Source organism: Yersinia aldovae 670-83, assembly GCF_000834395.1.
In the GTDB taxonomy this organism is placed as follows: domain Bacteria; phylum Pseudomonadota; class Gammaproteobacteria; order Enterobacterales; family Enterobacteriaceae; genus Yersinia; species Yersinia aldovae.
In genome coordinates, this window is sequence record NZ_CP009781.1 from 3572268 (window position 1) to 3687610 (window position 115343).

Below are 115343 nucleotides of genomic sequence, written 5' to 3' on the forward strand. Positions count from 1 at the left end.
ACCCCACTGGCTGCGGCGAGCAAGGCAGTTGACGCAACGCTTTAATCAACGCGCTGGCAGTATTGACAGCTCACTGGCTGGTCAATTGTTGGCGCAGGCTTATCCGGATAGGGTGGCGCAACAGCGAGGGCAGGATGGTCGCTACCTGCTGGCTAACGGAATCGGCGCTGCAATGGCACAAGACGAGGCGTTATCCCGCGCCCCTTGGCTGGTGGTTGCCGGGTTACTACAAAGCCACAGCGGGCCGGACGCGCGCATTTTACTGGCATTACCGATTGACATTGAATCGCTGGCTAAGCAATTACCACAGCTCGTTGAAGAACGCACCGTGGTGGAGTGGGATGAAGAGAAAGGCACGCTGCGCGCCTGGCGGCGCTGGCAAATTGGGCGGTTAACCTTACGGGCGCAACCATTAGCGAAACCGAGTGATGAAGCATTGCAATCGGCATTGCTAAACTGGGTACGCGAGCAAGGGATGCAAGTCCTTAATTGGGATGAAAATGCCGAGCAGCTCCGCACCCGCTTACAATGCGCCAGCCGCTGGTTGCCAGAAGAGCCGTGGCCTGCAGTGGATGATGACAGTTTACTGGGCAAACTGGAGCTATGGTTGCAGCCGTCGTTATCCGGTGTGCGGGATTTGCGCAGATTACGGCAAGTGAATATTAGTGAGGCACTAACCCGTTTGTTGAGCTGGCAGTTACGTCAACGACTGGATACTGAGCTACCAACTCATTACACTGTGCCCACCGGTAGCCGTTTGCTAATCCGCTATTATATTGATCGGCCCCCGGTGTTAGCTGTGCGTTTGCAGGAAGTGTTTGGTGAACAGCACAGCCCGATGTTGGCAAGCGGGCGGGTGGCGGTAGTGCTAGAGCTGCTCTCCCCGGCACATCGGCCATTGCAGATTACCGGCGATCTCGCCGCTTTCTGGCAAGGGGCCTATCGCGAGGTACAAAAAGAGATGAAAGGGCGCTATCCCAAACATGTCTGGCCGGATGATCCCGCGAATACCCGGCCAACACGTAGGATCAAGAAGTATCAGGATAACTAACAACATCTGGCCAACAGCCAATAATTTCAGATGTTTCCCCTTTCTATTCGATAAATTGGGGAATATATGATACCCAACGTAATTCGAGTTGCAGGAAGGCGGCAAGCCAGAGACAAATTGGTTGTAAACCACTTTGAACAGCGCTTGCGCTGGCCCGCAGGGTGAGCCTCTGATGAGGCTCATAGTCCCGATAAGTATACTGTAGTCAGTGATTCGGGTGATTGAACGCAGCCAACGCACATGCAGCTTGAAGTATGACGGGTATAAGCCGCAATAATCGCCAACGCGCGTGGAGAGAAAGACATGTCTGGGGATGACCGCGAGCCAATTGGACGTAAGGGCAAGAAAGCCCAACCCAAAGCTGCACCGAAACGGCCACTGCGCCGGCGGCGTGATGAAGATGAATACGAAGAAGAGCATTTTGATGACGAAGAGTATGACGATGATGACTACGATGATGAGGAAGAACCGATGCCAAGAAAGGTAGCATCACGTCTGCCACGTAAAAAACGCCGCTGGCTCGGCTTGTTTATCAAACTGTTCTTGGTCGGTGCCGTGGTGCTGGCTATTTACGGGGTTTACCTCGACTCGCAAATTCGCAGCCGTATCGATGGCAAAGTCTGGCAATTGCCCGCCGCTGTCTATGGCCGCATGGTTAATCTCGAACCGGGCATGTCTTATAGCAAAAAAGAGATGATCGATTTGCTGGAAGGGATGCAATACCGGCAGGTCACCCGTATGACGCGCCCGGGTGAGTTCACTGTTCAGGGTGACAGCATTGATATCCTGCGCCGGCCGTTTGATTTCCCGGATGCGAAAGAGGGGCAGATCCGCGCCCGTTTGGTGTTTAAAAACGATCGTCTGGCCCAGATCCAAAATCTGGATAGCCAGCGTGATTTTGGCTTCCTGCGCCTTGATCCTAAGCTTATCACCATGTTGCAATCCCCGAATGGTGAGCAACGCCTGTTTGTGCCACGAGCCGGCTTTCCTGATTTGTTGGTCGATACCTTATTGGCAACCGAAGACCGCCATTTCTATGAACATGATGGTATCAGCCCGTACTCTATTGGCCGTGCAGCTATCGCCAACCTGACCGCCGGAAAAGCGGTGCAGGGCGGCAGTACTCTGACACAACAGTTGGTGAAAAACCTGTTCCTGACCAATGAGCGTTCGCTGTGGCGTAAACTTAACGAAGCTTATATGGCGTTGCTGGTCGATTACCGTTACAGCAAAGACCGGATACTGGAACTGTATCTGAACGAAGTCTATCTCGGTCAGAGTGGTAGCGATCAGATTCGGGGTTTCCCACTGGCGAGTCTCTATTACTTCGGCCGCCCGGTAAACGAACTGAGCCTTGACCAGCAAGCGATGCTGGTGGGTATGGTCAAAGGAGCATCGCTGTATAACCCGTGGCGTAACCCAACGCTGGCACTTGAACGGCGCAATCTGGTGCTGCGTTTGTTGCAAAATCAGGGCATTATCGACGCCGAGCTTTATACCATGCTCAGTGCTCGCCCGTTGGGTGTGCAGCCCAAAGGCGGCGTCATTACGCCCCAACCGGCCTTTATGCAGATGGTACGTCAGGAGCTGCAACAGAAGCTGGGCGACAAGATTAACGATCTGTCCGGTGTGAAGATCTTCACCACGCTAGATCCAGTTTCACAAGATGCGGCAGAAAAAGCCATCGAAGACGGGATTCCAGCGCTGAAAGCGGCCCGTCATCTGGATGATCTGGAAGCGGCAATGGTGATAGTTGACCGTTTCAGTGGTGAGGTACGTGCTATGGTCGGTGGGGCGCAGCCGCAATATGCCGGTTTTAACCGCGCAATGCAGGCTCGCCGTTTGGTCGGTTCTCTTGCCAAGCCGCCAACCTATCTGACCGCCCTGAGCCAGCCGGATAAATACCGCCTTAATACCTGGCTTGCAGATCAACCGCTGTCGATCAAATTGCCAAACGGCACATCGTGGCAGCCGAAAAACTACGATCGCCAGTTCCGGGGGCAGGTGATGTTAGTCGATGGGTTGGCTAACTCGCTGAACGTGCCAACGGTCAATCTGGGTATGTCGGTTGGGCTGGATCAGATAAGTGCTATGTTACAGCGTCTGGGCATCCCGAAAGCGGTAATTACTCCGGTTCCGGCCATGTTGTTGGGCGCAATAGATCTGACGCCAATCGAAGTGGCACAGGAGTATCAGACCATCGCCAGTGGTGGCAATCGTGCGCCGCTGTCTGCTGTGCGTTCGGTGATTGCAGAAGATGGCACCGTGCTGTATCAGAGCTTCCCGCAGGCGGAACGCATGGTGCCAGCACAGGCGGCTTATCTGACACTTTATGCGATGCAACAAGGGGTTGCGCGCGGGACATCCCGTTCGCTGTCGGTGAAATTCTCTAAATACACTCTGGCGGCTAAAACCGGTACCACCAACGACCTGCGTGATAGCTGGTTTGCCGGTATCGATGGCAAAGAAGTGGCCATCGCCTGGGTTGGGCGTGACAACAATGGCCCGGCGAAACTGACCGGTGCCAATGGTGCGTTGACACTGTATCGCCGCTATTTGGAGAACCAAACTCCGCTGCCGTTGGTATTGCAACCACCGGAAGGGATTAGCCAGATGAACATTGATTCGGCGGGTAACTTTGTCTGCGGTGATGCCAGTGGTATGCGCTCCATCCCTGTCTGGACTGAGAACCCACAAGGGCTGTGTCAGGCGGCTCAACCTGCTCAGGCAGATACCAAGCCGGATGGCGATGGTGTCGCTGGTTGGATCAAAGATATGTTTGGTCAGTAATGTTTTGCTGATTGGCACGGTTGTGATAACCGTGCCAATCACTGTCGTTCCTCTGCCTCCCACAATTCCAGCCCATTCAATCGCCACGGTATAGCGCTTGCAGTTCGCTGTGAGTTACGCATAAACTACCTGCTTTGATAATTATTTCACTTTGATAACTATTATCGTTTCGATTCACTTTCTCGCTATCTTCCGATAACGTTTGGGTCGTAATAACCATCAAATTTGTTAACTTTTAATTGCGCACAGCAGGGTACCATTTTGGACCAACAGGCAAGCCAACCCAGCACTTTCATGCTTCGCGAACTGAGTTTCTCGGTTCCCGGCCGAACCTTATTACAACCACTGTCACTTACCTTTCCACAGGGAAAAGTCTGCGGTTTAATTGGCCATAACGGTTCCGGAAAATCGACACTGTTAAAAATGCTGGGCCGCCACCAACTGCCTTCCAGTGGTGATGTTCTGCTTAATGATGTGCCGCTGGCTCAATGGGATAGCAAAGCCTTTGCGCGCGAAGTGGCGTATTTGCCGCAACAGTTACCGGCAGCCGAAGGGATGACCGTGCGTGAACTGGTGGCGATTGGCCGCTATCCGTGGCATGGCGCGTTAGGTCGCTTTGGTCAGAAAGACCGCCTGCAAGTAGAAGAGGCGATTGCGTTAGTCGATTTGAAACCGCTGGCAGGGCGTTTGGTGGACAGCTTGTCCGGTGGTGAGCGGCAGCGGGCCTGGTTGGCGATGCTGGTGGCACAAAACAGCCGTTGTTTGTTGCTTGATGAGCCGACTTCTGCGCTGGATATCGCACATCAAGTAGAGGTTTTGGGGCTAATTCAGCACCTCAGTCACGAACGTGGCCTGACCGTCATTGCCGTGTTACACGATATCAATATGGCCGCTCGCTATTGTGACCATTTGGTCGCGCTGCGCGGTGGTGAAATGATAGCGCAAGGCCCGGCAGACTGCCTGATGCAGGGCAAGGTCTTGGAGCAAATCTACGGTATCCCCATGGGGATCTTGCCGCATCCGGCCGGTGGCGCGCCGGTAAGTTTCGTTTATTAATGAAAATGTTGTCAACCTTGGTTCAACGCCACTCATCGACACCGGATTATACTCGCCGCCGACTACTCACTGCTTTGGCATTGTCGCCGCTACTGTTTGCCCTACCGGGACGGGCGACGAATGTGCCTCAAATTGATATAAATCGCATAGTTGCACTGGAATGGCTACCGGTTGAATTACTGCTGGCACTGGGGGTAACCCCTTATGGGGTGGCGGATATTCATAATTACCGGTTATGGGTTGAAGAGCCTAACTTACCTGCCAGTGTGATTGATGTCGGTCAGCGTACTGAGCCAAATCTGGAGTTGTTGCAACAGATGGCTCCGTCGCTGATTTTAATGTCGCAAGGCTATGGCCCTTCGCCAGAAAAACTCTCGCCAATCGCGCCTTCCATGAGTTTTGCTTTTAATGAACAGGGCAGCTCCCCGCTGGCGGTAGGTAAAAACTCATTACGCACTCTGGGGCAGCGCTTGGGGCTAGATGCTGTTGCAAATCAACATATTGCAGACTTTGACGACTTTATAGCATCAGCCCGCTTGCGGCTGTGTGATGATTGTCAGTCACCCTTATTGATGTTCACTCTGCTCGATACTCGCCATGCGCTAATTATCGGTCAGGGCAGCCTGTTTCAGGATGTTTTGAACAGCTTAGGCATTGAAAATGCCTGGCAGGGCGAAACCAATTTTTGGGGCAGCACCGTGGTGGGCATTGAGCGTCTGGCGACGATAAAGTCGGGCCGGGCAATCTATTTCGGGCATGGTAATAGTGAAATGTTACAACAAGTTGCCCGTACCCCGCTGTGGCAATCCATCTCTTTTGTACGCGACAATCAGTTACGAACAGTACCTGCGGTCTGGTTCTACGGTGCGACGCTGTCAGCGATGCGCTTTGTCCGTTTATTGGAACAGGCATGGGGTAAATCATCATGATGATGAATACCTCGCGCAAGAGCCTTCTGCTGCCTGCGGGTTTACTGAGTTTGCTTTTGATTACTGCGGTAGCATTGACGCTATACAACTTGTGCCAATTATTGCCGGTTTCATTGTGGGCTGAGGCGCTGTGGCGGCCAGATAGTGATGATGTGCGCCAAATGTTATTTTATTACAGTCAGTTACCCCGATTGGTCGTCGCGCTACTCACCGGTGCCGGGCTGGGGTTAGTGGGGGTGTTATTCCAGCAAGTGCTGCGTAATCCACTGGCTGAACCGGCCACGCTTGGCGTAGCCGCCGGTGCCCAGCTTGGCTTGACGGTCGCGACCTTGTGGATGCTACCGGGCGGTGAACTGACCCGCCAACTGGCGGCAATGGCCGGAGGGACGGCTATCGGCGCGTTGGTTTTTGGCGTGGCTTGGGGTAAACGCTTATCGCCTGTCACCTTGATTTTAGCGGGATTGGTTCTCGGCCTGTACTGCGGTGCGGTAAATGGTTTGCTGGCGCTATTTAACTATGACCAACTGCAAGGGCTGTTTTTGTGGAGCAGCGGCGCGTTGAACCAGCAGGACTGGAGTACCGTACAGTTTATTCTGCCACGCTTATTGATCACCTGCGTATTGGCTGCGTTACTGATTCGTCCATTAACCCTTTTGGGGCTGGATGACGGTATCGCCCGTAATTTGGGCTTGGGATTATCATTGGCACGCCTGAGCGCATTGGGTGTGGCAATTCTATTCAGTGCAATGTTAGTTAACGCGGTAGGTGTGATTGGATTTATCGGTCTGTTTGCGCCGTTACTGGCAAAAATTCTCGGTGCGCGACGGTTAGCACAGCGCTTGATTCTGGCACCGATCATCGGGGCGTTACTGTTATGGGTTACCGATCAGAGCATCATCTGGCTGACGCAAGTTTGGCGGGAGATTCCTACCGGTGCTGCGACCGCATTAATCGGCGCTCCGCTACTGTTGTGGCTGCTGCCGCGTTTACGCAGCGCTAGCGCCCCAAATATGGATTTTGGCGGCCATGTTCCGGTTGAACGCCAGCGTTTGCGATTATGGGTCGGTGCCGGTTTACTGTTATTGCTGGCGGGGATGATTGTCGCGTTGATGTTTGGACGTGATAGCCAGGGCTGGAGTTGGGTCAGCGGTGATCAGATACAGGCGTTGTTACACTGGCGCTGGCCACGGGTGTTGGCAGCATTGGCTGCTGGCATGATGCTGGCGGTAGCAGGAACTTTAATCCAAAAACTGACCGGCAACCCAATGGCTAGCCCTGAAGTGCTGGGCATTAGCTCGGGGGCAGCGTTTGGTGTCGTGATTATGTTATTTATCGTACCGGGTAATGCATTGGTGTGGTTGCTACCTGCGGGTAGTTTAGGCGCGGCGGTAACGCTGTTACTGATTATGGTGGTTGCCGGGCGAGGGGGGTTCTCTCCGGGTCGAATGCTGTTGGCGGGCATTGCGATCAGCACCGCTTTTACCACCGTAATCACCATGTTGCTGGCCAGTGGCGATCCACGTATGCGAGGAGTGCTGGCATGGATTTCAGGTTCAACCTACGCTGTTGGTAGCCAGCAGGCATTGACCACTGGGCTAATTGCCGTGATATTGATAGCGTTAGCACCGCTGTGCCGCCGCTGGTTAGTTATCCTGTCACTGGGAGGGGCAACGGCCAGATCATTAGGTATGGCGCTGGCACCGAGCCGGTTAGCGATTTTACTGCTAGCCGCCTGTTTAACCGCCGCCGCTACGCTGACAGTCGGCCCGTTAAGTTTTGTTGGCCTGATGGCACCCCATATGGCTCGTATGCTCGGTTTCCGCCGTGCCATCCCCCAACTGATGATTGCCGCAATGTTGGGGGGCCTACTGATGATATTTGCCGACTGGTGTGGGAGGATGTTGCTATTTCCTAACCAGATCCCTGCAGGGTTATTAGCGACGTTTATCGGTGCACCGTATTTTGTTTATTTATTACGCAAACAAGGGCGGTAATTTTACTGTCAGTCAACTGCACCACCAATGTGATATACAAATATGACATTGGGTGGTGCAGTTTTAAAAGAAATCCCCACGATTTCATCACATATTTTGTCCATTAATAATCATGGCAGTAATGTTATTCTCTGAATAGTATTCGTTCATTTTATAGCACACCGCTTTGGTCGGGGATATTCATAATATAATTAACATCGATAATAAAATGATGCATTCTCCTTTTTATCTGTGTCATTAATTCCTGGTATGTTGTCGGGTGTTAGCCTGTTTTCTTTCTGCCATAAACAGACCAAATAACAACAACCGATAGAGCATAGAATGCTAAAATACATAATATGGCTGTAATGACAGACCCGGTCATTGCCAGCGAAGAACCCATGATTTTAGGAATAAAGAAACCACCAGACGCACCGATAACAGAAATAAAACCCAATGCTGTTGCTGTGTCTGCAACCGCATGGCGTTGGGCATCTTCATCACTACCGCCCTGTGCTTTAATCCGGTTAGCGGAGACTTTACGAAATACGACGGCGATCATCTGGTAGGTTGAACCACTACCAAAACCAGCAGTAACAAATAACATCATAAAAATACAGAAGAAAGCTGCGAACGAGCCGTTGTTGTTAGCATCTGGTAAGGTGAAGATCAGCATCAATATCAAGATTGCCATCAAGACAAAATTTGCCGCCGTCACTAAAGCCCCGCCAAAGCGGTCAGCAAGGATTCCACCTAAAGAACGGGCCAATGCCCCAAGGAATGGCCCAAAAAAGGCGAAATATAAAATCTCGATCTCAGGAAATTGGACGGTCGATAACATGGCAAAAGCTGCCGCATAGCCAATAAAGGAGCCATAAGAGGCGAAATACAACAGCCCCAGCACCCATAAGTGACCATTTTTTAAAATCCCCAATTGACTATTTAATGAGGGTTTCTGTATTGCGAGGTCATTCATACCAAACCAGGCCAGTAAGGTTGCGATGCTCAACGGAATCACCCAGATCCATGCTGCATTCTCTAGCCACATTCTTTCGCCATTGGCTAATTCTTTACCTTCACTGCCAAAAAAGCTGAATAAAGAAATTGAGATTATAACGGGTACAATCAATTGCATGGCACTGACGCCCAGATTACCAAAACCACCGTTATAACCGAGAGCTTGCCCTTGTTTATCCTTTGGATAAAAGAAGCTGATATTTCCCATGCTGGATGCAAAATTTGCACCGGCGAAACCGCAAAGGAGTGCAATAAGAACAAAGGTTTCGAAGGTTGTGGACAGGTCCTGCACGGCAAATCCTAGCCAGGCGCAAGGAATAATCAAAAAGCCAGTACTAATTGCAGTCCAGCGGCGACCACCGAAGATGGGCACCATAAAGGAATAAGGAATACGTAATAATGTTCCTGACACAGAGGGTAATGCTGCCAATAGAAATAATTTCTCTGAGGAGAAAGTAAAACCAATATGATTCAAATTTACGGCTAATGCGCTAAATAACATCCAAACGCAGTATGCTAATAGCAGGCAGGCAATGGAAATATATAAATTTCTCTTGGCTATATGTTGCCCTGTCTGCTCCCAGAATGTTGTGTTTTCTGGTTGCCAATGGGACAGTAAACTACCTTTTTCATTGTTATATACATTCGATGTTTGCGTCATAAAATCCTCTTTCTAATTCATTTAGATTCGCTCTCATTCTTTTGAGTTATTACCAAAATCTGAGAGTAAATGTTGTAGCCCATCTCAGCTTCCTATTGTTATCACAGCACATAACATGTATTTAATATTTGTTTTTTCATTAATACAACTTAAATTAGCTTGTTATTTCATTAAAAATAATTAATTTAAAATTAATAACGTTATTAATTGTTTTATGATAGACATTTATGTTTTTAATCATGACGAAGTGATAGATAAACTATTTGTTTTAGTATCTTTGGGCGGGCAGATTGAAAAAAAACCTAAATTCTGTGGAAAACAGAACTCAGGTTTTCTGTTGTAGTTTAAAATCACCTCAGTAAAGAGATGGCTTTCTATCTATTTGAAATCAATTATCCAAGATTAAAGTTTAGCGAAGCACCGGCGGGCGGCATCGATAGTCTTCTGGATATCTTCTTTACTGTGTGCCACAGACATAAAACCTGCTTCAAATGCGGAAGGAGCCAAATAGACGCCTTCGTCCAGCATCAAATGGAAGAAACGTTTAAAGCGCTCAACGTCACAATTCATCACATCCTGATAGCAGGTAACAGTTTCAGCGTGAGTAAAGAAAATACCGAACATGCCTCCGACATGATTTACCACTAGCGGGATATTCTCTGCTTTAGCTGCTTTTAACAGACCGTTTGCTAATGAATCGGTCAGTTCAGTTAGCGTTTCATGTATACCCACCTGTGCGACTGCGGTCAGACAGGCAAAACCGGCTGCCATAGCGATAGGATTACCGGACAGCGTGCCAGCTTGATAAACCGGGCCAGTCGGTGCCAGCGCATCCATAACATCACGACGGCCGCCGAAAGCACCTACCGGCATACCACCACCAATGATTTTACCCAGGCAGGTCAGGTCAGGAACTACTTTGTAGTAATCCTGCGCGCCGGCTAAGGCGACACGAAAGCCGGTCATGACCTCATCGATAATCAGCAAGGCACCGAATTCATCACATAATTCACGCAGGCCAGGCAGGAATTCCGGTAACGGCGGAACGCAGTTCATGTTGCCTGCAACCGGTTCGACGATGATGCAAGCGACTTCCTGTGGGTATTGCTCAAAGGTTTCCCGCACGGAGGCCAGACAGTTATAGGTACAGGTTAGGGTATGTTTGGCAAAATCGGCAGGGACACCTGGAGAGTTTGGTTGGCCGAGGGTCAATGCGCCGGAACCTGCTTTTACCAGCAGGCAATCCGCGTGACCGTGATAGCAACCTTCGAATTTGATGATTTTATCGCGGCCAGTAAAGCCCCGTGCCAGGCGGATAGCACTCATGGTTGCTTCTGTACCAGAGTTGACCATTCGCACCATGTCCATTGTTGGCACCAGATTAGTGACCAACTCAGCCATTTTGACTTCCATTTCAGTTGGCGCACCGAAACTTAAACCACGTTCAACGGCTTCAATCACCGCCTGGCGGATAGCCGGATGATTGTGGCCCAAGACCATCGGCCCCCAAGAGCCAACATAGTCAATGTAAGCCTTCCCATCGACATCAAACAGATAAGCGCCGTCAGCACGTTCAATAAATAGCGGAATGCCCCCAACACCGGTGAATGCACGTACCGGAGAGTTAACCCCGCCTGGAATTAACTTTTTTGCCTCGGCATACAGAGTTTCAGATTTATTCATAAACTGGCTCCTAAATTGGTATTGGCTCACTCAGGCCAAATGAAGAATGCTGCTTATTCTAAAGAACTGACAGCGGTTATCAAATGATTGGGCATATTTAACGCTTAGCTTGCGCGGCGTGCCGCAAATCATCAGAAATAACAGTCGCTATCAATAAAAGCGTCTTTCTGAGCCAGATCATTTCTCCAGCGCTTAAGCAGGCGCATCATATGTAACTGCGTTAGACTTACGCAATTGCATATTTGTATTACTTATTAACTAATCGATAAACATATTAATTATGACTGATTCAACATCAAATATTGCTGCTGAAAGTGTCACTGAACTTAAGCGTGGTCGCTTTATCAGAGCATTGGTTAATCGTGATAAGACGCCGTTGGTGATCCTTCTCATGGCCGCTCTCGTCGGGGTTATCACCGGTTTACTCGGTGTCGCATTTGATAGAGGCGTTGATTGGATTCAGCAACAGCGGTTGGCAACACTGGCGAAGGTGGCTGACTATGCGATTCTGGTGTGGCCGCTGGCTTTTATTATGTCGGCTCTGCTGGCAATGATGGGCTATTTTTTGGTTCGTCGTTTTGCGCCGGAGGCGGGTGGTTCGGGGATACCCGAAATTGAGGGAGCGATGGAAGAGATGCGGCCAGTGCGCTGGTGGCGGGTTATTCCGGTTAAATTTATCGGCGGCCTCGGTACTTTGGGGGCGGGTATGGTATTAGGTCGTGAGGGACCGATGGTACAGATGGGGGGGAATAGTGGGCGCATGGTTGTGGATATCTTTCGGTTGCGCAGCCCTGAAGCCCGTCACTCATTATTAGCCACCGGTGCGGCAGCCGGTCTGTCTGCGGCATTCAACGCACCTCTGGCTGGGATTTTGTTTGTTATTGAAGAGATGCGCTCGCAGTTCCGTTACAGCCTGGTTTCGATCAAAGCGGTCTTTGTTGGGGTCATTACTTCGACTATTGTTTATCGCTATTTTAATGGCGAACGTTCAGTTATTGATGTCGGTAAGTTGAGTGAAGTTCCGCTGAATACCTTATGGCTCTACCTGCTGTTAGGTATTGTTTTTGGTGCCGTGGGGGTGATTTTCAATGCATTAATATTCCGTACACAAGATATGTTTATGCGTTTTCATGGCGGTGATTGGCGTAAACTGGTGTTGATTGGCGGCCTGTTAGGAGGAATGTGCGGTTTATTAGCATTGATTCATGGTGAGGCAGTTGGCGGTGGTTTTGCGCTGATCCCTATCGCGGTGGCGGGCAACTTTAGTATTGGTATGCTGCTATTCATATTTATTGTGCGGGTTGTCACTACCTTACTGTGCTTTGGTTCAGGTGCTCCGGGCGGGATATTTGCACCGATGCTGGCATTAGGAACCATTCTTGGAACCGCCTTTGGTCTGGCCTGCGCGCATCTATTCCCGCAATATGGCATTGAGGTAGGGACTTTTGCCATCGCAGGTATGGGGGCACTGTTTGCCGCTTCAGTTCGTGCGCCGCTGACCGGTTTGGTGCTGGTTTTGGAAATGACCGATAACTATCAACTTATTTTACCAATGATAGTGACATGCCTGGGGGCGACATTAATCGCGCAGTTTATGGGGGGGAAACCCTTGTATTCTGCTATCTTAGCCCGCACATTACAAAGACAAGCGCAAGCGGCCGCGCAACAGGCGGTGGTTGAAAATGATGCTCAAACAGGCAGATAATATATAACATTAGCCAGCAATACTTGAATGAATTACTCAGGTATTGGATAATTGATCCTTAGATCAGGCTGCCATTGTAGTAACCTGCAACTCGAACACCGGTTGGGAGTGATGAGTATGAGCGATGAAACAGTACTGCCCCTACAGTTTACCGAGGCAGCGGCGAAGAAAGTTAAACTGCTGATTTCTGATGAGGAAAACCCGAATCTGAAACTGCGGGTTTACATTACCGGTGGCGGATGCAGCGGGTTCCAGTATGGCTTTACTTTTGATGACCAAATCAACGATGGCGATATGACCATTGAGAAGCAAGGTGTTGAATTGGTAGTTGATCCAATGAGTCTGCAATATCTGGTTGGTGGTGCGGTGGATTACACCGAAGGGTTAGAAGGTTCACGTTTTATCGTCACTAATCCGAATGCGAAGAGCACTTGTGGCTGCGGTTCCTCCTTTAGCGTTTAGTCCGTTTGCCGCAATATTGGTATAAAAAAACCGCAACCTTCACCGTCGCGGTTTTTATCATCTGAATCGCCATTCTACAGTAAATCAGTTGTGTCATCGGACTATTGCTACTCAGCGATATGTTGCCTGGCGCAATAAAGGAATGACTGATTATTTAAGAACTTGAAGATCTGAATTACATAAATTCAGCCAATGAATCTATCAATGTTCTATTTCAAATGTGGGCAATTTTAAGCGCCAGCGGATAGCGGCAAGCCGAATACCGAGGGTAATGCCCATGCCCAGCATCATCGCCTGTTGCAATGGCATATTAAAAGTATAGAACGCCGTGGCATGAACGATGCCACCAATGATACAGGCTGTGGCATAAATCTCAGTTCGCAGGATCATGGGGATCTCACGCGCTAAAACATCACGAATAATTCCGCCGCCAACACCGGTGATAACCCCCATACAAATTGCCACTAATGGGCTGGCCCCGGCAGCAAAGGCTTTATTTACGCCGATACCCACGAATACCGCCAAACCAATGGCGTCAAGCACTGGCAGAATCCATTTCGGGGTGCGTCGGGGCTGGCGAACTAACAAAATGGTTATCAGACAAGTCACCATTGCGACCACCAGATCGGTTGGATCTTTTACCCAAAACACGGGGCCATTAGCCAGTGCCATATCGCGAATAGTGCCGCCACCGACGGCGGTAACCACCCCCAATACCAGTACCCCGAATGGGTCCATGCGTAACTTCCCCGCCAGTAATACACCAGAAATAGCAAATACCGCAGTACCTAAAATATCCAGCCAATAAACCAGCATTAATGTGACTCCGCCACCGGGGTTGGGATACTGGCCATTTGTTGGCACAGCTGTTTAGCGGCCAGCAGAATACGTGGGCCAGCACGATTAAACCAGTCCTCATTAAGGGTTATGACGGGTGCGTCAATTTGTGGCTGCCAAAAAGCGCTGACGTTATCGGCTTGTGACTGTGTTCCACCGACGACGATCAGCTGTGGTTGACGGGTCATTACTTGCTCTCGGCTGACCTGCGGCCAAGGGACGGGACTTGCGGCAAAAATATTTTTACCGCCGCACAGCGAAACGACTTCGCTCTGCAAGGTGTGGCCAGAGCTGGTAAATAAGGGTTGTGTGCCAAATTGGAGGAAGGTGCGCAGTGGCTCATTACGTGCATAACGGCTGCGTAACTCCGCAACCTGCTGGCGGAACTGCTCCGCTGCCTGATGTGCCTGCTCTGGATGTGGGCTGTATTGCGCCAATTTATCCAGATCAGATGCAATCTGATCAAGGTTAATCGGATCAGAATAGAGGATCGGAATACCAAAAGCTGCCAGTTGATCCAGTGGGCGCTGTGGATTACCGCCGCGCCAGGCGAGGATCAAATCTGGCTTTAAAGCCAGAATTCGCTCGACGTTAACCCCCTGCCATGATGCCACATGTTCAAGCTGTTTGGCTGCTTCTGGATAATCGGAGTAAGCGCTCACCGCTACCAATTTATCGCCTAAACCGGCGGCATACGCCAGCTCAGTGGTGCTGGGTGATAAACTGATAACTCGCTGTGCAGCCCAGAGGGGGAGTGTCAGCAGGCCGGTCAACAATATTGCACCCAGCCGTATCATAGAAACCCTACTGAACGGCATCATTAAGCGGGTTGACCCAGAGTGGCCAACATTGCTTCTATCATCCGAGTGGATTGTTTAGCCGCAACCACCAGGAACTCGTCAAAGCTGAGGTGGGATTCCTGATCAGCCACGTCAGAAATGGCGCGAACGACAACAAAGGGCGTTTTGAACAAGTGGCATACATGGCCGATGGCGGCGGCTTCCATCTCTACGGCAGCTACTGTCGGGAAGCTGGCACGGATGCGTGCCAGAGGCGCTGCGCCATTAATAAAAGCATCACCGCTGCAAATCAGGCCGCGCACTGCGTTCAGATTCAATTGTTTGATGCAGTTTTCTGCCAATGCAATCAGCTCGGCATCAGCAACGAAAGCTGCCGGGCAGCCAGCCATTTGGCCTGGTTCATAGCCGAAAGCGGTCACATCAGCGTCGTGATAGCGCACTTCGCTGGAAACAACGATATCGCCGACTTTCAGGTTGGGGGCCAGGCCACCCGCAGAACCGGTGTTAATCACCATATCAGGCTGGCAATGCTCTAACAGCAAAGTCGTGCCCATTGCCGCAGAAACCTTACCGATGCCAGATTTAAGTAATGCAACGTCAACGCCATTCAATTGGCCGGTGTAAATTTCACAGCCAGCACGCGCCAGTGTTTCACGGTTTTTAATCTGGTCACGCAGCAACGTCACTTCTTCTTCCATTGCACCTATAATGCCTACTTTCATATGTATTCCTGCTGATTTAAAGAGTGAATTAGTCTGTAATTAACGGCAGACAGTTTATCAGGTAAGTCGTATATCAGGGTAATTCGGCAATGAAAATGCGTAATGTGCCGCAGTTCATACGTAATCAATTGCATCTGCTGGCGGGAGCCGGTATCACTATTTACAGCACATGTTTATGCGTAATGATCAGGAGAAAATATGTCCGGGATCGACTTTAGGCAGAAAATCAGTTTTCAGCGGCCATTTGGTAAATCCAGCTCGGCGGAAGATGAATACGAGATCACCAGAGTGTTTGAAAGTGATCGTGGCAGGATAGTTAATTCTGCCGCTATCCGGCGTTTGCAGCAAAAAACGCAGGTATTCCCACTGGAACGCAATGCCGCAGTACGTAGTCGGTTAACCCATTCGCTGGAGGTGCAGCAGGTGGGGCGTTATATCGCCAAAGAGATCCTGAATCGCTTTAAGCAGGATAAAAAAATCACCGCTTATGGTTTGGATAAACTGCTTGATCCTTTTGAAAGTATTGTCGAAATGGCTTGCCTGATGCATGACATTGGCAACCCTCCGTTTGGTCATTTTGGTGAATCGGCCATTAATAACTGGTTTACCAAACAGATGGACCCTAATGGCGGTGGTGCTGAACCTCGGGGCAAAGATCAGTGCCTGATTCATGTGCTGAAACTGCGGGAAGGTGAGTCTGAACTTAATATTTTGCGCAGTAAAATCCGTCATGACCTCAGCCAGTTTGAGGGGAATGCACAGGCAATTCGCTTGGTTTACAGCTTATTAAAGCTGAATCTGACTTATGCTCAGGTCGGATGCATTCTTAAATATACCAAACCCGCTTATTGGTCTGCTGATATCCCACCGTCACATCACTATTTGATGAAAAAACCGGGTTTTTATCTGGCCGAAGAACACTATGTTAAAGATTTACGTCGCGAACTCAATATGGGCGAGTTTAACCGTTTTCCTCTAACATATATTATGGAAGCGGCTGATGATATTTCTTATTGTATTGCTGACCTCGAGGATGCTGTCGAAAAAACTATTTTCAGCGTAGAGCAACTTTATGAGCATCTGATGCAGGAGTGGGGCGAGGTGACTCACGGTGATCTGTTTGATAAAGTCGTCGGTGGTGCATTCCGTCAATTAGGCCGTGGGCAGGGGCGGCGTAGTTCAGAAGATCAATTTTTCATGTATTTACGGGTGAATACCGTGGGGAAATTAGTTCCTCATGCCGCACAACGCTTTATTGAACATCTTCCGGCAGTATTTTGTGGTTCGTTTAATCAAGCTTTATTAGAAGATTCTAGTCCTGCGTGTAAATTACTGCAAACCTTCAAAAAGGTCGCAGCGAAACACGTATTTAATCATCCGGAAGTAGAACAGCTTGAATTACAAGGGTATAGAGTAATAAGTGGGTTGCTGGATATTTATAGCCCGCTATTAGCTATGCCGCAAACTGCATTTACCCAATTGGTAGTAGAAGACACTCACCGCCAGTATCCCATTGAAACTCGGTTGTTCCATAAATTGTCGACGAAACATCGGTTGGCTTATGTTGAATCAACCGAAAATTTACGTAATTTACCGACTGAACAATATGAGATATATGAATATTATTATCGTGCGCGGCTAATCCAGGATTATATCAGCGGTATGACAGATCTTTATGCTTACGATGAGTATCGTCGTTTAATGGCTGCGGAATAACATATCGAGTAATGGCGAGTTGTCCGTTTAATAAGTTATAGTTTTGTAAAGACGGACAATATTTTTTACTATTGCTATTATTAGCTCTGTGAACTTCATTCCCCATATTTAATCTTACTATGCAAGACGTAAGTTTGTTACGTATCATTTAATTGACCCAATTGTTAATTGTATAGCGAGAACTTGAATACATGAAAAAAACAACTTTAGTGTTAAGTGCATTGGCATTGAGCATCGGTTTCGCCCTGGGGCCGGTCTCTTCTGCGGTTGCGGCAGAAACGGCTTCTTCCAGCAGCCAGCAGCTTCCTAGCCTGGCGCCTATGCTAGAGAAAGTTATGCCTTCGGTCGTCAGTATTAATGTAGAAGGCAGTACGCAGGTTAGCAATGCCGGTGCTGCGGGCCGGATGCCACCACAGTTCCAGCAATTCTTTGGTGATGACTCTCCATTCTGCCAGGATGGTTCGCCGTTCCAAGGCTCTCCGATGTGTCAGGGGGGGCAGGGCGGTCAAGGTGGTCAGCCAAGTAAACAGGAGTTTCGTTCCCTTGGTTCGGGTGTGATCATTGATGCCGCTAAGGGTTATGTGGTTACTAATAACCACGTTGTCGATAATGCCACCAAAATCAACGTAAAGTTAAGTGATGGGCGCAGCTATGAAGCAAAAGTGATCGGTAAAGATCCACGTACCGATATTGCACTGTTACAGCTCAAAGATGCTAAGAATCTGACTGCGATTAAAATTGCTGATTCTGACCAACTGCGCGTCGGGGATTATACCGTTGCTATTGGTAACCCCTATGGGCTGGGTGAAACCGTCACCTCAGGTATCGTGTCGGCCTTGGGACGCAGTGGTTTGAATGTGGAAAACTACGAAAACTTTATCCAGACTGACGCTGCGATTAACCGGGGTAACTCTGGCGGTGCGTTGATCAATCTCAACGGTGAGCTGATCGGAATTAACACCGCAATTCTGGCTCCGGATGGCGGTAATATCGGTATCGGGTTTGCTATCCCAAGTAACATGGTGAAAAACCTGACATCACAGATGGTTGAGTTCGGCCAAGTGAAACGTGGCGAACTGGGTATCATGGGCACAGAGTTGAACTCTGAGCTGGCCAAAGCCATGAAAGTGGATGCACAGAAAGGCGCGTTTATCAGTCAGGTCATGCCAAAATCTGCGGCGGCCAAAGCTGGGATCAAGGCGGGTGATGTGATTGTCAGTATGAACGGTAAAGCCATCAATAGCTTCGCTGGCTTCCGTGCTGAAATCGGTACTTTACCGGTGGGGAGCAAAATGACGCTGGGCCTGCTGCGTGACGGCAAACCGATCAATGTTGAGGTCACTCTGGAGCAGAGCAGCCAAACTCAGGTTGACTCCGGCAATCTCTACACCGGGATTGAAGGTGCGGAGTTGAGCAATACTGACGTTAACGGTAAGAAAGGCGTGAAAGTTGATAGCGTGAAAGCGGGGACCGCTGCGGCACGTATTGGCCTGAAAAAAGGCGATATCATCATGGGGATTAACCAACAACCAGTGCAGAACCTCGGTGAGCTGCGGAAGATCCTCGACACCAAACCATCGGTATTGGCATTGAGCATTCAGCGTGGTGATACTTCAATTTATTTATTAATGCAGTAACAATTTGATGTAGTGGTGTTGTTACCCTCAAGGGCACAGTTAATCTTAACTGGGCCCTTTTTGTTGTTTTTACTGGATTAAGTAATGTAACTACGTTGTCGCTACATAGATTTTTGCAGCACAGCGGACGTTATCCATCTCATCCATCAGTTCAAGCCATTCAGGTTGTAAATCCTGCAAGTTTGTTTGCTTGCGTAACTGCTGCTCAATAGTCAGACACAATTGCCTCAACCGCGGTACACCGCTACAGGCACAACTGCCATGAAATTTGTGAATCAGATTCAGAATATCCTCATCATCTGCTCCGGCCAGAATAGCGTCTACACGCAGAGTTACTTGCGGCATAAACTCTAACAGCATGATTAATAAGTCTTTAGCTAACATTTCTTTATTTGCAGCTTGCCTGACAGCGAGGGGCCAATCTATCGCGCCCTCGCGACCTGGTGGTGGCGATGATAGCGGCGTAATATCTGTTTTGAGCGGTGGCGGGTTATTATGTTGATAGCGAGCCAAAGCCTGTATCAGCCGGGCTTCATCGAGAGGCTTTGCCAAATAGTCTGCCATACCTAATTTTAATAATTGTTCTTGCTGCCCTCTGACGGCATGAGCGGTGACGGCAATGATAGGGGTGTCCTGATGATGTGACATCTGATGAATGATTTCGCTGGCACGGATACCATCAATTTCTGGCATTTGGATATCCATCAAAATGATATCTAAGGTATTTTCACGGGCATAGGCAATCGCCTTAGCGCCGCTGTCACATAATACGGTCTCTTCAACCAGTTCTTCGAGCAGGGTGCCAATTAATTTCAAGTTAGCGGGGTTGTCGTCAACGGCCATCACTTTGAAAGGTAACTTAGGCAGTTTATGAGGTTGTTCCAATAGGGGTAATTCACAAGGAGTATCTTCAGATAACAGTATAGGAATCAATCGATTGGATGATAATGGCTTAACCAGGCACGCCTTGGCCCCGATTTGCTTAAGTTGTTCTGCTTCCACCTGTGACTGGCTTGGTAGGGCCAAAATAACGCGGTCTGCGATTTTCAATGCCGCCATCAATTTATCCTGATGAACGGCCATGTTATTACGGAATGGGATTGGCACACCAACTAACGAGAAATCATAATGCTGTGCAGGCAACTGAGCCAGTGTCGGGCTATGGGTTATCTGCAATGGCGTGACACTGAGCAGGTCTAACGTCGCTCTTGCGGCGGCGGCGTTACGCTCAATATAAGCCAGTGTCTTCCCTTCTAACCGTGACATATCCGGATGGCGATAGGCTATTGAATGGAAGGGACTTCCCCTGGATATGCGCCTGATTAACTATTGTGTAATCATGGGGTAAACATAGCCTTGGAGGGATTAGTTATGACTATCACTACTGTCGGTATCGATCTTGCTAAAAATGTGTTCGCTGTTCACTGCGTTGATCAAAATGGAAAAACTGTTCTGGTTAAACCCAAAGTATCGCGTGCAGCGCTTCCAGAGTTGATTGCAAGTTTACCTCCTTGTGTCATCGGGATGGAGGCGTGCTCCGGCGCCCATTACTGGGCAAGAGTGTTTCGGCAGTATGGCCATGAGCCCCGTTTGATGGCTGCAAAGTTCGTATCGCCTTACCGCATGGCCGGTAAATCAGGGAAAAATGATGCAGCTGATGCCCAGGCTATTTGTGAGGCTGTCCGTCGCCCGCATATGCGGTTCGTGCCAGTGAAGGATGAGAGTCAGCAGGCGATGCAATGTCTACACCGTACCAGACAAGGTTTTATCGAAGAGAAAACAGCAACATATAACCGATTAAGAGGTTTGATATCTGAATTCGGCGTCATCGCTCCACAAAGTACAGATGCCCTGCGCCACATGGTTTCTGAACAGAAGAATTCTTTGCCGCTTCAGGTTCAGCAATGCGTTGATGATCTGCTGGAACACATTAATCGCATTGAAGATAACATCGCTGAATATGACCGGATCCTGTCCCGCATGGCAAAAACGGATCACCGCAGCCAACGACTGATGGAACTGAAGGGGATTGGTCCCACAACGGCTTGTGCGTTGGTCGCCAGTATCGGTAATGCCCATGATTTTAAGAATGGACGCCAACTGGCAGCTTGGCTGGGACTTACACCATCACAGTACAGCAGTGGCGGAAAATCAAAGCTGGGCAGAATAACGAAAGCGGGCGATTCATATCTGCGAACGCTTCTGGTTCAGGGAGCCCGTTCGGTTTTGATTGGTGCAGAGAAAAGGACTGACTCATTCAGCCGCTGGGTTTGTACGTTGGTTGAGCGCAGAGGGTACTGGCGGGCTGTTGTGGCCATCGCCGCCAAAAACGCGAGGCTGTGCTGGGCATCGTTGCATTACGGTGATGATTTCAGGCTGTACTCAGCCAGCTAAAGCACAAAGCAGTATAACCATCTGACCTGCAACTCGTTGATGAAAAAGGGTTAGACCCCGTGAGGCCTATCTGGCTATTGTACAGGATATACGTATCCGCTTAACGAACAAGAACCTCACGCGCGTCTTTCATCAGGGCCCGAATCGATAACGATTCATCATGGCCGTTTATAGTACCGCAGTCTCTCCCCTTTCTTTTACTGACGAGCAGACAGAAACCATAAAACCGGCGTTGACATGCCGGGGAAGCCCTTATAGTGTCGTTAAGATCCAATGTGATATAAAACCGGAACGTTGATCCGCGATCCACCTGACTGTGGAAACTGATGTCGCCTCCCATCTCTTTGACCAATCTTTCAGTAATTACCAGCCCAAGCCCGGTGCCGCCGTGACGACGCGAAATACTGGCATCCGCCTGACGAAACGCCTGGAATAACTGAGCCTGTTGCGACTCAGAAATACCGATGCCGGTATCATGTATTTCGACCACCAGCGTGACCTGCTGGCTGGCGATTGCCCGCACCGCAACCAGAATATCAATATTGCCCTGTTCAGTGAATTTAATCGCATTTCCCAGCAGGTTTGTCACAATTTGCTGCAATCGCATGGCATCACCGACCACCTGCTCTGGCACGTCATTGTTCACATGCAACGTCAGTTCCAGGCCTTTTTCATGGGCGGTATGTGCCAGCAGGATAACCACTTCATCCAGTGCGCCACGCAGTGAGAAAGGGATATGCTCAAGGATCAGCTTCTCGGCTTCCAGCTTGGAAAAGTCCAGCACATCATTAATGATACACAACAGGTTGTTGGCAGAGCGCTGGATGGTTTGCAAATAGTCGGTTTGTGTCGGCGTCAGTGAGGTCTTCAGCGTTTGGCGGGTAAAACCAATCACCCCATTGAGTGGTGTACGCAACTCATGCGACATATTGGCCAGAAACTCCGATTTAATCCGTGCGGCTTCCTGCGCGCGTTTTTTCGCCAGTCCCAACTCGACGTTCTGGATCTCCATCTGTTCTAATGTTTCGCGTAGATCAGACGTGGCTTGATCGATATTTTGCTGCATCTCTTCGTGATAGGCCGCCAGCGACATTGCCATCGAGTTAATGCCATTTTTGAGAATATTCAATTCCCCGAGCATATGCCCTTCAACCCGACTATTTAACTGCCCACGACGAATACGGTCTACAGTATTTACCATATTACGGATCGGGCCGGTGACATCGCGCATTAGGCGATAAGCAAACAAAATCGCTACACACATGCAAAACAGCAGTAGTAAGGTGGAAATAAAGACTTCTTTATATTGTTGTAGGCGTACTGATTGCAGATCCAAATCCATCGCGATATAGCCTAATGGCTTATTAACCTGATTCGGATCTGAAGATCGCTGACTGGTTAAATTAGACTCAGCGACGATGGGCATACGCAGGATTAAGGAATCGCCGCGATAGGAGAGCATTAGTGACGTCGGAATTGGCTCGCCGTTGGGCAATCTTAATTGTGAGGAATTGTAATTATAGTTAGATGTGACGAAAAGATTATTATCTGCGTTAAAAACGGATATTGACCGAACAATGCTCGAGTGTCTACGATGAAGTAGATTAATCAACTGGCGAACTGTATCGCGATTGCGGAAGGTCATTCCATACTCGCTGGCAACGGCTAGCGGTTCGATAATATTCGTACCCGCGTTAACTACTTGGTTTTGCAGTTCATTATAGCGATTTACCATAAACGACGTGCTGAGTAACAGCCCAAGAAGCAGCGTGGGGGCCAGGATTAAAATCATCATGCGCGCGCGAAGACTGTATTTGGTCATGGTATTCCAATGTGGGATAATTAATAGCTTACGTAACCGATGCTTAATCAATCAATATGGCACAATTCTACTCCCCAAACCGATGTGTGACGACCCACCAAACGATAACTGTGACCGTAAACTCGCTGGACCCATTTGGGCAGGGCGTTGCACGCTATCAGGGAAAAGCTATTTTTATCCCCGGCGTTTTACCGGGGGAGCAGGCCGAAATTGAGCTGGTTGCACAGAAACGCCAGTATGGGCACGGTAAGCTTAAACGTTTACTTAACCAAAGTTGTGAAAGAGTCACTCCCCCTTGCCCTCACTTTGGTATTTGTGGAGGCTGTCAACAGCAACATGCCTGTGCTCAATTACAGCGCAATAGCAAAGCAGATGCACTCACCCGGTTGGTCGCACGGGAAACTGGCGCACACGTCAAATTAGAACCGGTAATCTGTGGCCCAGAGTACGGCTATCGGCGGCGGGCCAGGTTGGCGCTGATGTATCAGCCTAAACAGCAACGGCTGCAAATGGGTTTTCACCGCACTGAATCCCATAATGTAGTCAGTATAAAACATTGCCCGGTCCTGAGGCCAGAATTGGAGCATTTGTTGCAACCGCTCTATCAGTGTTTGTCTGAATTAAAAGCTGTTCGTCGGTTAGGGCATGTAGAGTTGGTATTAGCTGATAACGGGCCGTTGCTGGTTTTGCGCCACCTTGATACCCTTAACGAGGTAGACCGTAAGGCTCTGACCGAATTTGCCAAACGGGAACAGATCGCGGTATATCTGGCCGCTAACAGCGACAGTTTGGAAAAACTGATTGGTGAAGACCCCTATTACCAGATTGACGGTCTACGCTTAGCATTTCACCCGCGGGATTTTATTCAGGTCAATGATGTGGTTAACCAGCAAATGGTGGCTCAGGTTATAGAATGGCTTGAAGTCGAGCCGCATGAGCGGGTGTTGGATCTGTTCTGCGGTATGGGTAATTTCACATTGCCACTGGCGCGACGTGCGCGCAATGTCGTCGGGGTGGAAGGAGTTGCGGCGCTGGTAGCGAATGGGCAATATAATGCCCTGACTAATGGGCTAGCCAACGTGTCATTTTTTCATGAGAATCTGGAGTCTGACATTAGCCGTCAGCCGTGGGCGGCGCAAGGTTTCGATAAAGTATTGTTAGATCCCGCACGCGCAGGTGCTGCTGGGGTTATGTCACACATAGTCAAACTGGCGCCGAAGCGGGTGGTGTATGTTTCGTGTAATCCCACCACGCTGGCACGGGATAGTCAGGTGCTGTTAGCCGCCGGTTACCGTCTTGCTCAGGTGCGAATGTTGGATATGTTTCCCCACACCGGGCATCTTGAATCTATGGCGCTGTTTATGCAGGAGCCAGGGGTCGCAAAGTAGGGAGAAGTTATGGTTGCGGTACGAAGTGCACATTTGAATCCAGCGGGCGAGTTTGCTCTCGACGATTGGATCGCCAGTTTGGGGCTTCCTAATCCGCAGTCAGGTGAGCGCCTGGCCGAAACCTGGCGGTATTGTGAGCAGCAGACGCAAAACCATCCCGATGCCTCATTGTTGCTGTGGCGCGGCCTTGAAATGGTGGAAATTCTTTCTACCCTGAGCATGGATAATGACAGTATGCGCGCGGCGCTACTGTTCCCGCTGGTGGATGCCAATGTGGTGGATGAAGCCACGTTAACCGAACAATTCGGTAAAGGTATTACTTATCTGGTGCACGGTGTGCGCGATATGGATGCCATCCGTCAGTTGAAAGCCACTCATAATGACTCCATGAGCTCTGAGCAAGTGGATAACGTGCGCCGTATGTTATTGGCGATGGTGGAAGATTTCCGCTGTGTGGTCATCAAACTGGCAGAGCGCATTGCACATTTACGTGAAGTGAAAGATGCGCCGGAAGATGAGCGCGTACTGGCGGCCAAAGAGTGTTCCAATATCTATGCGCCACTGGCTAACCGCTTGGGTATCGGCCAGATAAAGTGGGAATTGGAAGACTTCTGCTTCCGCTATTTGCATCCAGATGAATATAAGCAAATCGCCAAATTGCTCCACGAGCGCCGTATCGATCGTGAGCAATTCATTGATGATTTTGTAGCCACATTGCACAAAGCAATGGCAGATGAAGGGATCAAAGCCGACATTTATGGTCGCCCCAAGCATATCTACAGTATCTGGCGCAAAATGCAGAAGAAGTCGCTGGCCTTCGATGAACTGTTTGATGTGCGAGCCGTGCGGGTAGTGGTGGAGCGCTTACAGGATTGCTATGCCGCACTCGGTATTGTCCATACCCATTTCCGCCATTTGCCTGATGAATTTGATGATTACGTTGCTAACCCTAAACCCAATGGTTATCAGTCGATCCACACCGTAGTGCTTGGGCCGCGTGGCAAAACACTCGAAATTCAAATCCGTACTCGTCAGATGCATGAAGATGCTGAACTGGGGGTTGCTGCACACTGGAAGTATAAAGAAGGTGCGGTGGCCGCAGGTCGCTCCGGTTATGAAGGGCGCATTGCCTGGTTACGTAAGCTGATTGCCTGGCAGGAAGAGATGGCGGATTCCGGTGAAATGCTGGATGAAGTGCGCAGTCAGGTATTTGACGATCGGGTCTATGTGTTTACGCCGAAAGGGGATGTCATTGATTTACCAGCAGGTTCGACACCGTTGGACTTTGCTTACCATATTCATAGCGATGTGGGGCACCGCTGTATTGGGGCTAAAATCAGTGGCCGAATTGTGCCATTTACCTACCAGTTACAGATGGGTGATCAGATTGAAGTAATCACCCAGAAACAGCCTAACCCAAGCCGTGACTGGCTGAATCCTAACCTCGGTTATGTTACCACCAGTCGCGGGCGCTCCAAGATTCATAACTGGTTTAGAAAACAAGACAGAGACAAGAATATTCTTGCTGGCCGCCAGATGTTGGATGACGAGCTGGAGCACATGGATATCAGCCTGAAAGAGGCAGAGAAGCTGCTGGTGCCGCGCTATAACATGAATTCGATGGATGAAGTGTTGGCGGCTATTGGCGGTGGTGATATTCGTCTGAATCAGATGGTCAACTTCCTGCAAGGCAAATTGAATAAGCCAACGGCGGAAGAGGCTGATTTAGAGGCATTACGCCATCTTAATAATAAACATCAGCCACCGCCACGCAATGCCAGCAAAGACAGCGGGCGCATTGTCGTCGAAGGTGTCGGTAACCTGATGCACCATATTGCGCGCTGCTGCCAGCCTATTCCGGGTGATGAAATTATTGGTTTTATCACCCAAGGTCGCGGAATATCCATTCACCGCGCCGATTGCGAGCAGCTAGCCGAGTTACAATCCCATGCGCCTGAGCGGATTGTCGATGCGGTCTGGGGGGAGAGCTATTCCAGCGGCTATTCATTAGTGGTGCGAGTCACTGCCAATGATCGCAGTGGCTTGTTGCGTGATATCACCACCATTTTGGCGAATGAAAAGGTCAATGTGTTGGGGGTTGCCAGCCGTAGTGATACCAAAAAGATGATGGCAACCATCGATATGGATATCGAGATCTACAATCTACAGGTGCTGGGCAGAGTGTTAGCCAAACTGAATCAGTTGCCGGATGTGATAGACGCCCGTCGGCTACACGGCAATTAGTTATCTCTAAACGGCTACTGCGCTTTGGCATATTGATAAATAATGTATCTGAGGCGGAGAGAATAGGCAGATCGTAAAGACGCCGTAAACCCATCCTTGGGGGCTTGAGCCGCGCCATCCGTGGCGCGGACACTTTACTCTTCTGCCTATCCTTTCCGCTGATATTGTGCAAAATAACAAAAGTGATAAATAGTAATGACCCAATCAGTGACTTCCCCTGGTACCACCGCTTTAGCGCTACAACGTTTGTTGGATATTATGCGTACTTTGCGTGACCCCGAGCATGGCTGCCCGTGGGATCGCACGCAGACCTTCGACACTATTGCGCCTTATACATTAGAAGAAACCTATGAGGTGCTTGACGCGATTGCGCGTAAGGATTTCGATGATTTGCGTGATGAGTTGGGTGACTTGCTGTTTCAGGTGGTGTTTTATGCGCAGATGGGGCAGGAGCAAGGGCTATTTGCGTTCGATGATGTTTGTCATGCCATCTGCGATAAACTGGAACGTCGCCATCCACATGTGTTCCCTGATGCGCGGCAAAACGCTTCAGACGCTATAATTAGCAGTGACACTGCATTGGCAGGGTGGGAGTCGCGTAAAGCTGAAGAAAGGGCGGAGAAGGCGTTATATTCGGCATTAGATGATATCCCTGATGCACTGCCTGCCTTGATGAAAGCGCATAAAATCCAGAAGCGTTGCGCAGCGGTCGGTTTTGATTGGGACACTCTTGGCCCGGTGCTGGATAAAGTCTACGAAGAGATCGATGAAGTGATGTTTGAAGCTCGCCAGGCGGTGGTGGATGAAGAAAAATTAGGTGATGAAATTGGCGATTTACTGTTTGCCACCGTTAACTTATCTCGCCATTTAGGCCATAAGGCTGAAAATGCCTTACAGGCTGCAAATCGTAAGTTTGAACGTCGTTTTCGTCAGGTAGAACAAATAGTTATGGCGTCAGGTAAGGCTATGGAGAGCGCGACACTGGATGAAATGGAAGCGGCCTGGCAGCAAGTTAAAAAGCAAGAAACTGAAATGTAAGGTGTTTTAATTCATCCGACAGAGAGTTGTTGAATTTTAATTGCGCTAATGCATTGAATTATAAAGGATAGTAAGGCGGTATTCCGTGCAGTCTTAGCGGTGAAAACGGTCACTGGTACGGAGATAGTTTGTAGCGAAACCAAGGTTCGGGTATACTACTTTCCCGTCTTGGTTCTTCCATCGTCTTTAAACCTAAACTTCAGGTTCAGCATGACAACTAATTATATTTTTGTGACCGGCGGGGTCGTATCCTCTCTGGGTAAAGGCATTGCCGCAGCCTCTCTGGCGGCTATACTTGAAGCCCGTGGCCTCAACGTTACCATCATGAAACTGGACCCGTATATCAACGTGGATCCGGGCACCATGAGCCCGACACAACACGGGGAAGTTTTTGTCACCGAAGATGGTGCTGAAACCGACCTGGATTTAGGGCACTACGAGCGCTTCATTCGCACCAAAATGACCCGCCGTAATAACTTCACCACCGGCCGTATCTACTCGGAAGTTCTGCGTAAAGAGCGCCGTGGCGACTACTTGGGTGCGACCATTCAGGTTATTCCTCACATCACCAATGCCATTAAAGAACGCATCATCGAAGGCGGCGAAGGCCACGATGTCGTTTTGGTTGAAATTGGTGGTACCGTGGGCGATATTGAATCTCTGCCATTCCTCGAAGCCATTCGTCAGATGGCGGTTGATGTTGGCCGCGAGCATACACTTTACATGCACCTGACATTGGTTCCTTACCTGGCGGCTGCCGGTGAAGTGAAAACTAAGCCAACGCAACATTCGGTAAAAGAGCTGCTTTCTATCGGTATTCAGCCAGATGTGCTGATTTGCCGTTCTGATCGCGCAGTTCCTGCTAATGAACGGGCCAAAATCGCCTTGTTCTGCAACGTGCCAGAAAAAGCGGTTATCTCCCTAAAAGATGTTGATTCCATTTATAAAATCCCAGGGCTATTGAAATCACAGGGCCTTGACGATTATATTTGTAAACGATTCAGCTTAACTTGTCCTGAAGCAAATCTCGCTGAATGGGAACAGGTATTATACGAAGAATCAAATCCGGGTGGCGAAGTGACCATCGGGATGATCGGCAAATACGTAGAACTGCCGGATGCTTATAAATCGGTGATTGAAGCGCTCAAGCACGGTGGGCTGAAAAATCGCCTGACGGTGAACATCAAGCTGATCGATTCGCAAGATGTTGAAACGCGCGGCGAAGAGATGCTAAAAGGGCTGGATGCTATCCTTATCCCCGGCGGTTTCGGCTACCGTGGTGTGGAAGGCAAAGTACTGGCGGCACGCTATGCCCGTGAACACAATATTCCTTATCTGGGTATTTGCCTGGGTATGCAGGTTGCACTGATGGAGTTTGCCCGCAATGTGGCGGGGATGGAAAACGCGAACTCCACAGAATTTGTGCCAGACTGTAAGTATCCGGTGGTTGCATTAATCACCGAATGGCGTGATGAAGACGGCAACGTTGAAGTACGCTCGGAAGAGAGCGATTTGGGCGGGACTATGCGTGTGGGTGGGCAGCAGTGTCACCTGACCGACGGTAGCCTGGTGCGCCAGATGTATGGCGAACCTACCATCGTTGAACGTCATCGCCATCGCTATGAAGTAAACAACATGTTGTTGAAGCAGATTGAAGCCGCCGGGTTGCGTGTAGCAGGGCGTTCTGCGGATAACAAACTGGTGGAAATCATCGAGTTACCAAATCACCCGTGGTTTGTGGCTTGTCAGTTCCATCCAGAATTTACTTCGACGCCGCGTGATGGTCACCCGTTGTTCGCCGGTTTTGTAAAAGCGGCTGGTGATTATCAGAAGCGCCAGGTGAAATAAAATATTTGGTAGAAGGGGCGGCAGCGATGTCGCCCCCTCTGTCTGGAGTTTTAGTTTAACTTGTACTGAGGAAAATCTAATGTCCAAAATCGTTAAAGTCATCGGTCGCGAAATCATCGACTCCCGTGGTAACCCAACTGTAGAAGCCGAAGTTCATCTGGAAGGCGGTTTTGTTGGTTTGGCTGCGGCACCATCAGGTGCTTCTACTGGTTCCCGTGAAGCACTGGAACTGCGTGACGGTGACAAATCCCGTTTCCTGGGCAAAGGCGTTCTGAAAGCCGTTGCAGCAGTAAATGGCCCAATTGCTCAGGCAGTTATCGGTAAAGATGCCAAAGATCAGGCTAATATCGATAAAATCATGATCGATCTGGACGGTACTGAGAACAAATCCCAGTTTGGTGCTAACGCCATCCTGGCTGTTTCTCTGGCCGCTGCGAAAGCCGCAGCAGCGTCTAAAGGTATGCCTTTGTACGAGCACATTGCTGAACTGAACGGCACCCCAGGCAAATTCTCTATGCCATTGCCGATGATGAACATCATCAACGGCGGCGAACATGCTGATAACAACGTTGATATTCAAGAGTTTATGATTCAGCCAGTGGGCGCTAAAACTCTGAAAGAAGCGGTTCGCATCGGTTCTGAAGTGTTCCATACCTTGGCTAAAGTTCTGAAATCCAAAGGCATGAGCACTGCGGTAGGCGACGAAGGCGGCTACGCGCCAAACCTGGGTTCTAACGCCGAAGCATTGGCTGTTATCGCTGAAGCGGTAAAACAGGCAGGCTACGTGTTGGGCAAAGACGTCACTCTGGCGATGGACTGTGCTGCATCTGAATTCTACAAAGATGGCAAATATGTTCTGGCTGGCGAAGGCAACAAAGCTTTCACTTCTGAAGAGTTCACTCACTTCCTGGAAGACCTGACCAAACAGTACCCAATCGTTTCTATCGAAGACGGTCTGGACGAATCTGACTGGGCTGGCTTCAAATACCAGACCGAAGTTCTGGGTGACAAAATCCAGTTGGTTGGTGACGACCTGTTCGTAACCAACACCAAGATCCTGAAAGAAGGTATCGACAAAGGCGTTGCTAACTCTATCTTGATTAAATTCAACCAGATCGGTTCTCTGACCGAAACTCTGGCTGCTATCAAGATGGCGAAAGATGCAGGTTACACCGCGGTTATCTCTCACCGTTCAGGCGAAACCGAAGATGCTACTATTGCCGACCTGGCAGTTGGTACTGCAGCTGGCCAAATCAAAACCGGTTCTATGAGCCGCTCTGACCGTGTTGCTAAATACAACCAACTGATCCGTATCGAAGAAGCGCTGGGTGACCGCGCACCATTCAACGGTCTTAAAGAAGTTAAAGGCCAGTAATTACTGCGCTCTACCTTCTGTAAAGCAGTTTGTTGATAACCCACCTTAATAGGTGGGTTTTTTTATGGATTTATTTTGGTGGTAAAGAATAATAATACTTATAAAGATAATTTGAGACGGGATGTTATGTAAAGTATGTATAATTATTTAGCGTAAATAATATTCTAGCTATTTAATCTATTTTTCTTTTATAAGGACATATATGGAAAACTCACCTACTCAAGTATATGTAAAACAGTCTGTTTCAGATGAGATTTTAATCAGGATAAAAGAGATGGAGAGAAAAATCAGTGAAAGATTTAGTGTGGAGGAAGGAATATCAGAAGTTAATGCCAAGAATGTCGCAGAGGCATATGGTGTTAGCAACAATATCGCAAATATAATGTTAGACCATAATATTGGTGATTTTAATTCTGTGGCAAAATTAGTTTTTTTAGAAGAGGAAGGTGCCAGTTTTATTGAAATGAATAATTTTTCCACCGGAGGTTTTAGCTATTATGAGTTTAAAGCTGCATTAAATAAAATTGATACTTATGGGGTTGAATTTAGAGAAAGTAATTTTAAAGATGACGTTAATATTAAATTTACAGCTATTTGTAATGTCAATGTAACAGATCCACTTAGTTTTTCTCAGTTGATATCATATTTACCATGCCACGATGATGTTAAAGACAAATATAATGATTTCTTGCCGCATGGTGTGGTTAATCCAAGATCTACTTCAAGGGAGGAATTGGCTAACATTCTGGTTTTAATAGATAACAATGCTTCTAAGAAATTGGTTAATGAGGTTTGTTTTAATTCTAGAAAAAATAATAAATTTGAACTTCTTAATGAAGGGCTTAGTCGAAATGTTAATGAGGAAATGTTATATCGAGCATTTAGAAGAGTAAATAATCTAACTATAACTGAAGATAGGTACTATGAATTACTAAATGAATTAGATGGTAGCAATATTGCAGCGCTTGACTCGGGTGAATCTGATATTCGCTCTTTAACTGATAATATCTCTGCAACTCTTGATAATCGTGAGCTAGTCAACACTAATGTCTCATCACCGTATTCTAATCCATTGGAAAGCCTCGGTAATATGTTAGCCGTGAGCTAAACTTCAATACCGTAGAACACCAGTAAGCCAGTTTGATTCTTCTCTAATTAACCTATTATTACTGCGTGTTTCCTGCGAGATTAATCTGAATCTCGCAGGCACGGCCTCATCTGACTCACATCCCAAGCTCCACACCCGTGCAGATAATTCATCATCCGTTATCATTGATGAGTATCTGAATGATTCGACAATAATGCATAAAGGATGATAACTGATGAAACTGAAATACTTAACGTTACCGGCGATACTTTTTACCGGCAGTGTGCTGGCGGCAGGTGTTACCGTAACGATGAATGAAGCGCTGCCCGACGGTAACGGTAAGGCCCTCGGCACCGTGACTGTGACCGAAACGCCTTATGGTTTACTGTTCTCGCCGAAGCTAACCGGATTGGCGGCGGGTATTCATGGTTTTCACCTGCATGAGAATCCAAACTGTGCGCCAGGGCAAAAAGACGGTAAAGCTGTGTCAGCACTCGCTGCGGGGGGGCATTTTGACCCACAAAAAACCGCCGTACACCTTGGGCCTTATAATGACCAAGGGCATCTTGGCGATCTGCCAGGGCTGGTGGTGAATGCCGATGGTACGGCTACTTATCAGGTATTGGCTCCACGGCTGAAATCACTTTCTGAGATTAAAAAACACGCGCTGATGATCCATGCCGGTGGTGATAATTATGCCGACCATCCTATGCCATTAGGCGGTGGCGGTGCGCGGATGGCCTGTGGTGTGATTGAGTAATACTCTGATACAGACAAACTGGCAGCAGAAGTGTTGCCAGTTTGGTCACAGTCAGAGAATCTGCGATAATCGCCCATTGGCTTGAATCAGGATAGATATGCAGATGCAGTACCCGATTAATGAAATGTTCCAGACCTTGCAGGGCGAAGGTTACTTCACCGGCGTACCGGCGATTTTCGTGCGCTTGCAGGGCTGTCCGGTAGGTTGCAGTTGGTGCGATACTAAACACACTTGGGAGAAAGAGGCCGATCGGGAAGTCGATATGCAACGCATCATGGTAAAAACTGCCGAAAGTGATGCTTGGGGTTCCGCCAGTGAACAGCAACTATTGGATCTCTTCATTCAACAAGGCTATACCGCTCGCCATGTGGTGATAACGGGGGGGGAGCCTGCTATTTACGACTTGTTCCCTTTAACGACTCAGTTGGAACAGGCCGGTTACCGTTGTCAGATTGAAACCAGCGGTACGCATGAAGTGCGGTGTTCGGCCACCACTTGGGTCACAGTTTCGCCAAAAGTGAATATGCGTGGTGGCCTGAAAGTGCTACCTCAGGCATTGCAACGAGCTGATGAAATTAAACATCCAGTGGGGCGTCTACGGGATATCGAGGCGCTGGAGGCATTGCTGGAAACACTGACGGATGACAAAAAGCGGATTATTGCCTTGCAGCCTATCAGCCAGAAAGACGAGGCTACCAAGCTCTGTATTGAAACCTGTATCGCCAGGAACTGGCGGTTGTCGATGCAGACACATAAGTATTTAAATATCGCTTAATCCCCTTCGTCCTTGACGTTACAGCGTTGTTAGCTGCGTTCATTACTCGGCCCATCCATGAGCCTCGCCTCTGTGAGGCCGCTGCAAGCAGCGTTCAAATCTGCTCCCGACAGATTTGTCACCCGAATCACTTACTTATGTAAGCTCATCGGGATTTGTTCGCTTGCAGCCTTGCTGTAACGCCAATGACTTTGGGGATCAATTGTACTCGCCGCGATTTATTAGCCGCGAAAAACACAACCCGCAGAACAGGTCTCTTTCACCATCACCGCGCTCAGTTCTGGTAACTGCGGTTTAAGTTGTTGCCAAATCCAACTGGCCAGCACTTCACTGGTCGGATTTTCCAAACCAGGAATGTCATTTAGATAATGATGATCCAAACGTTCCCAAATGGGGTTAAATGCGGCTTTCAGCTCGGCAAAATCCATCACCCAGCCGGAGTGAGCATCAACTTCACCAGTGACCTCGATACGGATCATAAATGAATGGCCGTGCAAACGACCGCATTTGTGGCCCTCTGGTACATGGGGCAACAAGTGGGCAGCTTCAAACTGAAAATCTTTAAATAGGGTAGTGCTCATAGTCTTGACCTTATTGACTCAAAAACCGCCGCATAGTACCGGAAAGCACCGATACTGGCTATGATCGCGCGTAACGACGGCGGTATTGGGTCTGCCATATTTTTATTTATATCACCTAGCTTACTGATTTATATACAGACGTAGACCTATGTATGATTGATGTAACCACAAGTGAATTTTCCTAATAAGTTGAATACTTTAACTCGTATCTATTACCTGAAAAACTGCTTAGTCGTTTTAGTTATTTATTATTTCCATCGCTTCTTTAATTGTTATTATCGGGATGGTTAACCTTACAAACTATCAAGACTTTTGAGCGCAAACTGTTTGCACTGATAGTTGTCCGTGCCTTTCGTGGCTAAGCATAAAGGAATTAGTACTGCAATGACGACTCAGGCTCCTCCTTGTTCTTTACTTCCGCTATCGCCGGAGCAGTTGGCCCGCTTACAAGCGGTGGTGGGTGAGTTTTCCCCAACCCAGATGGCATGGTTGTCCGGTTACTTCTGGGGCATGGTTAACCAGCAATCTGGCGCGGTTGTTGCCCCTGCGGTGGCGGCACCCGCGCCAGTGACGATCACCCTGATTTCCGCCTCTCAGACCGGCAATGCGCGCCGTTTGGCGGAGCAGTTACGCGATGATCTTTTGGCTGCCAAACTTAACGTCAATCTGGTAAATGCCAGTGATTATAAGTTTAAACAAATCGCGCAGGAACGCTTGCTGGTGATTGTCGCTTCTACTCAAGGCGAAGGTGAACCTGCGGAGGAAGCCGTCGCATTGCATAAATTCTTATTCTCTAAAAAAGCGCCAAAATTGCCAGAAACAGTGTTTGCGGTGTTTGGTTTAGGTGATACCTCCTACGAGCATTTCTGTCAGGCAGGCAAAGATTTTGACAATAAGCTGGCAGAGCTTGGCGCTCAGCGGCTGCTGGAGAGAGTGGATGCCGATGCAGAATATCAAGAATCCGCACTACAGTGGCGTCAACAGATTGTGGCGACATTGCAGGCAAGAGTCCCCGCGCAATCCGCTGCTGCTGCGATTACGCAAAGCGGCGCGGTTGATGAACTCACCTCCAGCCCATACAGCAAGGCTGCGCCACTGACCGCACAGTTATCTGTGCAGCAAAAAGTGACGGGCCGTAACTCCGAAAAAGATGTGCGCCATATTGAAATCGAGTTAGGGGACTCAGGGCTGCGCTACCAACCGGGAGATGCGTTGGGGGTCTGGTTTGATAATGACCCGGCATTGGTCGAAGAGTTGTTGGCGCTATTGTGGCTTAAAGGTGATGAATTGGTCAGCGTCGACGGGCAGAATCTGCCGCTGTCACAGGCACTGCGTAGCCATTTTGAACTGACACAAAACACCACGGTGATCGTCGATAAATATGCAGCACTTTCCCGTGATGAAAAATTGATTGCTTTGCTGGCGGATAAACCCGCGCTGCAACAATATGCCAAAAATACGCCGATCGTAGATATGGTGCGTCAGGCTCCTTCAGACCTGAATGCCGATCAACTGGTTGCGCTGTTACGGCCACTAACCCCACGACTTTACTCCATCGCCTCGTCACAAGCTGAAACTGAGAATGAAGTGCATATCACCGTTGGCGTGGTGCGCTATGACATTGATGGTCGGCCACGTACAGGTGGTGCATCGGGTTATCTGGCGGATCGGCTGGAAGTGGATGGTGATATTCGCATCTTTATCGAACATAACGATAACTTCCGTTTACCGGCTAACCCAGAAACGCCAGTGATAATGATTGGGCCAGGAACCGGTATCGCTCCGTTCCGTGCGTTTATGCAGCAGCGCGAAGCCGACGGTGCTACGGGCAAGAACTGGTTACTGTTCGGCAATCCACATTTCACCGAAGACTTCCTCTATCAGGTCGAATGGCAACGCTATGTCAAAGATGGCTTGCTGACCCGTATTGATCTGGCATGGTCACGCGATCAAGCCGATAAAATATATGTACAAGACAAACTGCGCGAACAAGGTGCAGAACTGTGGAACTGGATCCAACAAGGTGCCCACATTTACGTCTGTGGCGATGCTAATCGCATGGCGAAAGACGTTGAGCAGGTTTTACTGGACGTGGTGGCTCTGCACGGCGCGATGGATGCTGAGCAGGCTGATGAATATTTAAGTGAGCTGCGCCTGGCGCGCCGTTATCAGCGGGATGTGTACTGATGAATGAGAAACACCCAGGGCCACTGGTGGTAACCGGTAAACTCTCCGACGGCGAGCGCATGAAGTCGCAAAGCAACTTCCTACGCGGCACGATTGCAGAAGATTTGAATGACGGGCTGACCGGCGGGTTCAACGGCGATAACTTCTTGCTGATCCGTTTTCACGGCATGTATCAACAAGATGACCGTGATATCCGTGCCGAGCGCGCTGAACAGAAGCTGGAACCACGTCACGCCATGATGTTGCGCTGCCGTTTACCCGGCGGAATCATCACCCCACAACAGTGGTTGGGTATTGATAAGTTTGCTGCGGATAACACCTTATACGGCAGTATCCGTATCACTAACCGCCAGACATTCCAGTTTCATGGCATTTTGAAAGGGAATGTCAAACCGGCTCACCAGTTGCTCAATCAATTAGGTTTGGATGCATTGGCGACGGCAAATGATGTTAACCGTAACGTGCTTTGCACCTCGAATCCGGTGGAATCAGTGCTCCATCAGGAAGCTTATGAATGGGCGAAGAAGATTTCTGAACATTTACTGCCGCGCACCCGTGCTTACGCTGAAATCTGGCTGGATGCAGAAAAAGTCGCGACCACGGATGAAGAACCGATCCTCGGTGCTACTTATTTGCCACGCAAATTTAAAACGACGGTAGTTATTCCGCCGCAAAATGATGTGGATCTCCATGCCAATGACCTTAACTTTGTCGCTGTGGCGGAGAAGGGCAAGTTAGTCGGCTTTAACGTGCTGGTCGGCGGTGGGTTATCTATTGCTCACGGTGATAAGAATACTTACCCACGTAAAGCCAGTGAATTTGGCTATATCCCGCTACAACACACTTTAGCTATCGCTGAAGCGGTGGTGACGACCCAACGCGATTGGGGTAATCGTACTGACCGTAAGAATGCTAAAACCAAATATACGCTAGAGCGCGTCGGTGTTGATGTGTTTAAAGCCGAAGTTGAAAAGCGCGCCGGGGTGAGTTTCACAGCCATCAAACCTTATCAATTTACTGGCCGTGGCGATCGTATCGGTTGGGTGAAAGGCATTGATAAAAAGTGGCATCTGACCTTATTTATCGAAAATGGCCGTTTGCTGGATTACCCAGGCCGTAGTCTGAAAACCGGCGTGGCGGAAATTGCCAAAATCCATCAGGGCGATTTCCGTTTAACCGCTAACCAGAACCTGATTGTGGCTGGCGTGCCGGAAAAAGACAAAGCGCGCATTGAAGCATTGGCCCGTGAACATGGCCTGATGGATGACAGTGTCAGCCCGCAGCGTGAAAATTCAATGGCTTGTGTTTCGTTCCCAACGTGCCCATTGGCGATGGCGGAGGCTGAACGCTTCCTGCCGGAGTTTGTCACCCGTATTGAAGGTATTTTGCAACAGCATGGTCTGCCTGATGAGCATATTGTGATGCGCGTCACCGGTTGCCCGAATGGTTGTGGCCGTGCTTTATTGGCGGAAATGGGGCTGGTGGGGAAAGCGGTTGGCCGCTATAACCTGCATCTGGGCGGCAATCGCGAAGGTACACGAATACCGCGGATGTACCGTGAAAACATTACCGAAGATGAAATTCTGGCCATTACCGATAAATTGGTCGGGCGCTGGGCGAAGGAACGTCATACTGATGAAGGTTTCGGTGATTTTGTTATTCGCGTCGGTGTTGTTGCTCCGGTGATAGATTCAGCCCGCGACTTTTATGATGTTCAGGAGGCGGTGTGAGCCAATTTAATCTCAATGAACTTAATGCGCTGCCGAAAGCGGAACAAGCGGCGGCATTGGCGCTGGTTAATGGGCAATTGGAGCATCTAACCGCACAGGAGCGCGTCAGTTGGGCGTTGGAAAATCTACCCGGTGAGTTTGTGCTCTCTTCCAGCTTTGGTATTCAGGCCGCAGTTTGCTTGCATCTGGTGACACGCCAGCAGCCGGATATCCCGGTGATCCTCACTGATACCGGTTATCTGTTCCCAGAAACCTATCAGTTTATTGACTCTCTCACCGAAAAACTTCAGCTCAATTTGCAGGTGTTTCGCGCGCAGCAAAGCCCTGCCTGGCAAGAAGCTCGCTATGGCAAACTATGGGAGCAGGGTGTTGAGGGGATTGAGCGCTACAATGATTTGAATAAAGTTGAGCCGATGAACCGCGCACTGGAAACTCTAGGTGCGCAAACCTGGTTTGCGGGGCTGCGTCGTGAACAATCGGGGAGTCGTGCAAAACTACCGGTTTTGGCCATTGCGCGCGGGGTTTTCAAGTTGCTCCCTATCATTGATTGGGATAACCGGCAGGTTTACCAGTATTTGACGCAACATGGCCTGAGTTATCATCCGCTATGGGAAGAGGGTTATCTCTCGGTCGGTGATACTCATACCACCCGTAAATGGGAACCGGGTATGAGCGAAGAAGAGACACGTTTCTTCGGCCTAAAACGTGAATGCGGTTTGCATGAAGGCTGATTGTGACAGATTGAGAATAGGGCGCTAATTGCGCCTTGAGGTTAATGACAAAGTGCCCGTATCGGTGAAAACAGGCAGATCGTAAAGACGCCGTACTTCTTTTGTTAAAACAAGCTTCCCTGGAGGCTCGAGCCGCGCCATCCTTGGCGCGGACGCTTTACTCTTCTACCTGCCTTCACCTTGCAAGATCGAGTTGTTGGGGTTTGTCAGCAGTCTGAGAGAGCTAATCGCGCCCTTTCTTTTAGTGGCCACTAACGAGCAATTCGCTCACGCGCCAACTCAGCCAGAAACTGGCTACGATTCTTATAACCACGGTGGGTTGCGATAAACTTATCAATCGCAGTGAGTAGATTCTGTGACATCGTCAGATTAAATTTTATTGCCTTACTTTCATACTTGGCCGGATCGATCTCGACAAACCCCAAAATGCCGCCGTCTTCTTTTAAACGCGGATCATTGATATACCGTTGTGGATCTTTGGCGGGCGTTGGTAATGGAAAACCTTCATCCATTAGCGCCTCAATATGAGTGGCAAAGGCTTCTTCAGCATTCTGGCTAATCTCCGCAAAGGTATTACCCGCAAAGAAGCAGCCGTCAATATCGGGAAAATAGCCGTCGAATCCTTCTACAGTACTGAAGATGAAAATAGGGTAGATCATGGTTAACTCCCCAAGCTGTTTATACCCGTCATACAGCAAGTTGCATCTGTGTTGGCTGCCCCAGCCACTTACTTGTGTAAGCTATTGGGGATGAACTATTTAGGGTATACCGCGTTGCTTAAATCAATTTAATCCCGGAAATCTGCTGAGCTTGCCGCAGCATGCCTTTGGATAACTCTTGGCGTGGATGAGGGAGCGTAATAATTTTACGGATAGCTGGTTTACACAGAGTGATATGGCTCCCACCATTGTTTTTTTTACCTCCTCTGATTTGCCAGCCCGCATCCTGCAATCGCTTTATTAATTCGTCACTCTCCATGTGACCTCCTGGTGAGCGCTAGTAGGTATCATACCCACCAGCAAGATTGAGTCAATTATTTATAGGTATCATACCTACCAAAAGTTATACGCTGAAAACACGGAAAAGGGCGACCGTACTGATCGCCTTTGATTTGAATTAATTGGTTTTTTTACTTTTTTTGCGTGGTGTTTCGCAGAGTGGAAACTATTTTTTAGCGCCAGCTAACTCTTGTATCAGTGGCAACATTATTTGTACGGTGTCATGCGTACGTTTAGTGATTCGGCCCGGCAAGAACTTATCCAGATAATTTAAGTTATCCAGTTGGCTTTGATGGCGGGTGATTCCCTGTGGGAAATGCTTGCTGATAGCCCGCTGCTGGCAGCCGTCTTTATTGCCCAACGTGTAGTTGCTGGCCTCGACGGATAACACTGCTATTCCCGCAGCATCAAAAGCGTTCTTCTCAGCCTGACAGGGGGCGATCACTTTGTTTTTTACGGTGGAAGCCGTAATACCATAGCGGCGCGCGAGGGTTAGCGCCTGCTCTTGTGCTGTAATAGCTGTGGGCTGGTGACTGGCATTAAAATAGAGGCGGTCACCGGTAATCAGGCGGTCTAAATTGATCACCAATAGCGTGTTGGCTTTCTCTGATTTGCTCATTCGTTGCAGGTAATTTTCTGTCCCTTGCGCGCCAATTTCCTCGGCACTCAGTGCCACAAACCGCAAGTCATAGCGCAGTGGTATGTCTTTCAAGCGCTCGGCCAATTCCAGCATCACCCCTACACCTGCCGCATTATCATCAACACCTTGTAAGGTCAGTCCGCCAAGGTTTTTATCCAGGTCACTATCACTTTGCGGCGTATAGGTATCAAAATGTGCCATCACGATTATCTGTTTCTGCTCATCAGCATTGCTGGCTGCATTGTTCTTTTCTGGCAACACATTGCGCGCGGCAATGACCGAGGTGGCACTCAGTGTCCGCCAGCTTTGCTTGCCATTCTTGCTGGTATAAAGATAACGGGTATTAAAACCACGTAAGTTGCTCTGATAACCCATCTGTTGAAAGCGATGATTGATATAGTCGGCTGCCAGCAGTTCGGCTGGGCTACCCGCCATACGGCCAGGAAAGTAGGTACTGATATGGCGAATTTGCTGCTCTGCGCTGTGACCCGGCGCAGGATTCGGTGCTGCGTGTAGCGGCAAAATAGAACTGAAACATAGCGTGAATAGTGCCCACTTCAGGCAACGGCGGGAAAACATACCGAAATATCCTTGTTATCGTCTGGGCCATACCTGTTGGCATGGACAATGCTGCATCTTTCCGATGCTTAGTATGAAACTGTCTGCACCAATAGACAATTCGTATATATCCTTCTTTCTGTAAATTGTGGTGTGGCCGAATCATCAGTGAACCTTGCGACACGCCTTACTTGCAACGCTATATATCATTATGGAACTTGTAATTACTTTTCGTCATTTCATAAGGCAATGTCCCCCCCCTATAGTCACCCTACGCTTTATCATGTAATTGAAGGACGTTGTGGACTATCTACCTCTATTTGCCGATTTGAAACAACGCCCAGTGTTGGTCGTCGGCGGCGGCGAAGTCGCTGCGCGAAAAATTGAACTACTGCACCGTGCAGGCGCACAAGTGCGGGTCGTGGCACAGACCCTCTCACCTGAACTTGAACGGCAACATCAGAAGGGGCGCATCAATTGGCTGGCAACGGTTTTTGTTCCAGAGCAGTTAGATGAGGTGTTTTTAGTGATTGCTGCCACCAACGATACGGTGTTGAACGCGGCGGTTTTTGCCGCAGCAGATAAGCGCCATCTTCTGGCGAATGTGGTGGATGACCAACCCCGTTGCTCGTTTATCTTCCCATCGATTGTCGATCGTTCGCCGCTGGTGGTGGCTATCTCTTCATCCGGTCAGGCTCCGGTACTGGCACGTCTTTTGCGCGAGAAATTAGAAGCCTTGTTACCCAGCAGTTTGGGTGATATGGCCGCTGTCGCTGGGCGTTGGCGCGGGAGGGTGAAACAGCACATAGCTTCAATGGGTGAGCGACGCCGCTTCTGGGAAAACGCCTTCAGTGGCCGTTTCGCCAGTTTGGTCAGCCGTGGTCAGTTAACGCAGGCCGAAGATGAATTACAGTTGTCATTGAGCGAGCAACGTAGCCCGATCGGTGAAGTGGCGCTGGTGGGCGCGGGGCCAGGCGATCCCGGTTTATTGACTTTACGCGGTCTGCAAGTGATTCAGCAGGCGGATGTGGTGCTGTATGACCATTTGGTTAGCCCGGAAGTGTTGGATTTAGTGCGACGTGATGCCGAACGTATCTGTGTTGGCAAACGGGCCGGAGCGCACTCGGTGGCACAGGAGGAAACCAATCAATTATTGGTCACACTGGCGCGACAGGGCAAGCGGGTGGTGCGACTTAAAGGCGGTGATCCATTTATCTTTGGTCGTGGCGGTGAAGAACTGCAAGTCGTTGCGCAGGCAGGCATTGCGTTTCAAGTGGTGCCAGGAGTAACGGCAGCGAGCGGAGCGACAGCCTATGCCGGTATTCCGCTGACTCATCGCGACCACGCCCAAAGCGTGACATTTATTACCGGACATTGCCGTCCCGATGGCGATGATTTGGATTGGCAGGCGCTGGCCCGTGGTCGCCAGACGTTGGCAATCTACATGGGAACGGTGAAAGCGGCTGAAATCAGCCAGCAGCTAATCACTCATGGCCGCGCCAGCACTACGCCGGTGGCGGTTATTGGCCGTGGAACTCGTGCCGATCAGCAAGTACTGACCGGTACACTGGCACAGCTTGAGTTACTCGCAAATCAGGCACCCACACCGGCACTACTGGTTATCGGGGAAGTGGTGGATTTACATCACCAAATTGCCTGGTTTGGGCAACAACCGCAGACTGAACAGGCTCTTAGCCCGTCAGTCGTGAATTTGGCATAAAGGATCTGTTATGGACGAGAAACGACTTACGCATTTGCGGCAATTGGAGGCGGAGAGTATCCATATCATCCGTGAAGTGGCCGCCGAATTCGCAAACCCGGTGATGCTCTATTCTATCGGTAAGGACTCTTCTGTGATGCTGCATTTGGCACGCAAAGCCTTCTTCCCAGGCACTTTGCCGTTCCCGCTATTGCATGTGGATACCGGTTGGAAATTCCGTGAAATGTATGAATTTCGCGACCAAACAGCCAAAGCCTTTGGTTGTGAGTTGCTGGTGCACCGCAATCCGGAAGGGGTGGCGATGGGCATCAACCCATTTGTCCACGGTAGTGCCAAACACACTGACATCATGAAAACCGAGGGCTTAAAGCAGGCGTTGAACAAATACGGTTTTGATGCGGCTTTCGGTGGCGCGCGCCGCGATGAAGAGAAATCGCGCGCCAAAGAACGTATTTATTCGTTCCGTGACCGCTTCCACCGTTGGGACCCAAAAAATCAGCGTCCGGAGTTGTGGCATAACTATAATGGTCAGATTAACAAAGGCGAAAGTATCCGTGTATTCCCGCTGTCCAACTGGACTGAACTGGATATCTGGCAATATATCTTCCTGGAAAAAATCGACATTGTGCCGTTGTATTTGGCAAAACCGCGTCCGGTGGTGGAGCGCGATGGCATGTTATTGATGGTTGATGACGATCGTATTGATTTGCAGCCAGGTGAAGTGATTACTCAGAAGATGGTGCGCTTTCGTACTTTGGGCTGCTGGCCACTGACCGGTGCGGTGGAGTCCGAGGCGCAAACCCTGCCTGCGATTATCGAAGAGATGCTTATCTCCACCACCAGCGAACGTCAGGGCCGCATGATTGACCGCGACCAATCCGGCTCAATGGAGCTTAAAAAGCGTCAGGGATACTTCTGAGGAGCGCCCGATGAGCACAAATTTACAGCACAAACCCGTAACTGAACATTCGTCGGCGGTAAAAAGTAAGTCGATGATTTTAGATAACACCTCTATGGCCCAACAGATTGCCAACGAGGGCGGGGTGGAAGCCTACCTGCACGCCCAGCAGCATAAAACCATGCTGCGTTTTCTGACCTGCGGCAGTGTAGATGATGGCAAAAGCACCCTGATTGGCCGGTTATTGCACGATACCCGCCAGATCTACGAAGATCAGCTATCAACTCTGCACACTGACAGCAAACGTATCGGGACGCAGGGTGAAAAACTGGATCTGGCGCTGCTGGTGGATGGCTTGCAGGCCGAGCGTGAGCAGGGCATTACCATTGATGTCGCTTACCGCTACTTCTCGACGGAAAAACGCAAATTTATCATCGCTGACACGCCCGGACATGAGCAATATACCCGCAATATGGCGACCGGTGCATCTACTTGTGACCTGGCTATTTTACTGATCGATGCCCGTAAAGGGGTATTGGATCAAACCCGCCGCCACAGCTTTATTGCTACTTTGTTGGGTATTCGCCACTTGGTGGTGGCGGTGAACAAGATGGATTTGGTCGATTATCAGGAGAGCGTTTTCGAGCAATTTAAACAAGATTACCTGAGTTTTGCCGAACAGTTACCGACTGATCTGGATATTAAATTTGTTCCGCTATCGGCGTTGGATGGCGACAATGTGGCCTCTCCCAGTGAGAAGATGAATTGGTATTCCGGCCCGACACTGCTTGAAGTACTGGAAAGCGTTGATGTGGTCAATGCCAGTCGTCACCAGCCGCTGCGCTTTCCGGTGCAATATGTTAATCGGCCTAATTTGGATTTTCGCGGTTATGCTGGCACCTTGTCTGCCGGTATCGTGCGGGTTGGGCAAAAAATAAAAGTGCTACCTTCCGGTGTCGAATCGACTATTGCGCGCATTGTCACCTTTGATGGTGACCTGACTGAAGCCATTCCCGGCGAAGCGATTACGCTGGTGCTGACAGATGAAGTGGATATCAGCCGTGGTGACTTGCTGGTGGATGCCAGTGAAACCCTGAAAGCGGCGCAAAATGCGCTGGTGGATGTGGTGTGGATGGCGGAGCAACCGTTGGTGGCCGGGCAAAGTTATGATATCAAAATCGCCGGTAAAAAGACCCGTGCGCGCGTTGAAAATATTCAATATCAGGTTGAAATCAACTCACTGACCCAGCGAGTGGTAGAGAGTTTGCCGCTCAATGGTATTGGCTTGGTTGAACTGGCATTCGATGAACCGCTGCTGCTGGACAGCTATCAGCACAACCGTGATACCGGCGGCATGATCTTTATTGACCGGCTGAGCAATGTCACTGTCGGCGCGGGCTTAATTCGTGAAGCACTGGCGACGGTTTATCAGGAAGATAGTGCATTCAGTGCGTTTGAACTGGAGCTAAATGCATTGGTTCGCCGTCACTTCCCGCACTGGGGTGCGCGCGATCTGTTAGGAGGTAAGTAGCTTGCACGCCGATCCGTTAGAATGGCATAACGTGGTAGCCTTGCCCGTCGATGAGAACGTGGTCTGGCACCCTCATGCGGTGACGCAGCAGGATCGCGAGCAGCAGCACGGTCATCAAGGCGTGGTGCTGTGGTTTACCGGCTTATCCGGTTCCGGTAAATCCACGCTGGCGGGGGCGCTGGAGCAAGCACTGTTTGCTCGCGGTGTTAGCACTTACTTACTGGATGGCGACAATGTGCGTCACGGTTTATGCCGCGATTTGGGCTTCTCAGAGACAGACCGGCGCGAGAATATCCGCCGGGTTGGGGAAGTGGCTAAATTGATGGTGGATGCCGGGCTGGTGGTGTTAACGGCGTTTATCTCGCCTCATCGGGTTGAGCGGGAAATGGTGCGGGATATGCTGGCATCAGGCCAGTTTATTGAGGTATTTGTCGATACGCCGTTGGCCATTTGCGAAGCGCGCGACCCGAAAGGATTGTATAAAAAAGCCCGGGCCGGTGAGTTGAAAAACTTCACAGGGATTGACGCGGTTTATGAATCACCTGAACAACCCGATATTCATTTGCAGGGTGAACAATTAGTAACAAATTTGATTGAACAATTGTTAGACGTGCTGCGTGGTCGAGCTATTATCAAATCCTGATATACCCGTCATACTTCAAGCTGCATGTGCGTTGGCTGCTTTCGTTCACCCGAATCACTTACCTGAGTAAGTTCATCGGGATTTGCTCAATTGCCGTCTTCCTGCAACTCGAATTATTTTGGGTATAGATACTTATAGCTGCTGGTAAAACGCCCTCAGAGCGTGCCGGTGAACTGTACTCACAGGATTTCTATGCAGAATGTGACCCAAATTACTATCAACGGACAGTGCGAACGTGAGGAACCGTCTTACTCCTTTCTCGGTGGCGCTACAGGTTTTGTCTTTTATTGGCTGGCGTTTGCGATCCCTTTCTTCGTCTACGGCCTGAATACGGTTTTCTTTCTGCTGTACACCTGGCCATTCTTTCTGGCGCTGATGCCGGTGTCTGTACTGATAGGCATTGCTCTAAGTATGTTAACGCGTAGTAACTTGCTATTAACGGTGGTAGGTACGGGCATTGCTGTGGTCTGTTTGTTCTGGATGTTGTTTTCATTTCTCACCGGTTGGTGAGGGCTGAATCTGCGGGCTGCTGAGTTTTACCCGATGGCAGCCCGCCATGTTAAAGCGATGGTTGTTACCCTTGTGCTGAAAGCACCTTGCTGAGAAATGCCTGAGTACGCGGATTACTTGGCGCGGTAAAGATCTCTTCTGGCCGCCCCTCTTCCTGAATAACCCCTTGATCAATAAATAACACCCGGTCAGCCACATCGCGGGCAAAGCCCATTTCATGGGTGACAACCACCATCGTCATACCTTCCAACGCTAAGGCTTTCATTACCGCCAGCACTTCACCGACCAGTTCAGGGTCAAGCGCCGAGGTTGGTTCATCAAATAGCATAATCTTGGGTTCCATTGCCAAGGCTCTGGCAATGGCTACGCGCTGCTGTTGCCCACCGGACAGGCTGCTGGGATAGGCATCGATTTTATCGAGCAACCCAACCTTGCGCAGCAGCAATTCAGCCCGTTCTATGGCTTGATTACGAGACAGCTTTTTGACCGCCATCGGTGCCATAACCAGGTTTTCCAACACGGTCATATGCGGGAACAGATTAAAACGCTGGAACACCATGCCGACACTTTCACGCAGACGGTTGAGATCAGTTTTCGGATTATGTATCTCAAAACCGTTGACGGTTATCTCGCCACCAGACAAGGTTTCCAAGGCGTTAATGCAACGCAGAAACGTGCTTTTACCCGAGCCGGATGGCCCGATAATACAAACCACTTCTTTGGGCAGAATTTCGCAGGAAATACCGCGCAGCACATGGGTTTCGCCAAATTGTTTTTGCAGGTTATGTACGTGAATCACTTTTCCCGAACCTCTTTTCCATATGCCGCACTAACAGCGAAAGTAAGAATGTAATGACCCAATACACTACTGAAATGGCCAGGTAGGGTTCCCAATAAGTCGCGTAGGCACCGGAGACGGTACGGGCGGCATAGGCTAAATCAGCCAGCCCGATGGCGGATGCCAACGATGAATCCTTGACGATAGCAATGGCATTGTTACCGAGCGGTGGCAACATACGACGGAAAGCCTGTGGCAGGATAACCTTGCGCATCGTCTTGCCGTAGCTCATGCCCAGCGAGCGTGAAGCCTCCATCTGGCCGCGATCAATTGACTGAATTCCGGCCCGGAAAATTTCTGAGACATAAGCACCGGCGTTTAGAGTGATGGCAACAACGCAGGATAAAAAAGCACCGTAATCAGAACGCAGCATTCTGGCGAAATCAGAGGACATAATTCCATTGGTAACCAGAATGCCATCTCGCGGATTGATAAATAGCGGCACTAGTGCGAAGTGAACCACCATGATCTGCACAAACAGCGGTGTTCCCCGAATGGCGCTGATATAGATGCGTACCGGCCATTGAACAAAGTAATACAAGACCGGCTTCCAGACACCATGAGGTGCCTGCGCCAATCGCCCCAAACCGAGCGTTAAACCCCAGGTTGTTCCCAGAATCACACAAATAATGGTGCACTTTATTGTCATCAAGGCACCGTCCATAAACAACGGGGCGTATTCCTGGATGATTTCCCAACGAAATCCTGACATAGGGTAGTCCGGTCAATCAGGCTACCGCGTATTCACACACACGGTAGCTTATAGAAGAAAGGGTTATTTTGCTGGCTGTGTTGCTGTAGGCAGCGTAGGCACCTGAGCATCAAACCATTTTTCATAAATTTTGGCGTAAGTGCCGTCAGCAACGATCTTTTGCAAACCGTTGTTGATTTTATTGCGTAATTCGTCGTTACCTTTTGCTACCGCGATACCAAAATATTGGCGTTCAAATTTGGTATCGGAGACCAATTCAAATGCTTTTTCCGGATGGGTTTTCAGGTAGAACTTGGCGACACCCACATCACCTACGGCAGCGGCAATACCGTCTTCATATAACTCTTGCAGCATCAGTGGGGTGTTATCAAAGCGCTTGATGGCGGTACTGTTTTTACCCAATACATCAGAGACCACAATATCGCCGGTACTGGAGTTAACGACACCGACATTCAGGTTTTTCAGTGCGGCGATAGAATCAACTTTAGACCCTTTAGCGACCACGATAGTTTGTTCCGCCGGGAAGTATGGATCTGAGAAATCCACCATTTGCTTGCGTTTATCGGTAATGGTAATACCTGAAATAATGATATCGCGGTCACCGGAGCCTAGCGTGGCGAAAATACCTTCCCACGGGGTATTCACCAGTTTGACCTGAAAACCGTCTGCTTTAGCGATAGCTTTGATGATATCGATATCAAAGCCTTCCAGTTGTTTCTGGCTATTTTCATACTCAAATGGGCGATATGTCCCGCCAGAACCGACCACATACGTGGGTTCTGCGGCCATAGTGGCACTTGCGCATAACACCGCAGCCAGGCAAGTACCGACCAATATTAAACGTTTAAACATGTAATCATCCCCGTTGAAAAGTGAAATTGAGTTAATGTCGATTTTTTATTTATGCAGTTTGAGTGCATAAAAATAAACTTTTATAACTACAAACTCAACCAATACAGGGTTTATTTATTTTTGTTAGCATTAAATATGCACTTTTGGTTTGATTGTTGGTGAAAGCTGAGGCTAAAAACAGTTTTGGCAGTATTTATCTCTGCATGACTTGTTTGATCTGATAATGGGTAGGGGCTGTGGTAGTAAAGTGTGCTGAAAAACAGCAATTAATAACATTTTGCCGATTTGCGTGGTATTTTTGCTGGAAATCGTCCTTAATCTGACCCTGATGGCCTATTTCCGTCACACAGTGGAGTCCGGTGAAAAGTTATGGGATGATTGTACCCGTCATATTTCAAGTTGCATGTGTGTTGGCTGCCTTCGATCACCTCAGTCACTTACTTATGTAAGCTCCTGAGGATTATGAGCCTCGTTAAAGGCTCACCCTACGGGCCAGCGCAGGCGCTGTTCAAAATGGTTTACAACCAATTTGTCGCTCAGTTGCTGCCTTCCTGCAACTCGAATTATTTACGGTATAGGCAGTTTTTCAGGGGGCGGGAATGGGAAAACTTACACTACTATTGCTGATTTTACTTGGCTGGCTACAGTATTCACTGTGGTTGGGCAAGAATGGTGTCCATGATTTTGTTCGGGTTAAGGATGACGTGGCGCTTCAAGAGGGCAATAACGGCAAACTTAAAGCCCGAAACGATCAGCTATTTGCTGAAATTGATGATTTGAACGGTGGTCAAGAGGCGATCGAAGAACGCGCACGTAACGAACTGGGTATGATTAAGCCCGGTGAAAGTTTCTATCGTCTGGTTCCTGACCAATCCAGACGCAATGCGAGTATCCCTTCGACACAAAATAACGCGCAACAATAAATAATGAGTAACTTCGCTGTTTCCCTTTCTGATGTGGTCGCGCCTGATATTATTGCGATAGTACCGGCTGCGGGTATTGGTAGCCGTATGCAGGCTGATTGCCCTAAACAGTATTTGACTGTGGGGGGCAAGACGATAATTGAACATGCAATTTCATCGTTGTTTGGCCACCCACGAGTTCAGCGGATTATCGTGGTGATACACCCGCAGGACACTCAATTTTCTATGCTACCTATCGCGCAGGACTCTCGCATCAGTATTGTCCACGGTGGTGAGCTGCGTGCTGACTCTGTGATGGCAGGTTTGCAGCAGGCAGGGCAGGCCAAATGGGTGTTGGTTCATGATGCCGCTCGTCCTTGCTTGCACCCTGACTGTTTTGAAAAGCTGTTAGCGATTACAGCACACAGCAAGGTTGGCGGTATTCTGGCAGCACCGGTTCGTGACACCATGAAACGCGGTGAGGCGGGTATTCACGCCATAGCCCATACAGTAGATCGCCAGGATCTGTGGCACGCCCTTACCCCTCAGCTTTTCCCACTTGAGTTATTAAAAATGTGCTTATCCCGCGCCCTGCAAGACGGGGTGATGGTCACGGATGAGGCTTCAGCTTTGGAACATTGCGGCTATCATCCGCTACTGATTGCGGGCCGTTCGGATAATATCAAGGTGACGCGCCCAGAGGATCTGGCGCTGGCAGAGTTTTACTTAACCCAACGGCAATATCCAAAATGATTGGAGTGCAATTAATGCGAATTGGTCATGGTTTCGATGTTCATAAATTTGGCGAAAATGGCAGTGGCCCGCTGATTATTGGTGGCGTGCGTATCCCCTACGAGAAGGGCTTACTGGCGCACTCTGATGGTGATGTTGCATTACACGCAGCCACCGATGCGCTATTAGGTGCCGCAGCGTTAGGCGATATCGGCAAATTGTTCCCCGATACCGATCCTGCCTTTAAAGGTGCTGACAGCCGTGGCTTATTGCGTGAGGCTTATCGCCGCATTTTGGCGAAAGGCTATAAGCTCGGTAATCTCGATATTACGATTATTGCTCAGGCACCTAAAATGGCACCCCATATCCCGCAAATGCGCGTTAATTTGGCGGAAGACCTACAATGTCATATGGATGATATCAACGTAAAAGCGACCACCACTGAGCAGCTCGGTTTTACCGGGCGTGGTGAAGGCATTGCGTGTGAAGCGGTGGCGCTATTAATTAAAGTCGAACAGGCTTAAGGCATAACAGATGGATATGGAAAATCTAACCTGGCTCCACGGCAAACCCAAGGCCAGCGGCATTTTAAAAGCTAACCCTGAAGATTTTCTGGTGATAGAGGATTTGGGATTTGAGCCAGATGGTGAAGGCGAGCATTTGCTGGTCCGTATCCGCAAGAATGGCTGTAATACCCAGTTTGTTGCGGATTATTTGGCACGTTTTGCCAAGGTTCATCCGCGCCTGGTGAGCTATGCCGGTTTGAAAGATCGCCACGCGGTCACCGAGCAGTGGTTCTGTCTGCACTTACCGGGTAAAGACGCGCCGGATTTGTCTACTTTCGAACTTGAAGGGTGTGAAGTGTTGGAAGCGGTGCGACAGAAACGCAAGCTGCGCATTGGTTCACTGAAAGGTAATGCTTTCACCTTGGTGCTGCGCCATATTACGGATCGGCAGGATGTCGAACAACGGTTGCAACAGATTGCCGCTCAAGGTGTACCTAACTATTTCGGCAGCCAGCGCTTTGGCCGTGGGGGGAATAATCTGGTACAGGCGCGCTTATGGGCGAATAATGAGATTCGGGTTAAAGAGCGTAGCAAACGCAGCTTTTATCTGTCGGCCAGCCGCAGCGCAATGTTCAATTTAATCAGCAGTCACCGTTTAGCACAACAGCTGGCGGCAACGGTACTGGAAGGCGATGCTTTGCAGCTCTCCGGGCGCGGCAGTTGGTTTGTTGCCAAACCGGATGAACTGGCTGCTTTGCAGCTACGGGTTGATATCGGTGAATTGAATATTACCGCACCTCTGCCGGGTGATGGCGAATTAGGCACGCAAGGCGAAGCATTGGCGTTTGAACTGGCATGTCTGGCGGCGCAAACCGACTTACTGGCGTTGATCAGACGTGAACGCGTCGAAGGCGCGCGCCGTGCCATTTTGCTGAAACCGCAAAATATGGCATGGAATTGGTGGGATGACGTAACTCTTGAAGTGAGCTTCTGGTTACCCGCCGGCAGTTTTGCCACCAGTGTGGTGCGAGAAATAATGAGTCAGGATAATGCCGATGCTGCGGATATTGCTGAGTAACGACGACGGTATTTCCGCACCGGGTATACAAACGCTGGCTGCCGCATTGCGGGAGTTTGCACAGGTGCAAATTGTTGCACCGGATCGCAACCGTAGTGGTTCATCCAATGCATTAACGCTCGATTGCGCATTACGTATTACCACATTATCCAATGGCGATATTGCGGTGCAGCAAGGCACACCGACCGATTGTGTCTATCTGGGGGTCAATGCTTTGATGCGCCCGCGACCCGATATTGTGGTATCGGGTATCAACGCAGGCCCAAATTTGGGTGATGATGTCATCTATTCCGGCACGGTAGCTGCGGCCATGGAGGGGCGTCATTTAGGTTTCCCTGCTCTGGCAGTCTCACTCAACGGTCATCAGCATTACGCTACCGCAGCGGCAGTCACCTGCCGTATATTACGGGCGTTGCACCGTAAGCCATTGCGTACTGGCAAGATACTCAATGTTAATGTCCCTGATTTACCCTTATCTGAGATTAAAGGTATTCGGGTGACACGTTGTGGTAGCCGCCATCCGGCAGAGCAGGTATTTTGTCAACAAGACCCGCGCGGGCAGGATCTCTATTGGATTGGGCCGCCGGGTGAAAAATTTGATGTGGGGCCGGATACTGATTTTGCTGCGATTGAGCAAGGTTATGTTTCTATCACGCCGCTTCAGGTTGATTTAACGGCCTACGCGGCACAGGACGTAGTTGAACGTTGGTTAGCTGATATTACTGATTAATAAATACCGAGGTTGACGGGGAATGGTGAATAAACGTATGCAAACATTGCTGATGCAGTTACGTCAGCAAGGTATTCAGGACGAACGCTTGTTGCAAGCGATCGAAGCGGTGCCGCGTGAGCGTTTCGTCGATGAAGCTTTATCCCATAAGGCATATGAGAATACCGCTCTTCCCATTGGTTCTGGGCAGACGATTTCTCAGCCCTACATGGTGGCGCGGATGACCGAGTTGTTACAACTGACTCCCACCTCGCGGGTATTAGAAATAGGCACCGGATCGGGCTATCAGACTGCTATTTTGGCGCATTTGGTTGAACATGTTTGCTCAGTCGAACGAATCAAAGGGCTACAGTGGCAGGCAAAACGTCGCCTGAAACAGTTGGATCTGCATAATGTCTCTACCCGTCATGGTGATGGCTGGTTAGGTTGGACATCACGCGGGCCATTTGATGCGATCATTGTGACCGCGGCCCCCCCCGAAATCCCTCATGCATTGCTTGAGCAATTAGATGACGGTGGAATTTTGGTGTTGCCGGTTGGGGAGCAGTCTCAAACATTGCAATGCGTGCAACGCCGTAACAATGAATTCAAGGTTGAAACGGTGGAAGCGGTGCGCTTTGTACCTTTGGTTAAAGGGGAACTCGCCTGAGAAATGTCTCTATTTCATCCTTAAACCTTCATCGTGGCTGCGACGTTATTGTTAACGTTAAAGATCGGTGTAAAATCAGTAACATAAATTTTATGGTTTGGCAGGCGTGGTCTTGATAGGATGCGCGCTTGTGCATTTTGTTTCTTTGGTGCAGACCAACCGTTGGTTTGGTTATGTGCTGATGAGCCTTTTAATACGTGAAAATGAGTGAAGTGACCGTCATTAACCCGCGGTTTTACTGTCGCTAATGGTCATTTTGACTACAGTATAAAAGGTATTTTGGATACATCGCTTATTATTGCTGTCACGGGGGAAGCATGAGCACGGGAAGCCCAATGATTACATTACGCCGGGTTGCGGCATGTACGGTTATGAGTTTGTGGTTGGTTGGTTGTACCAATAATGATAATTCAACAGCGGCCCCTATCAGTAGTGTGGGCGGTGACAGTTCTGGTGCGATGATAAGTGGCACGAGCACCAATAGTTCTGGTGAACGTATTGTTTATAACCGTAGCTACGGCGATATCCCCAAGGGAAGCTACAGCGGTAATACCTATACCGTTAAGCGTGGTGATACGCTGTTTTATATTGCCTGGATAACGGGGAATGACTTCCGTGATCTGGCTGCAAAAAATAATATTGCTGAACCCTACAGCTTGAATGTGGGTCAATCCCTCCAGTTGGGTAATGGATCGGGTGGCGGTATGTTAGCCGCAACCGATGCCACATCAGGCGGAGTAGCAAAACCGCCGGCAAATATTCAGAACACAACTACAACGGTTGATTCTCAATCAACTAGCGCGTATTCTGAAAACTCGGGTAAACAGAATGTTGGTAAAATGTTACCAGCGTCAGGGGCTGTTGTCGCTACAACCGCACCTGTTACCGCGCCAGGCAGTTCCGTCAGTGAACCCGCCAGTAATGGTGGTCCAGTCAGTAGCTGGAAATGGCCAACTGAAGGTAAAACGATCGATAGTTTCTCTGCTTCCGAAGGGGGCAATAAAGGGATTGATATCGCCGGTTCTCGTGGGCAACCGATTTTCGCTACAGCAGATGGGCGAGTTGTGTATGCCGGGAACGCACTGCGGGGTTACGGTAATCTAATCATCATCAAACACAATGATGATTACCTGAGCGCCTACGCTCATAACGATACAATGCTGGTCCGGGAACAACAAGAAGTGAAGGCGGGTCAAAAAATAGCAACCATGGGTAGCACCGGAACCAGTTCAGTAAGATTGCACTTTGAAATTCGTTACAAGGGGAAATCCGTAAACCCGCTGCGTTACCTTCCGCAGCGATAGATTGGGCAGAATACGCTGTATTCTGCTCGCCGGATTCACGGGTAGGAGCAGCATATGAGCCAAAATACGCTGAAAGTTAACGAGTTGCATGAAGATGCTGATTTTGATGAAAACAGTACGGAAACTGAAATTTTCGATGAAAAAGCATTAGTAGAGGATGAATCTACTGAAAGCGAGTTAGCAGAAGATGAGCTGTTGGCGCAAGGTGTTACCCAGCGCGTGCTGGATGCGACTCAGCTCTATCTTGGTGAGATTGGGTATTCACCATTGTTAACTGCCGAAGAAGAGGTTTATTTTGCCCGCCGTGCATTGCGCGGAGATGTGCCTTCACGTCGGCGGATGATCGAAAGTAACTTGCGGTTGGTGGTGAAAATTGCCCGCCGTTACAGTAATCGTGGTTTAGCACTGTTGGATCTGATCGAAGAGGGTAACCTCGGCTTGATTCGTGCGGTGGAAAAGTTTGACCCTGAACGCGGTTTCCGTTTCTCCACTTATGCTACCTGGTGGATTCGTCAAACGATTGAACGGGCAATTATGAATCAAACCCGAACTATCCGTTTGCCTATCCATATTGTTAAAGAATTAAACGTCTATTTGCGTACCGCGCGAGAACTTTCTCATAAATTGGATCATGAACCGAGCGCTGAAGAGATTGCAGAGCAACTCGACAAACCGGTCGATGACGTAAGTCGTATGTTACGCCTTAATGAACGTATCACTTCTGTTGATACACCTTTAGGCGGCGATTCAGAGAAAGCCTTGTTGGATATTCTGTCTGACGAAAATGAGAACGGTCCAGAAGATACGACGCAAGATGATGATATGAAACAAAGTATCGTCAAATGGTTGTTTGAGTTAAATGCTAAACAGCGCGAAGTATTGGCCCGTCGTTTTGGTCTGCTAGGGTATGAAGCTGCAACTTTGGAAGATGTAGGCCGTGAGATTGGTTTGACACGCGAACGTGTCCGCCAGATTCAAGTTGAAGGTTTACGTCGTTTGCGGGAAATATTGCAAACACAAGGCCTGAGCATCGAGGCGTTGTTCCGCGAATAGAAAGAATAAAGGACACTAGATACCGGTCATGCCTTGGGTGAATAAAGGCCCTTGAAAGGTCAATATCTTGTAGTCCACCGAATAGCATATAAACATATGCATTCTATAAAACACAAAAACGGTGAACAGATGTTCACCGTTTTTTTATGTCTGTTAGACCATATTTTTCAGGCGATAAATCCATTCCAGTGCCTGGCGGGGTGACAGTGAATCGGGGTCGAGTGCTTCCAAGGCTTCAACGGCCGGTGGCGTCTCTTCATTAAGCAGTGTCAGTTGCGAGCCATCAATTTTGCTGGCTGCGGCGTTATTTGAGAGTGATTCCAGTTCTTTTAGTTTTTGCCGCGCCCGCTTAATGACATCCCGTGGAACACCAGCCAGTGCTGCGACCGCCAAACCATAACTTTTACTGGCCGCACCATCTTGCACGCTATGCATAAAGGCGATGGTTTCACCGTGTTCCATTGCATCCAGATGAACATTCACCACACCTTCCATTTTCTCCGGCAGGGTCGTTAGTTCGAAGTAGTGGGTGGCAAATAGTGTCATTGCCTTAATACGGCTGGCCAGATTTTCAGCACAGGCCCAAGCCAATGACAAGCCATCATAGGTTGAGGTGCCACGGCCAATTTCATCCATTAGCACCAGACTTTGTTCGGTGGCATTATGCAGAATATTGGCAGTTTCGGTCATTTCCACCATAAAGGTAGAGCGGCCGGATGCCAGGTCATCCGCTGCACCAACGCGGGTAAAGATGCGATCAACTGGGCCAATAGTGGCTTGATCCGCGGGAACGTAGCTGCCCATATGGGCCAGCAGCACGATCAATGCAGTTTGACGCATATAGGTACTTTTACCCCCCATATTAGGGCCGGTAATGATCAGCATTCGCCGCTGGGGTGATAACGTCAGCGGATTGGAAATAAAAGGCTCACTCAGAACTTGTTCCACCACCGGGTGGCGGCCACCGGTAATTTTGATGCCCGGTTTATCACTTAAGGTCGGGCAGGCATAGTTGAGTGTTTCAGCCCGTTCAGCCAGATTCGCCAGCACGTCCAGCTCGGCCAGTGCATTGGCACTGAGCTGCAATTCGGGCAAATGTGGTAGCAGAAGATCAAAAATCTCTTCGTATAAACCTTTTTCAATCGCCAGCGCTTTGCCTTTAGAGGTCAGAACCTTGTCTTCATACTCTTTCAGTTCCGGAATAATGTAGCGCTCGGCGTTTTTCAGTGTTTGTCGGCGCACGTAATGAATTGGCACCAGATGACTCTGGCCACGACTGACCTGAATGTAATAGCCGTGCACGCCATTAAAGCCCACCTTTAAGGTATCCAATCCCAGTTTCTCACGCTCACGGATCTCCAGCCGATCCAGATAATCAGTGGCTCCGTCGGCCAATGCCCGCCACTCATCCAGTTCAGTGTTGTAACCCGGAGCAATCACGCCACCATCGCGCACTAATACTGGCGGCGTTTCGACAATAGCCCGTTCTAGCAGGTCTTGTAGCTCATCGAATTGGCCCACCTGCGACAACAGGTTTTGCACATGGGGAACATTTACCGGTTGCAGTAAACGATGGATCTCCGGCAACTGTTGAAATGCATGACGCATTCTCGCCAAATCTCTCGGGCGTGCAGTGCGTAACGCCAGGCGTGCCAGGATACGTTCCAGATCACCGACTTGGCGCAAAGGTGTTTGCAGTTCGGCGGTAATCTCTTGCAAGCCACCAATGGCTTGCTGGCGATCTGTTAATACCTTGATGTCACGAACTGGCATATGTAACCAGCGTTTCAGCATACGGCTGCCCATTGCTGTTACGCTGCAATCAAGGATGGAAGCTAAGGTATTTTCAGTTCCGCCAGACAGGTTTTGCGTCAGTTCGAGGTTGCGGCGCGTGGCTGCGTCCATGATGATGCCGTCTTGCTGGCGCTCCATCGTTAAACCACGGATATGGGGCAACGAGGTGCGCTGGGTATCTTTGACATATTGCAGCAGGCAACCTGCGGCACGTAGCGCCAGATGGGCTTGCTCCACACCGAAACCAATTAAATCACGGGTAGCAAATTGCAGATTAAGCTGCTGTTTAGCGGTTTCCAGCTCAAATTCCCACAACGGGCGGCGGCGTAAGCCATGACGCTGCTCTATCAGCGACATTTGCTCAAAATTTTCGGGATAAAGTAACTCCGCGGGATGGGTGCGTTGCAGTTCGGCGGCCATAGTTTCAAGATCAGCCGGTTCTGTGACCCTAAAACGGCCTGAACTAATATCCAATGTTGCGTAACCGAATCCACGTCCATCCTGCCAAATTGCAGCCAGCAGATTATCCTGCCGCTCTTGCAATAAAGCTTCATCGCTGACTGTACCTGGTGTCACGATACGCACTACTTTGCGCTCAACCGGGCCTTTACTGGTCGCGGGATCACCGATTTGCTCGCAAATAGCCGCAGACTCACCCAACTGGACCAACTTTGACAGATAGTTTTCTATTGAATGGTAAGGAACACCCGCCATAGGAATTGGTTCTCCGGCGGAGGCACCCCGTTTAGTCAGCGAGATATCCAGTAACTGTGACGCGCGCTTGGCATCACTGTAAAATAGCTCATAAAAATCCCCCATCCGATAAAACAATAAGATATCAGGATGTTGGGCTTTGAGTCGCAGATACTGCTGCATCATTGGGGTGTGGGAGTCGAGTTTGTCGGTGTTATTCATGCGATATAGTTTCTAGTCCATTGAATTTAAAGTGCATTGTGATTTTTATTGTTATCGTTGGTCATCACATGATTTTACGGCTAACAAGAGAGGCAAGCTATTAAAAGTGCAACTATAATAGAGATAAAGGCCACTTCATTGTTACCCACCATCAAGTCTTTTTTCCAGCAAGTATACTAGCCCAGCGGTCATGAAACTGACATAGGTAAAAATTCGAGACATCTCGCAGAGTTTATTTGTATGTGGGGAAAAAACCATCAGTTAGGGAATGTTTTATGTTATTTCTAGCTCAAGAAACAAGCAATAAAGTATCAGTGTAATCGTCAGGCCAATGTCGAAAAGTACAATTTAAATAGGGGGGTTATCGTTGATTAAGGCAGAAATTTTAATTTATCAACTTCATCTCCAACATTGCGATATTAACAACGGATATGTGGTGCTTTGATTGGATTTTTATTCTTTTCTGATGGTGAAAAATAATCCATCTTAAACAGTCATATGTGACGAGGTTACCCATGCTTTATGTAGATATCCCCAGCCGTGAAGAATTTTTACTTTTATCTGATGCACGCGCAGACGCTTGCGTATCCATCTACATTGAAACATCGCCAAGGCATCAGGAACTGACCGCCAGTAAAATCCAGATGGGTAATTTCATCAAAGATGCATTACGGCAACTTCAAGCGATTGATTTTGATAAACGCCGTCTGGCTCAGATTGAAGTAGAGCTAAATTCTATCTTGGATGACGCCAGTTTTTGGGACATGCATGCCTACAGTTTAGCTATTTTTGCTAACCCGGACAGTATCCGAACCTATCGTTTAGCGAATGCTATTCCCAATCAGTTACATGTGAGTGACCGTTTCTATGTTAAGCCGCTATTGCGGGCGCTGACATTCCCTCATTCTGCCTATATTTTGGCTCTATCAGAGAATCAAGCGCGGGTTATAGAGTTTTTTGCGGATGTCCCCGCAGCAGAAATGGCTGTAGCAAACTTGCCAGCCAGTGTCTTGGATGCCGTGGGTAAAGCATCGCTAAATGTGCAGAAACACGGTGGTGTCGACGATAAAATTCGCTTGGCGCAATACACTCGTCAAATTGACCATGCGCTGCGCCCGATTTTTGTTCAGCGTGACTGCCCGTTGATTTTGGTGAGCACTGAACCATTGGCTTCTATTTATCGTTCGACGAATACATTACCCCATCTGGTTGATGAAACTTTATTTACCAACGCGGAGCATATCGGTATATCTGAATTAGTCACGATGGCGCGTCCATTCATGGAGCGGTACTATCAATCTCAGATAGCAGCGTTGAAGCCCCTGTTTGAAACTCGAGCAGGCCAAAGACGCGTAACAACTGATTTGTCTGATGCTGCACGATTGGCAACTCAGGGGGCAATAGATCTATTACTGGTGGATATGGATAGTGTTGTTGCAGGTATTGTTGATGAGCAAGGCTCGATCACCTTTACTGAACAAGATGATGCGCTAAGCTACGGTGTTATCGACGAAATAGCCCGACGTGCGCTGGCTACTGGTGCACAAGTGATGGCTGTTCGTCAGAATGATCTGCCTAAAGGCCAGCATCTAAATGCCATATTGCGTTACCCACTGTAGTAATCTCTTCTGGCAAAGTGGAAAACCGGGTGTCTTCCCCCGGTTTTTATCCTGTTAAGACGACCCGAACGTCGGGTTATCGGGGAATAATGCTTGAGCCGCTCGTAGCAAGCTATCGGCTTGAGCAACCTCATTCTGATAGCGGGCAATCATGATAAGGCTTTGATAAACGTTTGGATCGTTATGGTGCTGGATGTACTGTTTTGCCCATATCGTAAACTGCGCCAGTAAAGCTGGATCAGGCCGTTTGTTGAATTGTAATAGTAGATTGATATGGCGGATGTATTGATAGCGTTCCCACTGGATATAAGGATTTTTCAGGTTATCTAATGGCCGCATATCTACCAAGCCACTTCGCTCCGTTAGTGTCAGTACCCGCCCTGTTTGCCAGCCGGTTATCATAAATATCAATGTGAACAGCGCCGAGAAAACTACGCTACCATCGAGCCATCGTTGCCATAAAGCTGGCTTGGCTATCGTGGGGTGAATCATGGTTTCGGGAACCATCAATCGGCCCAATAAAATCAGCACTAACCAATGAGCTGCTGATTGATAAAGTGGGAGTTCGGTCATTAAATGTAAGGCGATAGGCAGAGTTAGCACCCAGAGAGGGAAGACTATTTTCGGTTGAATGAAAAGTGGTTTGATATAGCCAATAGCCAATACCAGCATTCCAATCAATGCCACTATGCCCCCCTCGACCCAACCATAGAGCAGTTCATTATGTGGATGGGAGGGGTAAATGAAGTGTTTGGTGACATGCCCAGCTTGTGCCAGTTCGCGAGCGAAAGCCGGTTCGAAACTGTCAAACCCCCAGCCTTGCCACGGATGCTGCTGTATCATCTGCCAGGTATAGACCAGTATTAACCCGCGTTGTTGGTTACTGGCTGCTTTCGATATCCAAACACTATCCACCATCTGATCCGACAGAGAGTACGCCGCCAGCAGGCTTAATAAACTGCATAGCCATAACCCTACCATCTGCCTCTGTCGCCAATAATAGAGCGACAACAATAGCAACGTGGTTACCCCACCAAGCCAGCCAATTCTGGAATGTAACAACATCAATAAGCCGGGGAAGACCAGCAGCGTGAGTGTACATAGGCCACGTACAATTCGATGAGAGGACACCATAAACAGGTAGATGGCAATTCCATACCCTGTGGCAATATAACTGGCTAACACATTGGTTTGCTGAAATATCCCGTAAGGACGTTCAGCTAGATCAAACTCCATCCAGTTATTGGATGTAAAAACGGTCCATTGCAGTAGCGCCAGAATGGTCTGGCTCCAGGCAGAGAGCAAAATCAGTAATAACCACCCTTGACGTACATTCGCATTCAGCTTGAGGCGAAACAGCCCCAGCAGCAGGACTATACCACCCCACAAGCCCAGTATTCGGGGTAGCCAACTGCTAACGTTTTCGAGGCTCTCAGGGTGTAAACCAGGAAGACTCATAAGCAGTACACCGGATAACAGCCAGCGGCCTCCTGGTGAGGTTATGATTTCCTTCATGTCGAAACGAGGTACATAGAGTGCTATGGCCAGTAGTGCCATCATGCCCCAGACGACAATATTAAGCGGAAGATGTAGCCCTGAACCTCCTGGATTGATTGTGTAGTGCATCATGGCAAGAAAGGTGAGAGATAAGACACCCAAAACAGCAAGATTAATACCTTGGGGTGAGAGTGCTGATCTTATGAATGCACGTATGGATGGTTTCATTTCTATCATCAGCTTTCTGGTTCAGACTGCATTCTTTTTTCTGTCGGTTGCGCAATAAACCAGCGTAAGGAGTTCATTACTTTGGTTTCTGACATTTCCACCCTGTTTTCATCGACCAGCTTCATTAATACCAACCTTGCCGTATAAATATCCAATTGTGCTTTATCGGCAAGTTCTCTGGTTTTAGGCCAATTGACCACAGGAGGGAGAGATTCAGTAAACTGCTCCTTTAATGCATTACACTTCTCTTCCAGAATTTCCATTATTTCTTCTTTACGCTGATTTCTGTATGCCATATTTTTATCCTTGTTGTAATGATGACTTGAGAATTTCTACTGCGGTGCTTATATTTGTCTGTTGGTGATATATTTAATTCCTATTTGCGAGTGGGATTATTCATACGACAAAATAGAATGGTCCTACATTTTTCTGGGCGTATTTCCTTTCTGTTTTAGATGTGTTGTTATATTTCCTCTTCATTAAGGTCTAATGCGACTATCTATATGATGTAAATGCTTTTGTTATTGCATGTAAACAAAAGGTTGTTGGTTTAATTAATAAATAGATTTTATTTTCATTCTGTTGGTAATCACCTACATATCAAAGGCTTTATCTTTTCTACTTCTATGTGTCAGCCATATTTAATTAAGATAAACCTTGCTCGTGATCGGGTATTTCCTAAGTTGTTGTAAGGTTTTGTATATTTCGTGATTTTAAGGTGTTTATGCTGTTTGTATTTCTACGGTAAGCACTTAATGTCGAGTATAATTTGCCATTGAAAATATGCAATCTTTAATTTTGAAAAAGCAAGTTTTAGCGATCTAATATGTCGACTTGCTCTTTTTCATAGTGATATATGTCGAGGGTATATGGTTTATCGATCAAAGTTATCGATACAATCGACTGGGGGGAATTAAATAAGTTAAACACTCTGAATTTTATCTGTTTGAATTAAATATCTATGAACTAAATGTTTATATTTGTATTATCTGCAACGAAAACTAAGAGTCATGTCGTTATTTAAATGAAAGTATGTGGTGTGGAACTCTTAGAGTTTCTACACCGCTACTTTATGGCTCCATGCGTTTCGACACTTTTTCTGCTGTATCTTCTAAGAAAAAGTTGTATTTAATTTTATTTTTAACTACGTCAATGCTGTATTTCCCTTGATTTTATTAAGGTAAGTCAGCATGCCAAATTTTAATTGTGTGCATAAAGGAATCACGTAATGAAACTGAATAAAACGATCTTGGCTGCGGGCTTGGTACTGGGTTTTGCTTCTGTGGCTCACGCTGCTGATCAGGGTCACGGTACTGTGACTTTTACCGGTTCTATCATTGACGCACCTTGCTCAATCACTCCTGATACCGTTGATCAGACTGTGAATTTGGGCCAGATCTCTAATGTTGCTTTGACAAATGGTGGTAAATCAACTCCGCGCAATTTCCTGATCAAACTGGAAAACTGCGATGTCACGACACTAGACACTGTAACCACTACATTCAGCGGTTCAGAATCAACAGCTGTCGCTGGCCTGTTGGGTATCACGGGTGTAGCTGAAGGCGCGGGTATTGCCATCACTGATGGTTCTGGTTCTGTAGTGACTTTGGGCCAGCCAACTGCTGGGCAAACTTTGGTTGGCCCTAACAATACACTGACTTTCTCCGCTTACCTGCAAGGCAGCACAGCTTCTAACGCAGTTAAGCCTGGTAACTTCTACAGCGTAGCTGACTTCACGCTGGCTTACCAATAAGCACCCCTTTTTTAATTGGACATGCGGAGCTTTCCGCATGTCTTTTCCTCTTGAAAAAGATACGTGTTGGATGAGCCAGGTGATTTATGTTCGGGTCATTTTTTCAAATAGTGCCTCCTTCCTTACTGATGGCCTTATTGGTGAGTTTATCGGTAATGGCAGCTCCCCTGAAAACAGAGTGGGGTCGCGTAAGTATGGAAGGAAGTATTACTGATACTGCCTGTGCAATTGATCCAGGCAGCCTCGAACAAACCATTGATATGTCGATATTGCCTATCGGCCAGTTAGTCGAAAACGGTGTGGGAAGTGAGCATCCGTTCGAGATTCGTTTGCTGGATTGCACGTTGGTTCATGCTGATCCTGCTAAATCTAATTTGCAGCATTTTTCCGTGACATTTGACGGTGCAGCGGACGGTAGTGACTTTGCTGTTTTCGGTGAGGCTGAAGGGGTTGCGTTACAAATTGTGGATGACAGGGGGAATATTGCTGCGCCTGGTGTGCAGTCGCCGGATATCAATATCATCCCTGGTGATATGACGCTCAATTATGCCCTGCGTTTAGTGGGCAATGGAAAAATGCTGCGTGCTGGTTCTTATCATTCCAGCGTCCGTTTCAAATTGGATTATTACTGATTTCAATAAGTAAGGTGATCTATCTCATGGTATCCGCTCCTTTCATCACCGACGGTTTTGTCCGTCGTGATTTGTTACGTATTTTGATTGCGACAGCGTTATGTGGCAATGCTCATGGGGCGGCGGCCAGTGATGATATTCAGTTTAATACCGATGTACTGGATACCAAGGATCGAGCCAATATCGATTTAAGTCAGTTTTCTCAACGTGGTTTTATTATGCCAGGCAGTTACAACCTGCTGGTATATATGAATAAACAAGAACTCAATGAGCAACAAGTGGTGTTTTATCCCGCCGAAAAAGATCCTAAGAAGAGTGATGCTTGTTTATCCCCAAAGTTGGTAGAGCTGCTGGCGTTGAAAGAAGAGAATCTCCATAAACTGACTTGGTGGCATAACGGTGAGTGTCTGAATATCGACAGCTTGCCCGGCATGACTGTGCGGGGTGATTTGGCCTCGTCGTCACTGTTTTTGGGGGTACCGCAAGCCTGGTTGGAATACAGTTCCGCCGATTGGGACCCGCCATCACGTTGGGAAGAAGGAATTTCTGGCGTACTGTTTGATTACAATATGTTAGGGCAGCTTAACCGTCAGGAAACAAATAATAGTAGCAATAATACCCTGAGTGGGAATGGTACGACGGGTGCCAATATCGGTGCCTGGCGATTGCGCGCGGACTGGCAGAGCCGAATCGCTCAAGTCTCTGGTTCGCCCACTGAGCGGCAGTGGGATTGGAGCCGTTATTACGCGTATCGGGCTATTCCAAATTTAGGTGCCAAGTTGACACTGGGGGAGGATTTTCTGAACTCGGGTATTTTTGACAGCTTTCGCTTTAGCGGTGCCAGCCTGGCAACCGATGACAATATGTTGCCACCGAATTTGCGGGGTTATGCGCCTGAAATTTCAGGGGTTGCGCGTACCAGCGCCAAAGTGGTTGTCAGTCAGCAAGGACGCGTATTAAGCGAAACATTGGTCGCCGCTGGCCCGTTTCGTATTCAAAATTTAAACAGTTTTGTCTCTGGCACACTGGATGTCCAGGTGGAGGAAGCTGATGGGCAGGTGCAGAAATTCCAGGTTAATACTGCCAGCATCCCTTATCTGACACGCCCTGGGATGGTGCGCTACAAGGTGGCCGCCGGTAAGCCTTCGGATATTGGCCATCATGCTGAAGGGCCATTATTTGCCACCGGTGAGTTCTCCTGGGGGATTAATAACGGCTGGTCATTGTATGGCGGTGCGATCAATGGTGAAAACGAATATCAGGCCGCTTCAATGGGGGTTGGCCGAGACTTGATGGCGCTGGGCGCGTTGTCAGTTGATATGACTCAATCGTGGGCCAATTTGCCCGATCAAGGCAATTTGAGTGGTGGCTCTTACCGCATCAACTATTCGAAAAACTTCCAGGAGAGTGGCAGTCAGGTGACGTTCGCCGGCTATCGTTTTTCCGAACGTAATTTTATGAGTATGACCGATTATCTCAATACGCGCTATCGCGGCGACCCCGTTGGTGGCAACAAAGAGATGTATACCATCAGCTTTAACCAGCAATTTCGCGATCTGGGCTTGAGCGCTTATTTGAACTATAGCCACCAGACCTATTGGGATCGTTCGGCTAATGATCGCTATAACCTGTCATTAGCTCGCTATTTTGATATCGGCAAATTCAAGAATGTCAGTGTGACGCTGTCGGCTTACCGTAACAGCTATAACGATAGCAATGATGACGGGGTCTATGTCTCGATGTCGATGCCATTCGGTGAGAGCGCCACTGTCAGTTACAGCGCAACCGTGAGCGGTAGCGAAACCACGCAACGCGTAGGTTATACCGATCGTTTGGATGCACATAATAGTTATCAGCTTAATACTGGTGTGGCGCGCAGTGGCGCGTTAGTGAGTGGTAACTTCAATCATGAAGGTAACAACGCCACCGTGAATGCGAATGCCAGTTATCAAGAAGGGCAGTACAACTCAGTAGGGGTTGGGGTGCAAGGCGGAGCCACCTTGACGGCGGAAGGTGGTGCACTTCATCGGGCAAATACCATCGGCGGTACCCGACTCATGCTTGATACCCAAGGTGTTGCCGATGTTCCGGTTCAGGGGTACGGCTCCACGGTGCGAACCAACAATTTCGGTAAGGCCGTGGTGAGTGATATCAACAGCTATTACCGCAATCGCGCCAGCATTGATGTCGATAATTTGGCTGACGATGTTGAGGTCGGCAACAGCTCGGTGGCACAACTGACATTGACCGAAGGCGCTATTGGCTATCGCCGTTTTGATGTGATTTCAGGTGAGAAAGCGATAGCTGTATTGCGGATGGCGGATGGCACGTCACCGCCGTTTGGCGCTACGGTATTAAACGAATCTCAGCAGGAAACTGGCATTGTGAACGACGATGGTTCGACCTACTTAAGTGGTATCAACGCGGGTGAGACTATGTCAGTAAATTGGAATGGACAGGCGCAGTGTCGCATCACTTTGCCGGAGACATTATCAGCGCAAGTGCTGACCAATCTGTTGCTACCTTGCCACCCGATTGCGGTGGGGGATAAGCCGCCTACGACTCAATAAAAACACAGTAAAAACATAAAGAAATAACCGAAAATCAGTGCTGCCCGGTTCTGACATGATTAATCGAAGGAAAAGGTAATGAAATTGAACAATAAATTGCGAGTCACTGCCATTTTAATCACGGCATTTATGGCACATGGCGCAATGGCTGCCATCGCACTAGACAGGACTCGGGTAATTCTTAACGGTGGTGATAAATCTATCAGCCTGAATATCAGTAATCAGAATAAGCAACTGCCTTATCTGGCTCAAGGGTGGATTGAAGATGAGCAGGGTAACAAAATTAATACACCGCTGACGGTAGTTCCGCCGGTGCAGCGTGTGGAAGCGGGCGCACTCAGCCAGTTAAAAGTGCAAACACTGCCCGCCGTCAGCCAGTTAGCGCAGGACAGGGAAACACTGTTCTATTTTAACTTGCGTGAAATTCCACCGCGCACAGATAAACCCAATACGTTGCAGATTGCGCTACAAACACGCATCAAACTTTTCTACCGGCCTGCATCCATCGTGCCGACCAAGAGCGAGATGTCGACGCCCTGGCAAGAAAAGTTGCAGCTAACCCGCCAGGGCGACCGTTATCAGGTTAATAACCCGACACCGTATTACATCACGTTGGTCGATTTTAGCGAGAGTAAAACCGGGAAAACTGCTGCGGGTTTTAAGCCATTGATGGTTCCACCGAAAGGGCAGAGCATGTTAGATGCCAGTGTTGGCGCGTTAGGCAGCAAACCGGTATTGACTTACGTCAACGATTTTGGCGGTCGTCCAAAACTGACATTTGCTTGCACTGGCAGCACCTGCTCAGTAGTTGAAAGCACCAAATAAGCGCTTATCACGGCGTAATTCCGATAGAGATAAAGCAGTAATATTTGGCTGAACGATGAATAAGGAATATGGGATGAGCTCTGTTAACCGATTGGGCACGATGATGATAGCGTTAATGACATTATCAAGCACCACGGCATGGGCATTGAACAAGACCGCAACGGTCAATGTTTCGGTGACTATTTTTGCCGCGCCGCCTTGCGTGATTAACAGTAATAGCACCATCAATGTCAATTTTGGCAACGATATCCTGACTTCACGGATTGACGGCACTCAATATATGCAGCCAGTGAATTATACCCTCGACTGTACAACGGCGGCATCCAACAGCCTGAAAATGAGTATTCAGGGTAATACCGCGACATTTGGTAACGGCATATTGAGAACCAGCACCCCAGGATTAGGTGTCCAGTTAATTCGGAACGGGCAGCCTTTAGCGCTCAATACTTCACTCAATTTCACTTATCCGACTATTCCGGTTTTGCAGGCGGTTCCGGTAAAACAGACCAATACCACGCTGGCGACGGGTGATTTTACCGCTTCAGCGACGATGCTTGTGGAGTATCAGTAATGATGAATGATCAATCCATATTGTGCGTTGCAGCTACGGTTGTTGTGATGCTGAGTAGCCCCTTGGCATACGCCGATAATATGCAATTCTCTGGTACATTAATTGATCCGCCGCCATGCGTTATTAACAGTGGCAGCACCATTGATGTGGCTTTCGGCGAAAATCTAGGGGTGAAAAAGATCGATGGCATCAACTATACCCAAAATGTGCCTTATCAAGTGACTTGCGATGCGTTAACCGCAGGCTTGGATCTTGGTCTTACGATAATCAGCGCATCAGTCACTACCTTTGATTCTGCGGCGATACAAACCAATATGCCGGATCTCGGTATTCGCTTGCTGAAGAATGGTATTCCGTTTGCCCTTAATACCCGTATTCCTTATGACAACAGCAACCCACCAATATTACAGGCGGTACCGGTTCAGGCTGTGGGGGCAACCTTGGGTGAGGGTGTTTTTGAGGCTACCGCGACATTATTAGTAGATTATCAATAGGATAAAATAATGACTAATGTATATCTGCTGATGCGCTATTGTCTTATTGTCTTGAGTATTTTGATACTGAACATCTGTTGGATATTACCGATATATGCCGCAGATAATATGCGTTTTCATGGCGCTCTGGTGGCAGAACCTTGCACTATTCGCCCAGGCGATGAAGCTATTGCTCTGGAGTTTGGCACGGTAATAGATAAATACCTCTATCTGAATCAGCGTACGTTAGGTAAACAGTTTCAAATACATCTGATTGATTGTGATATCAGTCAGGGTAATACCGTGAAAATCATTTTTTCCGGCAGTAATAATAGCTATTTACCAGGGCTGTTGGCGGTCAACGGTAATGATATGGGAATAGCGATTGGACTGGAAACGCTGGCCGGAATACTTTTACCTTTAGATCAAGAGAACGATGCTATCGTACTTAATTCTGGCGGCAATGTTATTACATTAAAAGCGTATGTTCAGGGTGAACCGGATGCTATCACCCAGCACACAATTAAGCGTGGCGGTTTTACAGCAATAGCAACTTTTACTCTGCAATATTATTGATTGGTGTTTCTTACTACGGTTTATTTCAAGACGAAAAATCCGTGGCTGAGATTTATTATCAACGGAAATTTAATTAATGAAACAACCTGATATGCAGTTAACTTATAGATATTTCTGGATAATAGCCTGTGTGCTGTTTTTACTCCCGCGATATGGCGAAGCCAGTGCCTGGGTATCGACACAAACACGTATTAGTGGCCAATATATTGGTACTTTCTCCTGGCCCAGCGAGGAAAATGGCAGCTCTCAACTTTGTACCGCAACCTCTTGCTCTGTGGCGATATGCCATTTTTCAAATAATCCGGATGAGCTTTGTGCCAACCCATCCTATGCCTTATCTCGTGTCATTGTTCCGCGTGGCGCAACGGCTCAGGATATGAGGGTTGCTTTCGTTGCCAAAAATGGCGTATCCGGCAGTTGGGCGACAATAACCACCAACCCCCTGCGGGCAGCGGGCACCTGCTTTGGCGTGATGTATTGGCAAGGGGCTAACGATATCAACTTCAGCGGCCAATCTATTCCTGGCTCTTACTGTGGCACGGTCCCTCCAACGCCAGAAACGTGTGATATCACCGGTGATGTCAACATTAGCTATGGTTCTCTTAATCAACAGAGTGTCAATGGCTCGCAAAAAAGCGCACCGTTGTATATAAACTGTACCGCCAATACCTTACTGAAATTAACGTTAGTGGGTAACACCAGTATCAACCTTGGGCAAAACGGTAACCTGACATCAACGCTGAAAGTGTCAGGGCAAGATTTGTCAAATGGGGTATCAGTGACCGCAGGGGTTGGAAATAATACTTTTATGATTGAGTCGACATTGCATACGGCAGGGCTACCTGACGCGGGGAGTTTTAATGGTAGTGGAGTGGTGATAATGTCTTATTTTTAAACCCCGATTGATATGTGTGCTTTATATTAGCGCATCATTATTAAGAATATAAATAGGATTTTACTCGGGTAATTATTTATATTCTTAGTATTTAATCTTAATTTCGCTATATGGCTATAGTGAAAATCTCCCGTGGGTTTAATTTACGTTGTGTTCAGTAAATAAATATTATTTATATTGTGTTTTATTGTGCTTATATAGTATAAATTTATCGCTTAGAATTATTTGATTCTAACGTACTCTTGCTAATGGGCTATTTAATAATAGGCTGTAAATTTTCATTTAAGGAGTTACCATGAAAAAAATCAACATGACTGATGCTAATACCATTGTAGGTGGTACTTGTAAAACAACCTGTAAAGATACTTATGAATGGTTAACAGGCAGCACGACGTTAACTTGTCAGGCAATTACTACATGTACAGATAAACACGGTAAAGTTGTTAGCCGTACAGCGACACCGACCAGTGTTGCTAACTGCCGTTAAGATATCAAATTGATTAACGATTAATATGTGATGATAACCCAGGCAAGTATAGGGTTAGTTATCTTGCTTGCCTGTTTTACTTTTATGAATGTGTTTTTAGCGCTGGAGTTTAATAAATTTAGCGTTAATTTAATGTGAAGATAATTTTATGCCTATAAAGAATGATATATCTACCAAAAAAAGCATTTTAAGAAAAAGCGGGTTTTTTATAGGCTACACAATTTTTGTTATCTTGGTTTCTTCATTGATAACTACCGCCTACTTTCACTACTTCGTACTCAATCAGGACACACAGGAAAGCCTCATATCTGTCAGCAGTAGTGGCATTCAAGGCAGCCCTATCAAAGACGATAAAACTATTATCGAGATCTTCTCTTATGGTTGCCATTACTGTGCCATTAATGAAGAGAATATTGCCAAATTAGAACAGCGTATGCCGGAAGGGACACGTTTTATTCGCCTGCATATCAGCAGTGATCAGCCCAGCGGCCTGGCGCGGTTTGCACCGATCTTTGCCACCTTAAGCGTCATGGGAATTGAACCACAATATCGCCAGAGTGCCTATAAAGCGGTGCTAAAAGATAACATTGATTTAACTGACCGCAGCCAACGAGACGCTTGGTTAAAATCGAATGATATTGATGTCGTAAAATATCAGCAGACCAGCCAGTCGGCAGAGGTTACAGACCTGCTCAACTATATGACGGCGGTCAGGACATATTACAAAATTGACGCTACACCTGCTTTTATTGTCGGTAAAAAATGGGTAGCACTTCAGGATCGAACGTTCCCTGCGTTCTCAGACCATCTTTTGTCATTATTACAGCACGATAAGGCACTGGACAAATAATGAGGCTGTTTGTCGTCTGGGGTTATTTTACCTGGAGAAACCAACTCGATAAGTTGGCCTTTCGTGGTGCAGTATTTAGACGTATGCAGCTAAAACTGGCTTGCTGGCTATTACACCACGGTGATTACCGCTTTTTATTGTGGTGTGCTGCGGTTCGCCGCGTGATGGGCTTGAATTCACGGCGACAGAAAAATTTGGCGCGGGTGGCGGCGGCTAATAGCCAATGCTTATTGCAGGGTCAGAACAGCCCGTCAATGCGGAATTTTATCCAAATAGCCCAGCGTCGTCAGGTATTGGAACTGGCTGCAACTTATGGGCAAAACCGGCAAATTTTAGCGCAGTTAGCTGCCTGCACCCAACAACTGGATAATCAGGTGAGTGCGCTGCATCAGGCGGGTTCACCGGTCATTCTGGCCCCACTGCATATGGTTTCCGATGTTCTGGCGGGCATAGTCGGTGCAGGGGTTTACCCGGGGCAGGCGACGGTGGTCGTTTCGGCCAGCGCGGAGGCTTATGAAGAGCAGGCTCGGCAAATGGGCGGCGTAAATATTTCTTACTGCTCGATCCATGCGGATAGCCGTGCAATTGCAGGTAATCTGATGGATGCCATTATGCAAGCGGCTGAACATAAACAGAATATCATTATCTTCCCCGATATCACGCCGGATTACACCGTGAATAACCAGATGGCTGAAACGGCCAAAATGCCCTGTCAGTTATTTAACCGCCCAGCGAGTTTGCACAGCGGCATTATTCGCGTTGCCAGAGCACTGTCAGCGCAGGTGGTTTTTTATTATCTCTATTACGACAAAGAAATAAAAATCCATATTTACCCTGCGCTCACGGCTCGGGAAGTAAAAATGAAATTACCCGAATTGATTGAAATATCAATGATACAGCATCCACAAGACTGGTTGTTATGGCACTCGCATTCGTTATTTTTTATTAACGAATAATGTTACTTACGAAGAATAGTAGAAAATGGAAAAGATAATCCCGCCGCTGATTTTTCAGAGCGAAACCAATGAATGCGGCCTGGCCTGTATTGCGATGCTGGCACAGACCCAAGGCATCAACGCACCGTTGGAGAGCTTACGGGAGCGCTATCCTGCATCTGAGCACGGAACGTCACTGGCGACCCTGTGCACTATTTTGTCTGAACTGGCGATACCGGTTTATCCGGTGGTATTTGAACATCAGGAACTGTCTGCCTTGCCATTGCCTGCTATTTTGCATTACGGAGCCAGTCACTACGTGCTGCTCGCGTACCGCAAAGGCAACTACGTCTGTGTGATGAATCCGGCGATCGGCCAGCAACTACTGCCAATGGACGCATTAAAAGCGGAAATCAGCGGCTATGCACTGGTGCTGGATTCTGAAACACCGGCCTCCCCTGACGCGATAAAGAAGATTGAACACAGCACACGACTGAGTGCGCTTGATTGCATGAGCCTGAAAGAAACGGCTAATGTCCGTGGCATCTATTGGCTGATGACGTTAGCGCTCTTGATCTCGCTGACGTTGTTTATCATGCCGACGATGGTCAGCAGTGCAATTAATGACGTGTTTTCTTCTGTCGGAAAGACTGATTTCCCCTATTTCTATTTTCTGCTGGCCTTCGTGGTTGCTACATCATTAGCTTTTGTGGTGCGATATATCACCGAGCGCTATATCAAACAATTTGTGGTGCTGAGCAGTGTGGCCGGATTCTCTCGCTTACTGAGCCATTCACTCAATTTTTTTGATAAACGCGCCCCAGGGGATATCTTCAGCCGTTTTTCAAATTGGCAGATGGCTGCTACACAGAAAATCGAGCTGGATAACGGCCTGCGAACTGATTGGATAATCGGTGCCATTGCATTAGCGGTGATGTGTTATATGAGTCCGTTACTGGCGATGGTTTCTGTCGTTGGCGTGATATTGATGGGCTTGATCAGTATTTGGGCTATTTATCGCGATCGCTATTACACCCAACAGTTACAGGTAAAAGGCGCTGAGCAAAGTGATTTTATTCTGGAAACGATTCAGGGCTTTTCTACCATTAAATCAGCGGGTTTAGCCAGCCAGCGCCAGAGTGTATTTGCTGGCCTGGTACTGTCACTGTTCAGTGCGTTACAGAAGAAAAAAATCTACGATCAGGTCAAAAATAGCCTGTATCAGCTGATCGGCAGCCTGGAAATGGTGTTCTTTATGCTGCTGGCATTGCCGATGTTAAAGCAGGGTACACTGAGTTTAGGGGAGTTTTTTGCTTATAGTTTTGTGCGCGAGATTTTCACCTCCTATATCACCAAGATCTTTTATGCCATTTTGCAGAAAAACCAACTGCATGTGATTGATATCCGCGCCCGTGATCTGTTCCCTGCCGGGCAACAAACGCCCGCCTCCACTGATTCATCTATTCCTGCGGCTGTTCCGGCGTTTAGTCGTCAGTTGGTTTATCAGGATATCTGTTTTGCTTATGACGCCAGCCAGCCGGTGTTGCGGGATCTCTCGCTCTCGCTTGCGCGCGGCCAAAGTGTGGCGATTATCGGGGAGTCAGGTGCCGGAAAGAGCACGCTACTAAAAGTGATGGCCGGGTTGTTGCCGCCACAGCAAGGGCAAGTTCTGGTGGATGGGCAAGCCGTTGATTTTCAGCAGGCGCATAGCTTGTTCTTCCTGCAAAGTCAGGAAGATATTCTGTTTAATGCCTCGGTATTACACAACATTACTCTGTTCGACGGGCATCTGGATGCGGCCAAACGTCAGCGTATCGAACAATCATTACAAGGTCTGCAATTAACCCCCGTTATCGATAAATTACCCGGCGGCTTAAGTGCGTTGGTGCGGGAGAGTCATGCTGCGCTATCACTGGGGCAACGTCAGCGTTTATTACTGGCGCGGGCGATGTACAGCGATTGTCCGGTGCTGGTACTGGATGAACCGACGGCCAATCTGGATGAAGAGACGGCTCATCAGGTGATGCAGACCTTGCTGTCTCATTGTCGCGAATATCGTAAAACCCTGATTACCGTGACTCACAGTGAAAGTGTGTTGCCGATGTTTGACCGGATCTTCCGCTTGCATGACAGCCAATTGGCGCGTTTTTCTCGGCCAATGGCATCAAATCACCTGACACCCGCGGTAGCTCAATGATGCGCATCAACTTGAAAAATCCAAAACAACGCCTGTCGCTTATCGGGCTTATCGTTTTGCTACTGATTATTGGCGTAGGGATTGCACTTTCGTTGAGTCATCGCACGCCACAGGCTGCGCCGTTAACTGAAACTCTCAGTCGTGGTGACATAGAAAAGAACGTCATGGCGACCGGCAGTTTAAAGCCGTCGTTGCAGGTTAATGTTGGCGCACAGGTCAACGGGCAGTTAACCAAACTCTATGTTAAACAAGGAGATCGAGTTAAGCGCGGCCAGTTATTGGCAGAGATCGATCCCACATTGCAGCAGAACGCGTTGCGCAAATCTGAAGCTGAATTACAAAGTGCGCAGGCGCAAAAACAAGCGGCTCAGGCGCTTTCACGGCAATATCTGCTGGAGTTTCAGCGGCAACAAACACTGGCCGAAGAAGGTTCAGGGATAAAAAGCGCACTGGAAAAAGCGCAGGCGCAGTACGACAGCCAACTGGCGCAAGTTCGCGTCAATGAAGCGCAGATAGTGCAGAGCCAAATGGCGTTGGAAACGGCAAAAGCCAATCTGGGTTTTACCCGCATCATGGCACCGATTGATGGCGAAGTGCTGGGTATCGTCACTAAAGAGGGGCAAACCATTGTTTCCTCTCAAACGGTGCCAACCATTCTGGTATTGGCGAATGTCGATACCATGACCGTCCACACCCGTATTTCAGAAACTGACATTCTCAAAGTCAGTGTCGGGCAGCCGTTGTGGTTCTATGTGGTGGCGAATCCCGATCGCCGTTACGAGAGCCGGATGGATGCCATTCAAGAGGCGTCTGCCGATAGCTTGCGTGAGGATGGATCTGGATCGGTGAGTAATTCGCAGCCTGCCGCGGTGTATTACAACGGTATTTTCAGTATCGCCAATAGCGAACGTTTGTTACGCACCTCTATGACGGCGCAGGTATTTATCATCACTGCGCAGGCGAAGAATGTGCTGCGGGTGCCTTTGTCTGCATTAGGGGTACAGCAGCCCGATAAGCGTTATCGGGTCGAGGTGATTAATGGTCAACAGCGTGCTGTGCGCTGGGTGCGGGTTGGCCTGCGAGATGGTCAGTATGCCGAGGTGAAAGAGGGGTTAGCGCAAGGTGATCAGGTGGTCGTTATGGGGGCGTCATTATGACCATAAAGACGTTTAGCGAAAACAGTGCGAAAGCCTCGGCGCTGATCGAGTTAAAGGGGATTTATCGCCATTTTACCTCAGGAACGCAGTCTGTTGCGGTATTGAAGAATATCTCACTGTCGATAAACCGTGGCGAGATGGTGGCTATCATCGGGGCTTCCGGATCGGGTAAATCGACGCTGATGAATATCATTGGCTGCCTGGACAAACCAACGCAGGGGGAAATGGCTATCCACGGCATCCCGACGGGCCAGGCAAGCAGTAAACAGTTGGCGCAATTGAGAAGCCAGTACATCGGTTTTATTTTTCAGCGCTATCACCTGATGCCTTATTTAACTGCCACTGAAAATGTCGTGATTCCGGCACTTTATACCGCGATGACGCCGGTTGAACGTCAGACGCGTGCGGTTTACCTGCTCAATCGTTTAGGGCTGGGTGGCCATCTGCTGCATAAGCCAGCTCAGCTATCGGGGGGGCAACAACAGCGTGTCAGTATAGCCAGAGCACTGATGAACGGTGCTGGCATCATTTTGGCAGATGAACCCACCGGTGCGCTGGACAGTGCCAGCGGGCAAGAATTGATGGGGATTTTGCACGGCCTGCACCAGTCCGGTCATACCATTATTATCGTGACTCATGACCGCAATATCGCTAATCAGGCACAGCGTATTATCGAGATAAGCGACGGCGAAATCATTGCCGATGGTCATAACGTGGCATTAAACCTCACGGCAGCACATGCTGCGCTGCCTGCCACTGCCGCCACAGGCCGCCCACACTGGTGGTTGAGTGTGCGTGAAGCAATAAAAATGGCCTGGCGCTCACTGCTCGGCCACCGTATCCGCGCCTTCTTATCGATGCTGGGGATCATTATCGGCATCTCGTCGGTAATATCTTCAATGGCGGTAGGGGAAGGCGCTCGTCAGGAGATTCTCAGTGAAATCAGTCAGCTTGGTACCAGTAATCTGGATATCCGCCCAGGATTGGGTTGGGATAAGCCTCGCCCTGATTTTGAGCGTTCACTCACGCTGGCTGATGTCGAATTGCTGCGTCGTCAACCTTATGTCGATAGCCTGTCGCCGGTGGTGAGTAGAGTGGCCGCTGCGGTGCGTGGTGATAAACAAGTGATGGTGACACTTTCGGGTGTTAGTAACGGATTTTTCCATGTGCAAGGGCTTGATTTTATTGCAGGTGCTGGATTTACCCAGCACCATGTTAACGAGCGTGAAGCGGTCATTATTCTGCAACCGGAACTCAGAGACACCCTGTTTGCTGCGAGTGAAAACCCGATTGGCGAAATTGTACAGTTGGAGGGAATTCCGTTGCGAGTGATTGCCATCGCCAAAAGAAAAGGAACGCAGTTTGGTGGGTTACTGACGGCGTGGATGCCCTATACCTCACTGACTGAACGTATCTCTGGTGATATGCCTTTGGAATTAATTACCTTACGGGTACGGGAAGGTTATCACCTCAATGAGGTGCAGCGTGATGTCGAAAAGGTACTGGAGCAGGCCCACGGGCAGCGTGACTTTTTTATTCTAACCAACGACCAGATGACCCGCGCAATTGAGAAAACCTCAGACTCAATGACGCTGCTAATTACCGCGATTGCTGCAATCTCGCTGCTGGTGGGCGGTGTGGGTGTGATGAACATCATGCTGGTTTCGGTCACGGAGCGCACTCACGAAATCGGTATCCGCCTGTCGGTGGGGGCTCGCCCCGGTGACATCATGCTTCAGTTTTTGATTGAAGCGGTGGTTATTTGCACCCTAGGCGGTTTGATTGGCATTGCCGGTTCTGCGCTGGCCGGGGTGATTTTCTCCTGGTTTACTCAAGCATTCACCTTGGTTTTTACCTGGTTACCGATGGTGCTGGCGTGCAGTTTCTCCGCACTGATTGGTTTGGGATTTGGCTTTTTCCCAGCGCGCAATGCAGCCCGTTTGCATCCAACACAGGCGTTGGCCCGAGAATGAAAAGAGTCATCAATACTGTAATTATTACACTGCTGCTCACCGGTTGCGGTTCCATGCTGAAAAGTGATTATCAGCGGCCGATGTTGTCGGTGCCTGATAGCTGGCGCATCAAGGATAGCGGTGGCGGTTACCTGCATCACAGTGTGCATTGGTGGGAGAATTTTGATGATCCAACGCTCACTGAAAATATCAACCGCATGTTGGTCAGCAACAATGATCTGGCGGTTGCCGGGCTTAAGTTACAGCAAGCAAGGCTAAGCGCTGGACTGACTAATACCAATTTGCATCCCAATATCACGCTGAATGGCGCTGGTAGTAATACCCGCTCTCTGAATGAGAATACCCAACCGCGTGAGAATTACAGCACTTCGTTAGGTTTGAGCTACGAACTGGATTTATGGGGCAAACTGGCCCGCGCCCGTGATCAATCACAATGGACAGTAAATGCCACCGAGCAAGACCGTCAGGAGACAGTACTTTCCCTGATTGGTACTACCGCTGACGTGTACTGGCAGATTGCTAAATTCAATCAGCAATTGCGCTATCAGCAGGCGGCAGTGGTTATCGCGCAGGACAGCCTCAAGCTGGTGCGTTCACGATTAGGGGCGGGGGATGCCAGTGAGATTGAGTTATTGCAGGCGCAGCAGGCACTGCTGGACAGACAGAATCAGTATCAGAATCTGCAACAGCAGCGGGAAGCGGCGCGCAATGCAATGGCGGTGCTGTTTAACCGTGCACCGGACTACCGTCAGGCTGAACGTAACTCACTGGATTTACAGCAACAAGTGCCAATCTCCGCAAGTTTACCGCTACAGGTCATCGCCCAGCGGCCTGATGTGCAAGCTGCCGAGTGGCGTTTGCGGGCTGCATTGGCCGGATCGGATGTGGCTAAACTCAATTTTTACCCGACGCTCTCGCTCGGTGCCAGCCTGGATGCTGGTAGCGCCATCTTCTCACAGTGGTTTAGCAACCCCAGCCGCACCTTAAGCGTAAGCAGTGCGCTGCCATTCTTACAGTGGAATACCGTGCAGCTCACCATCGAGCAGTCAACGCTGGATGTGAAACTGGCGGCCGTCGATTTTCGCCGCAAAGTTTACAGTGCGTTGAAAGATGTGGATGACGCAATGACTCAGCGGGTGAGTTACCAACTGCAAAAAGAGAATCAATGGCAAAACCTGCAACTCAGCCAGCGTCGGCTTACCCTGACCAGCAGCCAGTATCAGGCCGGTGCCGTTTCATTTCAGACCTTACTGGATGCGCAGGATGCTCTGCTAACCAGTGAAACCAGTTTGCTCGAACTTCAATATAACTACCTGAATGCCACCATGAAATTGTGGTTGGCGTTAGGCGGTGGTAGCGATGACAGCAGTGACAGTAAAGGAATTAAATCATGACAAATACAGCAAAACAGCGTCGTGTGGTGGTAACCGGTTATGGCTCTGTCACCCCGCTGGGCATGGATGCGGAGCAAAGCTGGGCGGCTATTATGGATTATCAATTGGGTTATCGCTATTACGACAAATCTGCACAGGGGATCACATCGCGCTTTTTTGGTTTGCTGGATGCTGAACCTAATTTGAAATCAGTGCCTGCGGCTATTCGCCGTCGTCTGCCTCGTTATGCTCGCCTGGCTCTGGCGGCAGCACGGGAGGCGATGGGAATGGCTTTCGGCGAACAGTCGCTTGACGATTATTATGATTTGCTGGATTGCGGCACTATCATCGGCAGCGGTTGGGCTGGGCAAGATGAAACTCATGATAACTATGACGATTTTCTGCAAACCGGATTAGGCACGCCGTTTGGTTGTTTCCTGTCGATGCCCAATGCCGGTACTGCGGCGTGCAGCTTATATTGGGGGTTACGTGGTTATCAGAATTCGCCCATCGCTGCTTGTGCTACCGGGACGATTGCCATCGGCGATGCCTTTGAAGTGATCCGCAGCGGGCGGGCCTCGATGATGCTGGCTGGAGCGGGCGAATCACTGCGCAGTGATGCGGCGATATGGAATATCGATATTCTCGGTGCATTAGCGCGCGAGCAGGACGATATCACTAAAGCCAGTTGCCCATTTAGTCTGGATCGCAACGGGTTTGTGCTTTCCGAAGGTGCTGCGGTGCTGTGTTTGGAGGAGCGGGAAGCGGCATTGGCACGCGGTGCTGCTATCCTTGGCGAGATTAAAGGTTACGGTAACTATTCCGATGCCTTTGATTTTACTGCACCAGCAGAAGATAAAGTGGCGCGGGTTAAAACCATCCAGCGCGCTATCCAGCAAGCAGGTTTGAGCGCAGCAGAGATTGATTACGTCAATCTTCACGGCACCTCGACCCAGCTTAACGATCTCAATGAAACTCAATCCATCAAACAGGTGTTTGGTGACGCGGCATATAGCACGCCACTGTCTAGTACCAAATCCTATTCGGGCCATTTGATTGCTGCGGCTGGCAGCTTTGAATCGATTATCTGCCTGCAAGCACTGAAACACCAGATTATGCCAGCCACTTGCCATCTTAAAAATGCCGATCCGCAGTGCGATCTGGATTACATCAAAGAGGGCCACCGGCCAAAAGCCTTACGCAATACCCTGAACCTTAGCTTTGGTTTCGGCGGGGCGAATGCCGCACTGGTCATCGGGCTGGATTGAGTATGATAGCCAACGACAACACGACGTTTAGCTATAACTACAGTCGCAGTGATGCGGAACGCTGGGCTGAATTTTCTGGTGATCATAATCCGATCCACTTTGATCTTAAACATGCACAACTTCTGGGGCAACAACAACTTACAGTGCATGGAATGCGGGCGATGCTGGATCTTAAGTACCAACTTAGCCGCGCGCTATTGCCGCTATCGCCCCGCGCTGATTTTTTGCGTTTTAACGCCCGTCTGCGCCAACCGGTGTTGTGCGATAGCGCTTATCAGTTGCAACTGAGTCTGGCGAACGCGCAGGTTAGCGGTAACCTGATTAATAGCGGCAGTGGTGAGAACTGCTTTAGCAGCAAATTGCGCAGCACCTCCCCGTTAACACTGACTAAATGCGGATCGTGGGCTTCGCTTGCCGGCAGCGAAGTACATCAATTTAGCCAGCAGTTTCCGGGCGATGCCACATCACCTGCCGAGTGTTGGGGGTTCTTCGATGCGTTGCTGTTTAAATTGTTAATTGCCGCCCCGCAAACGCTGGTAGCGGCTAAACAAATTTTATCGGGTATTCAGGCCGATACCTTGATTGACATCTTCCGCCACGTCCCGGTCATTCAGACCCACCATGACGTGCAGTTCAGCGCGGACTTTATGAGTATCAATAACCCACATTTATTTGTCCGTAGCGCCCTGCACTATGCCATTGAACCGACGTTAATCGTGGGAAATCAATATGATGGATGGGTATTGCGTTCGGCTATTCAGGCCCGTTCAGATGCCGGGCCTTTAATCACCACCGCTGTAACATTAAAAACGTGGCCATTAGCCGCGCATTAACAGGAGTTCATCATGGAAAAGTATCAACAGGTTTATGACACCGTTTGCGAAATGTTGTGTGACGCTAAAGATCTGGAAATGTCAGTGCTGTCGCCTGAGATGTCACTGCATCAACTAAAACTGGATAGCCTGGATTATGTCGAATTGATGGTGCTGGCTAAACGTGAGTTTGCTGCCACATTGAATGCCGAGATGTTTATGGAAAATCCCAACATGACTTTAGGCGAACTTTGCCAGAAGTTAGCAGAACAGAAGAAATAATATTATGAGCAGGCAATGGGTGTTAATTACCGGAGGCAGTCGCGGTATTGGACGAGCCTTGGTTGAGGAGCTGGCTAACGAGTGGAATGTTATTTTTACCTGGCGCAATGATGAGCAGCAAAGTCGTGATGTGATAAGTCACTGTGAAGGGCTGGCTGGCTGGGTGAAAAGTTATCGTTGTGATGGCAGCAATCAGAGTGATGTCGATGCATTGGCCCCGCAGTTACTGGAAAAGTACGGGCCACCCGGTGCCGTCATCCATAATGCGGGTATCACTGGCGATGGCCTGCATATTCAGCAAGATGGTGATAACTGGCGTAATGTGTTGGATACCAATTTGAATGCGGTTTTTTATTGGAATAAACATCTATTACCTCAAATGATGATACAGGGCGAGGGGGCGGTGCTATTGATGTCGTCGGTTACGGCCATTAAGGGTAACGTCGGGCAGAGCGCTTATGCTGCCAGTAAAGCTGCGATGATTGGCCTTGGTCGCTCGCTGGCACTGGAAATGGGGCGCTTTGGTATTCGGGTAAACTGCCTGCTGCCGGGGGTGATCGACAGTGATATGACTCGCGCGATGCCTGCGGAAGCTCTAAAAGGGCTACGCAAACAGATCCCACTGCGGCGTTTGGGGAATGCACAGGAAGTCGCGCGCGTCAGTGCCTTTATGATTGGTAATGATAGCCGCTATATGACGGGCCAAACACTGGTATTGGATGGTGGGTTGACAGCTTAAGTCTTTATTAGCAAAAGACTCTCGTCATCAACGGTCGTCTTTTACTATCAAGAGATAACAATTTATTATTCGTTTATTCTGAGATGTTCCATTTATGTGCCAATGTGGATTTTGTCTGACCGCTCAGCCATTGATTAACTTCATTTAGCAGCTGCTTATTATCTTTAGCCATCATATAAACTTTATAACTGCCAGTACCGGGTAATACTTCGGCTGTCGCTACACAAAATACGCCCGGTTCTTTGCTTTGATAATAATCCCCTTCGATCAAGTCGGTGAACATAATATCAGCGCTCTTATCCCGCACGCCTTGCAAGTTAGCTACATTATCTTTGGTTCGGATAATCTGCGCTTGCTTGATATTGGCATCAACAAACGATTGATTGGTGCCGCCCGGATTGACGATGACTTTAACGGATTTGCGATCAATAGCCTCCAACGTTGGGAATTTCTGGGATTGCTGGCAATTGGCGAGAGCAATTTTACCGTTTTTCACTACGGCGTTGGATAAGACAAATTGTGCTGCGCGTCCCGGTGTTGCCGTTACACCGCCCATCGCGATATCAAATTTATCTGCCGCCAAATCCTCGGAAAGTGTTGGCCAACTGGTCATGACAAAATTAACCTTAAGATTCAGGTTATCAGCCAGTGATTTTGCCATATCCACATCGTAGCCAATTAACTTACCTTGCTTATCGTGAAATGCCAGCGGAGCATAATCACCAGGCACGCCAATGCGTAATTCCCCACTTTGCTTAATTTCCTGCCAATTTTTTGCCAATACTTGCTGGCTACTGATTAAAGCCAATACCATTATTCCCAGCGATAATTTCTTCATTTTTACTCCTGTTATTTTTATAAAAGACGGGTAGGGCCAATCAGAGTAACAATAGCGGAGGTTATCCCCCGCGATTGTTTCGCGAGGATTACACCCAGCCTTTGGTGCGGAACATTTTTAACACCGTAACAAATGCCATCATTTCTTCCGGCGTTCCTAACGTTAGGCGATTCCAACCTACGGCGGGGGGAAATTCACGCCCGACAAATATATGATATTGCTTCATCCGGTTTTGATAGGTTTTGACATCGCCATTTACCTGATGGAAGACAAAGTTTGCCTGCGATGGTACATAAATCAATTTAAGTTCATCCAACGCGGTCGTAACAATACGGCGGGCCTGATCAGCAGACTGGCGGCTGTATTGCACGAAAGGCTTATCCTGCAATGAGGCTAATGCCGCGACAGCACCGGCTGTATTGGTGTTATCTAACGAAACGAAGTTCTCAACAGCAGCAATCAGTTCTGGGTGTGCGACGCCATAACCTATTCTTAAACCTGCCAGCGCAAATATTTTTGAGAATGTCCGTGTCACGACTAGGTTCTTATGACCGGCCTGTACCAGCCCGATAGCACTGCGAAACGCGGGATCACTGACAAATTCTGCATAAGCTTCGTCAATAATAAACAACGTATCCGGTGAGGCATTTTTAACCCAGGCTTCAATCAGATTCGCTGGGGTGATGGTGGCAGTCGGGTTATTGGGATTGCATAGATAGACAATCGAGCGGCCCTTGAAATCTGCTACTTTTTTCTGCATAACGGGCAGATCAAAGGCCATTTCTTTGGTCAGAACGACTTTCTCAATCGGGATAGCGAAAGGTTTGGCATACAACTCGGCATAATTAAAGGTTGGGTCTGGCACTACTAGCTGGATTGGCGTCTTATCCTGTTCGGCCTGGCGGATGATGGCTTGAATTATCGCTTGAATAGTTTCAGATGAACCATTTCCCAATGAAATATTTTCAGTTTTTAGTTGATATTCTGTGGCGATATTTTCAATTAATTGCTCACGGGCGGCATCCGGGTAACGAAATGCTGTCGGTAGTACCGTGATAATAGCCTGATGTGCTTTAGGCGACATTCCCAGTGAATTCTCATTAAAATTTAACAGCAGTGGCCGCAGCTCGCCAGGCACTGGTACGGGGTGTTTTATTTTTTCGCTATTTGCCTGCGCGCTAGGAATAAGGCTATTTAACGTTAACCCACCCAGCAGCAAACCTGACGATTTTAAAAGGGTACGACGATCCATGCAGACTTCTCCTATCTGGATTTCTATTACATTTTTGTTATATGTATCTATGAGAATAACGTTATGTCTTATTTTTAAGCAATAACTTTTAAAAAAAAGTATTCACTTCCAGAGGGTTACAAGAATATTCTGTATTTTTTAAGGATGTTCTAGGATTTATTTAGGGTGAGTTCACAATGAGGGGAATAAAAAGTTTCCGCAGCATTTACGATCAAATACTGCGAGAAACCCATTATTGCTAAGTATGTTAGAAATTAACCCGGAAACCTATGTTAGCCATGATGGGGGACTCAACGTAGCTCCCTTTACGGTAGTTGGCTTCCGCATAAATTGACGCTTGTCTGGTCAAATTGAGGTCGACTCCCAAACCATATTTTCCGGTATTGCCAGAGAGATTATTATTAAAATCATTAACCTGGTTGATAGTGACGTTGTTTGACTTAATGAATTCTCTTTCAACCGCAACTTTGGCGTAAGGCCGAATGATAGCGCCATTTTTCAGGTCAAATTCTGTCCCTATTTGAGTCCCTATTTCACCTTTAGCTGAACGATTATTATCAAGAGCTGCTTTCATGCCATTATTCAGCACAATATCTTTGCCTTGTGCAGTAAAATAGCTGGTTCGGATATAAGGTTCGACAAACCAATTCTCAGACAGTCTGTAGTGGTAGCCCGCTTCCAGCGATCCACCTACTGCATTCTGGTTATAATCGCTTTTGACCTGGCTACCATTGGTCATATTTGCATTCAGAGAGTTATTGAAACGGTTCGCTTTAAGTACCGCATCAATATAATAACCCGTGTTATCGAAATAACTGCCATAAGCACCCAGGCTATAACTGTCGACGGTACTATTGCCACCACGAGCATGTTTCACTCGGTTATTGCTATAAGAAGTAAAACCACCTAATACCAGTTGGCCGGAAGAAAGCCCCAATACTTTATCAGCACCGATTTCAACGCCATTCTGCTGCAAGCGGTAAGCAGCATCGTGTGCGGTATTAATACGACTATTATTGGTTAAATAGCGGCCCCAAACACCGCCGTTATCGCCTTTACTGCGGTTAAGGTCACCTTTACGCAGGCGCAGGTTTTGTAATTCACCATCGAAAATAAATTGGTTGGATGAAGCCATACTTAATACCGCATCCGTTGATGGCGTTGTTTTGGCGGCTGGAGGCTGGGTAGGATTCGGTTGTTGAGGCTCTGGTTCTGGTTCTGGTTCTGGCTCAGGAGCTGGTGGCACAGGCGTTGGTTCAGGCGTTGGCTCAGGTGCAGGAGGTGCAGGCGCGACACCGGTATTCAGATCACTGCCTAAATACCATAGATTGCCCCCTGCCCGTGTGGTGTTATCCCATTTATTCAAGCTATATACATAAGTACCACCATCCACTTCGGTGATGTTAGCACCTGAGAGTGAAGCCAGTGAGAATGTCGCATCACCGCTGAGATCGTGGATAAGATCTAGCGTTGTCGTATCCGGTGCGGTTATCTCACTACCTGAGTCGTTTACGATGACTTTATGTGAGCCGCTGCCATTAGCGATAGTGACAAAGTTGCCTTTACCTTCTGCGATAGACGTATTGAACTGGAAAGCGCCAGAACCGGAAAGGTTGCCGATATTCAACGAGGTATAGTTCACCCCCGTTCCTGACTGGAAAACCACTCTGCCGCCATTCAACGCCAGATTATCAACCGTTGCGGCGGCATCGGTTGCCGCATTGTAGCGCACCATCAAACTGGTATTTTCGCCATTAAGAACCACATTTTCAGCATATGCACCAGTGGTTGCCGCACTATCAAGATAGACTGTAGCTGCATTGTTTACCTGCGTCAGGCCGGTTAGTTTTGCTCCGGCGCGCACCCAAGAATAGGCCTTATCAAGTAAGGTGGTGTCATGTGATTCACCGCCGGAATAGATATTCTGATAAGCAGTGCCATTAAAGGTTGCAGCGCTGACAAGGCCAGTATCATAAATACGTTGATTAGCTTTGTCGTAAAATTTCGCATCAACACTATGGCCACTAGCCGCAACGATCTGTCGGCTGGAGTCAACAAATTCTGAGTCATAGGATGTGGCTTTGGTATCCCAGTTTTTGGCCTCTTTTTTCATACCCCACAGCATTTCATAAGAGGTATCTTGATAGCGGCTATTGGTGATGTAGGGATCAAATTCAATGCTGTCGTCTTCTTTCGTCTCAGTATAAGTTGAGCCATTCATAGCAAACTGGGTAGAAACAATTATTGCTGAATTGCCTTTGGCTATCGTCTGGTCAGCCGAGGTCATAACCCACATCAGGCTATTGTTTAACGTAGTATTTTCTGCACGACCTTCATAAGTTGGGCCGCCCTGATAATGGGTGCCGGTTATGGTAAAAGTACTGTTATTCACTTCGGTATAACGGATAGTACCTAAGGCGATTGCTGCGGAGAAATGATCGTGAGGATAATATAATTTATATCCTTCGCCATTAAATATAAAATGATTATCTTCAGTGCCAACAATTACGCCATCACCTAATGAAATACTGTGAAATTCACCTTCGCCAGATTTTGTTTGTTCACAAATGCCGGTAACCACATATCCGACACAGGGCACTGCATTGGCACTTATCGAGCTTGAGGTGTAAATAATGGATGAAATAGCTACGCTAAGGTAAGTTTTCCTGATGTTTTTATTCATAGAGGTAAATTCCAATTTTATTTTATAAAGTCATTAGCTTTCATGCATTCTCAATTGATGCATTATTATTCAGGCTTTTTTTGGGGTGAGATAATTCAATAGAGAGAATTATTGCGTATTAGTCTAAATACGATACATTCAATTTAATGAGTATTTATTATGTTAAGCCGTGAAAGGGATAGTAACTAAATAACCTTAGGTAAAGCATGGGAATTTGTGTCCATCGTTGTAGGAAAGTTCTCACTTAAAGGTGTGGGAGACCTCTCTAGCTAGGATCAGCATTTTTTCTTTTATTTATCATATATAAGTAATGATAAATATGATTTATTAGACGGCATCTTCAGCATCAGTGCCGACCTCGGATATATTTTCCGCTTCAATGTTTTATTCTTACTGATGATAATGTCAGGCTACTTTACAAACGTAGTTAATATATTCGCCAACTTATTAAAATAACAACTTAGAAAATGGTTAAGTATGAAGATGCCTATTTATGCCACTCGTTAGAAATTAATAGAGGAAAGGTACTACGCTTTATTCAATATTGGTGTTTGTCAGTAACCCGACTCTGCTGAATTGAGTGGTAGATTCTATATATGGCTGTGGGTTCTGCCACTGTCACCATGATGGATACGATAATAATTTGCGGCACCGATATTAACGACGTATCCACATATCAGCTCATAAATCGATTAGTTCCGGAGTTATTGGTTTCACCATTGTCACTGACTCGTTATGCTGGCGGGTAAACAATACGGTGGTATGACACTGAATGAGTCTGTTAAATATGATACCACCGCAGCCGTTATCGCATCGGGTATCACTTTCCTGCTTCCTTACATCATATGATCGAAAAGAGACATTTTATGAACAGCACTGACATTGATAAATTAGTTGCCGGCTTCCCTTTGGTCAAAAAGCTTATCAATTTAGAGACGGTGACCTGGTTTAACCCGCTTGCTACCACACTAGAGCAGGGGCTGCCGTATGTTGGATTAACCGAGTACGATGTCGCGGATGCCGAGGCACGATTGCAACGATTTGCGCCTTATTTGTGTCTGGCATTCCCTGAAACACAAAAGACCAATGGTATTATTGAATCTGACATTGTAGCCATTCCCACCATGAAGAATACGCTGCAACAGCGATACGGTGTTGAGATCCACGGTCAGCTCTTATTGAAGAAAGACAGCCATTTACCTATCTCTGGTTCGATTAAAGCGCGCGGCGGTATTTATGAAGTGTTAACCCATGCTGAAAAGCTGGCGTTACATGCCGGTTTATTAGTTGAAACCGATGATTACAGTAAATTGTTCTCGGATGATTTCCGCCAATTCTTCAGCCAATATCGCATTGCGGTGGGATCGACTGGTAACTTGGGCATGTCGATTGGCATCATCAGTGCCAAGCTGGGATTTCGCGTCAGTGTGCATATGTCTGCCGATGCGCGCGAATGGAAAAAACAGAAACTCCGTGAGCATGGGGTAAACGTGGTTGAGTATGCACAGGACTATGGCGTGGCGGTAGCGCAAGGGCGTAAAGAGGCCGAATCTGACCCGAATTGTTTCTTTATTGATGATGAGAACTCGCAAACCCTGTTCCTTGGCTATTCGGTGGCGGGCAACCGGTTGAAGAGGCAGCTTGCCGAACAGCAGATTGTGGTGAATGAAAATCACCCGCTGTTTGTCTATCTACCTTGTGGCGTGGGTGGCGGCCCCGGTGGTGTAGCGTTCGGCCTGAAACTGGCATTGGGTGACCATGTACACTGTATTTTTGCCGAGCCAACCCATTCACCGTGCATGTTATTGGGGGTGTACACCGGTTTGCACGATGGTATTTCTGTGCAGGATATCGGTATCGACAACATAACCGCCGCAGATGGTTTAGCGGTAGGTCAGGCATCAGGGTTTGTTGGCCGTGCGATGGAACACTTACTCGACGGTTTTTATACTTTAAGTGATGCTGAAATGTATGACCTGCTGGGCTTGTTAAATCGCGATGAGGGCATTCAATTGGAACCTTCTGCACTGGCTGGGATGCCAGGCCCTGCACGGGTGAGTATGAGTTCTGACTATTTGCGTAATCAGCATCTTAGCGCGGAAAAAATGCACAATGCGACCCATCTGGTGTGGGCAACCGGCGGCGGTATGGTTCCTGGCGAAGAGATGAAAAAGTACCTTGCGACGGCGAGGATTTGATTGCTTTTCATCACAATAAAACGCCGCAGGTTAAAATGGCCTGCGGCGTTATAGTTTACTGCGATTCAACCTTTACTCAGCTTTAGCCTTTGGTACTCCGCGCGGCAATAATGGCATCGGCGATATTACGTGGCGCTTCGGCATAGTGTTTGAACTCCATGGTGTAAGTTGCACGCCCTTGTGACATGGAACGTAGCACGGTGGAGTAGCCAAACATTTCGGATAACGGCACTTCGGCATGGATAATCTTCCCGCCGCCAATCATCTCTTCCATGCCTTGTACCAGGCCACGACGAGAGGAAAGGTCACCCATCACGTTACCGGCGTACTCTTCTGGTGTCTCCACTTCCACACTCATCACCGGCTCCAAAATCACCGGCGAGGCGCGTTTGGCGGCGTCTTTAAAACCAAAAATTGCGGCCATTTTAAACGCCAATTCCGATGAATCCACTTCGTGATAGGAACCGAACGTCAAGGTGACTTTCACATCCACCACCGGATAACCGGCCAGTACACCAGTATTAGTGGCTTCGATCACACCTTTTTCGACGGCTCCGATAAACTCACGCGGCACCACGCCGCCTTTAGTCGCATCAACAAAGGCAAAGCCGCTACCGGCGGGTTGTGGTTCGAGGGTGAAAACCACATGACCATATTGCCCTTTCCCTCCGGACTGGCGCACGAATTTACCTTCAACGTCGGTTACGGTTTTGCGCACAGTTTCACGGTAGGTCACCTGCGGTTTACCGATATTAGCTTCGACACCGAACTCACGTTTCATGCGGTCAACAATAATTTCCAGATGCAACTCACCCATACCGGAGATAATGGTCTGGCCGGACTCTTCGTCAGTACGAATACGGAAAGACGGATCTTCTGACGCCAACCGTTGCAACGCGATCCCCATTTTTTCCTGATCGGCTTTGGTCTTTGGTTCAATCGCCTGCGAAATCACCGGCTCTGGGAATTCCATGCGCACCAGGGTAATGACGGCATTCGGGTCGCACAGGGTTTCTCCGGTGGTGACATCTTTCAACCCCACACAAGCGGCGATATCACCAGCGCGGATTTCATCCACTTCTATCCGGTTATTGGCGTGCATTTGGACGATGCGACCAATACGCTCTTTCTTACCGCGAATCGGGTTGTACACGCTGTCACCCTTGCTCAGTACGCCGGAATAAACTCGCACAAAGGTTAGCTGGCCGACGTAAGGGTCAGTCATCAGTTTGAACGCCAGCGCCGAGAACTTTTCATTATCATCGGCGCGGCGACTGACGTCGTTGCCATCTTCATCGGTGCCACTGACCGGCGGAATATCCACTGGCGATGGCATCAGTTCAACCACCGCATCAAGCATCCGTTGCACGCCTTTATTCTTAAAGGCACTGCCGCACAGCATTGGCTGGATTTCGCCGGCAATGGTACGCATACGCAGCCCTTGGGTGATTTCATCCACCGTCAGGTCGCCTGTCTCCAGATATTTTGTCATCAACGCTTCAGAGGCTTCAGCCGCCTCGGAGACCATTTCCTCGCGCCACTTATTGGCGGTTGCCAGTAAGTTTTCCGGAATTGGCCCATAGCTAAACGTCATGCCCTGAGAGGCTTCATCCCAGATAATGGCACGCATCAGCCGTAAATCGACCACGCCAATAAAGTGCTCTTCACTGCCGATGGGAATCACAATGGGCACTGGATTGGCTTTCAGACGATCAATCATCATCTGGCGTACACGGAAAAAATCAGCGCCCGGACGGTCCATTTTATTGACGAATGCCAGCCGTGGAACCCGGTATTTATTGGCCTGACGCCAGACGGTTTCCGATTGTGGCTGCACGCCACCGACCGCGTCATACACCATGACCGCACCATCAAGTACCCGCATGGAACGTTCTACCTCAATGGTAAAATCTACGTGCCCAGGAGTGTCGATAATATTAATGCGGTGCTCGGGCAAGGTTCGGTCCATCCCTTGCCAAAAGCAGGTCACGGCAGCCGATGTAATGGTAATGCCACGTTCCTGCTCCTGCGCCATCCAGTCAGTTGTCGCGCCACCATCATGCACCTCCCCCAGTTTATGACTGACGCCGGTGTAGAATAAAATACGCTCAGTGGTGGTGGTTTTACCGGCGTCGATATGGGCGGAGATACCGATGTTGCGATAGCGCTCGATAGGAGTTTTACGTGCCATATTAAGTCCTTAAAAGATAATGGCAATTTCGGGGCGGGCGGTTTGCTGCTCTGCCGGGAAGTTGTTGGTTTATGTTTTACGTTACTGTTTACCTTCATATGATCGTGATCAGTATATTCTAATTGTACGAATATACACGTACAATTTAATTATTAGTTCTTAAATTGTGCAATAATAGCCGCGAGTAATGCCTGAGGTGGCAGCGTAGTACTAGAATTATTTGTAGGGTCAGCATGGGGAATAGGCTATATTGCCGCGCGCTAAGAGCGTGTCGCAGTAGCCGAATCAGGCAGTTTGGCCTGTCACTTATTTATAGGAATACTATGATTGCAAATCATCCTGAGCGTGAGCAGATCCGGCTGGAAAATGTGCTGACGGCTTTAGGTAATCCGTTACGGTTGGCTGTGGTACGCAGGCTGGCAGCGGGGGGAGAACATGCCTGTGGTACTTTGGTACACGGCTTATCTAAATCCACGCTGACCCATCACTGGCGGGTGCTGCGGGAAAGTGGTGTTATCTGGCAACGCCCTTGTGGGCGCGAGAGTTTGCTGTCACTGCGGCGTGATGATATCGATGCCCGCTTCCCAGGCTTGCTGGATGTATTGTTGAGTGCGGTGGAGAATGATGCGACCACTGATGAGTCGACAGCGAAGCATCTGTCGGAGTGAATTGAGTCATTGAGTGGTAATAATATTGACGACAAAATTTCGATTATGATCACATTTTTATTGCGAGCAAGAGTGTGACATTTGTCCTTATGTGCAGCGTTGCGCGCAAAAAAAGCCCCGATATCAATCATCAGGGCCGATTTCACTCAGTTTATTTAGCCGCAACGATTACATCTTGATGCCTGAATCTGCTGGAAGAAATCATTACCTTTATCATCCACCAGGATAAAGGCCGGGAAGTCTTCCACTTCAATCTTCCAAATAGCTTCCATACCCAGCTCAGGGTATTCCACACATTCCAGGCTCTTGATGCTGTTTTGCGCCAAGACCGCTGCCGGGCCGCCGATACTGCCCAGATAGAAGCCGCCGTGCTTGTGGCAAGCATCAGTGACTTGTTGGCTACGGTTGCCTTTTGCCAGCATGATCATACTGCCGCCGTGGGATTGCAGCAGATCAACGTAGGAATCCATGCGCCCAGCGGTGGTGGGGCCTAGTGAACCAGAAGCATAACCTTCCGGGGTTTTCGCAGGCCCCGCGTAGTAGATCGGGTGATCTTTAATGTATTGCGGCAAACCTTCGCCGTTATCCAGCCGCTCTTTTAATTTGGCATGAGCAATATCACGGCCAACAATAATAGTACCGCTCAGCGACAGGCGGGTTGATACCGGATACTGTGACAGCTCTTTTAAGATATCGGCCATCGGGCGGTTAAGATCGATTTTAACCACTTTGCCTTCGGTGCTATGGCGCAGGTGCTCAGGGATATATTTTCCTGGGTTTTGCTCCAATTTCTCCAGCCAGATACCTTTGCGGTTAATTTTACCTTTGATATTCCGGTCAGCAGAGCAAGAAACCCCCATGCCGACTGGGCAGGAGGCTCCGTGACGCGGCAAACGCACCACCCGCACATCATGCGCAAAGTATTTACCACCAAATTGTGCGCCCAGACCCAAATCCTGTGCGGCTTCCAGCAGTTCTTGCTCCAGTTGGATATCACGGAAAGCTTGCCCGTGCTCATTGCCTTCGGTTGGCAGACCATCGTAATACTTGGTGGAGGCCAGCTTAACGGTTTTGAGCGTGCTTTCAGCCGAGGTGCCGCCGATAACAAAGGCGATATGGTATGGCGGGCAGGCAGCCGTACCCAAGGTGCGCATTTTCTCAACCAGATAGTCTTTCAATTTCCCCGGTGAGAGCAGAGCCTTAGTTTCCTGATACAAGTAAGTCTTGTTCGCCGAACCACCGCCTTTGGTGACAAATAAGAATTTGTAATCTTCACCTTCGGTACTGTACAGATCGATTTGCGCTGGCAGGTTGGTGCCGGTGTTCACTTCTTGGTACATATCCAGCGCCGCGTTTTGCGAGTAGCGCAGGTTGTCTTCAATGAACGTGTTATATACGCCGCGCGACAGTGCCTCGGCATCATTCGCGCCGGTCCAAACGCGCTGGCCTTTTTTCCCCACGATAATGGCGGTGCCGGTATCCTGACAGGTCGGTAAAATCCCTTTGGCGGAGATTTCAGAATTGCGCAGGAATTGCAGGGCTACGTATTTATCGTTTTCGCTGGCTTGTGGGTCATCCAAAATGGCCGCAACTTGCTTTTGGTGAGCGGGGCGGAGCAGGAATGAGGCGTCGTGAAAAGCATGTTGGGCGAGGAGAGTCAGGGCTTCTGGCTCGACTTTCAGCATGTCGTGGCCTTCAAACTGTGTGACCGAAACATGATTATTACTGACAAGGTAATACTCAGTATCGTCTTCCTTTAACGGGAAGGGATCCTGATAGTGGAACGGTTTGTTTGACATATTTTTCTCACATTCAACATCAGTTAGCGAAAGTGTTCGGTAACAGAAACAATCGTTAGTGGAACCAAGCCGATATTTTTTGTTTCCCCTTCGAACTTGAAGCCACTGGGGGTTAGCGGCGTTCACTCACCCTACGGGCCAGCACAAGCGCTGTTCAAACCGCTCTCCGACCGATTTGTCATTTACTTGCCGCCTACCTGCCGCTGCAATCTCTTTGGGGATATGACTTTAACAAGAATTTTACTATAGATTGTCGGTGCGAGGCGATGGCTCCGCCCTGTTTATAAAGGGTGGATCTCATTTTCCGCACTTATCGATGGTGCTGGCAGGATGATGGTGGGACACTGGCCGACTGCCAATATCTAACGCTGCAATAAGCCTGTTTTTTTATCGCTAAATTCTGCATATCACACAGTTACATGACAGTGTTCAGCGCCTCGGCGGTGCGCTTAAATTTCTCAATGTGTGTTCTTAACATTGAGTTTTTTTCCGCATTGGGCACCACATGTACCGGCTATTTCTATGGCCCTATTGTTTGCCCCGCCTGATGGCGACTACGCCGTAGGGCGTTATTCAGCATCGATATTCGAAATAACCTGTTCAACATCATCAAGTGTGCCGATTTTCACTTCGCCGGTTCTGCACATCTTACTTTTATCGATCAGCAAAATGGATTGTGTGGCGCGCTTAAGGAGCATAGTCTTGAATTCGGCATTAAATGGGTTGGAATCCCACATAATGCCGTCAGTATCGATACCCTCACATGAGAAGATAAACAGGTCAATTTCGATAGTTTTCAGTAACGAAAAAAGAGCCGGATTCACATAACAGGCATATTTGCGTTGTAACTGCCCCCCGGCACTGATCAATTCGATATTTTGGTGTTTTGCCAATTCCTGACAAATTCGCACACTGTTGGTAAACACCGTGATATCAATATCCGGCAGTTTTTTGGCTAAATACCAGCAGGTGGAACTGGCATCCAGTGCTATCACCATTCCGCTATCAATCAGAGATAAAGCATGTGCAGCAATGCTGGCTTTGCTGGAGAGATGACTTTTCAGGCGGGTGGTGAAAGGGTCACCACTGTCTTTAGTGGCGCGTTTAATGCTTTTGGCTCGCCCGTGCTGGCGGATGATCAATCCTTGCGTCTGGAGTTCATTCAGGTCGCGGCGAATAGTTTCCTGACTGACCGCAAGTAAGTTAGCCAGGTCTGCCGTCGTCAGCGTTTCATGCTGTTTGATATGTTGCAGGATTTCCTGGTGACGGGACGCTTTCATGATCTTCTCCATCAGCGATGCCATGTATCTTATGCCAGATTAATACCAGCACTAAATACATGGCTAAAGGCGTGAGGTTACGTGATCATCGATTTAAAAAACAGGCGTCACCCCCTTCTTTAATAGAATATTGCCATACTTGGCGGTCTCTCCTGTGATGACGATCGCAAATGCTTGTTCGGCGCGTTGGTAAAAGGCATAGCGGTCAATACGCTCTACCGGCAGGGGTTTTTCTGTGCCGAAGAGGGCGTGTAAATAGCGTTTCTCCACTGAAGCATCCAGCGTGTCGCCATCGACTGCTGCCATCATCACCAGTGGCGGGGCATAACTGTCTAATTCGAATAAAGGGATGGTGGCCTGCAACAAGGCACTGACCGATAGCCCATCGGCATGAATCACTTGCGGCCCACCATTTTTACCAATGGCATGGGCGGGGAAATGGGCATCAGAGAAAATTATTTCATCGCCGTGGCCCATTTCTGCCAATGTTTTTAGCAGTTGTGGTGACAACAGTGGCGAGATGGTTTTAAGCATGACACTCTCCTTTTAGCGATACAGTCGCAGCCATCGCGGTAATTGCCTGATAAAGCGGCTGTTGGTCGCCTGGCTGATAATATTGATAGTGATAATTGACCTGTGCGCGGGCCTCTTCAGCACTGGCGTAATAACCTGTTGCGTGCCAGGCAAATAGCGCCGCCCCCAGCACGGTTGTTTCAGACTCATCAATGACTTTGACGGGCAGATTTAGCACGTCGGCTTTGATCTGGTTCCACAGTGCATTGCGGCTGCCACCACCGACCAACAGCAATTCCCGAGTACGGAACTCACCAATCCTCTCCAGCACCGCCAGGTTATCTTTCAATTGCCAGGCCAGACTTTCTAATGCGGATCGGTAAAAGTGCCCACGTCGGCTCGACAGCGAAACGCCTTGCCAGCCGCCGGACATATGGTGCGAGTTTCCCAGCAAGTTACAATCCATGCGCATGCCCTCTGCACCGGGTGCAATAGCGGCCGCTTCGGCAATCATCTGCTGGTAAACATTGGCACAGGCATCGTCGTGCCAATAGAGTTGGCGGACCCACTCCAACACGCCAGAGGCTAGCCACTGTAAACCGGGGTTAAATAACCGCGGGCAACTATCCAACTCACAGGTCGAACCGGCAAATTGTGGCAGCAGGGTGGTATTCACATTCGGCGTGCGCACCATCAAAATTTCCCAAGTGCCGGATGACAGCACCGGTTGGTCTAAATCTGCACCTGAACCAAATAAAGCGAATTGAGTATCGTGACCGGCTGAAATCACCGGTAAACCCGCCGGTAACCCCAGGTCGGAGGCGATGCCCGGTAACAACTGGCCGATGATTTCCCCTGCGGCGACCATCGGAGGGAATAAATCGGCCTGAATACCTATCTTTTGTAAAATAGCACTACTGAATTGTTCTTGTTTCACATCTAACAACTGGCTGGTGCCAGCCATCGTGCGATCCGTGGTGAATTCCCCGGTGAGGCGCTGGTTAATCAATGATGAAATAAAGAGCCAGGCGTGGGCCTGCTTGACTAAATCTGGCCGATTCTCTTGCAGCCAAATTAGCTTGTATAAGGTGTTAAAGCTGAACTGACCAATGCCGGATATCTGCTGTAGTTTTTCGGCAGACATATAGCGGGTAATATCGTCCATGACCGCTACTGTGCGCGGGCACTTCCAACTGATAATCGGGTACAGCATGTTGCCACTGGCGTCGACTAAAGCGCCGTCCACGCCAAAAGTGGTTACGGTCACCGCGTGGATCTTGCATTGAGAGATCTGCGGCAATAGTTGGCGGCAGCACTGGGCAAAACTCTGCAAAATGTCATCCAGCGGCCACAATTGCCATTGCGGATTGGCCGGATCGGGCTGGCTGTGGTTTGGCTGAACGGCTTTGGCCACCACGACACCTTGAGGATTGACTGCAATCGCCCGGATGTTGGTTGCGCCGCAATCTAAAACGATAACCACATCGCGCTTCATAAAGGCTCCTGTCATTCGCACCAAGGGGCTTTCCTCTTGGTCTAATGTTATTAGCCGTCTGATAAGAGCCGCTTCCCTGCGGCCTTGCTCAAACACCGTATTATTTTTTATATAATGGGCCGTAATTCTGGCAAGCACGGTAATCCTGCCCTTCAATATCCATACCGTGTGCGCCCCAAGCCGTTGGCCGGTAAACACTTTCTTCTTCCACGTTATGCATACAAACTGGAATACGCAGCATTGATGCCAATGTAATCAAGTCGGCACCCACATGGCCGATAGTCAGTACGCCGTGGTTAGCCCCCCAATTCGCCATTACCGAATACACATCACTGAATGGCCCTTTGCCCGTCAGACGTGGGGCAAACCAGGTGGTTGGCCAGCTTGAATCAGTGCGTTTATCCAGCGTGTCATGCACCGATTTTGGCAACTCAACACTCCAGCCTTCAGCAATTTGCAATACCGGCCCGACTCCCTTAATCAGGTTGATACGGCTCATGGTAAATGGCACACCACCCCGAGTCAGGAAGCGTGAAGAGAAGCCACCGCCACGGAAGTATTCATGGATAGCCGGGCACCATTCAGTCGCCGCCAAACAGGCATCGGCTTCTTGCTGGCTGACTTGCCAGTGCGGTTTGATGGTGGGGTTACCGTGCGCATCGTTTTGGCAACAAGTGCCATCCAGTGCGGCGGAACCCGAGTTAATCAAGTGGATAATGCCGTGTTCGGCAGCTCCTTCAAGTTGATGCCCTGTTACCCGTAATACTGCTTCCGGTGACCAATAGGTACGCACATCGGCAAAGATTTGTGCGGTGCCGGTGAGGGTATGACCAAACAGCATCGCCACTCCATTTAGGCTGTCATTTTCGGTGGCGATAACCATAGGTTTACGCACCCCGTTCCAGTCAAATGAACTGTTCAACAGTGCTTCGGCGGTATCACCGTTCGGGTATTGATCCGTCCAGTGGCGCTGCCCCTGGAAACCGGCTGCGATGGCGTTATAACCCAATGCTTCTTCACCAAAACCTTTGGCTGCCAGCTTAGCGTTACCTTGCATCATATCGCGGATACAAATGGCCATTTGCAGGCTTTCCCGCAGAACCGCGCGGCTACTTTCCGGTGAACGGCGATACTGTTCGGCATTTTTATCTGGCCCGAATTTGAAGTTGTTATCGGCCCAGGATAACGCCAGTTCCAGTTCTTGCTCATCATAGATTTTGTGATCAATACGGCGGCGCAATTCAGTCATATCAACCGCTTGCACTTTCATCCCTAACCAGGATTCAAAGAAGTTATGGTCAACGATGGAGCCAGCAATCCCCATAGAGACGCCCCCCAGTGACAGGTAGCTTTTGCCTTTCAAGCTGGCGACGGCTAGCCCTGCACGGGTGAAACGCAGCAGCTTTTCTTGCACATCGGCGGGGATACGGGTGTCATTGGCATCCTGTACGTCATGGCCGTAAATTGAGAACGCGGGTAGGCCTTTCTGATTATGTGCTGCCAGCGCAGCTGCCAGATAAACGGCTCCTGGGCGTTCGGTGCCATTAAAGCCCCAAATAGCCTTCGGACGGAATGGGTCCATATCAATGGTTTCGCTGCCGTAGCACCAGCAAGGTGTCACGGTAATGGTCAACCCGATATTCTGTGCGCTGAATTTATCATCACAAGCGGCAGATTCTGCCATGCCAGCAATACAGGTATCAGCAATGACGCATTCAACCGGGGTTCCACACGGATGGCGAACCACTTCTTGCAGAAATTCTGCGGTGGCGCGGGCCATTTTCATGGTTTGTTCTTCCAGCGATTCACGCACCCCCATTCTGCGGCCATCAATAACCGGACGAATGCCAATTTTTGGTAATTGAATTGTCTTTTTCATAATGGATCCTTATGTTCTGTAGCAAATTTAATTTATCAGTCGCCCGCGAAATTAATTCGTAGGGACAGTTTTGAACTTGGCGAAAATAAAAATAATAGCGAAGCACAGTGCCGGAATAAGTTCTGCTGTCGGTATATTTCCCGCTGCATCACTGACCAGCCCCATAATAGGTGTCACAATACCACCACCGACAATAGTCATTACAATGATGGACGCACCATATTTGGTGTCTTGATTTAGATTCTTAATGCCTAAAGAGAAAATGGTAGGGTACTGTATTGACATAAACATGCTGCATAATGTCAGCGCTAATAATCCAATATGTCCCCCAAAGGCTGCCGAGATAATACAAAGTAACGTTGAAATTAATGCATAAGCGGCTAATACTTTCTCAGGCGCGAAGCGGGTGATTAACCAGGTCCCACTGAATCGGCCGATAAAGAAACACACCATAGTGGCCGTTAAATAATTAGCAGCATATCCGGGTGTGACATTTGGCAGCTCTTCTATTGCATAGCGAATTAAATAACTCCAACAGGCTGTTTGTGCGCCGACATAACAGAACTGCGCTAATACTGCCCAGCGCCAGTGGGTTATTTTTAATAAACGTGGTAATGATGCAAAGAAAGAGCCATTGTGCGTGTCATCAGACTCGCTTTTTATTGCAGGGAACCGAGTGATTAGAATTAATAGCGCAACAAAAATAACCACTGCCACAATAATCAAATAGGGTAATTGTACCGCTTTGACCAAGCTATGGTGATAACTATTTAAATCCTCAACCGACAATTTATCTAATACTTCCTGTGTCTGATGAGGGACATTGGAGAGGATTAAGCTTTGCCCGAATACCACGGCGATAATGGCACCAAAGGAATTAAATGTTTGTGCCAGGTTGATCCGAAAATGGCCGGTTTTCTCAGGCCCTAATACGGTAACAAAGGGGTTGGCAGCCGTTTCCAGGCACCCCAAACCGGCTGCGATGATGAACAAACCGATTAAAAACAAAGTGTAATCCATCGTCTCTGCGGCAGGCCAAAACAGGGCTGCGCCAAAGGCGTAGAACAGAAGACCGGTGATGATCCCCGCTTTATAACTGAATCTTTTCATCAAGATGCCAGCCGGGATCGGGATCAGGAAATAACCGAAATAGAATGAGGATTGAATCAGGCCAGCCTGAAAATTGGTTAGCGTAAATGCCTGCTGAAACTGAGGTAATAAAATATCATTTAGGTTGTTTGCTACTGCCCAAAGAAAGAACAGCGAGCACAGCAACGCGAAAGGAATCAGATATCTTTTTTTATTTGCCGACTCGTCACTTACCGAGGCGGAAATTTTGGTGCTATCTGTTTGTATTAAAATATTTCCCATGGTGCCCTCGTCAGATACTTCACTCGTTCGAAAGTTCGTAATATTCGACGGAAATTTTTTGTTTAATGAATGATATTTTTCTCTGGTCGACATGAGTTGTCTGAGTCCAAATTAAAATATCCTCATTGCGTTAAGTCCCGTTCTTTATAAGGTAAAAATAGCTAAAAAGTATGAGCTGAATCACATTGGTAACTCAATGCTGATATTTTGTGATGGTAATCACTTTAAATGAAAATAATTCATGACCGTTTGAAATGAATTGTGTTTCAAACACACACAGCTAATGACCGATTATTTTATTTCTGTCACAAACGGTCAATTAGTCATAAATATATATGTAAATGGATATTTGACCGTTTAGTTATGTTGTATTTTCAAACGGACATTTTATAAAAATAAACAATACTTAAATCGGCATTAAACAATGAATGCTCATGATCTGGCTCACACTTTTGCGCGCTTCATTTTTTACTTTAATTAAATGAGCGAAAAATATGTCTCATATTCACGATCGTTAACCCAATACATTATTTAATGCATTTTTACATTTAGATATTTGCATCCCAGGAGAGGAACAAATGAAAAAAGAAGCATTGGCGCGCGACATTATTAATACCTGCCTTGAAATGACCCGCTTAGGCCTGAATCAGGGAACGGCTGGTAATGTTAGCGTGCGCTATCAAGAGGGTTTTTTGATTACGCCGTCCGGTATTGCTTATGACAAGCTCACCGAGTCACATATTGTTTATATTGATGCCGACGGTCACCACGAGGCGGGCAAAGTTCCTTCCAGTGAATGGCGCTTTCATCAGGCCGTTTACCAAACCCGGCCCGATGCCAATGCTGTGGTGCACAACCATTCAGTTCATTGCACGGCAGTTTCGATTCTAAATCGTCCGATTCCTGCCATTCATTACATGATTGCTGCTGCGGGTGGCGATGATATCCCTTGCGCGCCATATGCCACCTTTGGCACCAAAGCGCTTTCTGAACATGTCGCTGTGGCGATGAAAAATCGTAAAGCGACTTTGTTGCAGCATCATGGCCTGATTGCTTGTGAAGAAAACCTGGCGAAAGCACTGTGGTTGGCCCATGAGGTGGAGGTTTTGGCCACATTGCTACTGGCGATTTTACCGATTGTTGATGAGGTGCCGGTGTTATCTAAAGAAGAAATCAGTGTGGTATTGGAGAAATTCAAAACCTACGGTTTGCGGGTTGAAGACTAGCTTGTGGCTAAAAATAGCAGGTGGACAAAAACACCGAGGAATCAATCATGAATAGAATGATTTTAAATGAAACGGCGTGGTTTGGTCGTGGCTCATTGGCGGCACTGACCGATGAGGTTAGCCGGCGGGGTTATCAAAAAGCATTGGTCGTCACGGATAAAATACTGCTCGAATGTGGTGTGGCGACCCGTTTAATCAGTCGCCTGGAACAGGCCGGTTTGGATTTCGCCATTTTTGATGCCGTTAAACCCAATCCGACGATCAGTATTGTGCAACAAGGAGTAGATGTTTTTCGCCAAAGTGGGGCGGATTACCTGATAGCCCTGGGGGGCGGCTCGCCACAGGATACCTGTAAAGCTATTGGTATTATTATCAATAACCCTGAGTTTGCCGATGTGCGTAGTCTGGAAGGTGTTGCAAATACCGGTAAGCCTTGCGTCCCGATTCTCGCTATCCCTACCACCGCCGGGACGGCTGCGGAAGTGACCATTAACTATGTGATTACTGACGAAGAGCGGCGGCGTAAATTTGTTTGCGTCGATCCTCATGCCATTCCCGCCGTAGCATTTATTGATGCCGATATGATGGACAGCATGCCAGCGGCGCTAAAAGCGGCGACGGGGGTTGATGCGTTAACCCATGCTATTGAGGGATATTTGACCAAAGGCGCTTGGGAACTGACCGATACTTTGCATCTCAAAGCCATTGAGATTATCAGCCGTTCCTTGCGCGCAGCAGTAAAAGGTGATGCCACAGCGAGCGAAGATATGGCGCTTGGGCAATATATTGCCGGTATGGGCTTTTCCAATGTGGGGTTAGGATTGGTCCACGGCATGGCTCACCCGCTTGGGGCGTTTTACAACATGCCACATGGCGTAGCTAATGCCATTTTATTGCCTTATATCATGCGCTATAACGCGGCTTATACCGGTGAGCGCTTCCGTCAAATCGCAGTGGCGATGGGGCTGGATAATGCATCAAGTTTGCCGCTGGATCAGGTGCGCGAGCAAACCATTCAGGCGGTATTTGCATTGAATCGTGATATTGGCATCCCAGCTTCTCTCAGTGCTGTTGGGATGCGGGCTGATGATATTCCCGCACTGGCGGTTGCAGCCTTTGCCGATGTCTGCACGGGGGGCAATCCGCGTGAAGCCTCGGTTGATGAGATTATGACGCTTTATCATCAAGCTTGCTGAAAGAACGGTTATTCGTCACAAATTGGTTATAAAGTCATGGGGAAAGTTTAATCCTCATGGCTTTATTGATACCAAACAACTCCCGCCCTACCCAAAAGGGGTAGGATCAATGGTTGCGGGAAGGTCGATTTAATATCCTAACTATAACAACGGCTATAACTGAGCCACTGCGCTCTGCCTTAACCATCCCTCCCGCTGAATAACTCATTTTTTTGAATTAATCGGATTTCATCCTTTGCGATGTTCTCCCTTTTCTGGAATGCAACCAAGTGGGAATCTTATGAAAGAGACCAACCAATCCCGACTGTTAACGGCAGAAATTACGCGCCGAAAACTTGTCCAAACGACAGTCGTCGGCGGCCTTGCCGTGGCAACCGGGGCGTTTTCGCTGCCGTTTTCCCGCACCGCACAGGCTGTTCAATCTGCAATAAGCCCGGCTAATGATGACAAAGTGATATGGAGTGCTTGCACCGTTAATTGCGGCAGCCGTTGCCCACTACGGATGCATGTGGTTGATGGGGAAATTAAATATGTCGAAACGGATAATACCGGTGACGATGATTTTGAGGGTTTGCATCAGGTGCGTGCCTGTTTACGCGGCCGCTCAATGCGTCGGCGGGTGTACAACCCCGACCGATTGAAATACCCAATGAAACGCGTGGGCGCACGCGGGGAAGGCAAGTTTAAACGTATTTCATGGGATGAGGCGTTTGATACCCTCGCTGCCAGCATGAAAAGCATCATTAATGAGTATGGAAATGAAGCCATCTATTTGAACTACGGCACGGGAACGCTGGGCGGCACCATGACTCGCTCGTGGCCACCGGGTTCAACCTTATTGGCCCGATTGATGAATTGCTGCGGCGGCTATCTTAATCATTATGGCGATTACAGCACCGCACAGATTGCAGCCGGTCTGAATTATACCTATGGCGGCTGGGCCGACGGTAATAGCCCATCAGATATTGAAAACAGCAAACTGGTGGTGTTGTTTGGCAACAACCCCGGTGAAACCCGCATGAGTGGTGGCGGTGTCACTTATTATCTGGAGCAGGCGCGGGAGAAATCCAACGCTAAAATGATTGTTATCGATCCGCGTTATACCGATACCGCCGCGGGCCGTGAGGATGAATGGATCCCGCTACGACCGGGAACGGATGCTGCACTCGCCTGCGCACTGGCTTATGTAATGATCAGCGAGAATCTGGTAGATCAACCGTTCCTCGATAAATATTGCGTGGGCTATGACGAGAAAACCCTCCCCGAAGGCGCGCCGAAGAATAGTCATTATAAAGCCTATATTTTAGGGCAGGGCGCAGATAAAACTGCTAAAACGCCACAATGGGCGGAGGCTATCACCGGTATTCCTGCCGCAAAAATAATTAAGTTGGGCCGCGAAATCGGCTCGGTGAAACCCGCTTATATCGCGCAGGGGTGGGGGCCACAACGTCATGCCAACGGCGAAAATACCAGTCGCGCAATTGCCATGCTGGCTATCTTGACCGGTAACGTGGGGATCAATGGTGGCAATTCCGGGGCGCGTGAAGGCTCCTATGGCCTGCCGTTTGTCCGAATGCCAACGTTGGAAAACCCAATTAAAACCAGCATTTCGATGTTTCTGTGGACTGACGCCGTTGAGCGTGGCCCTGAAATGACCGCGACCCGTGACGGAGTCCGGGGTAAAGATAAGCTGGATGTACCCATCAAGTTTATCTGGAACTATGCCAGCAACTGCCTGATTAACCAGCATTCAGATATCAATCGCACTCATAATATTCTGCAAGATGATAAGAAATGCGAAATGATTGTGGTCATCGATAACCATATGACCTCGTCAGCCCAATATGCCGATATCATTCTGCCCGATTGTACCGCCTCCGAGCAGATGGACTTCTGCCTTGATGCATCGAGTGGCAACATGGCGTATGTGATCTTCGCCGATCAGGTCATCAAACCGCGCTTTGAGTGCAAAAACATCTATGAAATGACCAGTGAGCTGGCAAAACGTATGGGAGTGGAGCAGCATTTTACCGAAGGGCGCACACAAGAGGGCTGGCTGCGCCATCTCTATCAGCAATCACAGGAAGCGATTCCTGAGCTGCCTTCCTTTGAGGAATTCCGCGAGCAGGGCATTTTCAAAAAACGCGATCCGGCAGGGCATCATGTTGCCTATAAAGCCTTCCGCGCCGATCCGGTTGCTAACCCGCTCACCACGCCATCGGGCAAAATTGAAATCTACTCTGCCGAGTTAGCGCAAATTGCCGCGACCTGGGAGCTACAACCGGATGATGTTATTGACCCGCTGCCAGTGTATGCCGCTGGATTCGAAAGTTTTGACGATCCCCTAAACCAGAAATATCCATTGCAACTTACCGGGTTCCATTACAAAGCCCGAACTCACTCGACTTACGGCAACGTCGAGGTACTGAAAGCCGCTTGTCGTCAGGAGATGTGGATTAACCCACTCGATGCCAGAGAACGCGACATCAAAAATGGCGATATTGTGCGGATATTTAATGGCCGTGGCGAAGTTCAGATTAACGCCAAAGTCACGCCGCGCATGATGCCGGGCGTTGTGGCACTGGGGGAAGGGGCATGGTACAGCCCGGATGAAAATCGCATCGACAGAGCGGGCAGCATCAACGTATTGACCACACAGCGCCCTTCTCCGTTGGCGAAAGGGAACCCATCCCATACCAACCTCGTTCAAGTAACCAAGGCTTAAGGAGCTAACTGATGACGCAATATGGTTTTTACATCGACTCCAGCCGGTGCACGGGGTGCAAAACTTGCGAGCTGGCTTGCAAAGATTTCAAAAACTTATCAACCGATGTGAGCTTCCGGCGCATTTACGAATATGCCGGAGGTGACTGGCAGCAGGCTAACGGCGCATGGCACCAGAATGTGTTCGCTTACTATCTTTCAATTGCCTGCAACCACTGTAGTGACCCCGCCTGTACCAAAGTGTGCCCGACTGGCGCGATGCATAAGCGCGATGATGGTTTTGTGGTAGTGAACGAGGATATTTGTATCGGTTGCCGTTACTGCCATATGGCCTGCCCGTATGGTGCGCCGCAGTACGACGAAGCAAAAGGACATATGACCAAGTGTGACGGCTGCTATGAGAGAGTCGCCGCCGGTAAGAAGCCGATTTGTGTCGACTCCTGCCCATTGCGAGCGCTGGATATGGCACCTATCGATGAGCTGCGTGAGAAATACGGTGAATTGGCCGAAGTTGCTCCGCTGCCTGCCGCGCATTTCACTTTACCGAATATTGTCGTGAAACCGAATGCCAACAGCCGTCCGGTCAGAGATACCACCGGTCATCTGGCAAATCCGAAGGAGGTATAACATGGGTATGGGATGGCATGAATGGCCACTAATGGTCTTTACGGTACTGGGGCAGTGCGTGGTCGGGGGCTTTATTGTTCTTGGGCTGGCATTGATATTTGGCGGTTTGAGTCGTGGGCAGCAACAGCGCGTTCACCGCAGCATGTTTGCGTTGTGGGTATTGATGGCCTTGGCTTTCATTGCCTCGACACTGCATTTGGGTTCGCCCATGCGAGCATTCAACTCACTAAATCGGGTCGGTGAATCGGCGCTGAGTAATGAGATAGCCGCCGGTTCGGTGTTCTTTGCCGTAGCGGGTTTTTACTGGTTGCTGGCAGTTTTGGATAAGATGCCCGCGCTGCTTGGTAAAATCTGGTTGGTGGTGGCAATGGTGCTGGGCGTGGTATTCGTTTATGCCATGTGTCGAGTTTACTCCATTGATACAGTACCTACCTGGGATAACCTTTATACCCCACTGGGCTTCGTGCTGACCGTCTTTATTGGTGGGCCAATGTTGGGTTATTTACTGCTGCAATGGGCGGGTATTCATGGGCGGATAATGCTACAACTGCCGATGATCAGTGTGTTGGCGCTGATTATCAGTCTCGCCAGTGTCATTATGCAGGCTGCGAGTTTGCCGCTGATTTACAGCTCGGTGCAGCAAGCCTCTCAGCTCATCCCTGATTACGGCACCTTGATGGTCTGGCGTTTAGTGTTGCTGGTATTAGGATTGGGCTGTTGGATTTGCCCCTTAATTCGAGGACGCACACCGATGACACTGGGGATGATATTTGCCATGTTATTGATTATTGTCGCTGAATTGATTGGCCGCGGCGTGTTTTACGGGCTGCATATGACGGTAGGAATGACATGATTTATCAGCAAATTGCATTGACAGGCCGGGTGTTGGGCGCACTGTTTTATTGCGAGTCAGACAGCCCGACATGCCATGATATTGTGGCACAATTAAGTCATGGTTTATGGTCGGCACAGTGGCCTTATGGCTCGGAGCAGCAACGGCTGGCGATTGCGGCTTTACTGGCACAATCGGTAGCAGAGGAAACGCGAGAAGAGGCTTGGCAGCGGCTGTTTATTGGCCCTTATGCTTTGCCTGCGCCGCCTTGGGGCTCTGTTTATCTCGATAAAGAGAATGTGTTATTTGGCGATTCCACCTTAAAACTGCGCCACTGGATGGCGCAGCAGCAAGTGGAAGTGACATTGGATCAGGATGAGCCGGAAGATCAGTTTGGTTTAATGCTAATGATGGCAGCCTGGCTGGCAGAGCATCAACCTGCCGGTTTGCCCGAGTTACTGGCAGATCACCTGCTACCTTGGGGGTATCGCTATCTGGCTTTGCTGCAATCCGACGCCGGGCACCCGTTTTATCAAGGGCTGGCTCAACTGGCAACCCTGACGCTCACCCATTGGCAACATGAATTGCAGGTGACACCGGCAGCAGTTGAGTTATATCGCTAGTGCTAAAAGAATACATACCCCACTAAGGGGTATTTCACCAACTGATTAGCCCTTGCTTTCTTTGGCCCAGTCTTCTACTGGGGAGGCTGGAGCCATAGAAAATGCTTTATCGTTTGTCACTAAAATGGCTCCAGTACTGAGCGCATGAACAGCAATCAATTGATCCAGCGCCCCCATCACATACCCTTTCTTTTCCATTTTTGCACGTAGTTTGCCATAGCATTCTGCTGCTTCACTATCCCAGGTTTGCAAGGTCACCGAGTCCAGAAAGGTTGCTACTGTTGCTTTTAGCGTTTTACCATTCCGTAGAGCAATTCAGCTTCTGTAATACTGGAGATACCGATATCTGAAAGTTTCACCTGTTGTATGTTTATCAAAACATTAGGGTTGCGTCGAAATAGATGGCTCACTGTATTTTTATCGAGTCTGTAGATTGGCATTACTCTATTCCGTCGAATGGATCACGGCTTGCTGTACCTTGCTGACGTTAATTAATGCTAAGGAAATCAGCAGGTATTGATATATCCATGTATGTCATGATTGGCGTTACTACTATTGATGGCTCCCTCCTGACAGGCTTTCTTCGGGGTCTTGTTCTGCTTCTGATTGGTCCGGCGGCGGCATAACATCGTGGATCATTTGCTCGTCAAAGCTAGGGTTTAGCGCCGGTAACAGTGGAGAACTGACCAGGCTGTCGGGTATCGCCATATGTGGCACAGGAGCATCGTTGACAAATTCATCCTGATCCTGTTTAACCGTCCTGCTCAGTGTAATGAGGCCAACACCGCATAACGCAAAGAACGCATACAGAATATTGCCACCCAGAGGTTGAATCAGTGCACCCACCGCAAGCGGCCCAATACTGGCCCCGACACCAAATGACATCAGTAAACAAGCCGCCAGCGACACCCTACGCTCTGGTTCAATCAGATCATTAGCCAGGGCGACTACGAGCGGGTAAAGCGTGAATTGCAGCATACTGACGATAAACCCCAGCCCCAGTAAAAAATGGAAAGAAATATGGGGAACCAAAGCTAATGGCAGCGCGGTCAATGCCAGTAATAGGGCATTAATACGAATTAACAGGGTTCGATTATACCGATCTGACAACCAGCTCAGTGGCAGTTGTGCGACTAACCCAGCAAAGATAGACAATGCCATAAATAGCCCGGTTTCTTGTGTTGATAGCGATTGCAGGCTGGCATAAACCGGGGCAAGACCATAAAACGAGCCAACAATCATGCCGATCACGAGTGTTGAAGCAAGCACTTTGGGAATCGAACCGATAAAGAATTTTAACTCCATCGGCGCGGGTGACATCTGCTGAGCATTACTGCGTGTCGTCAATGCAACTGGCACCAGACACAGGGCAAAAAACAAGGCAATAATCATGAGAGTGCTTAAACCCAGCTCAGGTTGAAGCATCAATACGACCTGGCCCAATGCCATACCGGCATAGGTTGCCGCCATATAAAAGCCAAACACGGTGCCGCGCTGGTTAGACTCCGCTTGATCATTTAGCCAGCTTTCTAACACCATAAACTGACACATCATACAGAGGCCAATAATCAAGCGTAGAACCACCCAGGCAGGGATATATTCAGTAAGGCCATGACTTAATACCGCAGCCGTAATAATACCCGCACAGGCTACGTAGGCACGGATATGGCCTACCCGAGCTATCAGGAAGTGGCCGACTTTGCCTCCAATCACCAAACCAATATAGTTTGCAGCGATGATTGCCCCGATTAATGCGCCGGAAACATGGATGGCAGTCAAGCGTAACGAGATATAGGTGGTTAATAAACCTGACCCTAATAGCATCAGCACCGTCGCGCTATAGAGGGGGAAGAAGGCGTTGAGAATTTTTTTCACTGTCACGTCCTAAGTTCATCATGCCGGTGAATTACCGGTACTCCAGATGTCGCCAGTCGCATCTTCTTTATTTGGATACTAACAGCTGAGTCCCTGAGGTAAAGCTTTGTACGGGAATGTACTTTTTTTCATTACATCCTGCGAGACGTTTCGCATAACTAACAGCGGCCACTATTACGAGCGAAAGAAGTGTTATTATCGGCCAGAGGAAAATTAACTAAAATAGGGGCAACAATGAGCGAGAAAAAATTACGCCAGCTCAGTATTGCTATTGGGGGTAAGCTTAAACAGCGGGCTGCTTGGGTGACCTGTGCTGAATCCTGTACTGGAGGCTGGGTTGCTAAAGCATTGACTGATATCGCGGGCAGTTCAGCCTATTTTGACCGCGGCTTTGTCACCTACAGCAATGCGGCAAAACATGATTTACTGGGTGTAAAAGAAAGCACTTTAGCCGAGTATGGCGCAGTCAGTGAAACTGTTGTTCGGGAAATGGCATGGGGTGCATTGCGAGCGGCTAATGCAGACTTCGCGGTATCGATAAGCGGAGTTGCCGGGCCTGATGGTGGCACTGCGGAGAAACCGGTAGGCACTGTGTGGTTCGCTTTTGCGACGCGTGACGGTCAGGTTAGTGCAAAAAAACAAATATTCTCCGGTGATCGTGACGAAGTCAGGTTGCAAGCGGCTGTTTTCGCACTACAAACACTATTCGATGATTTTCTGTAAAAATAGGCTTGATACTGTATGATTGTACAGTATAATTAGCGGTAATTTCCTGCACAAAACAACATTCAGTGGTGATGACAGGGGCAACCTGGCATCCCAGAGAGGGAGTAAAAATGGCTATTGATGAGAATAAACAAAAGGCGTTAGCAGCAGCACTGGGCCAAATTGAAAAACAATTCGGCAAAGGCTCTATCATGCGCCTTGGCGAAGACCGCTCAATGGATGTTGAAACCATCTCTACCGGTTCACTTTCTCTTGATATCGCGTTGGGGGCGGGTGGTTTACCAATGGGGCGTATCGTTGAGATTTATGGCCCTGAATCATCTGGTAAAACGACACTGACGTTACAGGTTATTGCCTCTGCACAGCGTGAAGGCAAAACTTGCGCATTTATCGATGCGGAACATGCTCTTGACCCAATTTATGCTAAAAAGTTAGGCGTAGATATTGATAACTTACTGTGTTCTCAGCCAGATACCGGCGAGCAAGCACTGGAAATCTGTGATGCGCTGACTCGTTCGGGCGCAGTTGACGTTATCATCGTCGACTCCGTAGCTGCATTAACACCAAAAGCTGAAATTGAAGGTGAAATCGGTGACTCTCACATGGGCCTTGCGGCACGTATGATGAGCCAGGCGATGCGTAAGCTTGCTGGTAACCTAAAAAATGCAAATACCTTACTGATCTTTATCAACCAGATTCGTATGAAAATCGGCGTTATGTTTGGTAACCCTGAAACCACGACTGGCGGTAATGCCCTGAAATTTTATGCTTCGGTTCGTTTGGATATCCGCCGTATCGGTGCCGTGAAAGATGGTGATGTGGTCGTCGGTAGTGAAACCCGCGTTAAAGTAGTAAAAAACAAAATTGCAGCGCCATTTAAACAAGCTGAATTCCAGATTCTTTACGGCGAAGGCATCAATATTAACGGCGAACTCGTTGATTTAGGTGTTAAGCATAAACTGATTGAGAAAGCCGGTGCATGGTATAGCTACAACGGTGACAAGATTGGTCAGGGTAAAGCGAATGCCAGCAATTATTTAAAAGAAAATCCGGCAATTGCCGCTGAATTGGATAAAAAATTGCGTGAAATGCTACTCAATGGTGGCAACGGAGAGCAACCTGTTGTGGCTGTAGCAGCCTTGGCCGATGAAACTGACGAAACCAGCGAAGAGTTTTAATCTGCAAGGTTATCGACCTGGTTGACAAATTAAGCAGTTAACAAGCGGCTCACTCAATAAGTGGGCCGTTTTAGTAAATGATGGTGAACATAGAGGCTTCAAGGTATGCCTATAACCAACATAATTGGAGTTGCAGCTAACACAGTGGTAACTTCAAGTAAGAAGGGTATATGAATGACCTGTTAAGTCGCGCGATGAGATTGCTATCTCAGCGTGACCATAGTGAATCTGAAGTGCGCCGTAAGCTGGCAGTACAGCCGTTTTCAGCAAAAGGAAATTGGGGGAAGCGTACCCGCAATGAAAATAGCGACCCTGTTGCAGATATCACCCCTCAAATGATTGAACAAGTCATCGCTTACTGCTATCAACACGATTGGCTAGATGATTCCCGCTTTGCAACCAGTTATATCAATAGCCGTAGTCGGAAAGGATATGGGCCACAGCGTATCCATTCGGAATTGATGCAAAAAGGTGTCGCTAAAGAACGAATTCAGGCCGCTTTTGAAATCAGTGAAATCGACTGGTGCCAGCGGGCAAAAGAAGTTGCACAACGTAAATTTAGTGAAATTTTGCCTGTTGAATGGAAAGAAAAGGCCAAAGTTCAGCGTTATCTTCTCTATCGTGGCTTCTTTCAGGAAGAAATTCAGTCGATTTACAATGATTTTGACGAATGATTGCACGCGGGATTTTACTTCCCTCCTAAGAAAATTTATCTTATCCCCACTTTTTGTTCGTGAGCTTACCCACGGCGCTATCAATTATTGATACGCAATATGCTTACGGGCCATTCTTTTAGCTTGTTTCCGGGGCAATTATGAGCAAGAGCACCGCTGAGATTCGTCAAGCGTTTCTCGATTTCTTCCATAGCAAGGGACACCAGGTTGTATCAAGCAGCTCTTTGGTTCCTAATAATGACCCGACGCTGTTGTTTACCAATGCGGGGATGAATCAGTTTAAGGACGTTTTCTTAGGTTTGGACAAACGGGCCTATTCTCGTGCAACCACTTCTCAGCGCTGTGTGCGTGCAGGTGGTAAGCATAACGATCTGGAAAACGTAGGTTATACCGCGCGTCATCACACATTCTTCGAAATGTTGGGTAACTTCAGCTTTGGTGATTACTTTAAACATGATGCTATCAGTTTTGCCTGGGAATTATTGACCGGCGAACAGTGGTTTAACTTACCGAAAGAAAAACTTTGGGTAACCGTCTATGAAACCGATGATGAAGCTTATGAAATCTGGGCTAACGAAGTTGGTGTTCCTCGTGAACGTATTATTCGTATCGGTGATAACAAAGGTGGTGCTTTTGCGTCAGATAACTTCTGGCAAATGGGGGATACCGGTCCTTGCGGCCCATGTACAGAGATTTTCTTTGATCATGGTGACCATATTTGGGGTGGGCCTCCAGGCTCTGCGCAAGAAGATGGTGATCGCTATATCGAGATCTGGAACATCGTCTTCATGCAGTTTAACCGCCAGTCTGATGGCACCATGCTGCCATTGCCTAAGCCATCGGTTGATACTGGTATGGGGCTTGAGCGTATTGCTGCGGTGTTACAACATGTTAACTCCAACTACGAAATTGACCTGTTCCGCGATTTGATTAAAGCGGTAGCGGAAGTTACGGGTGCGGCTGACCTTTCCAGCAAATCGCTGCGAGTCATTGCCGACCATATCCGTTCTTGTGCCTTCCTGATTTCTGATGGGGTAATTCCGTCGAATGAAAACCGTGGCTATGTTTTACGTCGCATCATTCGTCGTGCCATTCGTCACGGAAATATGTTGGGTGCGAAAGAGACTTTCTTCTACAAGCTGGTTGCGCCATTAATCGCCGTTATGGGGCCTGCCGCTGATGAGCTAAAACAGCAGCAGGCAATGGTTGAGCAAGTGCTGAAAACCGAAGAAGAGCAGTTTGCTCGCACATTGGAACGCGGTTTAGCCCTGCTGGATGAAGAACTTAGCAAACTGACCGGTGATACCCTCGATGGTGAAACCGCTTTCCGCTTGTATGACACCTACGGTTTCCCGGTTGATTTAACCGCTGATGTTTGCCGTGAGCGCAATCTGAAAGTGGATGAAGCTGGCTTTGAGCAAGCAATGGAAGCTCAGCGCCGTCGTGCTCGTGAGTCCAGCGGTTTCGGTGCCGACTATAACAGCCTGATCCGCGTCGATAGCGCAAGCCAGTTCTCGGGCTATGACCATGTTCATCAGCAGGCAACCGTGACTGCGTTGTTCCGCAATGGTGAAGCTGTTGATGAGATTCATGCAGGTGAAGAGGCCGTTGTTGTTCTGAACCAAACGCCATTCTACGGTGAGTCTGGTGGTCAGGTTGGCGATAAAGGCGAACTGAAAAATGCGACTGCGGTCTTTACTGTGGTGGACACTCAGAAATACGGCCAGGCTATTGGTCATCTGGGCCAATTGACTCAAGGTACTTTGCGGGTTAATCACAGTGTTGACGCTCAAGTGGATGTCGCTCGCCGTAATCGCATTCGCCTGAACCACTCAGCAACTCACTTACTGCACGCAGCTCTACGTAAGACCTTGGGTGAGCATGTGGCGCAGAAAGGTTCGTTGGTTAATGACAAATATCTACGTTTCGACTTTTCTCATTTTGAAGCGATGAAGCCAGAACAGATCCGTCAGGTAGAAGATCTGGTGAATGAGCAGATTCGCCGTAACTTGCCAGTTGAAACTGAAGTTATGGAACTGGATACTGCGAAAGAAAAAGGTGCGATGGCACTGTTTGGCGAGAAGTATGACGACCAGGTTCGTGTTTTGACTATGGGCGATTTCTCTACCGAACTTTGTGGTGGTATCCATGCCAGCCGTACCGGTGATATTGGTCTGTTCCGTATCTTGTCAGAGTCAGGAACGGCTGCGGGTATCCGTCGTATTGAAGCGGTGACCGGTGAAGGTGCTATTGCGCAACTACATCAGCAAAGTGACCTGCTACAGGATGTTGCTCATCTGGTGAAAGGTGATACCCATAATCTGGCAGATAAAGTTCGTGCAGTGCTGGATCGCAGTAAAATGCTTGAACGTGAACTCCAACAGCTAAAAGATCAGCAGGCAGCTCAGGAAAGTGCGTCTTTGTCTTCCAGCGCTAAATTGGTCAAAGGGGTGAAGCTGTTAGTCAGTCAGTTGGACAATGTTGAACCAAAAATGCTGCGGACTATGGTTGATGATCTTAAAAATCAACTGGGTTCAGCCATTATTGTTCTGGCAACGGCCGCAGACGATAAGGTGAGCTTGATTGTTGGTGTGACCAAAGGTCTGACGGGCAAAGTGAAAGCGGGTGAGCTAATCGCTGATATTGCCCAACAGGTAGGCGGTAAAGGTGGTGGACGCCCTGATATGGCTCAGGCTGGCGGTACTGATGTGCAAGCATTGCCATCAGCATTAGCGAGCGTAGAGGCATGGGTAGCGTCTCGGTTGTAAATAAATAATGATCTATTAAATCAATGCGCCATATCTCTGTACCAGGTATGGCGTTTTTCGATTTTCCTGTCATAGTTCGAAAACAAAGTTAAACGCAAAGTTGTTTGCTTCAGCTAAACTTGTATTAGTTAGAGACTCGACCAAGCTACTTACATTTTATGTGAATGTGATAGCTTACGTTTTCACGGTGTATGATGGATAATGGCGGGGAAACTGAGAGACCCGACTCTTTTAATTTTTCAAGGAGCAAAGAATGCTTATTCTGACTCGTCGAGTTGGTGAAACACTCATGATTGGCGATGAGGTTACGGTTACTGTATTAGGGGTTAAAGGCAACCAGGTTCGAATTGGTGTAAATGCTCCGAAAGAGGTTTCTGTTCACCGTGAAGAAATCTACCAGCGCATCCAAGCAGAAAAGTCTCAACCGACGACTTACTGATTTTGAAGCAGCGT

General features: G+C 48.5%; 94 protein-coding genes and 2 pseudogenes (1 of these 96 only partly in view). 67 read left to right on the plus strand and 29 right to left on the minus strand.

Annotated elements, in window-relative coordinates; all coding sequences use genetic code 11:
* The 5 genes from hrpB to fhuB all read left to right on the plus strand — a co-directional run.
* A protein-coding gene (hrpB, locus tag AT01_RS16045; RefSeq protein WP_042547851.1) for an ATP-dependent helicase HrpB crosses the window boundary here: on the plus strand, positions 1–1051 show its 3' end. Its footprint begins 1439 nt before the window's first position; the window shows 1051 of its 2490 coding nt (coding positions 1440–2490); its start codon lies beyond the left edge, outside the window; its stop codon occupies positions 1049–1051.
* Positions 1052–1354: 303 nt separating this feature from the next.
* Positions 1355–3841, plus strand: a complete 2487-nt coding sequence (gene mrcB, locus AT01_RS16050) for a bifunctional glycosyl transferase/transpeptidase (protein ID WP_042547852.1) — start codon at positions 1355–1357, stop codon at positions 3839–3841.
* A gap of 261 nt (positions 3842–4102) precedes the next feature.
* Entirely contained in the window at positions 4103–4897 is a 795-nt protein-coding gene (gene fhuC, locus AT01_RS16055; RefSeq protein ID WP_042547853.1) for a Fe3+-hydroxamate ABC transporter ATP-binding protein FhuC, read from the plus strand.
* Complete coding sequence (gene fhuD, locus AT01_RS16060; RefSeq protein ID WP_042547854.1) at positions 4897–5826, plus strand: Fe(3+)-hydroxamate ABC transporter substrate-binding protein FhuD; 930 nt, start codon at positions 4897–4899, stop codon at positions 5824–5826. Before fhuC ends, fhuD begins: the two co-directional genes overlap by 1 nt.
* Positions 5823–7820 carry a Fe(3+)-hydroxamate ABC transporter permease FhuB gene (fhuB, locus tag AT01_RS16065; RefSeq protein WP_042547855.1) on the plus strand — a complete coding sequence of 666 codons (1998 nt, stop codon included), beginning with the start codon at positions 5823–5825 and terminating at the stop codon, positions 7818–7820. Before fhuD ends, fhuB begins: the two co-directional genes overlap by 4 nt.
* Before the next feature lie 262 nt (positions 7821–8082).
* Here the strand turns inward: fhuB and AT01_RS16070 are convergent, their stop codons facing one another.
* Both AT01_RS16070 and hemL read right to left on the minus strand, forming a co-directional pair.
* Complete coding sequence (locus AT01_RS16070) at positions 8083–9477, minus strand: NarK family nitrate/nitrite MFS transporter (RefSeq protein ID WP_042547856.1); 1395 nt, start codon at positions 9475–9477, stop codon at positions 8083–8085.
* A gap of 402 nt (positions 9478–9879) precedes the next feature.
* Positions 9880–11160, minus strand: coding sequence for a glutamate-1-semialdehyde 2,1-aminomutase (hemL, locus tag AT01_RS16075; protein WP_042547857.1), 1281 nt, complete (start codon positions 11158–11160; stop codon positions 9880–9882).
* 280 nt (positions 11161–11440) lie between these two features.
* Between hemL and clcA the strand changes: the two genes are divergently transcribed.
* Together clcA and erpA are read left to right on the plus strand one after the other, a co-directional pair.
* Positions 11441–12865, plus strand: a complete 1425-nt coding sequence (clcA, locus tag AT01_RS16080; RefSeq protein ID WP_042547858.1) for a H(+)/Cl(-) exchange transporter ClcA — start codon at positions 11441–11443, stop codon at positions 12863–12865.
* 117 nt (positions 12866–12982) lie between these two features.
* Positions 12983–13327 (plus strand): iron-sulfur cluster insertion protein ErpA, encoded by a 345-nt coding sequence (gene erpA, locus AT01_RS16085; RefSeq protein ID WP_004704282.1) that lies wholly within the window; start codon positions 12983–12985, stop codon positions 13325–13327.
* 201 nt (positions 13328–13528) lie between these two features.
* Here erpA and AT01_RS16090 read toward each other — a convergent pair whose 3' ends face one another.
* From AT01_RS16090 to mtnN, 3 genes are read right to left on the minus strand one after another with little or no spacing between them, the layout of a single operon-like run.
* Entirely contained in the window at positions 13529–14143 is a 615-nt protein-coding gene (locus AT01_RS16090) for a TRIC cation channel family protein (protein ID WP_042547859.1), read from the minus strand.
* On the minus strand, positions 14143–14961 hold the full coding sequence (gene btuF / locus AT01_RS16095; RefSeq protein WP_144404952.1) for a vitamin B12 ABC transporter substrate-binding protein BtuF: 819 nt from the start codon (positions 14959–14961) through the stop codon (positions 14143–14145). Before btuF ends, AT01_RS16090 begins: the two co-directional genes overlap by 1 nt.
* A gap of 23 nt (positions 14962–14984) precedes the next feature.
* The gene (mtnN, locus tag AT01_RS16100; RefSeq protein WP_042547861.1) at positions 14985–15686 is read right to left on the minus strand and encodes a 5'-methylthioadenosine/S-adenosylhomocysteine nucleosidase; all 702 of its coding nucleotides are present in this window, start codon (positions 15684–15686) and stop codon (positions 14985–14987) included.
* A 198-nt stretch (positions 15687–15884) separates the two neighbouring features.
* On the opposite strand from mtnN, the gene dgt reads away from it, so the two are divergent.
* Positions 15885–17402 carry a dGTPase gene (dgt, locus tag AT01_RS16105; protein ID WP_042547862.1) on the plus strand — a complete coding sequence of 506 codons (1518 nt, stop codon included), beginning with the start codon at positions 15885–15887 and terminating at the stop codon, positions 17400–17402.
* 191 nt (positions 17403–17593) lie between these two features.
* A complete protein-coding gene (gene degP, locus AT01_RS16110) occupies positions 17594–19039 on the plus strand; it encodes a serine endoprotease DegP (RefSeq protein ID WP_042547863.1) in 1446 nt (481 codons plus the stop codon).
* 90 nt (positions 19040–19129) lie between these two features.
* Here degP and AT01_RS16115 read toward each other — a convergent pair.
* A pseudogene (locus AT01_RS16115) lies at positions 19130–20329 on the minus strand (response regulator); the annotation flags it as partial.
* An 81-nt stretch (positions 20330–20410) separates the two neighbouring features.
* On the opposite strand from AT01_RS16115, the gene AT01_RS16120 reads away from it, so the two are divergent.
* On the plus strand, positions 20411–21433 hold the full coding sequence (locus tag AT01_RS16120; protein WP_042545837.1) for an IS110 family RNA-guided transposase: 1023 nt from the start codon (positions 20411–20413) through the stop codon (positions 21431–21433).
* A 253-nt stretch (positions 21434–21686) separates the two neighbouring features.
* On the opposite strand, the pseudogene barA reads toward AT01_RS16120, so the two are convergent.
* A pseudogene (gene barA / locus AT01_RS16125) lies at positions 21687–23255 on the minus strand (two-component sensor histidine kinase BarA); the annotation flags it as partial.
* 56 nt (positions 23256–23311) lie between these two features.
* Here barA and rlmD point away from each other — a divergent pair.
* From rlmD to queE, 8 genes are all read left to right on the plus strand, one after another.
* Positions 23312–24643, plus strand: coding sequence for a 23S rRNA (uracil(1939)-C(5))-methyltransferase RlmD (gene rlmD / locus AT01_RS16130; RefSeq protein WP_042547864.1), 1332 nt, complete (start codon positions 23312–23314; stop codon positions 24641–24643).
* Positions 24644–24652: 9 nt separating this feature from the next.
* Positions 24653–26887: a GTP diphosphokinase gene (gene relA, locus AT01_RS16135; RefSeq protein ID WP_042547865.1), complete on the plus strand. Its 2235-nt coding sequence runs from the start codon at positions 24653–24655 to the stop codon at positions 26885–26887.
* 195 nt (positions 26888–27082) lie between these two features.
* Positions 27083–27925: a nucleoside triphosphate pyrophosphohydrolase gene (mazG, locus tag AT01_RS16140; protein WP_042547866.1), complete on the plus strand. Its 843-nt coding sequence runs from the start codon at positions 27083–27085 to the stop codon at positions 27923–27925.
* Between the two features lie 210 nt (positions 27926–28135).
* Positions 28136–29773 (plus strand): glutamine hydrolyzing CTP synthase, encoded by a 1638-nt coding sequence (pyrG, locus tag AT01_RS16145; RefSeq protein WP_042547867.1) that lies wholly within the window; start codon positions 28136–28138, stop codon positions 29771–29773.
* A gap of 79 nt (positions 29774–29852) precedes the next feature.
* Positions 29853–31148: a phosphopyruvate hydratase gene (gene eno, locus AT01_RS16150; protein WP_004701114.1), complete on the plus strand. Its 1296-nt coding sequence runs from the start codon at positions 29853–29855 to the stop codon at positions 31146–31148.
* A gap of 202 nt (positions 31149–31350) precedes the next feature.
* The gene (locus AT01_RS16155) at positions 31351–32256 is read left to right on the plus strand and encodes a hypothetical protein (protein WP_235427164.1); all 906 of its coding nucleotides are present in this window, start codon (positions 31351–31353) and stop codon (positions 32254–32256) included.
* A gap of 214 nt (positions 32257–32470) precedes the next feature.
* Positions 32471–32995 (plus strand): superoxide dismutase family protein, encoded by a 525-nt coding sequence (gene sodC / locus AT01_RS16160; protein WP_042547869.1) that lies wholly within the window; start codon positions 32471–32473, stop codon positions 32993–32995.
* Positions 32996–33098: 103 nt separating this feature from the next.
* Positions 33099–33770: a 7-carboxy-7-deazaguanine synthase QueE gene (gene queE, locus AT01_RS16165; RefSeq protein ID WP_042548670.1), complete on the plus strand. Its 672-nt coding sequence runs from the start codon at positions 33099–33101 to the stop codon at positions 33768–33770.
* A 221-nt stretch (positions 33771–33991) separates the two neighbouring features.
* Here the strand turns inward: queE and queD are convergent, their stop codons facing one another.
* Positions 33992–34351, minus strand: a complete 360-nt coding sequence (gene queD / locus AT01_RS16170) for a 6-carboxytetrahydropterin synthase QueD (protein ID WP_042547870.1) — start codon at positions 34349–34351, stop codon at positions 33992–33994.
* 384 nt (positions 34352–34735) lie between these two features.
* Here queD and cysJ point away from each other — a divergent pair, with 384 nt between their 5' ends.
* Genes cysJ through AT01_RS16185 form a run of 3 tightly spaced genes read left to right on the plus strand, consistent with a single transcriptional unit; the run spans position 34736 to position 38999 of the window.
* Entirely contained in the window at positions 34736–36538 is a 1803-nt protein-coding gene (gene cysJ / locus AT01_RS16175; protein ID WP_042547871.1) for an NADPH-dependent assimilatory sulfite reductase flavoprotein subunit, read from the plus strand.
* On the plus strand, positions 36538–38268 hold the full coding sequence (gene cysI, locus AT01_RS16180; RefSeq protein WP_042547872.1) for an assimilatory sulfite reductase (NADPH) hemoprotein subunit: 1731 nt from the start codon (positions 36538–36540) through the stop codon (positions 38266–38268). The genes cysJ and cysI overlap by 1 nt, the downstream gene beginning before the upstream one ends.
* The gene (locus AT01_RS16185) at positions 38265–38999 is read left to right on the plus strand and encodes a phosphoadenylyl-sulfate reductase (protein WP_042547873.1); all 735 of its coding nucleotides are present in this window, start codon (positions 38265–38267) and stop codon (positions 38997–38999) included. The genes cysI and AT01_RS16185 overlap by 4 nt, the downstream gene beginning before the upstream one ends.
* Before the next feature lie 251 nt (positions 39000–39250).
* Here the strand turns inward: AT01_RS16185 and AT01_RS16190 are convergent, their stop codons facing one another.
* From AT01_RS16190 to AT01_RS16200, 3 genes are all read right to left on the minus strand, one after another.
* A complete protein-coding gene (locus AT01_RS16190; protein ID WP_019083937.1) occupies positions 39251–39658 on the minus strand; it encodes a type II toxin-antitoxin system HicB family antitoxin in 408 nt (135 codons plus the stop codon).
* Positions 39659–39776: 118 nt separating this feature from the next.
* Complete coding sequence (locus AT01_RS16195; RefSeq protein ID WP_042547874.1) at positions 39777–39977, minus strand: type II toxin-antitoxin system HicA family toxin; 201 nt, start codon at positions 39975–39977, stop codon at positions 39777–39779.
* Positions 39978–40163: 186 nt separating this feature from the next.
* Positions 40164–41216 carry an aminopeptidase gene (locus AT01_RS16200; protein ID WP_042547875.1) on the minus strand — a complete coding sequence of 351 codons (1053 nt, stop codon included), beginning with the start codon at positions 41214–41216 and terminating at the stop codon, positions 40164–40166.
* 280 nt (positions 41217–41496) lie between these two features.
* On the opposite strand from AT01_RS16200, the gene cysG reads away from it, so the two are divergent.
* From cysG to AT01_RS16225, 5 genes are all read left to right on the plus strand, one after another.
* Positions 41497–42915 carry a siroheme synthase CysG gene (gene cysG, locus AT01_RS16205; RefSeq protein WP_042547876.1) on the plus strand — a complete coding sequence of 473 codons (1419 nt, stop codon included), beginning with the start codon at positions 41497–41499 and terminating at the stop codon, positions 42913–42915.
* A 10-nt stretch (positions 42916–42925) separates the two neighbouring features.
* The gene (cysD, locus tag AT01_RS16210; RefSeq protein ID WP_004701133.1) at positions 42926–43834 is read left to right on the plus strand and encodes a sulfate adenylyltransferase subunit CysD; all 909 of its coding nucleotides are present in this window, start codon (positions 42926–42928) and stop codon (positions 43832–43834) included.
* A gap of 10 nt (positions 43835–43844) precedes the next feature.
* The gene (cysN, locus tag AT01_RS16215) at positions 43845–45344 is read left to right on the plus strand and encodes a sulfate adenylyltransferase subunit CysN (RefSeq protein WP_235427165.1); all 1500 of its coding nucleotides are present in this window, start codon (positions 43845–43847) and stop codon (positions 45342–45344) included.
* A 1-nt stretch (position 45345) separates the two neighbouring features.
* Entirely contained in the window at positions 45346–45987 is a 642-nt protein-coding gene (cysC, locus tag AT01_RS16220; RefSeq protein ID WP_004701140.1) for an adenylyl-sulfate kinase, read from the plus strand.
* Positions 45988–46179: 192 nt separating this feature from the next.
* Complete coding sequence (locus AT01_RS16225; protein WP_042547877.1) at positions 46180–46497, plus strand: DUF3561 family protein; 318 nt, start codon at positions 46180–46182, stop codon at positions 46495–46497.
* Between the two features lie 64 nt (positions 46498–46561).
* On the opposite strand, the gene AT01_RS16230 is transcribed toward AT01_RS16225, so the two are convergent.
* The 3 genes from AT01_RS16230 to AT01_RS16240 all read right to left on the minus strand — a co-directional run bounded on the left by AT01_RS16230 (position 46562) and on the right by AT01_RS16240 (position 48899).
* The gene (locus AT01_RS16230) at positions 46562–47296 is read right to left on the minus strand and encodes an amino acid ABC transporter ATP-binding protein (RefSeq protein WP_042547878.1); all 735 of its coding nucleotides are present in this window, start codon (positions 47294–47296) and stop codon (positions 46562–46564) included.
* Positions 47280–48047, minus strand: a complete 768-nt coding sequence (locus tag AT01_RS16235; RefSeq protein WP_004701146.1) for an amino acid ABC transporter permease — start codon at positions 48045–48047, stop codon at positions 47280–47282. The genes AT01_RS16230 and AT01_RS16235 overlap by 17 nt, the downstream gene beginning before the upstream one ends.
* 63 nt (positions 48048–48110) lie before the next feature.
* Positions 48111–48899 carry a basic amino acid ABC transporter substrate-binding protein gene (locus AT01_RS16240; protein WP_042547879.1) on the minus strand — a complete coding sequence of 263 codons (789 nt, stop codon included), beginning with the start codon at positions 48897–48899 and terminating at the stop codon, positions 48111–48113.
* 599 nt (positions 48900–49498) lie between these two features.
* Here AT01_RS16240 and ftsB point away from each other — a divergent pair.
* The 8 genes from ftsB (at position 49499) to rpoS (ending at position 55853) form a co-directional block, all read left to right on the plus strand.
* The gene (ftsB, locus tag AT01_RS16245; protein ID WP_042547880.1) at positions 49499–49822 is read left to right on the plus strand and encodes a cell division protein FtsB; all 324 of its coding nucleotides are present in this window, start codon (positions 49499–49501) and stop codon (positions 49820–49822) included.
* Positions 49823–49825: 3 nt separating this feature from the next.
* Complete coding sequence (gene ispD, locus AT01_RS16250; protein WP_042547881.1) at positions 49826–50554, plus strand: 2-C-methyl-D-erythritol 4-phosphate cytidylyltransferase; 729 nt, start codon at positions 49826–49828, stop codon at positions 50552–50554.
* Positions 50555–50568: 14 nt separating this feature from the next.
* Entirely contained in the window at positions 50569–51057 is a 489-nt protein-coding gene (gene ispF / locus AT01_RS16255) for a 2-C-methyl-D-erythritol 2,4-cyclodiphosphate synthase (protein WP_042548672.1), read from the plus strand.
* A gap of 10 nt (positions 51058–51067) precedes the next feature.
* Positions 51068–52117, plus strand: a complete 1050-nt coding sequence (gene truD, locus AT01_RS16260) for a tRNA pseudouridine(13) synthase TruD (RefSeq protein ID WP_042547882.1) — start codon at positions 51068–51070, stop codon at positions 52115–52117.
* Positions 52095–52847, plus strand: coding sequence for a 5'/3'-nucleotidase SurE (gene surE, locus AT01_RS16265; RefSeq protein ID WP_042547883.1), 753 nt, complete (start codon positions 52095–52097; stop codon positions 52845–52847). The genes truD and surE overlap by 23 nt, the downstream gene beginning before the upstream one ends.
* Before the next feature lie 22 nt (positions 52848–52869).
* Positions 52870–53496, plus strand: coding sequence for a protein-L-isoaspartate(D-aspartate) O-methyltransferase (locus AT01_RS16270; RefSeq protein WP_042547884.1), 627 nt, complete (start codon positions 52870–52872; stop codon positions 53494–53496).
* A 335-nt stretch (positions 53497–53831) separates the two neighbouring features.
* Complete coding sequence (gene nlpD / locus AT01_RS16275; RefSeq protein WP_042547885.1) at positions 53832–54800, plus strand: murein hydrolase activator NlpD; 969 nt, start codon at positions 53832–53834, stop codon at positions 54798–54800.
* Positions 54801–54854: 54 nt separating this feature from the next.
* Positions 54855–55853, plus strand: a complete 999-nt coding sequence (rpoS, locus tag AT01_RS16280; protein WP_004701163.1) for an RNA polymerase sigma factor RpoS — start codon at positions 54855–54857, stop codon at positions 55851–55853.
* Positions 55854–56006: 153 nt separating this feature from the next.
* On the opposite strand, the gene mutS is transcribed toward rpoS, so the two are convergent.
* On the minus strand, positions 56007–58562 hold the full coding sequence (mutS, locus tag AT01_RS16285; RefSeq protein WP_042547886.1) for a DNA mismatch repair protein MutS: 2556 nt from the start codon (positions 58560–58562) through the stop codon (positions 56007–56009).
* Between the two features lie 515 nt (positions 58563–59077).
* Here mutS and AT01_RS16290 point away from each other — a divergent pair.
* Complete coding sequence (locus tag AT01_RS16290) at positions 59078–60181, plus strand: baeRF11 domain-containing protein (RefSeq protein ID WP_042547887.1); 1104 nt, start codon at positions 59078–59080, stop codon at positions 60179–60181.
* Between the two features lie 54 nt (positions 60182–60235).
* On the opposite strand, the gene AT01_RS16295 is transcribed toward AT01_RS16290, so the two are convergent.
* Both AT01_RS16295 and AT01_RS16300 read right to left on the minus strand, forming a co-directional pair.
* A complete protein-coding gene (locus AT01_RS16295; RefSeq protein ID WP_082039786.1) occupies positions 60236–61810 on the minus strand; it encodes a PglL family O-oligosaccharyltransferase in 1575 nt (524 codons plus the stop codon).
* Positions 61811–61914: 104 nt separating this feature from the next.
* The gene (locus tag AT01_RS16300; protein ID WP_042547888.1) at positions 61915–62202 is read right to left on the minus strand and encodes a FaeA/PapI family transcriptional regulator; all 288 of its coding nucleotides are present in this window, start codon (positions 62200–62202) and stop codon (positions 61915–61917) included.
* A gap of 932 nt (positions 62203–63134) precedes the next feature.
* Between AT01_RS16300 and AT01_RS16305 the strand changes: the two genes are divergently transcribed.
* From AT01_RS16305 to AT01_RS16395, 19 genes are all read left to right on the plus strand, one after another.
* Entirely contained in the window at positions 63135–63659 is a 525-nt protein-coding gene (locus tag AT01_RS16305; RefSeq protein WP_004701175.1) for a fimbrial protein, read from the plus strand.
* 128 nt (positions 63660–63787) lie between these two features.
* Complete coding sequence (locus AT01_RS16310) at positions 63788–64291, plus strand: fimbrial protein (protein ID WP_042548674.1); 504 nt, start codon at positions 63788–63790, stop codon at positions 64289–64291.
* Positions 64292–64317: 26 nt separating this feature from the next.
* The gene (locus tag AT01_RS16315) at positions 64318–66861 is read left to right on the plus strand and encodes an outer membrane usher protein (RefSeq protein ID WP_042547889.1); all 2544 of its coding nucleotides are present in this window, start codon (positions 64318–64320) and stop codon (positions 66859–66861) included.
* A gap of 78 nt (positions 66862–66939) precedes the next feature.
* On the plus strand, positions 66940–67686 hold the full coding sequence (locus AT01_RS16320; RefSeq protein ID WP_042547890.1) for a fimbria/pilus periplasmic chaperone: 747 nt from the start codon (positions 66940–66942) through the stop codon (positions 67684–67686).
* Between the two features lie 73 nt (positions 67687–67759).
* On the plus strand, positions 67760–68257 hold the full coding sequence (locus AT01_RS16325) for a fimbrial protein (protein WP_235427166.1): 498 nt from the start codon (positions 67760–67762) through the stop codon (positions 68255–68257).
* On the plus strand, positions 68257–68751 hold the full coding sequence (locus AT01_RS16330; protein WP_082039635.1) for a fimbrial protein: 495 nt from the start codon (positions 68257–68259) through the stop codon (positions 68749–68751). Before AT01_RS16325 ends, AT01_RS16330 begins: the two co-directional genes overlap by 1 nt.
* Positions 68752–68760: 9 nt before the next feature.
* On the plus strand, positions 68761–69306 hold the full coding sequence (locus AT01_RS16335) for a fimbrial protein (RefSeq protein ID WP_042547892.1): 546 nt from the start codon (positions 68761–68763) through the stop codon (positions 69304–69306).
* A gap of 76 nt (positions 69307–69382) precedes the next feature.
* Positions 69383–70201, plus strand: a complete 819-nt coding sequence (locus AT01_RS16340) for an MrpH family fimbial adhesin (protein WP_042547893.1) — start codon at positions 69383–69385, stop codon at positions 70199–70201.
* Between the two features lie 295 nt (positions 70202–70496).
* Positions 70497–70688 carry a DUF4762 family protein gene (locus tag AT01_RS16345; protein ID WP_042547894.1) on the plus strand — a complete coding sequence of 64 codons (192 nt, stop codon included), beginning with the start codon at positions 70497–70499 and terminating at the stop codon, positions 70686–70688.
* Positions 70689–70932: 244 nt separating this feature from the next.
* The gene (locus AT01_RS16350) at positions 70933–71538 is read left to right on the plus strand and encodes a thioredoxin domain-containing protein (protein ID WP_235427168.1); all 606 of its coding nucleotides are present in this window, start codon (positions 70933–70935) and stop codon (positions 71536–71538) included.
* Positions 71538–72494 (plus strand): lysophospholipid acyltransferase family protein, encoded by a 957-nt coding sequence (locus AT01_RS16355; protein ID WP_042547895.1) that lies wholly within the window; start codon positions 71538–71540, stop codon positions 72492–72494. Before AT01_RS16350 ends, AT01_RS16355 begins: the two co-directional genes overlap by 1 nt.
* 25 nt (positions 72495–72519) lie before the next feature.
* On the plus strand, positions 72520–74670 hold the full coding sequence (locus AT01_RS16360) for a peptidase domain-containing ABC transporter (RefSeq protein WP_042547896.1): 2151 nt from the start codon (positions 72520–72522) through the stop codon (positions 74668–74670).
* Complete coding sequence (locus AT01_RS16365; protein ID WP_042548677.1) at positions 74670–75827, plus strand: efflux RND transporter periplasmic adaptor subunit; 1158 nt, start codon at positions 74670–74672, stop codon at positions 75825–75827. Before AT01_RS16360 ends, AT01_RS16365 begins: the two co-directional genes overlap by 1 nt.
* Positions 75824–77800: a MacB family efflux pump subunit gene (locus AT01_RS16370; protein ID WP_042547897.1), complete on the plus strand. Its 1977-nt coding sequence runs from the start codon at positions 75824–75826 to the stop codon at positions 77798–77800. Before AT01_RS16365 ends, AT01_RS16370 begins: the two co-directional genes overlap by 4 nt.
* Positions 77797–79194: an efflux transporter outer membrane subunit gene (locus AT01_RS16375; RefSeq protein ID WP_042547898.1), complete on the plus strand. Its 1398-nt coding sequence runs from the start codon at positions 77797–77799 to the stop codon at positions 79192–79194. Before AT01_RS16370 ends, AT01_RS16375 begins: the two co-directional genes overlap by 4 nt.
* Positions 79191–80441, plus strand: a complete 1251-nt coding sequence (locus AT01_RS16380) for a beta-ketoacyl-[acyl-carrier-protein] synthase family protein (RefSeq protein WP_042547899.1) — start codon at positions 79191–79193, stop codon at positions 80439–80441. The genes AT01_RS16375 and AT01_RS16380 overlap by 4 nt, the downstream gene beginning before the upstream one ends.
* A 2-nt stretch (positions 80442–80443) precedes the next feature.
* A complete protein-coding gene (locus AT01_RS16385) occupies positions 80444–81274 on the plus strand; it encodes a MaoC/PaaZ C-terminal domain-containing protein (RefSeq protein WP_042547900.1) in 831 nt (276 codons plus the stop codon).
* A 12-nt stretch (positions 81275–81286) separates the two neighbouring features.
* Positions 81287–81535 (plus strand): acyl carrier protein, encoded by a 249-nt coding sequence (locus tag AT01_RS16390; RefSeq protein ID WP_004701204.1) that lies wholly within the window; start codon positions 81287–81289, stop codon positions 81533–81535.
* 4 nt (positions 81536–81539) lie between these two features.
* Positions 81540–82274: an SDR family NAD(P)-dependent oxidoreductase gene (locus tag AT01_RS16395; protein ID WP_042547901.1), complete on the plus strand. Its 735-nt coding sequence runs from the start codon at positions 81540–81542 to the stop codon at positions 82272–82274.
* A gap of 73 nt (positions 82275–82347) precedes the next feature.
* On the opposite strand, the gene AT01_RS16400 is transcribed toward AT01_RS16395, so the two are convergent.
* The 3 genes from AT01_RS16400 to AT01_RS16410 all read right to left on the minus strand — a co-directional run bounded on the left by AT01_RS16400 (position 82348) and on the right by AT01_RS16410 (position 87047).
* Complete coding sequence (locus AT01_RS16400) at positions 82348–83112, minus strand: transporter substrate-binding domain-containing protein (protein ID WP_042547902.1); 765 nt, start codon at positions 83110–83112, stop codon at positions 82348–82350.
* 88 nt (positions 83113–83200) lie between these two features.
* Complete coding sequence (locus AT01_RS16405) at positions 83201–84364, minus strand: pyridoxal phosphate-dependent aminotransferase (protein ID WP_042547903.1); 1164 nt, start codon at positions 84362–84364, stop codon at positions 83201–83203.
* Positions 84365–84611: 247 nt separating this feature from the next.
* The gene (locus AT01_RS16410) at positions 84612–87047 is read right to left on the minus strand and encodes an autotransporter outer membrane beta-barrel domain-containing protein (protein ID WP_042547904.1); all 2436 of its coding nucleotides are present in this window, start codon (positions 87045–87047) and stop codon (positions 84612–84614) included.
* 866 nt (positions 87048–87913) lie between these two features.
* Between AT01_RS16410 and AT01_RS16415 the strand changes: the two genes are divergently transcribed.
* The gene (locus AT01_RS16415) at positions 87914–89245 is read left to right on the plus strand and encodes a D-serine ammonia-lyase (RefSeq protein WP_042547905.1); all 1332 of its coding nucleotides are present in this window, start codon (positions 87914–87916) and stop codon (positions 89243–89245) included.
* 82 nt (positions 89246–89327) lie between these two features.
* Here AT01_RS16415 and fusA read toward each other — a convergent pair whose 3' ends face one another.
* Positions 89328–91436 (minus strand): elongation factor G, encoded by a 2109-nt coding sequence (gene fusA / locus AT01_RS16420; RefSeq protein WP_042547906.1) that lies wholly within the window; start codon positions 91434–91436, stop codon positions 89328–89330.
* A 323-nt stretch (positions 91437–91759) separates the two neighbouring features.
* Between fusA and AT01_RS16425 the strand changes: the two genes are divergently transcribed.
* On the plus strand, positions 91760–92104 hold the full coding sequence (locus tag AT01_RS16425; RefSeq protein ID WP_042547907.1) for an ArsR/SmtB family transcription factor: 345 nt from the start codon (positions 91760–91762) through the stop codon (positions 92102–92104).
* Positions 92105–92259: 155 nt separating this feature from the next.
* Here the strand turns inward: AT01_RS16425 and fumA are convergent, their stop codons facing one another.
* From fumA to fucP, 6 genes are all read right to left on the minus strand, one after another.
* A complete protein-coding gene (fumA, locus tag AT01_RS16430; protein ID WP_042547908.1) occupies positions 92260–93903 on the minus strand; it encodes a class I fumarate hydratase FumA in 1644 nt (547 codons plus the stop codon).
* 569 nt (positions 93904–94472) lie between these two features.
* Positions 94473–95183, minus strand: coding sequence for an L-fucose operon activator (gene fucR / locus AT01_RS16435; protein ID WP_042547909.1), 711 nt, complete (start codon positions 95181–95183; stop codon positions 94473–94475).
* Positions 95184–95276: 93 nt separating this feature from the next.
* Positions 95277–95717: an L-fucose mutarotase gene (gene fucU, locus AT01_RS16440; RefSeq protein WP_042547910.1), complete on the minus strand. Its 441-nt coding sequence runs from the start codon at positions 95715–95717 to the stop codon at positions 95277–95279.
* The gene (fucK, locus tag AT01_RS16445) at positions 95710–97191 is read right to left on the minus strand and encodes an L-fuculokinase (protein ID WP_042547911.1); all 1482 of its coding nucleotides are present in this window, start codon (positions 97189–97191) and stop codon (positions 95710–95712) included. Before fucK ends, fucU begins: the two co-directional genes overlap by 8 nt.
* Positions 97192–97291: 100 nt before the next feature.
* The gene (fucI, locus tag AT01_RS16450) at positions 97292–99070 is read right to left on the minus strand and encodes an L-fucose isomerase (RefSeq protein ID WP_042547912.1); all 1779 of its coding nucleotides are present in this window, start codon (positions 99068–99070) and stop codon (positions 97292–97294) included.
* 51 nt (positions 99071–99121) lie between these two features.
* Complete coding sequence (gene fucP, locus AT01_RS16455; RefSeq protein ID WP_042547913.1) at positions 99122–100441, minus strand: L-fucose:H+ symporter permease; 1320 nt, start codon at positions 100439–100441, stop codon at positions 99122–99124.
* Positions 100442–101019: 578 nt separating this feature from the next.
* On the opposite strand from fucP, the gene AT01_RS16460 reads away from it, so the two are divergent.
* From AT01_RS16460 to dmsD, 6 genes are all read left to right on the plus strand, one after another.
* Positions 101020–101667, plus strand: coding sequence for an L-fuculose-phosphate aldolase (locus tag AT01_RS16460; RefSeq protein WP_004701238.1), 648 nt, complete (start codon positions 101020–101022; stop codon positions 101665–101667).
* 44 nt (positions 101668–101711) lie between these two features.
* Entirely contained in the window at positions 101712–102863 is a 1152-nt protein-coding gene (gene fucO, locus AT01_RS16465; protein WP_042548678.1) for a lactaldehyde reductase, read from the plus strand.
* A 280-nt stretch (positions 102864–103143) separates the two neighbouring features.
* The gene (dmsA, locus tag AT01_RS16470) at positions 103144–105588 is read left to right on the plus strand and encodes a dimethylsulfoxide reductase subunit A (protein WP_042547914.1); all 2445 of its coding nucleotides are present in this window, start codon (positions 103144–103146) and stop codon (positions 105586–105588) included.
* Between the two features lie 8 nt (positions 105589–105596).
* On the plus strand, positions 105597–106214 hold the full coding sequence (locus AT01_RS16475) for a DMSO/selenate family reductase complex B subunit (protein ID WP_042547915.1): 618 nt from the start codon (positions 105597–105599) through the stop codon (positions 106212–106214).
* Between the two features lies 1 nt (position 106215).
* Positions 106216–107067: a dimethyl sulfoxide reductase anchor subunit family protein gene (locus tag AT01_RS16480; RefSeq protein WP_042547916.1), complete on the plus strand. Its 852-nt coding sequence runs from the start codon at positions 106216–106218 to the stop codon at positions 107065–107067.
* Complete coding sequence (gene dmsD, locus AT01_RS16485) at positions 107064–107669, plus strand: Tat proofreading chaperone DmsD (RefSeq protein WP_042547917.1); 606 nt, start codon at positions 107064–107066, stop codon at positions 107667–107669. The genes AT01_RS16480 and dmsD overlap by 4 nt, the downstream gene beginning before the upstream one ends.
* 45 nt (positions 107670–107714) lie before the next feature.
* Here dmsD and AT01_RS22615 read toward each other — a convergent pair whose 3' ends face one another.
* Together AT01_RS22615 and AT01_RS16495 are read right to left on the minus strand one after the other, a co-directional pair.
* Positions 107715–107927 (minus strand): PIN domain-containing protein, encoded by a 213-nt coding sequence (locus tag AT01_RS22615; RefSeq protein ID WP_391592599.1) that lies wholly within the window; start codon positions 107925–107927, stop codon positions 107715–107717.
* A gap of 294 nt (positions 107928–108221) precedes the next feature.
* Positions 108222–109544, minus strand: a complete 1323-nt coding sequence (locus AT01_RS16495; protein WP_042547918.1) for an MFS transporter — start codon at positions 109542–109544, stop codon at positions 108222–108224.
* A 234-nt stretch (positions 109545–109778) separates the two neighbouring features.
* Between AT01_RS16495 and pncC the strand changes: the two genes are divergently transcribed.
* The 5 genes from pncC to csrA all read left to right on the plus strand — a co-directional run bounded on the left by pncC (position 109779) and on the right by csrA (position 115329).
* The gene (gene pncC / locus AT01_RS16500) at positions 109779–110267 is read left to right on the plus strand and encodes a nicotinamide-nucleotide amidase (protein WP_042547919.1); all 489 of its coding nucleotides are present in this window, start codon (positions 109779–109781) and stop codon (positions 110265–110267) included.
* Positions 110268–110380: 113 nt separating this feature from the next.
* Positions 110381–111448 (plus strand): recombinase RecA, encoded by a 1068-nt coding sequence (gene recA / locus AT01_RS16505; protein ID WP_004701256.1) that lies wholly within the window; start codon positions 110381–110383, stop codon positions 111446–111448.
* Between the two features lie 170 nt (positions 111449–111618).
* Positions 111619–112122 carry a recombination regulator RecX gene (gene recX, locus AT01_RS16510; protein WP_042547920.1) on the plus strand — a complete coding sequence of 168 codons (504 nt, stop codon included), beginning with the start codon at positions 111619–111621 and terminating at the stop codon, positions 112120–112122.
* 140 nt (positions 112123–112262) lie between these two features.
* Positions 112263–114890: an alanine--tRNA ligase gene (gene alaS / locus AT01_RS16515; RefSeq protein ID WP_042547921.1), complete on the plus strand. Its 2628-nt coding sequence runs from the start codon at positions 112263–112265 to the stop codon at positions 114888–114890.
* 253 nt (positions 114891–115143) lie between these two features.
* Entirely contained in the window at positions 115144–115329 is a 186-nt protein-coding gene (gene csrA, locus AT01_RS16520; protein WP_002209449.1) for a carbon storage regulator CsrA, read from the plus strand.
* Positions 115330–115343: the final 14 nt, after the last annotated feature.

Coding starts and splice junctions, on each gene's coding strand:
- AT01_RS16310 (WP_042548674.1), top strand. CDS start 63,788: ATGGCCTTATTGGTGAGTTTATCGGTAATGGCAGCTCCCCTGAAAACA.
- AT01_RS16460 (WP_004701238.1), top strand. CDS start 101,020: ATGAAAAAAGAAGCATTGGCGCGCGACATTATTAATACCTGCCTTGAA.
- AT01_RS16225 (WP_042547877.1), top strand. CDS start 46,180: ATGCAGAATGTGACCCAAATTACTATCAACGGACAGTGCGAACGTGAG.
- fucP (WP_042547913.1), bottom strand. CDS start 100,441: ATGGGAAATATTTTAATACAAACAGATAGCACCAAAATTTCCGCCTCG.
- AT01_RS16400 (WP_042547902.1), bottom strand. CDS start 83,112: ATGAAGAAATTATCGCTGGGAATAATGGTATTGGCTTTAATCAGTAGC.
- rlmD (WP_042547864.1), top strand. CDS start 23,312: ATGGCACAATTCTACTCCCCAAACCGATGTGTGACGACCCACCAAACG.
- AT01_RS16370 (WP_042547897.1), top strand. CDS start 75,824: ATGACCATAAAGACGTTTAGCGAAAACAGTGCGAAAGCCTCGGCGCTG.
- AT01_RS16330 (WP_082039635.1), top strand. CDS start 68,257: ATGATGAATGATCAATCCATATTGTGCGTTGCAGCTACGGTTGTTGTG.
- erpA (WP_004704282.1), top strand. CDS start 12,983: ATGAGCGATGAAACAGTACTGCCCCTACAGTTTACCGAGGCAGCGGCG.
- AT01_RS16425 (WP_042547907.1), top strand. CDS start 91,760: ATGATTGCAAATCATCCTGAGCGTGAGCAGATCCGGCTGGAAAATGTG.
- ispF (WP_042548672.1), top strand. CDS start 50,569: ATGCGAATTGGTCATGGTTTCGATGTTCATAAATTTGGCGAAAATGGC.
- eno (WP_004701114.1), top strand. CDS start 29,853: ATGTCCAAAATCGTTAAAGTCATCGGTCGCGAAATCATCGACTCCCGT.
- AT01_RS16070 (WP_042547856.1), bottom strand. CDS start 9,477: ATGACGCAAACATCGAATGTATATAACAATGAAAAAGGTAGTTTACTG.
- AT01_RS16360 (WP_042547896.1), top strand. CDS start 72,520: ATGGAAAAGATAATCCCGCCGCTGATTTTTCAGAGCGAAACCAATGAA.
- recX (WP_042547920.1), top strand. CDS start 111,619: ATGAATGACCTGTTAAGTCGCGCGATGAGATTGCTATCTCAGCGTGAC.
- cysN (WP_235427165.1), top strand. CDS start 43,845: ATGAGCACAAATTTACAGCACAAACCCGTAACTGAACATTCGTCGGCG.
- AT01_RS16335 (WP_042547892.1), top strand. CDS start 68,761: ATGACTAATGTATATCTGCTGATGCGCTATTGTCTTATTGTCTTGAGT.
- mtnN (WP_042547861.1), bottom strand. CDS start 15,686: ATGAAAGTAGGCATTATAGGTGCAATGGAAGAAGAAGTGACGTTGCTG.
- AT01_RS16395 (WP_042547901.1), top strand. CDS start 81,540: ATGAGCAGGCAATGGGTGTTAATTACCGGAGGCAGTCGCGGTATTGGA.
- cysI (WP_042547872.1), top strand. CDS start 36,538: ATGAATGAGAAACACCCAGGGCCACTGGTGGTAACCGGTAAACTCTCC.
- fhuD (WP_042547854.1), top strand. CDS start 4,897: ATGAAAATGTTGTCAACCTTGGTTCAACGCCACTCATCGACACCGGAT.
- dmsA (WP_042547914.1), top strand. CDS start 103,144: ATGAAAGAGACCAACCAATCCCGACTGTTAACGGCAGAAATTACGCGC.
- queD (WP_042547870.1), bottom strand. CDS start 34,351: ATGAGCACTACCCTATTTAAAGATTTTCAGTTTGAAGCTGCCCACTTG.
- fhuB (WP_042547855.1), top strand. CDS start 5,823: ATGATGATGAATACCTCGCGCAAGAGCCTTCTGCTGCCTGCGGGTTTA.
- mutS (WP_042547886.1), bottom strand. CDS start 58,562: ATGAATAACACCGACAAACTCGACTCCCACACCCCAATGATGCAGCAG.
- relA (WP_042547865.1), top strand. CDS start 24,653: ATGGTTGCGGTACGAAGTGCACATTTGAATCCAGCGGGCGAGTTTGCT.
- degP (WP_042547863.1), top strand. CDS start 17,594: ATGAAAAAAACAACTTTAGTGTTAAGTGCATTGGCATTGAGCATCGGT.
- AT01_RS16480 (WP_042547916.1), top strand. CDS start 106,216: ATGGGTATGGGATGGCATGAATGGCCACTAATGGTCTTTACGGTACTG.
- AT01_RS16300 (WP_042547888.1), bottom strand. CDS start 62,202: ATGGCATACAGAAATCAGCGTAAAGAAGAAATAATGGAAATTCTGGAA.
- rpoS (WP_004701163.1), top strand. CDS start 54,855: ATGAGCCAAAATACGCTGAAAGTTAACGAGTTGCATGAAGATGCTGAT.
- csrA (WP_002209449.1), top strand. CDS start 115,144: ATGCTTATTCTGACTCGTCGAGTTGGTGAAACACTCATGATTGGCGAT.
- AT01_RS16195 (WP_042547874.1), bottom strand. CDS start 39,977: ATGGAGAGTGACGAATTAATAAAGCGATTGCAGGATGCGGGCTGGCAA.
- clcA (WP_042547858.1), top strand. CDS start 11,441: ATGACTGATTCAACATCAAATATTGCTGCTGAAAGTGTCACTGAACTT.
- AT01_RS16320 (WP_042547890.1), top strand. CDS start 66,940: ATGAAATTGAACAATAAATTGCGAGTCACTGCCATTTTAATCACGGCA.
- AT01_RS16315 (WP_042547889.1), top strand. CDS start 64,318: ATGGTATCCGCTCCTTTCATCACCGACGGTTTTGTCCGTCGTGATTTG.
- AT01_RS16090 (WP_042547859.1), bottom strand. CDS start 14,143: ATGCTGGTTTATTGGCTGGATATTTTAGGTACTGCGGTATTTGCTATT.
- AT01_RS16365 (WP_042548677.1), top strand. CDS start 74,670: ATGCGCATCAACTTGAAAAATCCAAAACAACGCCTGTCGCTTATCGGG.
- fucI (WP_042547912.1), bottom strand. CDS start 99,070: ATGAAAAAGACAATTCAATTACCAAAAATTGGCATTCGTCCGGTTATT.
- fucK (WP_042547911.1), bottom strand. CDS start 97,191: ATGAAGCGCGATGTGGTTATCGTTTTAGATTGCGGCGCAACCAACATC.
- fumA (WP_042547908.1), bottom strand. CDS start 93,903: ATGTCAAACAAACCGTTCCACTATCAGGATCCCTTCCCGTTAAAGGAA.
- btuF (WP_144404952.1), bottom strand. CDS start 14,961: ATGATACGGCTGGGTGCAATATTGTTGACCGGCCTGCTGACACTCCCC.
- fucR (WP_042547909.1), bottom strand. CDS start 95,183: ATGAAAGCGTCCCGTCACCAGGAAATCCTGCAACATATCAAACAGCAT.
- dgt (WP_042547862.1), top strand. CDS start 15,885: ATGTCCGGGATCGACTTTAGGCAGAAAATCAGTTTTCAGCGGCCATTT.
- AT01_RS16355 (WP_042547895.1), top strand. CDS start 71,538: ATGAGGCTGTTTGTCGTCTGGGGTTATTTTACCTGGAGAAACCAACTC.
- AT01_RS16295 (WP_082039786.1), bottom strand. CDS start 61,810: ATGATGCACTACACAATCAATCCAGGAGGTTCAGGGCTACATCTTCCG.
- AT01_RS16240 (WP_042547879.1), bottom strand. CDS start 48,899: ATGTTTAAACGTTTAATATTGGTCGGTACTTGCCTGGCTGCGGTGTTA.
- AT01_RS16325 (WP_235427166.1), top strand. CDS start 67,760: ATGAGCTCTGTTAACCGATTGGGCACGATGATGATAGCGTTAATGACA.
- sodC (WP_042547869.1), top strand. CDS start 32,471: ATGAAACTGAAATACTTAACGTTACCGGCGATACTTTTTACCGGCAGT.
- AT01_RS16405 (WP_042547903.1), bottom strand. CDS start 84,364: ATGGATCGTCGTACCCTTTTAAAATCGTCAGGTTTGCTGCTGGGTGGG.
- queE (WP_042548670.1), top strand. CDS start 33,099: ATGCAGTACCCGATTAATGAAATGTTCCAGACCTTGCAGGGCGAAGGT.
- AT01_RS16305 (WP_004701175.1), top strand. CDS start 63,135: ATGAAACTGAATAAAACGATCTTGGCTGCGGGCTTGGTACTGGGTTTT.
- AT01_RS16340 (WP_042547893.1), top strand. CDS start 69,383: ATGAAACAACCTGATATGCAGTTAACTTATAGATATTTCTGGATAATA.
- AT01_RS16390 (WP_004701204.1), top strand. CDS start 81,287: ATGGAAAAGTATCAACAGGTTTATGACACCGTTTGCGAAATGTTGTGT.
- pncC (WP_042547919.1), top strand. CDS start 109,779: ATGAGCGAGAAAAAATTACGCCAGCTCAGTATTGCTATTGGGGGTAAG.
- AT01_RS16375 (WP_042547898.1), top strand. CDS start 77,797: ATGAAAAGAGTCATCAATACTGTAATTATTACACTGCTGCTCACCGGT.
- AT01_RS16345 (WP_042547894.1), top strand. CDS start 70,497: ATGAAAAAAATCAACATGACTGATGCTAATACCATTGTAGGTGGTACT.
- AT01_RS16235 (WP_004701146.1), bottom strand. CDS start 48,047: ATGTCAGGATTTCGTTGGGAAATCATCCAGGAATACGCCCCGTTGTTT.
- cysJ (WP_042547871.1), top strand. CDS start 34,736: ATGACGACTCAGGCTCCTCCTTGTTCTTTACTTCCGCTATCGCCGGAG.
- AT01_RS16410 (WP_042547904.1), bottom strand. CDS start 87,047: ATGAATAAAAACATCAGGAAAACTTACCTTAGCGTAGCTATTTCATCC.
- cysD (WP_004701133.1), top strand. CDS start 42,926: ATGGACGAGAAACGACTTACGCATTTGCGGCAATTGGAGGCGGAGAGT.
- fusA (WP_042547906.1), bottom strand. CDS start 91,436: ATGGCACGTAAAACTCCTATCGAGCGCTATCGCAACATCGGTATCTCC.
- AT01_RS16200 (WP_042547875.1), bottom strand. CDS start 41,216: ATGTTTTCCCGCCGTTGCCTGAAGTGGGCACTATTCACGCTATGTTTC.
- AT01_RS16415 (WP_042547905.1), top strand. CDS start 87,914: ATGAACAGCACTGACATTGATAAATTAGTTGCCGGCTTCCCTTTGGTC.
- dmsD (WP_042547917.1), top strand. CDS start 107,064: ATGATTTATCAGCAAATTGCATTGACAGGCCGGGTGTTGGGCGCACTG.
- truD (WP_042547882.1), top strand. CDS start 51,068: ATGGATATGGAAAATCTAACCTGGCTCCACGGCAAACCCAAGGCCAGC.
- fucU (WP_042547910.1), bottom strand. CDS start 95,717: ATGCTTAAAACCATCTCGCCACTGTTGTCACCACAACTGCTAAAAACA.
- AT01_RS16290 (WP_042547887.1), top strand. CDS start 59,078: ATGCTTTATGTAGATATCCCCAGCCGTGAAGAATTTTTACTTTTATCT.
- AT01_RS16190 (WP_019083937.1), bottom strand. CDS start 39,658: ATGATCTACCCTATTTTCATCTTCAGTACTGTAGAAGGATTCGACGGC.
- nlpD (WP_042547885.1), top strand. CDS start 53,832: ATGATTACATTACGCCGGGTTGCGGCATGTACGGTTATGAGTTTGTGG.
- AT01_RS16270 (WP_042547884.1), top strand. CDS start 52,870: ATGGTGAATAAACGTATGCAAACATTGCTGATGCAGTTACGTCAGCAA.
- alaS (WP_042547921.1), top strand. CDS start 112,263: ATGAGCAAGAGCACCGCTGAGATTCGTCAAGCGTTTCTCGATTTCTTC.
- AT01_RS16120 (WP_042545837.1), top strand. CDS start 20,411: ATGACTATCACTACTGTCGGTATCGATCTTGCTAAAAATGTGTTCGCT.
- AT01_RS16385 (WP_042547900.1), top strand. CDS start 80,444: ATGATAGCCAACGACAACACGACGTTTAGCTATAACTACAGTCGCAGT.
- mazG (WP_042547866.1), top strand. CDS start 27,083: ATGACCCAATCAGTGACTTCCCCTGGTACCACCGCTTTAGCGCTACAA.
- ftsB (WP_042547880.1), top strand. CDS start 49,499: ATGGGAAAACTTACACTACTATTGCTGATTTTACTTGGCTGGCTACAG.
- AT01_RS16155 (WP_235427164.1), top strand. CDS start 31,351: ATGGAAAACTCACCTACTCAAGTATATGTAAAACAGTCTGTTTCAGAT.
- surE (WP_042547883.1), top strand. CDS start 52,095: ATGCTGCGGATATTGCTGAGTAACGACGACGGTATTTCCGCACCGGGT.
- pyrG (WP_042547867.1), top strand. CDS start 28,136: ATGACAACTAATTATATTTTTGTGACCGGCGGGGTCGTATCCTCTCTG.
- recA (WP_004701256.1), top strand. CDS start 110,381: ATGGCTATTGATGAGAATAAACAAAAGGCGTTAGCAGCAGCACTGGGC.
- mrcB (WP_042547852.1), top strand. CDS start 1,355: ATGTCTGGGGATGACCGCGAGCCAATTGGACGTAAGGGCAAGAAAGCC.
- ispD (WP_042547881.1), top strand. CDS start 49,826: ATGAGTAACTTCGCTGTTTCCCTTTCTGATGTGGTCGCGCCTGATATT.
- hemL (WP_042547857.1), bottom strand. CDS start 11,160: ATGAATAAATCTGAAACTCTGTATGCCGAGGCAAAAAAGTTAATTCCA.
- AT01_RS16380 (WP_042547899.1), top strand. CDS start 79,191: ATGACAAATACAGCAAAACAGCGTCGTGTGGTGGTAACCGGTTATGGC.